104 protein-coding genes, 5 tRNA genes and 2 pseudogenes (1 of these 111 running past the window's edge) are annotated in these 115343 nt (G+C 69.1%); 85 read left to right on the top strand and 26 right to left on the bottom strand.

Annotation, left to right across the window (positions count from 1 at the left end):
- Positions 1–1047, top strand: partial view of a 1-deoxy-D-xylulose-5-phosphate synthase gene (gene dxs, locus ABTU82_RS00555; RefSeq protein ID WP_407170967.1) — the 3' portion only. 909 nt of this gene lie to the left of the window's left edge; only the last 1047 of its 1956 coding nucleotides appear in the window; its start codon lies beyond the left edge, outside the window; its stop codon occupies positions 1045–1047.
- A 4-nt stretch (positions 1048–1051) separates the two neighbouring features.
- Here dxs and ABTU82_RS00550 read toward each other — a convergent pair whose 3' ends face one another.
- Positions 1052–3169 carry a bifunctional lysylphosphatidylglycerol flippase/synthetase MprF gene (locus ABTU82_RS00550; RefSeq protein WP_407170965.1) on the bottom strand — a complete coding sequence of 706 codons (2118 nt, stop codon included), beginning with the start codon at positions 3167–3169 and terminating at the stop codon, positions 1052–1054.
- A gap of 148 nt (positions 3170–3317) precedes the next feature.
- Here ABTU82_RS00550 and ABTU82_RS00545 point away from each other — a divergent pair, with 148 nt between their 5' ends.
- Complete coding sequence (locus ABTU82_RS00545) at positions 3318–4619, top strand: alpha/beta hydrolase (RefSeq protein WP_116646556.1); 1302 nt, start codon at positions 3318–3320, stop codon at positions 4617–4619.
- A gap of 4 nt (positions 4620–4623) precedes the next feature.
- Here the strand turns inward: ABTU82_RS00545 and ABTU82_RS00540 are convergent, their stop codons facing one another.
- Genes ABTU82_RS00540 through ABTU82_RS00530 form a run of 3 tightly spaced genes read right to left on the bottom strand, consistent with a single transcriptional unit; the run spans position 4624 to position 8219 of the window.
- Entirely contained in the window at positions 4624–6243 is a 1620-nt protein-coding gene (locus ABTU82_RS00540; RefSeq protein ID WP_407170963.1) for an L-lactate permease, read from the bottom strand.
- 3 nt (positions 6244–6246) lie between these two features.
- Complete coding sequence (locus tag ABTU82_RS00535) at positions 6247–7632, bottom strand: amino acid permease (protein WP_407170962.1); 1386 nt, start codon at positions 7630–7632, stop codon at positions 6247–6249.
- A gap of 11 nt (positions 7633–7643) precedes the next feature.
- Entirely contained in the window at positions 7644–8219 is a 576-nt protein-coding gene (locus ABTU82_RS00530; RefSeq protein WP_407170960.1) for a hypothetical protein, read from the bottom strand.
- Between the two features lie 310 nt (positions 8220–8529).
- Between ABTU82_RS00530 and ABTU82_RS00525 the strand changes: the two genes are divergently transcribed.
- The gene (locus ABTU82_RS00525; protein WP_407170959.1) at positions 8530–9933 is read left to right on the top strand and encodes an alanine--tRNA ligase-related protein; all 1404 of its coding nucleotides are present in this window, start codon (positions 8530–8532) and stop codon (positions 9931–9933) included.
- A gap of 62 nt (positions 9934–9995) precedes the next feature.
- On the opposite strand, the gene ABTU82_RS00520 is transcribed toward ABTU82_RS00525, so the two are convergent.
- The 4 genes from ABTU82_RS00520 to ABTU82_RS00505 all read right to left on the bottom strand — a co-directional run bounded on the left by ABTU82_RS00520 (position 9996) and on the right by ABTU82_RS00505 (position 15206).
- Positions 9996–12134 (bottom strand): 3-hydroxyacyl-CoA dehydrogenase NAD-binding domain-containing protein, encoded by a 2139-nt coding sequence (locus ABTU82_RS00520; protein WP_407170957.1) that lies wholly within the window; start codon positions 12132–12134, stop codon positions 9996–9998.
- Positions 12131–13348: a thiolase family protein gene (locus tag ABTU82_RS00515; protein WP_407170955.1), complete on the bottom strand. Its 1218-nt coding sequence runs from the start codon at positions 13346–13348 to the stop codon at positions 12131–12133. The genes ABTU82_RS00520 and ABTU82_RS00515 overlap by 4 nt, the downstream gene beginning before the upstream one ends.
- Before the next feature lie 72 nt (positions 13349–13420).
- Positions 13421–14617 (bottom strand): HRDC domain-containing protein, encoded by a 1197-nt coding sequence (locus tag ABTU82_RS00510; RefSeq protein WP_116646559.1) that lies wholly within the window; start codon positions 14615–14617, stop codon positions 13421–13423.
- Positions 14610–15206, bottom strand: a complete 597-nt coding sequence (locus ABTU82_RS00505) for a DUF3000 domain-containing protein (protein WP_407170954.1) — start codon at positions 15204–15206, stop codon at positions 14610–14612. Before ABTU82_RS00505 ends, ABTU82_RS00510 begins: the two co-directional genes overlap by 8 nt.
- Positions 15207–15225: 19 nt before the next feature.
- On the opposite strand from ABTU82_RS00505, the gene ABTU82_RS00500 reads away from it, so the two are divergent.
- On the top strand, positions 15226–16449 hold the full coding sequence (locus tag ABTU82_RS00500; protein ID WP_407170952.1) for an alpha/beta hydrolase family protein: 1224 nt from the start codon (positions 15226–15228) through the stop codon (positions 16447–16449).
- Here ABTU82_RS00500 and ABTU82_RS00495 read toward each other — a convergent pair.
- The 3 genes from ABTU82_RS00495 to ABTU82_RS00485 form a co-directional block, all read right to left on the bottom strand.
- Positions 16418–17128 (bottom strand): dihydrofolate reductase family protein, encoded by a 711-nt coding sequence (locus ABTU82_RS00495; RefSeq protein ID WP_407170951.1) that lies wholly within the window; start codon positions 17126–17128, stop codon positions 16418–16420. The two genes, ABTU82_RS00500 and ABTU82_RS00495, sit on opposite strands and share 32 nt — an antisense overlap.
- A 2-nt stretch (positions 17129–17130) precedes the next feature.
- On the bottom strand, positions 17131–17577 hold the full coding sequence (locus ABTU82_RS00490; protein WP_116646563.1) for a SufE family protein: 447 nt from the start codon (positions 17575–17577) through the stop codon (positions 17131–17133).
- A gap of 83 nt (positions 17578–17660) precedes the next feature.
- Positions 17661–18554 (bottom strand): sulfurtransferase, encoded by an 894-nt coding sequence (locus tag ABTU82_RS00485; protein ID WP_116646564.1) that lies wholly within the window; start codon positions 18552–18554, stop codon positions 17661–17663.
- A 122-nt stretch (positions 18555–18676) separates the two neighbouring features.
- Between ABTU82_RS00485 and zapE the strand changes: the two genes are divergently transcribed.
- From zapE to ABTU82_RS00470, 3 genes are all read left to right on the top strand, one after another.
- Positions 18677–19711 (top strand): cell division protein ZapE, encoded by a 1035-nt coding sequence (gene zapE, locus ABTU82_RS00480; protein ID WP_407170949.1) that lies wholly within the window; start codon positions 18677–18679, stop codon positions 19709–19711.
- 239 nt (positions 19712–19950) lie between these two features.
- Entirely contained in the window at positions 19951–21180 is a 1230-nt protein-coding gene (locus tag ABTU82_RS00475; RefSeq protein WP_407170946.1) for an ammonium transporter, read from the top strand.
- A 79-nt stretch (positions 21181–21259) separates the two neighbouring features.
- Complete coding sequence (locus tag ABTU82_RS00470; protein ID WP_407170944.1) at positions 21260–21793, top strand: type II toxin-antitoxin system PemK/MazF family toxin; 534 nt, start codon at positions 21260–21262, stop codon at positions 21791–21793.
- 180 nt (positions 21794–21973) lie between these two features.
- Here the strand turns inward: ABTU82_RS00470 and ABTU82_RS00465 are convergent, their stop codons facing one another.
- Positions 21974–22561 carry a TetR/AcrR family transcriptional regulator gene (locus ABTU82_RS00465; protein WP_407170942.1) on the bottom strand — a complete coding sequence of 196 codons (588 nt, stop codon included), beginning with the start codon at positions 22559–22561 and terminating at the stop codon, positions 21974–21976.
- Positions 22562–22679: 118 nt separating this feature from the next.
- On the opposite strand from ABTU82_RS00465, the gene ABTU82_RS00460 reads away from it, so the two are divergent.
- Complete coding sequence (locus ABTU82_RS00460; protein ID WP_165817911.1) at positions 22680–23150, top strand: SRPBCC family protein; 471 nt, start codon at positions 22680–22682, stop codon at positions 23148–23150.
- Positions 23151–23495: 345 nt separating this feature from the next.
- Here ABTU82_RS00460 and ABTU82_RS00455 read toward each other — a convergent pair.
- Positions 23496–23571 (bottom strand) — tRNA-Val (locus ABTU82_RS00455).
- 147 nt (positions 23572–23718) lie between these two features.
- Between ABTU82_RS00455 and ABTU82_RS00450 the strand changes: the two genes are divergently transcribed.
- From ABTU82_RS00450 to ABTU82_RS00405, 10 genes are all read left to right on the top strand, one after another.
- Positions 23719–23790: transfer RNA gene (locus ABTU82_RS00450), tRNA-Gly, on the top strand.
- A gap of 66 nt (positions 23791–23856) precedes the next feature.
- Positions 23857–23927 (top strand) — tRNA-Cys (locus ABTU82_RS00445).
- A 27-nt stretch (positions 23928–23954) separates the two neighbouring features.
- Positions 23955–24026, top strand: a tRNA-Val gene (locus ABTU82_RS00440).
- Positions 24027–24256: 230 nt separating this feature from the next.
- Positions 24257–24820 (top strand): hypothetical protein, encoded by a 564-nt coding sequence (locus tag ABTU82_RS00435; RefSeq protein ID WP_116646569.1) that lies wholly within the window; start codon positions 24257–24259, stop codon positions 24818–24820.
- Positions 24817–25575, top strand: a complete 759-nt coding sequence (locus ABTU82_RS00430; protein ID WP_407170940.1) for a glycosyltransferase family 2 protein — start codon at positions 24817–24819, stop codon at positions 25573–25575. Before ABTU82_RS00435 ends, ABTU82_RS00430 begins: the two co-directional genes overlap by 4 nt.
- A gap of 113 nt (positions 25576–25688) precedes the next feature.
- Positions 25689–26132, top strand: a complete 444-nt coding sequence (locus tag ABTU82_RS00425; protein ID WP_346427020.1) for a hypothetical protein — start codon at positions 25689–25691, stop codon at positions 26130–26132.
- Between the two features lie 9 nt (positions 26133–26141).
- Positions 26142–26609, top strand: coding sequence for a hypothetical protein (locus ABTU82_RS00420; RefSeq protein ID WP_116646571.1), 468 nt, complete (start codon positions 26142–26144; stop codon positions 26607–26609).
- Positions 26609–27559 (top strand): DUF6545 domain-containing protein, encoded by a 951-nt coding sequence (locus ABTU82_RS00415; protein WP_407170935.1) that lies wholly within the window; start codon positions 26609–26611, stop codon positions 27557–27559. The genes ABTU82_RS00420 and ABTU82_RS00415 overlap by 1 nt, the downstream gene beginning before the upstream one ends.
- Positions 27560–27627: 68 nt before the next feature.
- A complete protein-coding gene (locus tag ABTU82_RS00410) occupies positions 27628–28629 on the top strand; it encodes an alpha/beta hydrolase family protein (RefSeq protein WP_407170932.1) in 1002 nt (333 codons plus the stop codon).
- 552 nt (positions 28630–29181) lie between these two features.
- Entirely contained in the window at positions 29182–29760 is a 579-nt protein-coding gene (locus ABTU82_RS00405; RefSeq protein ID WP_407170931.1) for a hypothetical protein, read from the top strand.
- Between the two features lie 45 nt (positions 29761–29805).
- Here the strand turns inward: ABTU82_RS00405 and ABTU82_RS00400 are convergent, their stop codons facing one another.
- Positions 29806–30969: an SLC13 family permease gene (locus ABTU82_RS00400; RefSeq protein ID WP_407170928.1), complete on the bottom strand. Its 1164-nt coding sequence runs from the start codon at positions 30967–30969 to the stop codon at positions 29806–29808.
- Positions 30970–31039: 70 nt separating this feature from the next.
- Here ABTU82_RS00400 and thrS point away from each other — a divergent pair, with 70 nt between their 5' ends.
- Together thrS and ABTU82_RS00390 are read left to right on the top strand one after the other, a co-directional pair.
- Entirely contained in the window at positions 31040–33082 is a 2043-nt protein-coding gene (gene thrS / locus ABTU82_RS00395; protein ID WP_407170926.1) for a threonine--tRNA ligase, read from the top strand.
- Between the two features lie 13 nt (positions 33083–33095).
- Positions 33096–33707 carry an HIT family protein gene (locus ABTU82_RS00390; RefSeq protein ID WP_407170923.1) on the top strand — a complete coding sequence of 204 codons (612 nt, stop codon included), beginning with the start codon at positions 33096–33098 and terminating at the stop codon, positions 33705–33707.
- Here the strand turns inward: ABTU82_RS00390 and pdxY are convergent.
- A complete protein-coding gene (gene pdxY, locus ABTU82_RS00385; RefSeq protein WP_116646577.1) occupies positions 33695–34546 on the bottom strand; it encodes a pyridoxal kinase PdxY in 852 nt (283 codons plus the stop codon). The genes ABTU82_RS00390 and pdxY overlap by 13 nt on opposite strands.
- Before the next feature lie 73 nt (positions 34547–34619).
- Here pdxY and pdxS point away from each other — a divergent pair, with 73 nt between their 5' ends.
- The 10 genes from pdxS to ABTU82_RS00335 all read left to right on the top strand — a co-directional run bounded on the left by pdxS (position 34620) and on the right by ABTU82_RS00335 (position 44969).
- Entirely contained in the window at positions 34620–35546 is a 927-nt protein-coding gene (gene pdxS, locus ABTU82_RS00380; protein ID WP_116646578.1) for a pyridoxal 5'-phosphate synthase lyase subunit PdxS, read from the top strand.
- Between the two features lie 2 nt (positions 35547–35548).
- Entirely contained in the window at positions 35549–36145 is a 597-nt protein-coding gene (gene pdxT / locus ABTU82_RS00375) for a pyridoxal 5'-phosphate synthase glutaminase subunit PdxT (RefSeq protein WP_116646579.1), read from the top strand.
- 169 nt (positions 36146–36314) lie between these two features.
- Positions 36315–37073 (top strand): YebC/PmpR family DNA-binding transcriptional regulator, encoded by a 759-nt coding sequence (locus ABTU82_RS00370; protein WP_116646580.1) that lies wholly within the window; start codon positions 36315–36317, stop codon positions 37071–37073.
- Between the two features lie 48 nt (positions 37074–37121).
- The gene (ruvC, locus tag ABTU82_RS00365; protein WP_407170920.1) at positions 37122–37727 is read left to right on the top strand and encodes a crossover junction endodeoxyribonuclease RuvC; all 606 of its coding nucleotides are present in this window, start codon (positions 37122–37124) and stop codon (positions 37725–37727) included.
- Positions 37728–37736: 9 nt separating this feature from the next.
- Positions 37737–38357: a Holliday junction branch migration protein RuvA gene (gene ruvA, locus ABTU82_RS00360; RefSeq protein ID WP_116646582.1), complete on the top strand. Its 621-nt coding sequence runs from the start codon at positions 37737–37739 to the stop codon at positions 38355–38357.
- A complete protein-coding gene (ruvB, locus tag ABTU82_RS00355) occupies positions 38350–39372 on the top strand; it encodes a Holliday junction branch migration DNA helicase RuvB (RefSeq protein ID WP_407170918.1) in 1023 nt (340 codons plus the stop codon). The genes ruvA and ruvB overlap by 8 nt, the downstream gene beginning before the upstream one ends.
- 86 nt (positions 39373–39458) lie before the next feature.
- Complete coding sequence (locus ABTU82_RS00350; RefSeq protein WP_116646584.1) at positions 39459–39914, top strand: preprotein translocase subunit YajC; 456 nt, start codon at positions 39459–39461, stop codon at positions 39912–39914.
- A 33-nt stretch (positions 39915–39947) separates the two neighbouring features.
- On the top strand, positions 39948–41660 hold the full coding sequence (gene secD, locus ABTU82_RS00345; protein ID WP_407170913.1) for a protein translocase subunit SecD: 1713 nt from the start codon (positions 39948–39950) through the stop codon (positions 41658–41660).
- Positions 41660–42652 (top strand): protein translocase subunit SecF, encoded by a 993-nt coding sequence (gene secF / locus ABTU82_RS00340; protein WP_116646586.1) that lies wholly within the window; start codon positions 41660–41662, stop codon positions 42650–42652. The genes secD and secF overlap by 1 nt, the downstream gene beginning before the upstream one ends.
- A gap of 64 nt (positions 42653–42716) precedes the next feature.
- A complete protein-coding gene (locus ABTU82_RS00335) occupies positions 42717–44969 on the top strand; it encodes a RelA/SpoT family protein (protein ID WP_116646587.1) in 2253 nt (750 codons plus the stop codon).
- On the opposite strand, the gene ABTU82_RS00330 is transcribed toward ABTU82_RS00335, so the two are convergent.
- The 3 genes from ABTU82_RS00330 to ABTU82_RS00320 all read right to left on the bottom strand — a co-directional run bounded on the left by ABTU82_RS00330 (position 44956) and on the right by ABTU82_RS00320 (position 47239).
- Positions 44956–45495: a type IV toxin-antitoxin system AbiEi family antitoxin gene (locus ABTU82_RS00330; protein ID WP_407170908.1), complete on the bottom strand. Its 540-nt coding sequence runs from the start codon at positions 45493–45495 to the stop codon at positions 44956–44958. The two genes, ABTU82_RS00335 and ABTU82_RS00330, sit on opposite strands and share 14 nt — an antisense overlap.
- Positions 45496–45583: 88 nt before the next feature.
- Positions 45584–46840: a DUF349 domain-containing protein gene (locus ABTU82_RS00325; RefSeq protein WP_240606793.1), complete on the bottom strand. Its 1257-nt coding sequence runs from the start codon at positions 46838–46840 to the stop codon at positions 45584–45586.
- 84 nt (positions 46841–46924) lie between these two features.
- Complete coding sequence (locus ABTU82_RS00320) at positions 46925–47239, bottom strand: flagellar basal body-associated FliL family protein (RefSeq protein WP_407170905.1); 315 nt, start codon at positions 47237–47239, stop codon at positions 46925–46927.
- A 111-nt stretch (positions 47240–47350) separates the two neighbouring features.
- On the opposite strand from ABTU82_RS00320, the gene ABTU82_RS00315 reads away from it, so the two are divergent.
- The 11 genes from ABTU82_RS00315 to ABTU82_RS00265 all read left to right on the top strand — a co-directional run bounded on the left by ABTU82_RS00315 (position 47351) and on the right by ABTU82_RS00265 (position 60555).
- Entirely contained in the window at positions 47351–48679 is a 1329-nt protein-coding gene (locus ABTU82_RS00315) for a replication-associated recombination protein A (RefSeq protein WP_240606794.1), read from the top strand.
- 181 nt (positions 48680–48860) lie between these two features.
- Positions 48861–49490, top strand: a complete 630-nt coding sequence (rpsD, locus tag ABTU82_RS00310) for a 30S ribosomal protein S4 (protein ID WP_116646592.1) — start codon at positions 48861–48863, stop codon at positions 49488–49490.
- Positions 49491–49631: 141 nt separating this feature from the next.
- Positions 49632–49883, top strand: a complete 252-nt coding sequence (locus ABTU82_RS00305) for an ATPase (protein WP_116646593.1) — start codon at positions 49632–49634, stop codon at positions 49881–49883.
- Between the two features lie 61 nt (positions 49884–49944).
- Positions 49945–52611, top strand: a complete 2667-nt coding sequence (alaS, locus tag ABTU82_RS00300; RefSeq protein WP_116646594.1) for an alanine--tRNA ligase — start codon at positions 49945–49947, stop codon at positions 52609–52611.
- A gap of 2 nt (positions 52612–52613) precedes the next feature.
- Positions 52614–53078, top strand: a complete 465-nt coding sequence (gene ruvX / locus ABTU82_RS00295; RefSeq protein WP_407173264.1) for a Holliday junction resolvase RuvX — start codon at positions 52614–52616, stop codon at positions 53076–53078.
- A 1-nt stretch (position 53079) separates the two neighbouring features.
- Complete coding sequence (gene mltG, locus ABTU82_RS00290; RefSeq protein WP_116646595.1) at positions 53080–54552, top strand: endolytic transglycosylase MltG; 1473 nt, start codon at positions 53080–53082, stop codon at positions 54550–54552.
- Positions 54522–55379, top strand: coding sequence for a shikimate dehydrogenase (locus ABTU82_RS00285; protein WP_346427021.1), 858 nt, complete (start codon positions 54522–54524; stop codon positions 55377–55379). Before mltG ends, ABTU82_RS00285 begins: the two co-directional genes overlap by 31 nt.
- 4 nt (positions 55380–55383) lie before the next feature.
- Complete coding sequence (aroC, locus tag ABTU82_RS00280) at positions 55384–56613, top strand: chorismate synthase (protein ID WP_407170897.1); 1230 nt, start codon at positions 55384–55386, stop codon at positions 56611–56613.
- Positions 56597–57127 (top strand): shikimate kinase, encoded by a 531-nt coding sequence (locus ABTU82_RS00275; RefSeq protein ID WP_116646598.1) that lies wholly within the window; start codon positions 56597–56599, stop codon positions 57125–57127. The genes aroC and ABTU82_RS00275 overlap by 17 nt, the downstream gene beginning before the upstream one ends.
- The gene (gene aroB, locus ABTU82_RS00270; RefSeq protein ID WP_407170893.1) at positions 57124–58200 is read left to right on the top strand and encodes a 3-dehydroquinate synthase; all 1077 of its coding nucleotides are present in this window, start codon (positions 57124–57126) and stop codon (positions 58198–58200) included. Before ABTU82_RS00275 ends, aroB begins: the two co-directional genes overlap by 4 nt.
- Before the next feature lie 33 nt (positions 58201–58233).
- Positions 58234–60555 (top strand): FdhF/YdeP family oxidoreductase, encoded by a 2322-nt coding sequence (locus tag ABTU82_RS00265; protein WP_407170890.1) that lies wholly within the window; start codon positions 58234–58236, stop codon positions 60553–60555.
- 3 nt (positions 60556–60558) lie between these two features.
- Here the strand turns inward: ABTU82_RS00265 and ABTU82_RS00260 are convergent, their stop codons facing one another.
- Entirely contained in the window at positions 60559–61419 is an 861-nt protein-coding gene (locus ABTU82_RS00260) for an NTP transferase domain-containing protein (RefSeq protein ID WP_407170889.1), read from the bottom strand.
- Positions 61416–62651, bottom strand: a complete 1236-nt coding sequence (locus ABTU82_RS00255; RefSeq protein WP_407173263.1) for a molybdopterin molybdotransferase MoeA — start codon at positions 62649–62651, stop codon at positions 61416–61418. The genes ABTU82_RS00260 and ABTU82_RS00255 overlap by 4 nt, the downstream gene beginning before the upstream one ends.
- Positions 62652–62738: 87 nt before the next feature.
- Here ABTU82_RS00255 and fdhD point away from each other — a divergent pair, with 87 nt between their 5' ends.
- Together fdhD and ABTU82_RS00245 are read left to right on the top strand one after the other, a co-directional pair.
- Entirely contained in the window at positions 62739–63623 is an 885-nt protein-coding gene (gene fdhD, locus ABTU82_RS00250) for a formate dehydrogenase accessory sulfurtransferase FdhD (protein ID WP_407170887.1), read from the top strand.
- On the top strand, positions 63620–64078 hold the full coding sequence (locus ABTU82_RS00245) for a type II 3-dehydroquinate dehydratase (protein WP_407170886.1): 459 nt from the start codon (positions 63620–63622) through the stop codon (positions 64076–64078). Before fdhD ends, ABTU82_RS00245 begins: the two co-directional genes overlap by 4 nt.
- Here ABTU82_RS00245 and ABTU82_RS00240 read toward each other — a convergent pair.
- On the bottom strand, positions 64056–64589 hold the full coding sequence (locus tag ABTU82_RS00240; RefSeq protein WP_407170884.1) for an HAD family hydrolase: 534 nt from the start codon (positions 64587–64589) through the stop codon (positions 64056–64058). The two genes, ABTU82_RS00245 and ABTU82_RS00240, sit on opposite strands and share 23 nt — an antisense overlap.
- On the bottom strand, positions 64576–64743 hold the full coding sequence (locus ABTU82_RS00235; RefSeq protein WP_407170881.1) for an HAD family hydrolase: 168 nt from the start codon (positions 64741–64743) through the stop codon (positions 64576–64578). The genes ABTU82_RS00240 and ABTU82_RS00235 overlap by 14 nt, the downstream gene beginning before the upstream one ends.
- A 181-nt stretch (positions 64744–64924) precedes the next feature.
- Here ABTU82_RS00235 and efp point away from each other — a divergent pair, with 181 nt between their 5' ends.
- The 4 genes from efp to ABTU82_RS00215 all read left to right on the top strand — a co-directional run bounded on the left by efp (position 64925) and on the right by ABTU82_RS00215 (position 70560).
- Positions 64925–65485 (top strand): elongation factor P, encoded by a 561-nt coding sequence (efp, locus tag ABTU82_RS00230; RefSeq protein ID WP_116646605.1) that lies wholly within the window; start codon positions 64925–64927, stop codon positions 65483–65485.
- Positions 65486–65497: 12 nt separating this feature from the next.
- Positions 65498–65908 (top strand): transcription antitermination factor NusB, encoded by a 411-nt coding sequence (gene nusB, locus ABTU82_RS00225; RefSeq protein ID WP_116646606.1) that lies wholly within the window; start codon positions 65498–65500, stop codon positions 65906–65908.
- A 50-nt stretch (positions 65909–65958) separates the two neighbouring features.
- On the top strand, positions 65959–68931 hold the full coding sequence (locus tag ABTU82_RS00220) for a DEAD/DEAH box helicase (protein ID WP_407170878.1): 2973 nt from the start codon (positions 65959–65961) through the stop codon (positions 68929–68931).
- Between the two features lie 72 nt (positions 68932–69003).
- Positions 69004–70560 carry a Rieske 2Fe-2S domain-containing protein gene (locus tag ABTU82_RS00215; RefSeq protein ID WP_407170877.1) on the top strand — a complete coding sequence of 519 codons (1557 nt, stop codon included), beginning with the start codon at positions 69004–69006 and terminating at the stop codon, positions 70558–70560.
- Between the two features lie 171 nt (positions 70561–70731).
- Here ABTU82_RS00215 and ABTU82_RS00210 read toward each other — a convergent pair.
- Positions 70732–70938: pseudogene (locus ABTU82_RS00210) on the bottom strand (GIY-YIG nuclease family protein); the annotation flags it as partial.
- A gap of 474 nt (positions 70939–71412) precedes the next feature.
- Here ABTU82_RS00210 and pyrR point away from each other — a divergent pair.
- The 30 genes and pseudogenes from pyrR to ABTU82_RS00060 form a co-directional block, all read left to right on the top strand.
- Positions 71413–71949: pseudogene (pyrR, locus tag ABTU82_RS00205) on the top strand (bifunctional pyr operon transcriptional regulator/uracil phosphoribosyltransferase PyrR); the annotation flags it as partial.
- 7 nt (positions 71950–71956) lie between these two features.
- Complete coding sequence (locus ABTU82_RS00200; protein ID WP_407170875.1) at positions 71957–72961, top strand: aspartate carbamoyltransferase catalytic subunit; 1005 nt, start codon at positions 71957–71959, stop codon at positions 72959–72961.
- Complete coding sequence (locus ABTU82_RS00195) at positions 72958–74268, top strand: dihydroorotase (protein ID WP_116646610.1); 1311 nt, start codon at positions 72958–72960, stop codon at positions 74266–74268. The genes ABTU82_RS00200 and ABTU82_RS00195 overlap by 4 nt, the downstream gene beginning before the upstream one ends.
- The gene (locus ABTU82_RS00190; RefSeq protein WP_116646611.1) at positions 74265–74762 is read left to right on the top strand and encodes a PH-like domain-containing protein; all 498 of its coding nucleotides are present in this window, start codon (positions 74265–74267) and stop codon (positions 74760–74762) included. The genes ABTU82_RS00195 and ABTU82_RS00190 overlap by 4 nt, the downstream gene beginning before the upstream one ends.
- The gene (gene carA / locus ABTU82_RS00185) at positions 74759–75913 is read left to right on the top strand and encodes a glutamine-hydrolyzing carbamoyl-phosphate synthase small subunit (RefSeq protein ID WP_407170871.1); all 1155 of its coding nucleotides are present in this window, start codon (positions 74759–74761) and stop codon (positions 75911–75913) included. Before ABTU82_RS00190 ends, carA begins: the two co-directional genes overlap by 4 nt.
- Entirely contained in the window at positions 75913–79200 is a 3288-nt protein-coding gene (gene carB / locus ABTU82_RS00180) for a carbamoyl-phosphate synthase large subunit (protein ID WP_407170869.1), read from the top strand. The genes carA and carB overlap by 1 nt, the downstream gene beginning before the upstream one ends.
- Complete coding sequence (gene pyrF, locus ABTU82_RS00175) at positions 79197–80051, top strand: orotidine-5'-phosphate decarboxylase (RefSeq protein WP_116646614.1); 855 nt, start codon at positions 79197–79199, stop codon at positions 80049–80051. The genes carB and pyrF overlap by 4 nt, the downstream gene beginning before the upstream one ends.
- Complete coding sequence (gmk, locus tag ABTU82_RS00170) at positions 80044–80943, top strand: guanylate kinase (protein WP_407170865.1); 900 nt, start codon at positions 80044–80046, stop codon at positions 80941–80943. Before pyrF ends, gmk begins: the two co-directional genes overlap by 8 nt.
- A 157-nt stretch (positions 80944–81100) precedes the next feature.
- The gene (rpoZ, locus tag ABTU82_RS00165; protein WP_116646616.1) at positions 81101–81364 is read left to right on the top strand and encodes a DNA-directed RNA polymerase subunit omega; all 264 of its coding nucleotides are present in this window, start codon (positions 81101–81103) and stop codon (positions 81362–81364) included.
- A 135-nt stretch (positions 81365–81499) separates the two neighbouring features.
- Positions 81500–82693, top strand: coding sequence for a methionine adenosyltransferase (gene metK, locus ABTU82_RS00160; protein ID WP_116646617.1), 1194 nt, complete (start codon positions 81500–81502; stop codon positions 82691–82693).
- A 1-nt stretch (position 82694) separates the two neighbouring features.
- Complete coding sequence (locus tag ABTU82_RS00155) at positions 82695–84701, top strand: primosomal protein N' family DNA-binding protein (protein ID WP_407170863.1); 2007 nt, start codon at positions 82695–82697, stop codon at positions 84699–84701.
- A gap of 8 nt (positions 84702–84709) precedes the next feature.
- Positions 84710–85636 carry a methionyl-tRNA formyltransferase gene (gene fmt, locus ABTU82_RS00150; protein ID WP_407170860.1) on the top strand — a complete coding sequence of 309 codons (927 nt, stop codon included), beginning with the start codon at positions 84710–84712 and terminating at the stop codon, positions 85634–85636.
- Positions 85633–87000 carry an RsmB/NOP family class I SAM-dependent RNA methyltransferase gene (locus ABTU82_RS00145; protein ID WP_116646619.1) on the top strand — a complete coding sequence of 456 codons (1368 nt, stop codon included), beginning with the start codon at positions 85633–85635 and terminating at the stop codon, positions 86998–87000. Before fmt ends, ABTU82_RS00145 begins: the two co-directional genes overlap by 4 nt.
- A 33-nt stretch (positions 87001–87033) precedes the next feature.
- Complete coding sequence (gene rpe / locus ABTU82_RS00140; RefSeq protein ID WP_116646620.1) at positions 87034–87711, top strand: ribulose-phosphate 3-epimerase; 678 nt, start codon at positions 87034–87036, stop codon at positions 87709–87711.
- Between the two features lie 21 nt (positions 87712–87732).
- Complete coding sequence (locus ABTU82_RS00135) at positions 87733–88278, top strand: hypothetical protein (protein ID WP_407170855.1); 546 nt, start codon at positions 87733–87735, stop codon at positions 88276–88278.
- Between the two features lie 60 nt (positions 88279–88338).
- Positions 88339–88602 carry a phosphoribosyl-ATP diphosphatase gene (locus ABTU82_RS00130; RefSeq protein WP_116646622.1) on the top strand — a complete coding sequence of 88 codons (264 nt, stop codon included), beginning with the start codon at positions 88339–88341 and terminating at the stop codon, positions 88600–88602.
- Positions 88603–88646: 44 nt separating this feature from the next.
- The gene (gene hisG, locus ABTU82_RS00125; RefSeq protein ID WP_116646623.1) at positions 88647–89489 is read left to right on the top strand and encodes an ATP phosphoribosyltransferase; all 843 of its coding nucleotides are present in this window, start codon (positions 88647–88649) and stop codon (positions 89487–89489) included.
- Position 89490: 1 nt separating this feature from the next.
- The gene (gene hisF / locus ABTU82_RS00120; protein ID WP_116646624.1) at positions 89491–90255 is read left to right on the top strand and encodes an imidazole glycerol phosphate synthase subunit HisF; all 765 of its coding nucleotides are present in this window, start codon (positions 89491–89493) and stop codon (positions 90253–90255) included.
- Positions 90252–90611: a phosphoribosyl-AMP cyclohydrolase gene (hisI, locus tag ABTU82_RS00115; protein ID WP_116646625.1), complete on the top strand. Its 360-nt coding sequence runs from the start codon at positions 90252–90254 to the stop codon at positions 90609–90611. Before hisF ends, hisI begins: the two co-directional genes overlap by 4 nt.
- Positions 90608–91201, top strand: a complete 594-nt coding sequence (locus ABTU82_RS00110) for a Trp biosynthesis-associated membrane protein (RefSeq protein ID WP_116646626.1) — start codon at positions 90608–90610, stop codon at positions 91199–91201. Before hisI ends, ABTU82_RS00110 begins: the two co-directional genes overlap by 4 nt.
- A 62-nt stretch (positions 91202–91263) precedes the next feature.
- Entirely contained in the window at positions 91264–91494 is a 231-nt protein-coding gene (locus tag ABTU82_RS00105; RefSeq protein ID WP_116646627.1) for a DUF6704 family protein, read from the top strand.
- A gap of 2 nt (positions 91495–91496) precedes the next feature.
- Positions 91497–92291, top strand: a complete 795-nt coding sequence (gene trpC / locus ABTU82_RS00100) for an indole-3-glycerol phosphate synthase TrpC (RefSeq protein ID WP_407170851.1) — start codon at positions 91497–91499, stop codon at positions 92289–92291.
- Positions 92288–93547 (top strand): tryptophan synthase subunit beta, encoded by a 1260-nt coding sequence (trpB, locus tag ABTU82_RS00095; RefSeq protein ID WP_116646629.1) that lies wholly within the window; start codon positions 92288–92290, stop codon positions 93545–93547. Before trpC ends, trpB begins: the two co-directional genes overlap by 4 nt.
- Entirely contained in the window at positions 93544–94335 is a 792-nt protein-coding gene (gene trpA / locus ABTU82_RS00090) for a tryptophan synthase subunit alpha (RefSeq protein WP_116646630.1), read from the top strand. The genes trpB and trpA overlap by 4 nt, the downstream gene beginning before the upstream one ends.
- A 10-nt stretch (positions 94336–94345) precedes the next feature.
- Entirely contained in the window at positions 94346–95347 is a 1002-nt protein-coding gene (gene lgt / locus ABTU82_RS00085) for a prolipoprotein diacylglyceryl transferase (protein ID WP_407170849.1), read from the top strand.
- Positions 95348–95402: 55 nt separating this feature from the next.
- Positions 95403–99983: a glutamate synthase large subunit gene (gene gltB, locus ABTU82_RS00080; RefSeq protein ID WP_116646632.1), complete on the top strand. Its 4581-nt coding sequence runs from the start codon at positions 95403–95405 to the stop codon at positions 99981–99983.
- Positions 99976–101442, top strand: a complete 1467-nt coding sequence (locus tag ABTU82_RS00075) for a glutamate synthase subunit beta (protein WP_407170844.1) — start codon at positions 99976–99978, stop codon at positions 101440–101442. The genes gltB and ABTU82_RS00075 overlap by 8 nt, the downstream gene beginning before the upstream one ends.
- A 49-nt stretch (positions 101443–101491) precedes the next feature.
- Entirely contained in the window at positions 101492–102940 is a 1449-nt protein-coding gene (gene pyk, locus ABTU82_RS00070; RefSeq protein ID WP_407170840.1) for a pyruvate kinase, read from the top strand.
- A gap of 65 nt (positions 102941–103005) precedes the next feature.
- A tRNA-Leu gene (locus ABTU82_RS00065) sits at positions 103006–103088 on the top strand.
- 100 nt (positions 103089–103188) lie between these two features.
- Positions 103189–103806, top strand: a complete 618-nt coding sequence (locus ABTU82_RS00060; protein WP_116646635.1) for an ANTAR domain-containing response regulator — start codon at positions 103189–103191, stop codon at positions 103804–103806.
- A gap of 54 nt (positions 103807–103860) precedes the next feature.
- On the opposite strand, the gene ABTU82_RS00055 is transcribed toward ABTU82_RS00060, so the two are convergent.
- The gene (locus tag ABTU82_RS00055; RefSeq protein ID WP_407170836.1) at positions 103861–104292 is read right to left on the bottom strand and encodes a hotdog fold thioesterase; all 432 of its coding nucleotides are present in this window, start codon (positions 104290–104292) and stop codon (positions 103861–103863) included.
- A gap of 55 nt (positions 104293–104347) precedes the next feature.
- On the opposite strand from ABTU82_RS00055, the gene polA reads away from it, so the two are divergent.
- From polA to ABTU82_RS00030, 5 genes are all read left to right on the top strand, one after another.
- Positions 104348–106987: a DNA polymerase I gene (gene polA / locus ABTU82_RS00050; RefSeq protein ID WP_407170835.1), complete on the top strand. Its 2640-nt coding sequence runs from the start codon at positions 104348–104350 to the stop codon at positions 106985–106987.
- Between the two features lie 9 nt (positions 106988–106996).
- A complete protein-coding gene (locus tag ABTU82_RS00045) occupies positions 106997–108670 on the top strand; it encodes a DUF885 domain-containing protein (protein ID WP_407170833.1) in 1674 nt (557 codons plus the stop codon).
- A 64-nt stretch (positions 108671–108734) separates the two neighbouring features.
- A complete protein-coding gene (locus ABTU82_RS00040) occupies positions 108735–109769 on the top strand; it encodes an LLM class flavin-dependent oxidoreductase (protein ID WP_407170831.1) in 1035 nt (344 codons plus the stop codon).
- Between the two features lie 25 nt (positions 109770–109794).
- Complete coding sequence (locus ABTU82_RS00035) at positions 109795–111144, top strand: MFS transporter (protein WP_407170829.1); 1350 nt, start codon at positions 109795–109797, stop codon at positions 111142–111144.
- 18 nt (positions 111145–111162) lie between these two features.
- A complete protein-coding gene (locus ABTU82_RS00030; RefSeq protein ID WP_407170826.1) occupies positions 111163–111924 on the top strand; it encodes an SGNH/GDSL hydrolase family protein in 762 nt (253 codons plus the stop codon).
- Here the strand turns inward: ABTU82_RS00030 and ABTU82_RS00025 are convergent.
- Entirely contained in the window at positions 111908–112471 is a 564-nt protein-coding gene (locus ABTU82_RS00025; RefSeq protein ID WP_407170824.1) for a dihydrofolate reductase family protein, read from the bottom strand. The two genes, ABTU82_RS00030 and ABTU82_RS00025, sit on opposite strands and share 17 nt — an antisense overlap.
- 241 nt (positions 112472–112712) lie before the next feature.
- Here ABTU82_RS00025 and ABTU82_RS00020 point away from each other — a divergent pair, with 241 nt between their 5' ends.
- Both ABTU82_RS00020 and ABTU82_RS00015 read left to right on the top strand, forming a co-directional pair.
- Positions 112713–112967 (top strand): DUF6458 family protein, encoded by a 255-nt coding sequence (locus ABTU82_RS00020; RefSeq protein ID WP_407170821.1) that lies wholly within the window; start codon positions 112713–112715, stop codon positions 112965–112967.
- Positions 112968–113044: 77 nt separating this feature from the next.
- The gene (locus ABTU82_RS00015; protein WP_407170819.1) at positions 113045–113527 is read left to right on the top strand and encodes a hypothetical protein; all 483 of its coding nucleotides are present in this window, start codon (positions 113045–113047) and stop codon (positions 113525–113527) included.
- 37 nt (positions 113528–113564) lie between these two features.
- Here the strand turns inward: ABTU82_RS00015 and ABTU82_RS00010 are convergent, their stop codons facing one another.
- Positions 113565–114479 (bottom strand): alpha/beta hydrolase fold domain-containing protein, encoded by a 915-nt coding sequence (locus ABTU82_RS00010; RefSeq protein WP_407170816.1) that lies wholly within the window; start codon positions 114477–114479, stop codon positions 113565–113567.
- A gap of 121 nt (positions 114480–114600) precedes the next feature.
- Here ABTU82_RS00010 and ABTU82_RS00005 point away from each other — a divergent pair, with 121 nt between their 5' ends.
- Entirely contained in the window at positions 114601–115251 is a 651-nt protein-coding gene (locus tag ABTU82_RS00005; protein ID WP_407170815.1) for an alpha/beta fold hydrolase, read from the top strand.
- Positions 115252–115343: the final 92 nt, after the last annotated feature.

Below are 115343 nucleotides of genomic sequence, written 5' to 3'. Positions count from 1 at the left end.
ATCGATCCGATCACCGGAGAGCCGCTCGCGAGCGCCACCGGCGACGGATGGACCGACGTGTTCGCGCGCGAGCTGGTCGAGATCGGCGCGGAGCGAGAAGACATCATCGCGGTGACCGCGGCGATGCTGCGTCCGACCGGGCTGCAGCTGTTCGCCGAGAGGTTCCCCGAACGCACCTACGACGTCGGTATCGCAGAGCAGCACGCCGTCGCATCGGCCGCCGGTCTCGCCTTCGGCGGACTGCACCCCGTCGTCGCGATGTACGCCACGTTCATGAACCGCGCCTTCGACCAGGTGCTGATGGACGTGGCGCTGCACCGGGCAGGCGTCACCTTCGTACTCGATCGCGCGGGGGTCACTGGACCGGACGGTCCGAGCCACCACGGCATCTGGGATCTCGCCATGCTCCAGCTCGTGCCGAACATCCGTATCGCGGCACCGCGCGACGCCGCCCGCCTCAGCGAGGAGCTCCGTGAGGCCGTGGCCGTTTCCGACGCGCCGACCGTCGTGCGCTACCCGAAGGGATCGGCATCCGCCGACCTTCCGGCCATCGAGAGACTCGCCGACGGCGTCGATGTGATCTCGCGCGCCGCGACCCACGACGTGCTCATCGTCGGCATCGGACCCATGGTGCACCTCGCCACCGAAGTGGCGGAGCGCCTCGAGGCGCAGGGCATCGGCGCCACCGTGGTCGACCCGCGCTGGGTCATCCCGGTCCAGCCGTCGATCATCGAGCTCGCACGCAGCCACCGGCTCGTTATCACGATCGAAGACGGCATCCGCGTGGGCGGGGTGGGGACGCGCGTACGTCAGGTGCTCCGCGAGGCCGGGGTCGATACGGCCGTCGACGAGCTGGGCCTGCCCGACGAGTTCATACCGCACGCCACTCGCGAACAGATCCTCGACGATGCCGGTCTCTCGTCGGCGAAGATCGCACAGGATGTGGTGTCGCAGGTGCTGGGTACCCGCATCCCCATCGCCCGCCCGAGTGATCAGCAGACACTCTGGGTCCCCGAGGACGCTCAGCGTCACGACTCCCGCGACTGAGGGCTCAGCTCCCGCGCAGCATGTCGATGCCGGCGCCCGCGTACTGCCGCAGCGTGGCGTCAGGGAGGAAAGCCCTCACGAGGGCGGGGCCGATGCGCGCGAGGTCTCCCTCGTCGCGGTAGAGCAGGTAGATCGGCTCGTAACGCGGGTTGAACTTCTGCTTGAAGCGATGCAGCGACCGGAACCCGTATACCGGTTCGAGGATGCCGCTCAGCTGCCCGAGGAAGTGCGCGATTCGACCTTCGTCTTCGCCGACCTCATGCGCGAGCGGCGCGCCCGACAGCGAAAGGATCTGAGCGCCCTCCTCGGCGAACACGCGGGCCGACGACCCGATCAGAAACTCCATCACTCCGGCGAACCCGCCGTCGCGACGCCGCATGAGGTCGAGCGTCCACCCTCGATGCTCGCCCTCAGGACCGTAGACGGGCAACCAGCTGAGGAAGCCGTCGACGTCGCCCTGCGAGGAGATCGCCAGAGCGAGCCGCACCTCGGGGGCCTCCGCCTCCTGCAGAGTGCCGAGCGTGAAACGCATCTCGGGGAGTCCCTTCTCTCCCACCCACGATTCGGAGATCGCACGGAGTTGCTGACGGATACCCCACGTCTCATCGGCGAGGGTCGTCATGCGGAAGGTGATGCCCTCGCGGTCGGCCTTGTTCAGCGCGGCGCGGACATGCGCCCAGGGCTTCCCCGTGAAGGCCAGCCCCGGAAGATCGACGATCGTGTCATCGGCGATGACGAGCGACCGCCACCCCGCGGGGAGCACGTCGCGCACGACCTCGCTCGAACTGAAGAAGCAGGGGATGAGGGCCGAGCGCTCCGCCGCGTGAATGAACTCCGCCACGCTCGTCTGCGCAGCCTCCCGCGGCCCCAGAGGATCCGCCAGCGCGACGACGACGCCGGCATGCTTCTGGTACGGCACGAGTCCGTCGGACGTGCGGAAGTACTCCATCCCCTCCCAGGTCGACATCCACGAGAGGGTTCCGCCGCCATCGGTCTCGATGAGTGCGCGAGCATCGGCGGCGGTGGCGGGCTCGGGTGAGCGCGAGCCCCGTTCGACCCCGAGTTGCCGGCGCCTCCGCGTGCCGAATGCGCTCCGCGTGGCGACGAGGTAGGCCAAGAAGAGAAGCCACAGCATCGATGTCGCGATGGATACATCCGTGTCGCCCCACTCCAAGGGCGCATCGGCGGGGTAATAGATCGCGAGCACGACGTAGAGACCGGCGACGAGCACGTTCAGGCCCGCCCAGATGACCGAGAGCAGCCACGCCCATCGTCGTCCCAGACGCAGTCCGTTCGACACGAGCAGGATGACGACCACGTCGATCCCGACTTCGATCCATGATCCGTCCAGGGCGGCCGTCGGCCCGAACGGTCCGTTCGTGGGAACGACCAGGGTGATCAGCTGCACGACGCCGAGCGCGAGACTGATCGCGAACGCGAGGAGCCGTCGTTCCCGCGTGCTCGCCAGTCGGATGCGGAAGGAGCGGTCGATCGCCAACACGAGCATCGCGGCGAATGCGTGCTCGAGATTGGCGAGCGTGCCGAAGAACAGCACGCCGATCACGACGTAGCCGAACACCACGATCCACGCCCGCTGTCGCCACGGAGAGGCGAACAGACCGACGCACGCCGCGAAGCAGGCCATCGTGCCACCGGACGGTCCGGCGTCGAGCGTGCCCGCGAGGGTGATCGCCCACGGCCACGGCAGCATGCCTGCCAGAGCGAGGAAGGCCGTGGTCGCGAGAACGGCGAAGAGCTGACCACCGACGAAGTACGCCAGTGCCACCCTCGTGCCCCGCTGCCACTCGAGCAGGCCCACCCAGAAGAACGCGATCACGGTCGGCACGTACGCCCACGGGTCGACGACGAAGAAGGTGCCGGTGACCGGCGTCCACCATCGACCGTCCTGGAACGATGGGAGGCCGTAGGCGACGGTCGACCACCACGCCTGGGATGTCACCGACGTCCACAGGCCCTGCGAGGCGGCTCCGGCGCCCAGGACCAGCACCACCAACGACACCGTGGCGGGTGTCCGAGAGACGACCCGGACCACGCGGGGGAGGAGGGAGCGGTTCGGCTCATCCACGACCTCGGGTCGATCGGTCTTCTGCGAATCGCTCATGATTCTCAGGATATGAGCAGCCCCGGTCTTTTCTCCGCGTGCTGAACCGTTCCCACTTTCGCTCGTGTGAGGATTTCACCATCCGCGGCAGTTCCTGCCCGTCGGGCTGCACCCCGCGGGTGCCTGACCACCACAGAGGAGAGACCGGGTGGACGCACTCCTGAGACTGCCGATCATCGATTCACCGGCCATGTGGGTGGTGTACGGCGGCGCGGTCGTTCTTGCACTCGCCCTCCTCGCCCGTCCGGCGCGTGACGGGTGGTGGGTGAGAGCCTCGCTCGGTCTCGTCGGAGGAGCGATTACGGCAGTCGTCCTCTTCCTGGTGGCGAATGCCGTCGAGGCCTTCGGCACTGATCTACCCCTCGCCGTGGCGTTCTGGGCGGTCGCATGCTTCGCGGCCGTCGGTCTGGCGATCGTGTCTTTCCCCCGGGCCCGCGCTTGGCGACGTGTGATTGCCGGCGTCGCGGTCATCTGGTTCCTCGTGAGCGGTGTCGTCGGTGTGAACGCCTACTACGGACTCAACCCGACGCTCGGTTCTCTGCTGGGAGTCGTGGTCGACACGCCCATCGACGTTCCCGGCTCGGGTGGCGCCGCCGCCGCGCCCGACCAGCCCATCTACACGACCTGGACGGCGCCGAACGATCTGGCGACGGTCGGGAAGCAGGGGACGGAGAACATACCCGGCACGGAGTCGGGGTTCGTCGCCCGTCCCGCCGGGATCTACCTGCCGCCCGCCGCGCTGGCATCCGATGCCCCGGCTCTTCCTCTGGTGATCATGATGATGGGCTATCCCGGAAATCCGGACGTCTCGTTCATCGCCGGCGTGCTCGACCAGTACGCCGCCGACCACGCCGGTCTCGCCCCCATCGTCATCGTCGCCGATCAGATCGGCGGTACCGGAAGCGACCAGGATCCCGCATGCGCGGACTCCGCGGCGTACGGCGCGGCCGAGACGTACATCACGAAGGACGTCGCCGCCTGGGCGCGCGCGAACCTGCGGATCATCGACGACCCCCGCTACTGGGTCATCGCCGGATACTCCAACGGAGGCGGCTGCGCTATCAAATACGGAGCCGCCTACCCCGGGGAGTTCTCCAACATCATCGATGTGTCGGGGGAGGAGTTCCCCGGTTCCGAGGATGTCTCGGGCGTGCTGGAGACGATCTACGGCGGCGACCAGGCCGCCTTCGACGCATCCAAGCCGATCAACATCATGGCGTCGGCTCCGCCGGGCGCGTATGCGAACACGACCGCGGTCTTCACCGCCGGAAGCGAGGACCCGGGTTTCATCGCCGCCTCCCAGACCGTCGCCGCGGCGGCCGAGAAGGCCGGGATGTCCGTGACCTCCTACGTTGTCCCTGGCGCCGACCACCTCGTCTCCGCCATCACCGGCGGGCTCGACGAGGGCTTCGCGGTCCTCTACCCCGTTCTCGGCCTCTCGGCTCCCTGACGGCTCAGCTCCCGTGGGGCATCACGAGCGAGAGCAGGAAGACCCAGACGCAGACGAAGACGAGCATCCCGAGGCTGTATTTGATGGAGGCACGAAGGATCTCGCCCTCGCGTCCGGTCAGTCCGACCGCCCCCGCTGCGATCGCGATCGACTGCGGTGAGACGACTTTCGCGACAGTACCGCCCGCCGTGTTCGCAGCCACCAGCAGCGTGGGGTCGACGCCGATCTGCTGAGCGGTCACCGACTGCAGGTGCGCGAAGAGGGTGTTGTTGTTCACGACTGACCCGGTGATGAACACCCCGAACCACCCAATAATCGGCGCGAAGAGCGGGAAGAGGAGGCCGACGGCCGCGAGGGCGTTACCGATGCTCGCCGAGCCGCCCGAGAAGTTCGCGATGTTGGCGACGACCAGGATGAGCGCGATGAGGATCACCGGCCGCCAGAGGTCGCGCACCGTAGCCGCAAGCTGAGCCCACAGATCACGGGAACGCAGCTGCGGGGTCGTCCAGAACGTGATCAGCACGGCCACCAGGATTGCCGTTCCGGTCGCGTTGACCGGGGTGAACGCCCAGGCCGTGGCGACGGCCGTGTCCGAACCCGCGGGCACCACGACTCCGGTCACCCCGGGGATCGGCAGGCTGAACACCAGCCACGAGAGCGGCCCGCCGGCGGCGAAGAGCGACTTGAACCACGGGATGCTCCACACGAAGATCACCGCGGTGAGGATGTAGAACGGGCTCCAGGCCACGACGACCTCGCCGAAGTCGTGCTTCTCGGCGGCAGGTACGGTGCCGCCATCCTCGCGATAGATGCGCTTCGGCTGCCACACGCGGCCGATCATGAAGATCACGACCATTCCGAACAGACCCGGCACGATGTCGGCGAGCTCGGGTCCGAGGAAGATCAGGATGCCGGCTTGCACGACGCTGTAGGCGGCACTCACCCCGAGCGTCACCGGCCACGTCTCACGCACCCCGCGCCACCCATCGAGGATCATCACGAGGATGAAGGGCACGGAGAAGGTCAGCAGCTGGAGCACGAGCACCATATCGAGCGTCAACCCCGACAACCCGACCTCGCCGACCTGCGCGCCGATGATGACCGGGATCCCGATCGCACCGTACGCACCGGCGGCAACGTTGGCGACGAGCGACAGCATCGCGGCCTTCACCGGTCCGAAACCCAACTGCACGAGAAGAGCCGCGCAGATGGCGATCGGCACGCCGAAGCCCGCCGCACCCTCGAGGAACGCTCCGAACGAGAAGCTGATCAGCAGCACCTGGATGCGCTGGTCGGGGGAGATCCCCGAGATGCTGGCTCGGATCACGTCGAAGCGTCCGGAGGCGACGGCGAGCTTGTACAGCCACACGGCCATGACGATGATGTAGGCGATCGGCCAGATCGCGGTGAGAACGCCGAGGAGTCCCGCACCGGCGATGGAGCCGGCGGGCATGCCGAAGGGCCACGCGGCGATCACCACCTGCAGGACGACGGCGATGATGCCCGCCGTGATCCCCTTGAGCTTGAGGACCACGAGGCACAGCAGGAAGACGAGGATCGGCACGACCGCCACCAGCGCCGAGAGCCAGAGCTGCCCCGTGGGGTCGATCGTCTGGGTCCACATGGGTTACTGCTCCCGGTTCTGTCGAGCGACGCGGCGCCGGACGACGAGGTACACGCCGCCCAGGATGACGAACCACAGTGGCGTCCACATCAGCGGCACTCGCGTGCTCTCGAAGAGGGCGAGGATCACGATCATCGCCGCGAAGAACGCCAGCACCACCCAGCACAGCGGAACGCCCCATCGGAGCCGGTAGGCGGAGGAGGCGTGGAGGTCGGGTCGGCGGCGGCGATAGACGAGGTAGGCGGCCAGGATGACCGACCACACGAAGAGGAAGAGGATGGACGACACCGTGGTGATGAGCTGGAATGCGTCGTCGAAGATCATCCCGAGCGAACCGCTCACCAGTACGACGATGCACGAGAGCACCAGCGCGAATCCGGGCACCGCGGTGCGAGTGAGTCGGGAGAAGACCGCGGGGGCCTGGTGGGTCGTCGCCAGCCCGTAGACCATCCGACTCGAGGAGAACACGCCGCTGTTGGCTGCGGACGTCGCCGAGCTGATCACGACGGCGTTGATGATGCCGGCGGCGCCGGCGAACCCCACGAGGGTGAAGAGGGCGACGAACGGACTCTCGGAGGGGTTCACCTCGGTCCAGGGCGTCACGCAGACGATCACGCCCAGCGCGAGAACATAGAAGAACAGGATGCGCAGTGGCACCTGGTTGATCGCCCTGGGCAGATTCTTCTCCGGGTCTTTCGCTTCGGCCGCGGTGGTACCGACCAGTTCGATCCCCGCGAACGCGAAGATCGCGATCTGGAAGCCGCCGAGGAAGCCCACGAACCCGTTCGGGAAGAACCCGCCCTCGTCCCACAGGTGGGTCACGCTCGCCTGGTCCCCGTTCGGCGAGGTGAAGCCGATCGCGACCAGCACGACGCCGACGACGATCAACACAAGGATGGTGATGACCTTGATCAGCGCGAACCAGAACTCCGCCTCGCCGAATGCACGCACCGCGACCAGGTTGAGCGCGAGAACAAAGATCACAGCGATCGTCATCGGGACCCAGCCCGGCAGGTCGGGCCACCAGAACCTCGCATATGTCTGGATTCCCACGACGTCGGCGGCCGCGATGGACAGCAAGCACAACCAGTAGGTCCACCCGACGAAGAACCGCGCCCAGTCGCCGAGATAGTCCGCGGCGAAGTCCTGGAAGGTGCGGTACCCGAGGTTGGAGAGCAGCAGCTCGCCCATTGCCCGCATCATGACGAACAGCATCAGTCCGACGACGACGTAGACCAGGAGGATGGACGGTCCGGAAGCGTGGATCCCGATGCCGGAACCGAGGAAGAGACCGGTGCCGATCGCGCCGCCGATCGCGATCAGCTGGATGTGGCGATTGCTGAGGCCGCGCTCGAGCTCCGTCGTCTCGACTGTGGTCTGCGTGGTCATCCGTCGTGTCCTCAGACCGGGAGCGCGCCGTAGGCGAGGGTCACAGTCCAGCCTCCGTGAGAGAGATCGGCGAGCTGGTAGTGCACCCGACGATCGGGGACCCACCCCCTCACGAGCGCCGGGTCGATCGTGACCTCCTCCGGCCGTATCCGGGCGCGCCCGTCAGCGTGCCGCACGGCCTGGACGCGAGTCCAGTGGGTCAGGAGGGCATCGCCGCCAACGCCGGGGAACAGGTGGGAGTGCTGACGCATCTGCTCCAGCTCGTCGTCGGCGGGCCGCGCGGAGCGAAGATCGACTCCCAACGGAACGACACTGTCCGCGGCCACCACGACGGTCGACGACGCGACGGCCGCACTGGTGATCGCCAGGGGAACAACCGCTCCCGCCACTCTCGCCACCAGACGGGTGTGGTACCCGAACTGCGCGGGCGACTCCCGTTCCACCCGCACGTCGTCCTCCTTGACGTGGAGCCGCGCAGCGACGATCTCCCTGGCCAGCTGGCGTTTGCGATCGTGGTCTTCGGCGTGCGGATCGGTTCCGAGCCGCGCGGAGATCCCGTCCGGCGCATTCAACAGAACCGTCTCCATGCCCGTTCTCCCGCCTCCATCGCGCGAGCCACGACGGTGAACTCATCATCGCCGCACCCGGAGCTTCTTCGCCAGGTGCAAAACCACATCTGCCGCGCAGCGCGCAGCCCTGGCAGACTGTGCCCGAGAGTTGAACCGATCGTGGTGGAGGACTCAGGATTCGCACCTGACAGGGCGCCTCATGTGCGCGTCCCCCGAGACCGCTGATCATATCCACAGCGAGGGCCGACGCGCGAGAGGCGACACGACACCGAGGCGCGGACGACGCTGTCCGGCCGGTGGGCCCGGACGACCATGAAGGGTGCGACGCATGACACTGACCGCTGATGAGATCCGCCGCGCGTTCCTCGAATACATGGAAGAGCGAGGGCACGCGATCATCCCGCGCGCCCGGCTGATCCCGCGAGACGACCCGACCACCCTCTTCACCGGCAGCGGCATGCAACCGCTTCTTCCGTACCTGCTGGGCGCGCAGCATCCCGCCGGCGCGCGGCTCGCCGACAGCCAGACCTGTCTGCGCGTCCAGGACATCGAGGAGGTCGGAGACAACAGGCACACCACCTTCTTCGAGATGCTCGGCAACTGGAGCCTGGGGGACTACTTCAAGCAGCAGCAGATTCCGCAGATCTGGGGATTCCTGACGGAGCGCGTGGGCCTGTCGGCCGACCGGATCTTCGTCTCCTGCTTCAGCGGTGACCCCGCCCACGGCATCCCGAGGGACGACGAGTCTGCGGCGATCTGGTCGCGCCTTTTCGAAGAGCGGGGCATCCGCGCCGACCACGTCGTCCTCGGCACCGAGGAGCACGCGGCCGCGGTCGGCACGGGGGGAGCGCGGATCGCCTTCTACAGCAAGAAGAACTGGTGGTGCCGGGGCGGCAGCGCCGCCGACATGCCCGTCGGCGAGCCCGGCGGGCCCGACACCGAGATCTTCTACCTCTTCCCGCAGATCGAGCACGACCCGGCGTTCGGCGAGCACTGCCACCAGAACTGCGACTGCGGGCGCTTCATCGAACTCGGCAACTCGGTGTTCATGGAGTACCAGCGCACGGAGGACGGTTTCGCCCCGCTCCCGCGCCGCAACGTCGACTACGGGGGCGGGCTCGCGCGGATCGCCGCTGCCGCGATGGACAGCCCCGACGTCTTCCGCATCGGACTTCTCTGGCCGATCATCGAGCGACTGCAGGAGCTCTCGGGACAGACGTACGACGATCACACCCACGCCATGCGGGTCATCGCCGATCACCTGCGGGGGGCCACCTTTCTCGCCGTCGACGGAGTGACTCCGAGCAACAAGGCGCAGGGCTACGTCATGCGTAGGCTCATCCGGCGTGCGATCCGCTTCGCTTTCGACCTCGGTCTGGAGGAGAACTTCTTCCCGCAGATCATCCCCACGATCGCCGGCATCTACGAGGAGCACTTCCCCGAGGTCGGCGAGCACACCTTCCACGTGCAACGCATCCTGACGAAAGAGGAGCAGGCGTTCCGCCGAACGCTGCGCAAGGGTCTCCGGCAACTCAACCAGTACTCCCGCACGGGTGTGACGGGTCGCGAGCTGTTCGTGCTCTACGACACGTTCGGCTTCCCCGTGGAGCTGTCGACGGAGGAAGCAGCCCGCAACGCGATCACCGTCAGCGACAATTGGCGCGCGGAGTTCGACGAGCAGATGGCCATCCAGCGCGCTCAATCGCAGCGCGGCACCACCCTGCACGTCTGACGCCCGCCGCACGCACGACGGCCCGCCACCGAGGAGGTGACGGGCCGTCGACGGGGTGAGCCTCAGCTCCCCACGCCTCGCAGCGGCGGGTGATGGAACGTGTCGCCGAACGCGCGCTCGGACGCCCCCTCCCGATCGAGGTAGGCCGAGGCACCGCCGTCGATGAACGGCCACGCGGCGCCGAGGATGAGACCGAGATCGATGTCTTCGACCTCCGGTACGACGCCCTCGTCGAGCATGATCTTGATCTCCTGCGCGAGGCCGTCCTGCACGCGCGCGAGGATCGTGGCTTCGGACGCCGGGGTCGAACCGGTCTCGAGCACCTTCTGAGCGCTCTTGCTCCAGCCCGTGACCTTGCCGTTCTTGTCCTTCTCGATGACCTCCGGCAGCTCCGCCAGCCGGTGGAAGTTCTCCGACGCGAAGAAACGATCGGGGAACGCGCCCGCCATCGTGTCCTGCACGTGGGCGGCGACCTTCCATCCGACCAGATCGATGAGCTGGAACGGCGTCATCGGGAGGCCGAGAGGCGCGAACGCCCGCTCCACGGTGAGCAGGGGAGTGCCCTCGTACACCGCGCGGGCCGCCTCTCCCATGACCTTGGCCAGCAGGCGGTTCACGACGAAGCCGGGTGCGTCGGCGGTGAGGATCGCGTTCTTGCCGAGGTTCTTGGCCACGACGAACGCGGTCGACAGCGCAGCATCCGTCACCGTCGAGGTCTTCACGACCTCGATCAGCGGCATGACGGCGACCGGGTTGAAGAAGTGGAAGCCCACGAGGCGCTCGGGATGGGCGAGCTTCGCGCCGATCTCCTCCACCGACAGCGACGAGGTGTTCGTCGCCAGGATGGCGTCTTCGGCGATGAGCGGCTCGATCTCCGCGAAGACCTGCTGCTTGACCCCGACCTCCTCGAAGACCGCCTCGATGACGAAATCGCAGTCGGAGAACTCGGTCTTGTCGGTGGTGCCGTGCACGAGCGCGCGCAGACGGTTCGCCGCGTCGCCGTCGAGCCGTCCCTTCGCCTCGAGCTTGCCGATCTCGTCGCGGATGTAGGCGAGGCCCTTGTCGACTCGCGCCTGGTCGAGGTCGGTGATGAGCACCGGGACCTGCAGCTTGCGCACGAAGAGCAGCGCGAACTGGCTGGCCATGAGACCCGCCCCGATGATCCCGACCTTGGCGACCTTCTTGGCCAACGCCTTGTCGGGGGCCCCGACCGGTCGCTTGGCCCGCTTCTGGATGAGATCGAAGGAGTACATCGATGCGACGAACTGATCGCCGCTGATGAGGTCGGCCAGTGCTTCGTCCTCGCGGGCGAAGCCCTCGGCCTTCGTGCCGCTCTTGGCCTTGTCGAGGAGTTCGAGCGCGACATACGGAGATCGCGGGACGGTGCCGATGCGGCTCTCCAGCATTCCGCGCGCCATCTTGATCGCGATCGGCCACTTGGTGAGTCGCTCGATCTTGCCCGGCTCGTTCTTGCGATCGACCTTCACCCGCCCGGTCAGCACGCCGTCGGCCCAGCGGAGCGAATCCTCGAGGTAGTTCGACGCGGGGAAGATGGCATCGACCATCCCCAATTCGAAGGCCTGGCGAGGCTTCAGCGTGCGGTTCTGCTTCAGCGGATTCGAGATGACGACCTCGAGTGCGTTCTCGATGCCGATGAGGTTCGGCAGCAGGTAGGCGCCGCCCCAGCCGGGGATGAGCCCGAGGAAGACCTCCGGCAGCGCGATGGCTGCAGCCGATGCATCCACCGTGCGATACGTGGAGTTCAGGGCGATCTCCACGCCGCCGCCCAGCGCGAGGCCGTTCACGAACGCGAACGAGGGGACACCGAGGTCTGAGAGCGAACCCAGCACCTGGTGGCCCCGCTGGGCGATGAGGCGGGCGATGTCTTTCGACGGCAGCTGCGCGACCTGCGAAAGGTCGGCACCGGCCGCGAGGATGTACTGCTTTCCGGTGATGCCGACGGCGTCGATCTCACCGGCGGCCGCGCGCGTCTTCAGCCCGGCGAGCGTCTCGCCGAGCTCCTTCAGCGTGCCGGGGCCGAGCGTGTTCGGACGCGTGTGGTCGCGACCGTTGTCGAGCGTGATGAGCGCCAGCACCTTGCCCGAGGCCAGGCGCACATCGCGCACACGCGAATGCGTGACCACCTCGTCGACGGCGAGGGCGTCGAGCGGGGCGAAGTCGATCTCGTCGTAGTTCGTCATGACCGGCCTCCCTTGCGCTTCTTACCGGTGAAATGAGGGTTCTCCCAGATCACCGTGCCGCCCTGACCGAGACCGACGCACATGGCCGTGAGGCCGTAGCGCACGTCGGGCCGCTCGGCGAAGTGCGCGGCCAGCTGGATCATGAGGCGCACACCGGATGCTGCGAGCGGGTGCCCCAGCGCGATCGCACCGCCCCAGGGGTTGACCCGAGGGTCGTCGTCGGCGATGCCGAAGTGGTCGAGCAGCGAAATCACCTGGATCGCGAACGCCTCGTTGAGCTCGAAGAGCCCGATGTCATCGATCGACAGCCCCGCTTTGCGGAGCGCCTTCTCGGTCGCGGGGATGGGGCCGATGCCCATGATCTCGGGCTCGACGCCGGCGAACGCGAACGACACCATGCGCATCTTCGGGGTGAGCCCGAGCTCCTTCACCGCGTCGCCGCCGGCGAGGAGACTCACGGTCGCCCCATCGGTGAGGGGCGAGGACGTGCCGGCGGTCACGCGACCGTGCGGTCGGAACGGGGTCTTGAGCGAGGCGAGACCCTCCATCGTCGTCTCGGGACGGCGCCCTTCGTCTTCGGTGGCGAGGCCCCAGGCGCCCTCGGCGTCCTTCACCGCCACCGAGACGAGGTCGGGCTGGAACTTGCCCGCCTCGTACGCGGCCTGTGCCTTGTGCTGGCTCAGCATGCCGAACCGGTCGGCGCGTTCCTTCGTGAGGTGGGGGAAACGATCGTGGATGCGCTCCGCGGTGACACCCATGTTGAGGGCACCCGGATCGACGAGCCGCTCGGCGACGAAGCGGGGGTTCGGGTCGGCGTTGGCTCCGATGGGGTGACGCCCCATGTGCTCGACGCCGCCGGCCAGCGCGAGATCGTACTGACCGAAGCCGATCGAGGCGCCCATCGTCGTCACGCTCGTCATAGCGCCCGCGCACATGCGGTCGATCGCCAGGCCGGGAACCGACATCGGGAGCCCGGCGAGGATCGCGGCGGTGCGTCCGAGGGTCAGCCCCTGATCGCCGGTCTGCGAGGTGGCCGCGATCGCCACGTCGTCGATCCGGCCCTTCGGCACCGCGTCATTGCGCTCGAGGAGACCGATGATCGCCTTCACGACCAAGTCGTCCGCGCGGGTGTTCCAATACATTCCTTTTTCGCCCGCGCGCCCGAAAGGGGTGCGCATTCCATCGACGAAGAAGACGTCCGAGAGCTCGGCCACTCTGCCTCCAAAACTAGGGATGACGCCAGCCTAGGGAGGGCGCCGAATCACCTGGAATCGGTTGGGTCGAACCTACGAAGGGTCGGCGGCGACCTCGGCCGGGACGTTGACGGAATCCACAAAGGCATCGGCGATCAACTGTGCAGTCTGCTCAATCTGCCACGGTCGGGCACCGTGCTCCGCGAGGATCGCGCCGATCGATTCCGCGTCGAGCGACGCCGGGGGAGACCATGCGACACGCCGCAGGGTCTCGGGCGTCAGGAGGTTCTCGGTCGGCATGCCGAGCTGCTCCGCGCGTTCCTCGACGACGGGGCGGGCCGCACGCAGGCGTGCGTCGGCCGACGGGTTGCGATCGACCCACGCTCGCGGCGGCGGCAGCGCATCGGAGGGGACGCGGTCGCTCGGAAGCTCCTCGGTCGACCGTCCTTCCTGGATCGCGTTCCACCAGCGGTCGAGCTGCGTGCGACTGGCCCGCCCGTTGAATTCCTTCAGCGCCGCCAGGGCCTGTTTCGAGGGGGGATCGGCGATCACCGCCGCGACGAGTGAGCGATCGGGCACGAGCCGGCCGGGCGAGACGTCCTGTTCGCGGGCGTAGTCCTCCCTGGCCTGCCACAGCGCGCGAGCCACGGCCAGCGACCGACGCCCTCGCACGGTGTGCAAGCCGCTCAGGCGACGCCAAGGGTCCTCCCGCGGCGGCTTCGGCAGACGCCCGAGGACCGCGGCGAACTCTTGTGCCGCGATCTCGGTCTTCTCCTGCTCGACGAGCTGGTCGGCCAGTGCGTCGCGTACGTCGACCAGATGCTCGACATCGAGGGCGGCGTACTCCAGCCACGACTGGGGAAGGGGGCGCGTCGACCAGTCGGCCGCGGAGTGCGCCTTGGCGAGCGTGATGCCGAGCGTCGACTCCACGACCGCGCCGAGACCGACGCGCTCATGACCGAGGATTCGGGCCGCGAGTTCTGTGTCGAAGATCCGCGACGGCTCGAGCGAACGCTCGCGTAGTGACGGCAGATCTTGGCTGGCCGCGTGGAAGACCCATTCCGCATCGCCGATCGCGGCCTGCAGCAGTGTGAAATCCGCGATCGTGGCGGGGTCGAACAGGAAGACTCCGGCTCCTCGGCGGAACACCTGGATCAGATAGGCGCGCTGGGAGTAGCGGAAGCCGGACGCCCGTTCCACGTCGACCGCCACGGGTCCGTCGGCCGAGGCAAGAGCCTCAGCCGCGTCAGCGAGGGCGTCGTCGTCTTCGATCACGACGTATTCAGTCACGGGCTGCCCTCCGGGCTCCGAGCGTAGCAATTCCCTCGGTACCCGGAGGGAGACCTGCCAGCATGCAAACGAGTTCGGCCCACGCCTCCACGTGCGGTCCGAAAGGTCCTTCGGGCGACCATGATGCCCGTAGCTCTATCTGTGCCCCGTCGCCCTGCGCCGCCAGTGATCCGAATCCTTTGGACAGAGTCTTCGTGGCCGTACCCGAGGCGGAGTGGTGGACGGCGCCACGCGACGACAGCGCGTCGACCAGCCACGACCACGCAACGTCGGCAAGGAGCGCGTCTGATCCGATCTCGGGCTCGAGCGGCGCCTGAGCGAAGCAGACGATCCTCCAGGGCGCACCCCATGGATCGGGCTCCTCAGGGTCGTGCAGAAGGATGAACCGACCGATTCCATAGGGCGAGTCCACACCCTCCACATCGGGTCGCACATCAGCCGCGAGCGCCAGCGACTCCGGGGCGAGTCCTGTCGGCGCGGGGATCTCGCGCACGAGCAGATCGTCACGGAACGAGGTCGAACGAAGTTCGTCGACCGCCCGCGCGAACGGCGTCAACGCCTCGGGAAGACGAACATCGGTCACCCGCACAGACTAGAGTGAGGCCGAGATGAACGCGTCCAGGCACGCCGCGCCCGACGGCGGCTTCCGACAGTACGCCGGTGCTCTGCGCACATCGATCGTTCTCTTCGCGATCGCCCTCGGAGCTGTCGCGACGGCCGTCACGGCGATCGCGATCCGCGTCGCACGTCGCGTGGTCACACCCGCTCCGCGCCTGGCAGACACCCGTATCGTCGCCGTGGATGCGCCGGCGCAGACCGTGACGCTGGCGCGCACGCCCGACACCGAGCTCCCCGGCCGGTACGGGCTCTTCACCACGGGCTCGAAGTCCTACGTCAAGCTCGGCCAGGTGCTCTCGTCCGACGCAACGTCGGTCACCCGCAAACTGCTCACCCACGTCGGCGCGGGGGAGCAGCTCGCCCCCGACGCCGCCTTCAGCGGCTGGTACTTCGACAGCCCCGACGACCTCCACGTGCCCTACCGGAGCGAACTCATCGGCAGCTCCGTCGGCCCGTGCCCGGCGTGGGTGTTCCCCGCCGAAGTCGAGACCGACGTCTGGGTGGTGCAGGTGCACGGCCGGGGGACGACCCGCGCAGAGGCGCTGCGCGCCGTTCCTGTCTTCCGCGCGCTCGGCATCACCTCTCTTCTGGTGTCGTACCGCAACGACGGCGAGGCGCCCCGTAGCCGGGCCGGAACCTATGCGCTCGGTGCCACGGAGTGGCGCGACGTCGACGCCGCGATCGGCTACGCACGCCGCGCGGGTGCCCGCCGGGTGATCGTCATGGGCTGGTCGATGGGAGGAGCCGTCGCCCTGCAGGTCGAGCTGTCATCGCCGCACCAGGAACTCCTCGCGGGCCTCATCCTCGAGTCGCCCGTCGTGGACTGGCGGGTGGTGCTCGACTATCAGGGACGGATGCTGCGCCTCCCGACGCCCGTGACGAACCTCGCCATCGGCGCACTCGGTTCCGACTGGGCGACACCGGTGACGCGGGCGGGGCATGCGATCCCGTTCGATCGGCTCGACGGCGTTGCGCGAGCGGGCGAACTGACCCATCCGATCCTCATCCTGCACAGCGACGACGACGGCTTCGTGCCGTCGGACGCCTCCCACGGTCTGGCGGCAGCCCGCCCCGACCTCGTGCACCTCGAGACCTTCTCCGTGGCGCGTCACACGAAACTCTGGAACTACGACCAGGACCGCTGGACGCGCACGATCACCGAGTGGCTGCGCAGTCAGGGCCTCACGAACGAGTCCGCAGCCGAAAGTAGCTGAACGCCGCGTCGTCGACGAGCAACCCCGCGGGCTCCGTGCGGGGCGCGCCGCCCGCCGTCAGCGGGAGGAAAGGGTGCTCGGCTGGTTCGAGCACGGGTGCGATCGTCACGCAGTACTCGTCGATCACTCCCGCCGACGCGAAGCGCCCGGCGAGGGTGGGCCCACCCTCGCAGACGATGCGGGGATACCCCCGGTGCGCGAGGGCGGAAACGATCGCCGACGGATGCAGATCATCGTCGCCGTCGACGGCCACGACCTCCGCGGCAGCGAGACCCGCGCGTTCACGCACAGCATCCGCTCTTCCCGCCGGGCAGACGAGGAGGATCGATGCGCCGTCGTCGTCGAAACGGTGACCGCTGAGGTCTCCCGAGACGGTGACGACCGCGAGTCGCGTCGCCCGCGGAAGCAGGTAGCCCTCGGCGCGCACGGTGGCCGCCCCGACCACGACGGCGTCGGCATGCGCGCGGATGATGCCGAGGATCGCGCGATCGATGCGGCTCGTGAGCGTCTCGCTCGTGCCGTCGTCTCCGGCAGCGGCCCCGGTGATGCTCGTGATCATGTTCAGCCGCACGTACGCGGCGTCGTCGCGGGCGTACACCGACTCGAGCCACGCCCGGCCCTCCGAGCTGGCGGGATCGTGGGAGACCCCGGTTGCCGGGAGCACCTCCGACACGCGCATGATCAGCCGCGCTTCGCGCGCACCTGGCGCTTCGCTCGCATCAGCATCCCGGTCATCCCCGCGATGCGCAGCGGGCTGACCGCGCGCATGAGCCCGATGCTCTGCGGGAAGTCGTCGGGGATGGCGAGAACCTGGTCGGCCGTGAGGCCGCTGATGCCCTGGACGAGGATGCTCGCGAACCCGCGGGTGGTCGGCGCCTCCGCGGGAGCGGTTGCGTGCATCGCCACGATGCCGTCGTCGTCGACGTCGACGACGATGTAGACCGGCGACTGGCATTCCACGACGCGCTCGCACATCTCGGGGTGTCCGTCGTACTCCGGCGGCACCGCCGGCAGCTCCTGCGAATACTCGAGAAGCAGCTGAAGTCGTTCGGGCTCGGCGAGTTCCAGGAACTCGTCGCGGATTTCGGCGAGGGTGTCGGGCAAAGCAGTCTCGGTCACCCTCGTCATCCTTCCACGCCGTCGGGAGACCGGCTCGGTCCCCGAGGCGACTCGGGGACCGGTGGGCACCCGCCCGCCGGTCCCGCCGTCGGTCAGCGGGAGCCGGGCTCGGCGCCCGTCACGATCGGCACGCGCACCGCGCTGCCCCACTCGGTCCAGGACCCGTCGTAGTTGCGCACATCGTCGAACCCGAGCAGGTGCTTCAGCACGAACCAGGTGTGACTCGACCGTTCGCCGATACGGCAGTAGGCCACGATCGGCTCGCCGTCGGTGAGCCCCGCGCCGTCGCGGTAGATCGCATCGAGTTCTGCGCGCGACTTGAATCCGCCGTCTTCGGCAACGGCCTTCGCCCACGGCACGTTCTGCGCCGTCGGGATGTGTCCTGCGCGCAGCGCTCCCTCGTCGGGGTAGGCGGGCGCGGTCGTGCGCTCTCCCGAGTACTCCTCGGGGGAACGGACGTCGATCAGCGGGTGGCCGAGGTGCGACAGCACGTCTTCCTTGTAGGCGCGGATCTTGCTGTCATCGCGCTCGACGACCGGGTAGTCGGTGGTCGTCACGGCGGTTGCGTCGGTCGTGATCGGACGACCCTCGCCGATCCACTTGTCACGCCCGCCGTCGAGCAGTCGGACGTCTTCGTGGCCGAAGAGCGAGAACACCCACAGCGCGTAGGCGGCCCACCAGTTGTTCTTGTCGCCGTAGATGACGACGGTGTCGTCGCGCGAGATGCCCTTGCGGCTCAGGAGCTCGGAGAAACCCGCGCCGTCGACGTAGTCGCGGACGACGGGGTCGTTCAGCTCGGTGTGCCAGTCGATCTTGACGGAACCGGGGATGTGCCCGGTCTCGTAGAGCAGAACGTCTTCGTCGGACTCCACGACGACCAGGCCGGGCTGTCCGAGGCGGGCTTCGAGCCATTCCCCGGTCACGAGTCGGCCGGGCTCGGAGTACTCGGCGAACTTGGACGATGTGGTGTCGAATTCGATGGTCACGGAGGGCTCCTCGGAGTCGGGGCTGCAGTGCGACGGCGTAGGGTGGACACCGCCCTTCCGACCCTATGCGGGCCGTGATACCAGCGCACTCACTGCGTAAGACTGCGACACAGGACGGCCGAATGACCGCTGCATCCGCCACCACCGGCATCGTCCACCTCGCGGACCGCGACCCGGCGGTCTCGGGGACCGACATGGTCGCCTCGCTCGTGCCGCCGCCGCAGTTCGACGGCGCGACCTTCGAGTCCTACCGCGCCGACGCCGCGTATCCCTCACAGGAGGACGCGAAAGAGCGACTCAGCGCGTTCGCGCTGCCCTCAGCATCCGCCCCTCGCGGGGGGTTCTTCCGCCGCGCGAAGAAGGAGCCCGAGACCAAGCCCGGCGTCTACCTCGACGGCGGGTTCGGCGTCGGCAAGACGCACCTGTTGGCGGCGATCTTCCATGCGATGCCGGCCCGCCGGAAGTACTTCGGCTCGTTCATCGAGTACACCGCTCTCGTCGGCGCGCTCGGGTATCAGAAGACCGTCGAACTCTTCCGCGGGTCCGACCTGCTCTGCATCGACGAGTTCGAGCTCGACGATCCGGGCGACACCATGGTGATGACGCGACTGCTCGGCGAGCTCGTCACGTCGGGCACGCGTCTCGCGGCCACCTCGAACACACCGCCCAACGCGCTCGGCGAGGGGCGTTTCGCCGCGCAGGACTTCCTGCGTGAGATCCAGGCCATGTCGGCGAGCTTCGAAACGCTCCGCATCGACGGAACCGACTACCGCCAGCGAGCGATCGACGGCGAGGCGAAGGTGTGGACGGATGCCGCGTACACCGAGGCTCTCAACGAGGCCTCGCTGCGGGGCATCGCCTCGGACGACGCGTTCGACGGCCTGGTTTCCCACCTGGCCCGCGTGCACCCCTCCCGCTATCTGCGGCTGCTCGACGGCGTGGACGCGATCGGACTGCGCGGCGTTCACACGCTCTACGACCAGGCCGCCGCCCTTCGGCTCGTCGCCTTCGTCGACCGCGCCTACGACGCGCAGATCCCCATCCGCGCCACGGGGGAGTCGCTGAGCTCTGTCTTCGGCGACGACATGCTCGCCGGCGGGTACCGCAAGAAGTACCTGCGCGCGGTCTCTCGTCTCGTCGCCCTCACGCACTCCTGACGCCAGGGCGAAGGCCGCTTTCGTCGCTGACGCCAGGGCGAGCATCGCTTTCGTTGAGATCTCGCGGCCGCGCGAAACGCGATGTTTACACGAGCCGGGGTCTTGTAACGCCCGCGAAACACGACCCCGCCGACGTTGGAAACCGCGCGTCGCGAAACTGTTGACGCCCCGCGAGATCGCTACCCGACACAGCGCATGCCGCGGGTCCTCAGTAACACGACACACAGATGAGGAACCTCATGGACAGCGGAAATCTCGCCTGGGCCGTCGCCGCAACGGCGCTCGTGCTCTTTATGACGCCCGGTGTGGCGTTCTTCTACGGCGGTCTGGTCAAGGCCAAGAGCGTCGTCAGCATGATGATGATGAGCTTCGGCGCGCTCGGACTGATCAGCGTGCTCTGGATCCTGTACGGCTTCAACATGAGCGCCGTCGACAGCACCTGGGCTTTCGCAGGAAACCCCTTCGCCGACCTCGGTATGGCCTCGCTCGATGACAACGCCCTCGTCGGAGCCGCCTACGGCGCGACGTTCGCGATCATCACCGTCGCGCTCATCTCGGGTGCGATCGCCGACCGCGCCAAGTTCGGCGCCTGGATGATCTTCGCCGGCATCTGGGCCACCGTGGTCTACTTCCCCGTCGCAGCCTGGGTCTGGGGCGGTGGCTGGATCATGGGCCTCGGTGAGACCTTCGGCTTCGACGTCAGCGTGATCGACTACGCCGGTGGAACCGCGGTGCACATCAACGCCGGTGCCGCCGCTCTCGCGCTCTCGCTCGTCCTCGGACGCCGGGTGCTCTTCCAGAAGGGCGTCCACAAGCCCCACAACGTGCCGCTGGTCATGCTCGGCGCCGCCATCCTGTGGTTCGGCTGGTTCGGCTTCAACGCCGGTGCTGAGGGCACGTTCGGCCTGCTGGGCACCGAGGACTCCTCGGTCGGCCTCATCATCGTCAACACGATCGGTGCGACCGCGGCCGCCATCATCGGTTGGCTCATCGTCGAGAAGCTCAAGGACGGCAAGGCCACGTCGGTCGGCGCCGCATCCGGCGCCGTCGCCGGTCTGGTCGCGATCACCCCCGCGTGCGCGAACCTGACCCCCGGCTGGGCTCTGCTGCTCGGTATCCTCACCGGTGCCGTCTGCGCCCTCGCCATCGAGCTCAAGTGGAAGTGGGGCTTCGACGACTCGCTCGACGTGGTCGGCATCCACCTCGTCGGCGGTCTCATCGGAACCATCTACCTCGGCTTCTTCGCCACCGAGACCGGCCTGTTCGTCGGCGGCAACACCGACCAGCTGGTCGTTCAGGTCATCGCCGCACTCGGCGTGCTGATCTACTCCTTCGTCGTCGCCTTCATCATCGGCTTCGCGATCGAGAAGACCATCGGCTTCCGCGTCAAGAACGAAGACGAGATCGCCGGGATCGACACCACCGTGCACGGTGAGGAGGGCTACGCCCTCATCGAGACCACCCCCTGATCACGACACACCACGGACGGCGTCGCGGGCTTCGGCCTGCGGCGCCGTCCGTGTTTTCGCGCCGGTCTAGGGTGGCGGGGTGAGTTTCCTCCGCCGCCTCGGTTCCGTTCTCGCCCGCGCCCTGCGCCCGAGCGGGGGTGCGCCCGTCTCGAGCTCCGCCCGCGTGACCGGCGTCGACAGCCCCGGGCGGTCGGGACTGACCGCCACGAGGGCGGTGCAGCCGCCGTCGGCCCGAGGGCTGACGATCGCGTACGCGCCGATGCGCGACGGCGACGCGGACGCCGGCGAGATCGTGTGGACCTGGGTGCCGTACGAGGAGAACGACGGACGCGGCAAGGACCGCCCCGTCCTGGTGATCGCGCAGCAGGACGCCGAGCACGTGTACGCCGTGCGCCTCACGAGCACCCCGCACCAGGGCTCACGCGACTTCGTGCCGCTCGGAGCGGGGGAGTGGGACCCGCAGCGGCGCCCCTCGTGGGTGGACATCGAGCAGCTCTACAGCGTTCACGTGCGCGGCCTGCGCCGCGAAGCATCCGCTCTTCCGCGCGATCGCTTCGCCGTCGTCGCCGCGGCCCTGCGCCAGCGCTACGGCTGGCGCGTCTCCGCGCGCTGACCGCGGCCCCTGACCTCGAAACACACCCTGCGGCCGAAACACCACGCCTGGCGGTGTTTCTCGGCCGCAACGGGTGTCTCACCGTCGGATGGATGCTGCGGAGGCAGCGGCCCCGTCAGCGCCCGCGGACCGAGCAAACCCCCGGCGAACGGGGGTGTCGTCGGCCAACGACGAACTCTGCTAACACGAGCTGGCGAAACTCGCCCCGGTCAGCAAAAGGTCGGCGAGCTCTTTTGCGCGCCCGTCGTCGAGAGGGGGGCCGCCGAAGATCACGCCAAGATGGACCGATCCGACCAGGGCTTGCATGAGCAGCTCAGGATTTGTCGACGGTCGAATCTCGTCTCGGGACGCTGCTCGCTCGAGCATCACGCTGTTGTCACCGAGACGGTGGAGCCAGAATTTCGCGCGCGCCGTTGCACCATCCGCAGTGGCGGCAGTCAGTGCGATGCGTAGCAGGGCGCCGCCGATCGGTGACCGCAAAAAGGCGTCTAGCGACTGGGCCAGGGCCGCGAGGTCGCCGTGGAGCGAACCGGTGTCAGGTTCGGGGACGCCGTCCGCGGTCTGCTCCTGGGCCGTCTCGAGTAGCAGCGCTTCCTTCGTCACCCACCTGCGATAAATCGACGTCTCGTGCACGCCCGCCCGTGCGGCAACCGCGGCGATAGTCACATGGTCCGCACCGGCGGTGGTCAGTTCAGCTGCAGTCGCGTCGAGGACCGCTCTGCGGACTGCTTCGCCACGGCGGCGCGGCGGGCTTTGCTCGGTCGGCATGTTCTCGATACTACGCAGGTCAAGTTGCGATAAGCACAACGGCGAACTATCGTCACACTTATCGCAAGACTCCTTGCGTTATTGGAGCGGCTCGCGCCTCAACGAACGGAACGACCGGATGTCCGAACTTCTCAACTGGCCGCCTGAATTCCATCCCGACCGCGCCCCGGTTTTTGCGCACAACGAAATCGTCACGGCGCGCCCGGCACCCGACCTCTGGCCGGCACTGATTCGGGCTGCTGAATGGCCGGAGTGGTACGCCCACGCCAGCGATGTGAGGGGGATCGGGCCTGGAGAAGACCTCTTCCTCGGTGCAACATTCAGCTGGAAGACCCTCGGCGTGCGGGTCACCACCACGGTGACCGAACTTGTTCCCCATCGAGCGCTCGCGTGGAGAGGCACCGCCCGCGGTTCGCGGGGATACCACCGCTGGGTGCTCCACCCGACCGCGGACGGCGGCTGCCGAATCGTGACCGAAGAAGTGCAGGTAGGCCCAATTCCAACGATGCTGGCCGCCCGGCTGCGAAAAAACCTCGCGGTCTATCACCAGGAGTGGCTCGAAGGACTCGTAGCTCACGGCGAGGCCTAACGAGAATCGACGATAAGCGGGACGAGGTTGTCAGCTCCGAATCGGGCGTCGCGGCCGGTGTCCGTATGGGATCGGGTAGCGGGCACAATGACCTTCGGTCCGCGACTACGGGGAGGGCGCTTCTCGTCTCTGGGGACGGGTGATGGTGTCCGGCCGCTGCCGCGTTCCCGGCATCACTCTCGATGACGCGGCGATCGGAGCGCTCCTGACGACCATGTGCACGCCGACCGGGGTCGCGGCGACGACCCCCAGGACACCGTCCCACGCATTGCGCACACAACCGGACTGAGCGGGCAAAGAGAGAGGCCCAGACCACGCGACTTCCGCGTGATTCCGGGCCTCTATTGGTGGGCGATGCGGGACTTGAACCCACGACCTCTTCCGTGTGAAGGAAGCGCGCTACCAGCTGCGCCAATCGCCCTGACGCCCCGAAGGGCTTCATCGATCGTACCCGATCCGCGGGCGTCCCACGGACGCCGGCGGGCTCGACACGCGGATGGCGTCTCGGTTTGTCGCTGCGCTCGGAATGGGCTAAAGTCGTACGAGTGCCCGGGGCAACCAGGGACACGCGGATGTAGCGCAGTGGTAGCGCATCACCTTGCCAAGGTGAGGGTCGCGAGTTCGAATCTCGTCATCCGCTCGAGTGCGAGGTCGTCATACGGAGTGATCCGGAAGGCGACCACGACACGTGGGCCGAACCCCACGCGGTGGCGTGGCCGAGCGGCTAGGCACCGGCCTGCAAAGCCGTTTACACGGGTTCGAATCCCGTCGCCACCTCGACGACAACTGAATAGCCCAATTCGGGCGCGATTGGCGCAGCGGTAGCGCGCTTCCCTGACACGGAAGAGGTCACTGGTTCGATCCCAGTATCGCGCACAGACAAACCCCCGGGAAACCGGGGGTTTTTTCGTGTCTCCAGACGGCCGCGCAATATCTGGGCAATACGCTCCGGCAATAGTGCGCTCAAAAATTCTCATGTGTAGAACGTGATCCTGATCGACGAGAAGCAACGACTCCCTCGCGAACCCGCGCATGCGTATCCGCTGACGGATCCTGCGCTAACCTCTCACTGACTTGACGACCCGGGGGGGGCCATGGACGAAGGAATGGCAGTCGCACTGGCGGCGATTGTGGCGGTTCTCGCTCAGTCCGTCTTCCTACTGATCGAGCTGCGTCGCGGACGCGCTGAGCGCGAGGCAGTCACGACAGCTTCCGCAAGATTGGTGCGCGACCAGATATCGGGTGACATGGAAGCACTGCACCAGGCCATTACCCGCCGGGAATGGTGGACGGCGGAGCTCGACTGCGAACAGACACTTGAAGAAGATGACCGCCGCCGTCTCGCTGCCAACGTCAACGCGGAAACTCTCCGCCGCTCATTCGGATCCCTCAGACGCTTCCGCCAACTGAGAATGGCACGCCAGCGGGCCATCAATGAGGGCGGTGTAACCCTTACTCATGACCAGTTGGTCGAAGTGGTCGCGGTCTTCCTGGATTTAGCTACAGCGCGCAGAATGCTAGCGCCGTACACAGGGTACGGATCGGCCCCTTTCGGGCGCCCACTGGATCTGCCGCCGGACATCCTTCACGACGCTCTCGACGCCGTGGGTCTTCCCAGCGCGAACGGCCTCTACACCCCCAGGACGACGATCAGTGAGCCATCAGAGTGACGACGGTCACAGTACTCACCCCTTGTCTGCCGTCGAAGGCCGATCATCTCGAAGCGTGCGCGAACAGCGTTCAGCGAGCAAAAGATGCGCTTCCTGCCCTGGACATCGAATGGGTGCTCGTTTTCGACGGCCCCGGAGAGGCTTTGGCGCCCCCCGTTGCTGACACCGTTTTGCGGGTCCCTCACCAGCGTGGAGTAGCCGCCGCTCGAAACTATGGGCTTGGCGCGTCTGCAGGCTCTGTGGTCATTCCGTTGGATTCTGACGATGAGATCGACCCCTCGGGGCTCGAACGTGCGGTTGCGCTGCTGGAGTCGGAGGCAGACCTGGGTTGGATCGCATGCAATCGACTTCTCACGACTGGCGAGCGCACCTTCCACTGGCACGGCGACCGAGCCTGGGAACCGGGGCAAGTTGCAGCCGAGTGGTCAGCGCCCATGCAATTTCACGCGAACACTCTCGTCCTACGAACCAGTCTGATCACTCAGATTGGCGGCTGGCCCGCTCTCGGCGCCTGCGAGGATCTTTTTCTCGCACTACGCCTCGGTGAAATCAGCCGCGGCGCTAGCATCTCTGATGTTTTGGTGCACTATCGCGCCTGGCCCGGGCAAGCGACCCGTGCCGCGTCGTTCCGAACAGAGCAGTCGCTCGCTTACGACTTCATCGAGCGCAGCATCAACGACGCCCGTCGATTGTCTATGAGGCACCCGATTCAGAGCCCGAGGCCGCTAGGAGGCCTCGGATCAGTGCCGGTGTGACCCGCGTACGGTGTGTGCCGGCGGGTGTTTCCGCGGTCCGTGTTCGCGGCGACGCACCCGCATAGCCGGTCGATGTCAGGAAAGCAGCGGTGAGCGGCGGGTACGCTGGGCCCGTGTCGGTGAAGGAACCTGAGGAGCAGCATCAGTCTGCGACCGAGCTGCTCGCCAACCGACTGCGCACGCTCATGGATGTCGTCGAGGCGCGCACCGGGGAAGAGGTCACCTTCACCGCCATCTCCGACTACCTCTCCGGGCGCGGCGTCACTCTGAGCCGGTCGCGGTGGTCGTACATCCTCAACGGGCACCGCCGCATCGACGACGTGGCATTGTTGGATGCGCTGTCCGACTTCTTCGACACGCCCCACGGATATCTCCGCGGAGAGGCCGGGACCCCCGAGCCGATCACCGCACAGCTCGATCTCGTGCGTGCGATGCGCGCGGCCAAGGTGCGCTCTTTCGCCGCACGGACGCTCGGAGACCTGTCACCGGAGACCCTGAGCGCCATCACCACCTACCTGGATAAGGAAGCAGCGCGCGTCCCCGGACCGCAGAGCTGAGGACATCCCATGCGAGCTTGGATCGAAGAAGGCCGACCGCACCTGCCCGTCGACATCGAGCCGGGCATCACACTCGCCGAGCTGACGCACCGCGTCCAGGTCGCCAGAGCCAGACCGTTGCGGATCGACGAACTCCCCGCGCTCTCCGACAGCGACGGCGCGCTCTGCGGTCTCTGGCTCGCCACCGACGACCTCGACATCATCCTCCACGCCCCCAGCGAGTCGAGGCTGCACCGCGAGCAGTTCATCCTTCACGAACTCGCGCACATGCTGCTCCTTCACGACCGGGTCGACGACAAGGCCGAGTACGTCACGAGAAGCGTCCTCCCCGACATGGAGCCCGCCACCGTCATCAAGGCGCTCGCCCGAGACAGCATCAACGACGAATACGAGCGACGCGCCGAACGCCTCGCCGACGTCATCGCCACGTACATTCGCAGCCAGCCCGTGTCGCGGTTCTCGGAGATCTTCGGCTGATGGTCGAACTCACCGTCAGCGCCCTCATGTGGGCGCTCGTCGTCGTCCTCGTCGTCTTTCGTCGCGCCCGGAAAGAACGGTCGGTGCTGTACGCGGCCGTCACCATCGCCGTCACCATGATGCTCAACGACGACGACCTCTACGTGCTCGTAGACGGATGGTTCGGCGCCCGCGACATCGTGCACCTCTTCAGCGCCATCATCCTCATGGTCGGCGTGCATTTCCTCGCCCAGGGGATCTCCCGCGCTGGCGCGCCGCGATATCTTCGCGGCATCCCCGCGCTGATCGTGCTGTGGGCCGCCATCGTCGTCACCACGGTCGCGTTCTTCCTCGTGCCGCATCGAGGCGGAACCAGCGAGAGCTTCATGCGCGAATACGGCGACTACCCGGCGGCCGCGGTCTACTCCTGCGCGCAGTACGTCTACTTCCTGGTCGTCTTCAGCGCGCTGCTCCTGACCGCTGTGGCGGCCATCCGCCACAGCACCCTGACGAGAGAGCGGGTCGCGGGCGCGCTCCTGCTCGTCGGGTCGCTCTGCACGATGGCGCTGTCCGTGACCGTCATCGGCATGAGCACCGCTCAACTCATCGGCGGGCTCCCCGCGGCCGAGCCGTGGCGCCCCGCCTACTACACCCTTCAGGTCGGCACCTTCCTCTTCCTCACCGCCGGGCTGGCGTCGGCGCCGATCGCCCGATGGACGGGGCAATCGCGACGAGAGCGCGATGTGCGGCGGTACCTCGACCGCATCACCCCGCTCTGGCAGGAGGCGATCGAGGCTCGAGCGTCACTCCACCTCGAGACCGCCGAGGTGGACTCGACACATCGGCTCCACCGCCGCATCGTGGAGATCCGCGACGCCGCCATGGACGGCCGTAATCACTTCGCCCTCACCGTCGACGACCGCCGACTGCTCGCCGAGGCGGAGGACCGGCTCGGCGCCGGCGCGATGTGAGCCTCGGATTCGCGATCGCGCGGCGTCTCACCGCGCCGGCGCGTCCTCGGCGTCACCCCCTGACCGTCATGCCATCGGCGCCCGGCCACATCACGGTGCCGGCCACGGAATCGACCACGCGGGCGGGGGAGTGGGGCGTCTTCCTCGACAACGGTGAGCACCTGCGCGTCTCGGGCGTCCCGAGACGCAACGGACAGACCGTGACATGGCGTATCGACGGGCACGGCAGCCCTCTGTCGGGAGGCATGCGCGCGGCGTGGAGCGGCATCGTCGCGGTCGACCCCGCATCCGAAGGGCGCACCCACGTCGACCACGCGGTCCCCACGCGGGGAGGCAGCGTGCCCACGTGGTACTTCGACAGCGCACCGGGAGACGAGCGTCGACGATGGGCCGTCCACATCTTCGGGCTCGGGTCGACCCGAGCGGGCGCCCTGCGCAGCGTCGACATCGCCTCGGATGAGGGGATTCCGTCTGTCGTTCCCGCCTACCGCAACACCCTGGAGGGTCCGACGGTGGGCGGTGGGCGGCACCACCTCGGCGCGACGGAGGTGGACGACGTCGCAGATGTGCTCGAGGCGCTGTCGGTGACAGGGGAGGAGAGGTTCGTACTCTTCGGGTGGTCGATGGGCGCGCAGATCGCCTTGCAGCTTGCCGACAGCGCCACCTGGGGTTCTCGGGTCGACCGCCTGGTACTCGATTCTCCCGTGCTCGACTGGAGGAGTGTGCTCGAGGCGAATGTCGCGCGCGCGAACCTTCCGCCCAGACTGGGCCGTCTCGCCATCCCTTGGCTCGAGGGTCGTCGACGCGCTCAGGCCGTGGGGCTGTCGTCACCGGTGGATCTCGACCGGCTGAACTGGGTGCGCCATGCCGGGCGCATCACCCAGCCCGTGCTCATCCATCACGGATCGAGCGACGACTCTGTGCCCCTCACGGACTCCAGGACCTTCGCGGAGCGCGCACCCCGCGCCCGTCTGGTTTCGTCTGACGGCGGCCACACGACCGGGTGGAATACCGGGCCTGCCGCCTACATCGCATCCACCGCCCGCTTTCTCAGAGCCTCCTACGCCTGAGCTGCGCCGCCCGCGGCACGATCGCGTCGCGTGTTGGACATGTCCAACGCACGCCGTTAGGGTCGAAGTCGGGGGAAGCCCGAGGTATGCGACGGGGCTATCTCGGACGAACAGTGGAGGGGGCCGCCAGCGTGGGGCTTGCGATAAGGCCATTGTTCATTTGTCGGTCCGCTCCGCCCGGGGGGAGCGTGGGCGGACCGACATACCCCGCTCGCCCGCGTCGCGAGTACGCACTCGACATCCGGTTCGGCGCCCTCTCCGAATCACTGAAGGACCCGTCGGGCCGCGGCCCCTTCGCACCCGGCGGGTCCACCTCATGAAGACGACCTCCTCGAATCCGTCGGGGGATGGCGGATTCGAGGAGGCCTTTCGTGTTCCGCGCCGAAGCAACGGGGAACTCGAGCGTCCCACCGCCCCGGACTCGGGGGTAGGGGGGAAGACCCGAAACATCGTTGGACGCCGTGCAGCCGACCCCGGGGGTGTCGCAGACACCGCTCTGCTGCCGCACCGGCGAAGCAGGGCCTTCACCCGCCGAGTCCGTACTGTTGCCGCATGAGGTCTTTGCGAGTCGCGCCGATCGCCCTGGGAGCACTGCTGCTCGTCGGATGCACGGGCATCGACGCCGCGTCGCCCGAGGTGCCCGAGACCACCGCGAGCGCCGCGGTGCCGTCGGCCAGCACCGCGCCGTCCCCGTCGCCGAGCGCGTCGTCGACGCCCGGCGACACGGCGCCGCCGACGGCCGGCGCGGCCGTGACCTGCGACACCATGATCGACGCGGCCGTCGCCGCCCAATATCGCGTGGAGGGTCTCGCCCCGCTGCCCAAGCCGTTCCTCACCGCCCACGGTGTCGATGTCGAGGGTGGCATCTCCTGCCCGTGGGGTCCGGACGGCGCCCCAGGGCAGCAGGCGACCTACGTGTATTCCTGGGGCCCGCTGGAGCCGGGCCGGGCCGCGGAGGTGATCGACGAGCTGCAGGCGCGAGAGCCCTTCGAGGTCTCGACCGGTGAGGGCGGCACGTACCTGAGCACCACCTACTCCGACGGACCAGGGGCCGTGTTCTTCGTCACCGACCGGTCGATCCGCTTCGCCGAGACACGAGAGGCGCTGCGCAACATCGTCTGGGTGGGGTGAGCCGCCGGCTCGGCTGCTGCGCGCGCTGCTCGGGGGCTCCCCGCCCTACCCGCGCAGCGCGAGCGGCACGACGGCTGCGGCGACCGTCAGCGGGCCGATGAGGCACCCGAGGAGAATGAAACGCCGCCACGAGATCTCGACGCCCTGAGAGCGCAAGCGGTCGTGCCACAGCAGCGTGGCAAGGGAGGCCCAGGGCGTGATCAGCGGACCGGCGTTGACGCCGATGAGGAGGGCGGCGAGTCGGGCGGGAGAGCCTGCCGTCGACTCGAGGGCGAGGTAGGCGGGGAGGTTGTTGCCGATGTTGGCCGCGAGCGCGCCGACGCCGGCCACCTGCCAGAGCGAGAAGAGATCTTCGCCGCTGCCCACGACGTTCGCCAGCAGGGCCTGCGAGCCGAGCCCCTCGAGCACCCCGACCGCGAGGAAGAGGCCCGAGGCGAAGACGACGAGCTGCCACGGCACCATCTGCAACCGCAGCGTCCGTCGAGCTCGCACCGAGAACACGATCACGAGCACGACGGCCGCCACCGTCGCCGGGATCCACGGGGGGAGCCCGATCACGAGCGCGGGCAGCAGCAGCGCCGTCACGACCGCCGAGACGGCGAGCAGCGGACGATCGACGGTGCGAAGCGGAGGTGCCTCCGAGAAGCGCGCCGGCACACGGCGGAGGAACACCGCGGCGAGCACCGCGATAGAGACGAGGGCGGCGACCAGCGCCGACGCGCCGACGAGGGCGAGGAACGGCAGGGGATCGTGAGTGCCGAGGACGTCGGCCGCGAGCAGGTTCGTGAGGTTCGACACGGGCAGGGCGAGTGACGCGGTGTTCGCGAGCACCACGGTGACGAAGACGAACGGAACGGGGTCGAGACGGTGCCGGCGAGCGAGGGCGATGACCACGGGTGTCAGGAGCACGGCGGTCGTGTCGAGCGACAAGAAGGCCGTCACGAACACGGCGAGCACGACGGTCAGGGCCCAGAGCACCCGCGCGCGGCCGCGGGCGACCCGCGCGAGCACCGCGGCAACCGCGTCGAAGACACCGGCCGACGACGCGAGTTCGGCGACGATCGTCACCGCCACGACGAAGAGGAGGATGGGCCAGACACGATCGGCGATGGTCAGTGCATCGTCCGTCGTGAGGACGCCCGTGAGCAACCCGACGCCCCCGGCAACGAGCAGAACGATGCCGATCACCGCGAGCTTCACGGCATCCATCATCCTCTGCCGCGCAGCAGGATCGCTCCACGGCGATAGCCTGGATGCCGAGCCACTTTGGAGACCTTTCGTGACCGACGCCGCCCTGCCCGTTGACGTGTCCTATCCCGCCGACGGATTCACCCTGTTCCCCGACCGCTCCGTCGTCGCGCTCCGCGTCAACGGCGAGCTGCGAGACCTCGCGACGAAGGTCGAGCAGACGGATGCTGTCGAGCCGGTCGGCATCGACAGCCCCGACGGACTGAACATCCTCCGCCACTCCGCCGCCCACGTCCTCGCGCAGGCGGTGCAACGGATCAACCCTCAGGCGAACCTCGGGATCGGGCCCCCGGTCACGGACGGCTTCTATTACGACTTCGGCGTCGACGAGCCCTTCACCCCCGAAGACCTGAAGGCCATCAAGAAGGAGATGGAGCGCATCGTCCGCGAGAGCCAGCGCTTCGTCCGTCGCGTCGTGACCGACGAGGAGGCGCGCGCCGAGCTCGCCGACGAGCCGTTCAAGCTGGAGCTGATCGGCCTGAAAGGCCCTTCGACAGGCTCAGGGACCGAGGCGGCGACGAGCGCCGCCAGCAAGGTGGAAGGCGCGAGCGTCGAGGTGGGGGCGGGCGAACTCACCATCTACGACAACGTCAACCGTGACGGCGAGACGGTCTGGAAAGACCTCTGCCGGGGCCCGCACGTGCCCAGCACCCGCATGATCGGCAACGGCTGGGCACTCACGCGCATCGCCGGCGCCTACTGGCGCGGCAGCGAGAAGAACCCTCAGCTCCAGCGCATCTACGGAACGGCCTGGCCGACGAAAGACGAGCTGCGCGCCTACGAGGAGCGCCTCGCCGAGGCCGCCAAGCGCGACCACCGCAAGCTGGGCAAAGAGCTCGACCTGTTCTCTTTCCCCGAGGAGATCGGTTCGGGTCTGTCGGTCTGGCACCCCCGCGGCGGCGTCGTGCGCCAAGAGATGGAGCAGCACGCGCTGCGGCGTCACCGTGCCGCCGGCTACACCTACGTCTATACGCCCCACATCTCGAAGGAAGACCTCTTCCTCACCTCGAACCACCTTGTGACCTACAAGGACGGGATGTTCCCGCCCATCGTCATGGACGAGGAGCGCGACGCCGACGGGCACGTCACCAAGGAGGGCCAGGACTACTACCTGAAGCCCATGAACTGCCCGATGCACATCCTGATCTACAAGGAGCGCGCGCGGAGCTACCGCGACCTGCCGATGCGTCTCGCCGAGAACGGCACCGTCTACCGCAACGAGCTGTCGGGCGCGCTGCACGGCCTCACTCGCGTGCGCGGCTTCACACAGGACGACTCCCACCTGTTCGTCACCCCCGAGCAGCTCGAGGAGGAGACGACCCGCGTGCTCGAGTTCGTCATCTCGATGCTGCGCGACTTCGGGCTCGAAGACTTCGAGCTCGAGCTCTCCATGCGCGACGACGAGAAGTCGAAGTGGATCGGAAGCGACGACTTCTGGGAGTACTCCACGAACGCCCTCCGCAACGTCGCGCACGCCAGCGGCCTCAAGGTGACCGAGGTTCCGGGAGAGGCCGCGTTCTACGGCCCGAAGATCGACCTGAAGACGAAGGACGCGATCGGTCGCACCTGGCAGCTGTCAACGGTGCAGGTCGACGTGAACCTGCCCGAGCGGTTCGAGCTCGAGTTCACCGACCGCGACGGGCAGAAGAAGCGCCCGATCATGATCCATCGCGCCCTGTTCGGCTCCATCGAGCGGTTCTTCGCGATCCTCCTCGAGCACTACGCCGGTGCGTTCCCGGTGTGGCTCGCGCCGCTCCAGGTGATCGGCATCCCGGTGGCCGAGGAATACGCCGACTACCTCGGCGAGATCGTCACGCGCCTGCGCGAAGACGGGGTGCGCGCCGAGCTCGACACGAGCGACGAGCGGATGCAGAAGAAGATCCGCACGCACACCACGCAGAAGGTGCCGCTGCAGCTCATCGCCGGCGAGCAGGACCGCGCGGGCGGCACGGTCTCGTTCCGCTTCCGTGACGGCACGCAGCTGAACGGCATCCCCGTCGACGAGGCCATCCGCCGCATCCATTCGTCCATCGACGCGAAGACTCTCGTCGATTCCGCGGACGACCTGGCGTGAGCGGGCGCCGGAGATGACGGATACTGCGACCCCGGGCGCTCAGGCACCGCGCCCGATCGACGGGCTCGAGTCGGCGGCCGGGTTCGCCGGTGTGCCCGACGAGTTCCAACGGCTGTGGACGCCCCACCGGATGGCCTATATCCAGGCGGGGCCGCAGCCGCTGCGCGACGAATGCCCGTTCTGCGCGGCGCCCCACAAGTCCGACGAGGACGGCCTGATCGTCGCGCGCGGGCGAACCGCTTACGTGCTGCTCAATCTGTTCCCGTACAACTCGGGACACCTGCTCGTCTGCCCGTATCGGCACATCCCCACGTACGACCTGGCGACCCCCGAGGAGGTCGCCGAGATCGGTTCGCTCACGCAGACCGCCATGCGGGTGCTCCGCGACGTGTCGCGATGCGACGGGTTCAACCTGGGGATGAACCAGGGTGCGGTCGCCGGCGCGGGCGTCGACGGCCACCTGCACCAGCACGTGGTGCCGCGCTGGGCGACCGACGCGAACTTCTTCCCGATCATCGCGCGCACGAAGGCGCTGCCCCAGCTGCTCGGCGAGGTGCGGGACGCCGTCGCGAACGCGTGGCCCGAGGAGGGTTCGACCCGCTCCGCCGCGCCTCAGCGCACCTGACGTACGGCGAACTGCAGGCGCGGGTGGGCGTAGGCCTCCTGCGACTCGACGAGCTGCAGTTCGCGCTCGCCCGACAGGTGGGTGCGCTCGAGGAGGTCGAACACGCTCGACGTCGTGCGGGCGAGGGCGTCGGCGGCGTCCCCGCTGCGCCGGTAGTGCGCCGTGAAGAGCGCCGCCGTCACGTCGCCCGAGCCGTTCGCCTTCATCGGGAGCAGAGGGGTCTGCACGATCCATGCGCCCGCGTCGTCGACGACGAGCATCTCGATCGTGCCCTCCTCGCGGTCGGGACGCTCCACGCTCGTGACGAGCACGGTGCGCGGACCCGTCGCGCGCACGGCGTCGGCCGACGCGAGCGTCTCGTCGAGGGTGTGCGGGTCGGTCCCGGTGAGGAAGCCGAGCTCGAACTGGTTCGGGGTGATGATGTCGGCGACGGGAACCACGCGCTCGCGCAGGAGCTCCGGGATCGCGGGGGCGACGAAGCATCCCGACTTGGCGTTGCCCATCACGGGGTCGCAGGCGTAGATCGCGGACGGGTTCGCCGCCTTCACGCGCGCTACCGCGTCGATGATCACGTCGCCGATGCCCTCACCGCCCTGGTAGCCCGACAGCACCACGTCGATCGAACCGAACACGCCGCGCTCCTCGATGCCGGCGATGACGTCGCGCACGTCGTCGGGGCTGATCAGCGGCCCACGCCAGGCGCCGTACCCGGTGTGGTTCGAGAAGTTCACCGTGTAGACGGGCAGCACCTCGACGCCGATGCGCTGGAGGGGGAACACGGCCGCGGAGTTGCCGACGTGGCCGTACGCGACCGCCGACTGGATGGAGAGGATCTTCACGCTCTCGATCCTCCCACCGTGCGGGACGTCATGCGGCCGAGACCAGTCGTCCAACGCAATACACTTGGCCGTCATGACCCTCAGCGACGCCCCCGAAGGCACCGACCAGACTTCCGCAGCATCCACCGGCTCCACCCGCGTGAAAAGGGGGCTGGCCGAGATGCTCAAGGGCGGCGTGATCATGGACGTCGTCACCGCCGACCAGGCAAAGATCGCCGAAGACGCCGGAGCGGTCGCGGTCATGGCGCTCGAGCGCGTTCCCGCCGACATCCGCGCGCAGGGCGGCGTCGCCCGCATGAGCGATCCCGATCTCATCGACCAGATCATCGCGTCGGTCTCGATCCCGGTCATGGCCAAGGCCCGCATCGGCCACTTCGTCGAGGCGCAGGTGCTCCAAGAGCTGGGTGTCGACTACATCGACGAGTCCGAGGTTCTCTCGCCCGCCGACTACGTCAACCACATCGACAAGTGGGGCTTCACCGTCCCGTTCGTCTGCGGTGCGACCAACCTCGGCGAGGCGCTGCGTCGCATCACCGAGGGCGCGGCGATGATCCGTTCGAAGGGCGAGGCCGGTACCGGCGACGTGTCGGAGGCGACGAAGCACATCCGAACGATCCAGGGCGAGATCAACGCCCTGCGCTCGCGCACGAAGGACGAGCTCTACGTCGCGGCGAAAGAGCTGCAGGCGCCCTACGAGCTGGTCGCCGAGATCGCGCAGACCGGCAAGCTCCCGGTCGTGCTGTTCACCGCCGGCGGCGTCGCGACGCCCGCCGACGCGGCCCTCATGATGCAGCTGGGCGCCGACGGCGTCTTCGTCGGCTCGGGCATCTTCAAGTCGGGCAACCCGGCCGAGCGTGCCGCGGCGATCGTGAAGGCGACGACCTTCTTCGACGACGCGGGAGTGATCGCCGAGGCATCGCGCGGACTCGGCGAGGCGATGGTGGGCATCAACGTCGCCGACCTTCCCGCTCCCCACCGCCTCTCCGAGCGCGGCTGGTAACCGTGGCGGGTCGTCCCCGCGTCGGCGTGCTCGCCCTGCAGGGCGACGTCCGCGAGCATCTCGCGATGCTGGCGCGGCTGGGGGCGGATGCTGCGCCCGTCCGACGCCCTGACGAGCTCGCGGGCGTGGACGGGCTGGTGCTCCCCGGCGGGGAGTCGAGCGTGATCGACAAGCTCTCGCGAGCGTTCGGCATGCAGCATCCGATCCGCTCCGCGATCGCCGGCGGCATGCCTGTCTACGGCACGTGCGCCGGGCTGATCCTGCTCGCCGACCGCATCACCGGCGCCATCGACGGTCAGGAGACGTTCGGGGGTCTCGACGCGGTGGTCGCGCGCAACGCCTTCGGCGGGCAGACCGAGTCATTCGAGACCGACCTCGAGATCGACGGGTTCGTCGGCGGCCCCGTGCACGCCGCGTTCATCCGCGCTCCGATCGTCAGCTCGGTGGGGGAGAAGGCGACGGCGATCGGCGCTCTCGCCGACGGGCGCATCGTCGCCGTCGAGCAGGGCAATCTGCTCGGAACCGCCTTCCACCCCGAGGTCTCGGGCGAGACCCGCTTCCACGAGCGGTTCCTCGCGAAGGTGCGCGCGCGCAGCTGACGCCGCGCGTGCCTCCCCGGCACCAATGCGCCACTTTCCGGCGACTGCCCGCACGAATCGGTGGGGTCAGTCGCCGGAATGCGCCACATTCCGGTCAGAGACGACGACGAATCGAAACCTCCGCACGTTGCGCAGGGTGGCGGCCCGAGCGTTTCGTACACTGGTCGTTATGTCCGGCCACTCCAAGTGGGCGACCACCAAGCACAAGAAGGCCGTCATCGACAGCCGTCGTGCGAAGTCGTTCGCCAAACTCATCAAGAACATCGAGGTCGCCGCCAAGATGGGCGGCGCCGACCTCGCAGGCAACCCGACCCTCTTCGACGCGATCCAGAAGGCGAAGAAGACCTCGGTCCCCAACGACAACATCGACCGCGCCGTCAAGCGCGGTGCGGGCGTCGGCGGCGAAGCGGTCGATTACCAGACGATCCTCTACGAAGGCTACGGTCCCAACGGGGTCGCGCTCATGATCGAGTGCCTCACCGACAACAAGAACCGCGCCGCCGCCGAGGTTCGCACCGCTCTCAGCCGCAACGGCGGCAGCCTCGCCGATCCGGGCAGCGTCGCCTACAACTTCGCGCGCAAGGGCGTCATCGTCGTGGCGAGTGAGAGCGCGAGCGAAGACGACGTCATGCTCGCCGTGCTCGAGGCCGGGGCAGAGGAAGTCGAGCCGCACGGCGACGGCTACGCGGTCGTCACCGAGGCGACCGACCTCGTCACCGTTCGCACCGCGCTGCAGGAGGCCGGCATCGACTACGAGTCGGCCGACGTCGAGTTCGTGCCCTCGCTCAAGGTCGAGATCGACGCAGACACGGCGCGGAAGGTCTTCCGCCTCATCGACGCGCTGGAGGACAGCGACGACGTGCAGAGCGTGTTCAGCAACTTCGACCTCACCGCCGAGGTGCAGGCCGAGCTCGAGAACGACGAGTAGGCCCGCGCGCCTGGGTCGGGTGCCGAGGCGAGCGCATAGCGTGGGGGAGTGACCTCCCGAACGCTCCGCGTGCTCGGCATCGACCCGGGCCTGACCCGCTGCGGAGTCGGCGTCGTCGACGTCGCCCGCGATCGGTCGGCCACGCTCGTGCACGTCGGTGTCATCCGCTCCGCGGTGGACGACCCGATCGAGCGCCGGCTGGCGACCATCGCCGCGGGCATCCGCGCCGTCGTCGCCGAGCACGGTCCGGCGGTCGTCGCCGTCGAGCGCGTCTTCGCCCAGCACAACCGCAGCACCGTGATGGGCACCGCGCAGGCTAGCGGCATCGCGCTGCTCGTCGCCGCAGAAGCGGGACTCCCCGCGGCGACCCACACACCGAGCGAGGTCAAAGCCGCGGTGACCGGATACGGCGCAGCCGACAAGCGCCAGGTACAGACGATGGTCGCCCGAGTGCTGCGCTTGGACGCCCTCCCGCAGCCGGCGGATGCTGCGGACGCTCTCGCGCTCGCGCTGTGCCACGCGTGGCGCACGCCGGCCTCGATCCCCGCGGCTTCCGGCGGTCTCACCCCGGCACAGCGGGCATGGGCGGAAGCCGAGACGCGGGCGAAGACGCCGACGCGTGTCGCTCGAACAAAGATCCGAACCGGCGCGTAGGGTCAGAGGATGATCTCTTCGCTCCAGGGCACCGCTGCGTCCGTCGGCGACGACTCGCTCGTCATCGTGGTCGGCGGCGTCGGCTTCTCCGTCGCCGTCACGCCCCAGGTGGCGCGCGCGACGCACGTCGGGGCGGAGGTGCACCTGCACACCAACCTCATCGTGCGCGAAGATGCGCTTTCCCTCTACGGTTTCGAGAACCGAGAGGAGCTGGTCGTCTTCACCCAGCTCATCGGCGTCACCGGGGTCGGGCCGAAGTCGGCGCTCGGGGTGCTCTCCTCGCTCACCGTCCCGCAGATCGCCGAGGCCGTCGCGTCCGACGACGACGCACCGTTCCGGCGCGTGTCGGGCATCGGGCCGAAGACGGCGAAGCTGATCGTCGTGCAGCTGGCCGGCCGTCTCGCACCGCCCACCGCCGCCGGCGCCCCCGCAGCATCCGTCACCCCCGGCGTTCCCCTGCAGGTCACCCAGGCCCTGATGGGACTCGGGTGGTCGGAGCGCACCGCCGGCGAGGCGGTCGCCGCGACCCTGGAAGACGCGAGCGACGCCGACAAGGCCACGGTGCAGGCGCTCCTACGGCGAACGCTGAGCACCCTCGGTCCCGCACGTAAGGAGACCGCCGGTGGATGAGGTGCGCGACGTCGGCACCCCCGTCGACGACAGCGAGCTCGCCATCGAGGGCGCGCTGCGGCCGGAATCCCTCGCGGAGTTCGTCGGGCAGCACAAGGTACGAGGGCAGCTGCAGCTGCTGCTCGATGCCGCGCGCATCCAGCAGCGCCCGCCCGACCACATCCTGCTCTCGGGCCCCCCGGGCCTCGGCAAGACGACGCTCGCGATGATCGTCGCCCATGAGACCGGACGCCCGCTGCGCATGTCGAGCGGACCGGCGATCCAGCACGCCGGCGACCTGGCAGCCCTCCTGTCGAGCCTGACGCCCGGCGAAGTGCTCTTCATCGACGAAGTGCATCGCATGGCCCGCTCGGCCGAGGAGATGCTCTACCTCGCCATGGAGGACTTCCGCATCGACATCATGGTCGGCAAGGGCGCCGGGGCCACCAGCATCCCGCTCGAGCTGGCTCCCTTCACCCTCGTGGGCGCGACGACGCGCTCGGGCCTGCTGCCGAATCCGCTGCGCGATCGCTTCGGCTTCACCGCGCACCTCGAGTACTACGAGCCCGAGGAGCTCGAGCTGGTGGTCGACCGCGCCGCCGCGATGCTCACCGTCACCCTGCCTCACGACGGTCGCGCCGAGATCGCACGGCGTTCGCGGGGGACACCCCGCATCGCCAACCGGCTGTTGCGGCGCGTCCGCGACTTCCAAGTCGTGCACGGCGACCGCAAGGGCGTCGACGCCGTGAGGGCCGCGCTCGAACTGTACGACGTCGACGAGATCGGGCTCGATCGCCTCGACCGCGCCGTCCTCGAGGCTCTGGTGCGCAGGTTCCGCGGCGGGCCCGTCGGACTCGGAACGCTGTCGGTCGCCGTGGGGGAGGAGGCCGAGACGATCGAATCGGTCGTCGAGCCCTATCTCGTGCGAATCGGCTTCATGGGCCGCACCCCGCGCGGGCGGATCGCGACGCCCCCCGCCTACGCGCACCTCGGGCTCCCGCACGCGGACGGCGCCCTCAGATTCGACGACGTATGAATGACCTATAATCGGCGGAGGCTTTCGCCGACATCTCCTTTGGGCCGCGCTCTCTTGCGTGCCCGATCCGAAAGGTTCACCTTTTTATGGCCGAGTTCTTCGCCAATTACGGCATCATCATCCTGCTGGTGCTTCTCCTGGTCTTCATGTTCTTCAGCTCGCGTCGTCGCGTGCAGAAGCAGAAGGCCGAGCAGGAGCAGAAGGCGCGTCAGACCGTTCCCGGTTCCGAGGTGCTCCTGCAGGGTGGGCTGTACGGCACGATCGTCGAGTACGACGCAGAAGACCTCGACAAACCCGCCGTCGTCTCGATCGCCCCGGGCGTCGAGATCCGCGTACACAGCCAGGCAATCCTCCGCATCGTGAACCCGGCCGAGGGCTTCGTCACCGAAGACGAGCTCATCGAGGCCGAGGAGAGCGAAGCGGAGTACATCGCCGGTGTCGCGGACGGCGACATCACCTCGATCAGCGACGACCAGAAGCGCCTGCGTGCCGATGCCGTCGACGACGTCGACCCGGAGAACCGCAACAAGCCCCAGGCCTGATCCGCCTCCTGCTCCAGAGAAAGTCGACCCGTCGTGGCCACTTCCACCCCCGTCCGGCACGCCTGGCGTGCACTGATCGGACTTCTTGCGATCACGGGCGTCCTGTTCGGGATCAATGCCCTGGGCGTCTACGGCTTCCAGCAGAGCTCGTGGGTTCCTGAACTCGCGCTCGACCTGCAGGGCGGCACGCAGATCATCCTCGAGGCGCAGACCGCCGACGGGGCGAACCCGACCAACGAACAGCTGACCCAGGCTGTGTCGATCATCCGTCAGCGTGTCGACGCCTCCGGTGTCGCCGAAGCAGACGTGACGACCGAGGGCGGCAAGAACGTCGTCGTACAGCTCCCCGGCGAAGCCGACCAGGCGACGCGCGACCGGATCGAAGCATCCGCCCAGCTCCAGCTGCGCGCCGTGCTCTACGCCGGAGCGCCCGCCAACACCTTCGTGGGCGAGGACCAGGTCGAGACGCCCTACCCGACGCCCGACCCCTCGCTGGAGTCGACCCCGACGACGGCGCCCACGAACGGCAGCGACACCGCGTACATCACGCCGGCTCTGCAGGCCGAGTTCCTCGCCTACAACTGCGCCGACCCCGCGAACGATCCCGCCGCCGCACCCACCGATCAGCCTCTGATCACCTGCGACGCCACCGGCACCGCCAAGTACATCCTCGGACCGGTCGAACTCGACGGGTCGTCGATCGACGATGCGACCAACGGCCTCGAGTCCCAGACCAACCGCTGGGTGGTGAACCTCAACTTCAACGACGAGGGCACCCAGACCTTCGGCCAGATCAGCCAGCGGCTGTACGGGGCGACGTCGCCGCTGAACCAGTTCGCCTTCGTGCTCGACGGCTCTGTGCTCTCGGCACCGTCGATGAACGGTGTGATCCTCGACGGCAACCCGAGCATCTCGGGGAGCTTCACCCAGGAGTCGTCGAAGATCCTCGCTGACCAGCTGAAGTACGGCGCCCTGCCGCTGAGCTTCGAGGTCGTGAGCTCCGACACGATCTCGGCGACGCTCGGTTCTCAGCAGCTGCAGATCGGCCTGATCGCCGGCCTCATCGGCCTCGCGCTCGTCGCGATCTACTCGCTGATCGTCTACCGCGCACTCGGCTTCGTCATCATCGCCTCCCTGGCTGTGATGGGCGTCCTGACCTACATCGCGCTGTGCATCCTCGCCTGGCGCATGGGCTTCCGTCTCTCGCTCGCCGGTGTCGCAGGGCTCATCGTCACCATCGGCTTCACGGCCGACTCGTTCATCGTCTACTTCGAACGCATCCGAGACGAGCTGCGCGACGGCAAGTCGATCACCGGTGCCGTCGAGGACGGCTGGGCGCGCGCGAAGCGGACGATCTACATCTCGAAATCGATCAACATCCTCGCGGCTGTCGTGCTGTACATCCTCGCCGACGCCACGGTGAAGGGCTTCGCGTTCACGCTCGGCCTCACCACCGCGATCGACATCCTGATCTTCATCCTCTTCACCCACCCGGTGATGCAGCTTCTCTCGCGCACCCGGTTCTTCGGATCGGGCCACCCGCTGTCGGGCATGGACCCGAACGCACTCGGCGCCGTGTACCGGGGCCGGGCCGAGTTCCGCGCGCCGGTGTCGCGCGAGGGACGCGCGGCCCGCTCGCGGGGCGAGGCACACCGTCGCCAGACCATCGCGGAACGCAAACAGGCGGAGCTGTCCGCCACGAACGACCGCGGCACACGCACCGCCGTCAAGGAGGGCGACGACTGATGCGTTCCATGAATCAGCTCGGCAACGATCTCTACACCGGGAAGACGTCGTTCCCCTTCGTCGGACGCCGTCGACTGTGGTTCATCATCGCCGCGGTCTTCGTGATCGCTGCGTGCCTCGTGCCGCTCGTGCGTCCGGTGCAGTTCTCGATCGAGTTCACCGGCGGGTCGCAGTTCACCGTCTCGGGCGTCAGCTCGCCCGATCAGACGGCGGCGACCAATGCGGTGCTCGAGGTCGCGCCGGGCGCCACCACGAAGGTCACCGTCATCGGCGAGAACGCCGTCCGCGTGCAGACCGAGGAGATCGCAGACGCCGACGACGTGCAGGCGGTCACAACCGCCCTCGCCGAGGCATACGGCGTTCCGACGTCGGAGGTCACGTCGTCGCTCATCGGGCCCAGCTGGGGCGCCGACGTCACCCGTCAGTCACTGTGGGGCCTCGCGATCTTCCTCGCGCTGACGTTCGTCATCCTCGCGCTGTACTTCCGCACGTGGAAGATGTCGGTGGCCGCCATCATCGGCCTCGTCGATGTGCTCGTCATCACGATCGGCATCTACGCCCTCGCCGGTTTCGAGATCTCGCCGGCGGCGGTCATCGGCTTCCTGACGATCCTGTCGTACTCGCTCTACGACACCACCGTCGTCTTCGACAAGGTGCGGGAGAACACCCGGGAGGACGGCGAGATATCCGGCCGCACATTCGGTGAGTCGGTGAACCTCGCGGTGAACCAGACCCTCATCCGGTCGATCAACACCACCGTCGTGGCGATCCTGCCGGTCGGGGCCATCCTGTTCATCGGTGCCATCTGGCTCGGTGCACGTACCCTGAGCGACATCTCGCTGTCGATCTTCGTCGGAACGATCGTCGCCGCCTACTCGACGCTGTTCGTCGCCGCGCCGCTCTTCTCGCTCATGCGCGAGAACGAACCCGCCATCAAGGCGCGCGACGAGCGCATCCTGGCTGCGCGCGAGCTCGCTCGCGTGCCGGCCTGAGCGACGATCACCGGCCGAGTGCGGCGTAGGATTGTGAGATTCGTCGACAGGTGGAGGTGACCGGGTGACCGAGATCGTTCCTCCTGCCGCGCAGACCTCCAGCCTGCGCCGCCTCGTGCCGCGCATCTTCTCGCGCGCCGCGCGCCGCGATGACGTCGACAAGCTCGTCCAGACGGTTCGCACGCACCATCCCAAGGGCGATCTCGGGATCATCACCCGGGCGTACACGGTCGCCGAGAAGGCGCATCGCGAACAGAAGCGTCAGAGCGGCGAGCCCTACATCACGCACCCGCTGGCCGTCGCGCAGATCCTCGCGGATCTCGGACTCGGACCCCGCGCCATCGCGGCGGCGCTGCTGCACGACACCGTGGAAGACACGGGCTATCCGCTCGACGAACTAGCCGCCGACTTCGGCGACGAAGTCGCGATGCTCGTCGACGGCGTCACGAAGCTCGACAAGGTCAAGTACGGCGAGAGCGCTCAGGCCGAGACCGTCCGCAAGATGATCGTCGCGATGTCGCGCGATATCCGGGTGCTCCTCATCAAGCTCGCCGACCGCCTGCACAACGCCCGCACATGGGGCTTCGTGCCGCCCGAGAAAGCGGCGAAGAAGGCCACCGAGACGCTCGAGATCTACGCGCCACTGGCCAACCGCCTCGGTATCCAGGCGATCAAGTCCGAGCTCGAAGACCTCTCCTTCGCGGTGCTCCATCCCAAGCTGTACGCCGAGATCGACAGCCTCGTGAAGCAGCGCACACCGCAGCGCGAGCAGTACGTGCAGAACGTCATCGCCGCCGTCGACGCCGACCTGCGCGAGCTCCGCATCCGCGGTCGGGTGATGGGGCGACCCAAGCAGCTCTACTCCGTCTACCAGAAGATGGTCGTCCGGGGCCGCGAGTTCGACGACATCTACGACCTCATCGGCATCCGCATCCTCGTGGGCACCGTGCGCGACTGCTACGCGGTGCTCGGCGCGATCCACGCGCGGTGGACCCCGCTTCCCGGCCGCTTCAAGGATTACATCGCCACGCCGAAGTTCAACCTGTACCAGTCGCTCCACACCACGGTCATCGGACCGTCAGGGCGCACCGTCGAGCTGCAGATCCGCACGAACGAGATGCACCACCAGGCAGAGTACGGTGTCGCGGCGCACTGGAAGTACAAGGAGCGGATGGCCGGCGGCAAGACCGACTCGAAGTCGCTCGACGCCGATATGGCGTGGCTGGCGCACATCTCCGACTGGCAGGCCGAGACCGCCGACCCGAGCGAATTCCTCGATTCGCTGCGATTCGAGATCGGCGCGAAAGAGGTCTACGTCTTCACGCCGAAGGGACGCGTGGTGGGCCTACCCGCCGGCGCCACCCCGGTCGACTTCGCCTACGCCGTCCACACCGAGATCGGTCACCGCACCATGGGTGCGAAGGTCAACGGGCGCCTCGTTCCGCTGGAGTCCGAGCTCAAGAGCGGCGACGTCGTCGAGGTCTTCACCTCCAAGAACCCCGACGCCGGCCCCAGCCAGGACTGGCTCGGCTTCGTGCGCAGCACACGCGCCCGGAACAAGATCCGCGGGTGGTTCACGAAGGAGCGGCGCGAGGAGGCCATCGAGCAGGGCAAGGACGCCATCGCGCGCGCCATGCGTCGGCAGAACCTGCCGCTTCAGCGCCTCATGAACCAGGACTCGTTCTCCGAGGTCGCCCACCAGCTCAAGTACGAAGACGTCTCGGCGCTCTACGCCGCGGTCGGCGAGGGCAACGTCTCGACGCAGTCGGTCATCGAAAAGGTCACCGCGCTCGTCAGCGCCGGCGACACGTCTACGGGCCCCATCGACATCCCGCACGTGGGCCGTAGCCACGCTCCGCGCGGCGGCGATTCGGGCGTGCTCGTGCGCGGAGCCCCCGATATCCTCGTGAAGCTCGCGAAGTGCTGCACTCCCGTACCCGGCGACGAGGTCATCGGTTTCGTCACGCGGGGGAGCGGTGTGTCGGTGCACCGTACCGACTGCACGAACGTCACGGCTCTTCGCAACGACCCCGAGCGCATCATCGAGGTCGAGTGGGCGCCGACGTCGAAGAGCGTCTTCCTCGTGCAGATCCAGGTCGAGGCACTCGACCGCTCGGCCCTGCTGAGTGACGTCACCCGGGTGCTCAGCGAGCACCACGTGAACATCCTCTCGGCCACCGTGTCGACCACGAACGACCGTCTCGCACTGAGCCGGTTCGTCTTCGAGATGGGCGACACCGTGCACCTCGACCGCGTCCTCAACGCGGTACGGCGCATCGACGCGGTCTACGACGTCTACCGCGTCACGACGTCCTGACCGAGGCCAGCAGGATCCGCGCGCCTCTCTTGTGGGGGATGCTGCGGTGCCGGTCGAGCCACGCCACGGCCTCGTCGGCATCATCGGGTCGGTCCTTCGCCCAGCGGCGCGCGAACTCCCGACTCGACGCCTCGGGGCTGCGTGCAAGATCGGCGAGCGTGCGGGCCGGGGTGCTCACACGAATGTCGGCGATGCTCAGCAGGTCGGCACCCTCGATCAGCGGGTCGCGGTAGAGGAGCCTGCGCGAGACGACATGGTGCAGGCGTCTGTCAACGGCACGCTGGACGCTGTGGCGTGCGGGCGGTTCGTCGAGCCGCCCCAGGATCCACGCCGCGCTCTCGTGGGTCGCCGCGAGCGCGGCGCCGAGCAGGTGCCCGACCGATGCCGCTCGCAGCACCACGGTCTCGACCACGTCAGCCGGGATGTAGCCGTCGCCGAGCGCGACGAGGTGTCCGTCGAGGCATGCCGCCGAGAGCTCCGCCTCTGTCAGTCGAACACCCGGCAGGTACACGAACGGCGAGGGCATCCTCGAAGTCTGCCGCCCTCCCGGGCGCCGCGCTGCGGATCGAGGACGATTGTGGAGAACAGCCCGGCCGACCTGCCCGGGGGAGGACTCAGCCTCCGACGGCCCGCAACCACGCGCGACGCGCCTCGAGGGCCTCGGATGCCTTCGCCGCCGCACGCTTGTCACCGCGCGCGTTGGCCTCCGACACCTCCGCCTCCAGCTTGTCGATCGCATCGGTGAGCTGGCGCGTCATATCGTTCGTGCGCGCCTTCGTCTCGGGGTTGTTGCTCTTCCACTCGGCATCCTCGCGCGTGCGCACGCTCTGCTCGATCTTGCGGAGCTCGTCGTCGAGGACGCGCTCCTGGTCTCGCGGGAAGATGCGACCGATCTCGTCCCAGGTGCGCTGGATCGCGGTGAGCGAGGCACGAGCTCGTGCAAGATCGCGCTCGTCGACGATCGGTGCGGCCTCGACGAGGAGAGCCTTCTTCTGCTCGATCTTCTCGCGGGAGTCCTCGACTTCGGCGGCCTCGCGCTCGGTGCGGGCGGAGTAGAGGGCATCGCCCGCTGCCTTGAAACGGGCCCACAGGGCGTCGTCGGCCTTCTTGCCGGCGCGGCCGGCGGCCTTCCACTGGTCGAGGAGGTCGCGGTACGAACCGATGCCGTCCTCGCCCCGGGGAGCGAGCGCCTCGGCACGCTCGACGAGACGCGTCTTGGCGTCGCGGGCGGTCTTCTGCGTCTCGTCGAGCTCGGCGTAGAACTCGCGGCGGTGACGGTCGACGGTGCCCCGGGCGTCGCGGAAACGTCGCCACAGCTGCTGCGCGAGCGACTTCGGGAGCCGCGGGCCGTTCTGCTGGTGGCTCTGCCACTGATCGAAGAGCGCCGTCATGTCGGCAGAAGCCTGCTTCCACTGCACCGTCTTGGGGTCGCGGGCGGCCAGCGCCTCGGCACTTTCGACCAGAGCCGTGCGCTCGCGCACTGCCTCGTCGACGGCTTCCTTCGCGGCGGCGGCCTCGGTCTCGGTCGCCTCGGCGAGAGCGCCGGTGAGCGTCTCGAGGCGCGTGAGCAGCGCGGCGAGATCGCCGACCGCCGAGGCGCCCTCGATCCGGCCGCGCAGCGTCGATGCCGTGCTGCGCAGATCGGAGGCCGATGCGCCGGCACGGCGATGACGCGCCTCGAGGAGCGTCACTTCGCCGGCGAGGTCGGCGAACTTGCGCTCGTAGTAGGCGAGCGCCTCTTCGGCAGTGCCGTCGGGATACTGGCCGACCACACGCCAGCCGTCGGATTCTCGAACCGATACGGTTCCGTCTTCTTCGACGCGACCCCACGGGGTCGGAGTTGTTTCGGGGAGGTCTGCGCCAGCAGTCACGTGTTGTTTACCCTCATCGCGGCTCGCGCCGTAGGCGTGCATGGACGGACCCGAGCCTAGTACGAGCGGCAGACGCTCGCAGGATCAGGGCGTAGGTGTGGCGGCGGGCTCCGTCGCATCCGGCGCCGGCGCCGGCGTCGACTCGGTGCCGGGTGCCGCGCTCGTCGACGGTGTCGGCTCGCTCGAGGCGACGGGCTCGGGCATTCCCGGACCGGCGGTGAAGTAGGCGACCTGCGCGCCGATGGCCGCGAGCACGATGACCGCGCCGGCGATTCCTGCGATCAGGTTGTCGCGCGTGCGCCGCCGCTTCTGCGCCGCGTGCAGCTCCTGGCGGGCCTGGTAGATCCTCGCGCGCTCGCGAGCCGCTTTCGCGCTTCGGTCCTTGCCACCTGTCGCCACGCGGGCCTCCTCCGTCCGGTGCGTCCGGGCGCGAGAAATCCTACGCAGGGCGGATGCAGCGCACCAAACGCCAGCGGAACCGATGTCGTCTGTCGCGATTAGCCTTTACCCGTGACTCCCTCCGCAGCCCTGTTCCCCGGGCAGACGCCGTTGGCGGTGCGGATGCGACCGACGAGCCTCGACGAAGTCGCCGGCCAGGGCCACCTTCTTCGGCCCGGCTCACCCCTCGTCACACTGGCCTCCTCAGACGCGTCGAGCCCGGGCACCGCGGCCTCGGTGATCCTGTGGGGTCCTCCGGGCACCGGCAAGACCACGCTCGCCCAGGCGATCGCCCGGTCGTCGGGTCGACGCTTCGTCGAGCTGTCAGCGGTGACGGCGGGTGTGAAAGACGTGCGCGAGGTCATGCAGGAGGCCTTGACCCAGCGCGACCTCTACGACTCGTCGACGATCCTCTTCCTCGACGAGATCCACCGCTTCACGAAGGCGCAGCAGGATGCCCTGCTCCCCGGCGTCGAGAACGGCTGGGTCGTCCTGATCGCGGCGACGACCGAGAATCCGTCGTTCTCGGTCATCTCGCCGTTGCTCTCCCGATCGCTCCTGCTCACCCTCCGACCGCTCGAAGACGACGACCTCGCGGGGCTCGTCGACCGCGCGGTCAGCGACCCCCGGGGGCTCGCAGGCTCCGTGGTGCTCGACGACGACGCGCGCAGCGCCCTCGTGCGCTTGGCCTCGGGCGACGCACGGCGCGCCCTCACAGCGCTCGAGGCCGCAGCATCCGTCGCCCTCGACACCGACGACGCCGAACCCGCCATCACCGCCGATCACATCGCGCAAGCCGTCGACCGTGCCCTCCTGCGGTACGACCGGCAGGGCGATGAGCACTACGACGTGATCAGCGCCTTCATCAAATCGATCCGCGGATCCGATGTCGATGCCGCGATGCACTACCTCGCGCGGATGGTCGAGGCGGGGGAGGACCCCCGGTTCATCGCGCGCCGTCTGGTCATCTCCGCTGCGGAAGACATCGGCCTCGCCGACCCGCAGGCACTTCAGATCGCGATCGCCGCCGCCGACGCCGTCGCATTCATCGGCATGCCGGAAGGGCGCATTCCCCTGGCCGAAGCGACCGCCTACCTCGCCACGACGGCGAAATCGAACGCGGCCTACAACGCGATCAACAGCGCGATCGCCGATGTGCGCGCCGGCGGTTTCGGTCGTGTGCCCCCGCATCTGCGCGACGCGCACTACCCGGGTGCGAAGCGTCTCGGCCACGGCAAGGGCTACCTGTATCCCCACGACAGCGACATCGGCATCGTGACGCAGCAGTACCTGCCCGACGAGCTGCGCGGGCGTCGCTACTACGACCCGACCACGCACGGGCAGGAGCGCGACATCTCTGCGCGCCTGGCCAAGATCCGCCGCATCGTCGACGGGGAATGAGGCGAGAAGGTCGTCACAGCCCCGTCTGTTAGGCTTGATCGGCTCGAAACACAGTTTTCGGGCATCCCCTTCTTCCTTGATCACCTGCAGGTACGCCCCGACGTGCGCACCGGCAGGGCGGGAGCGGGTGATACGTCCGTGAGCTGCGAGATGCGCGGCCACGTCCCAGAAGGAGTTCTTCGTGCCTACGAAGTCCCAGGACCGCCGCAAGGTCCGTATGTCCCGAGCGCTCGGTATCGCGCTCACCCCGAAGGCCGCCCGCTACCTCGAGAAGCGTCCCTACGCTCCCGGCGAGCACGGCCGCACCAAGCGCAAGACCGACAGCGACTACGCCGTCCGGCTGCGCGAGAAGCAGCGTCTTCGCGAGCAGTACGGCATCCGCGAGAAGCAGATGCGCAACGCCTTCAACGAGGCGCGCCGCACCCAGGGCCTGACGGGTGAGAACCTCGTCGAGCTCCTCGAGATGCGTCTGGACGCCCTCGTCCTGCGTTCGGGCTTCGCCCGCACCACGGCGCAGGCACGCCAGCTCGTCGTGCACCGCCACATCCTGGTCGACGGCCAGACGGTCGACCGCCCGTCGTTCCGCGTGAAGCCGGGTCAGCTCATCCACGTCAAGACCAAGAGCGAAGGCCTCGAGCCCTTCCAGGTCGCAGCCGCCGGCGGCCACGCCGAGGTGCTGCCCCTGGTTCCGGGATACATCGAGGTCGACCTCACCACGCTGCAGTCGCGCCTCGTGCGCCGCCCGAAGCGTGCCGAGGTGCCCGTGACGTGTGACGTGCAGCTCGTCGTCGAGTACTACGCGGCGCGCTAAGCGCCACGTGGTACGGCGCGCTCAGCGCCACGTAGCGTTCTCGCTCAGAAGGGCGTCGGGGGTCACCCCGGCGCCCTTCCGCGTCTGCGCACTACGATGAAAAGAGAGCCGTGCTCGCGGCCCTCGCAAGGAAGTGGTGACATGAAGACCTTCGTCTGGTTCGTGCTGGGCATCGCCGGCGGCTTCGTCGTCGCTCATCTGGTGAACAAGGATCCGCGCGGTCACGAGCTGCTCTCGCAGGTGGACGCCCGGATCGGCGAATTCACCGACCGCATCGGCGACGCGTACCGCGACCAGGAAGCGCAACTGGTCGACCTCGTCGCCGAGGCCAAAGACGCGGCATCCGATGCGGCCGAGGCCGCCAAGAACGCCACCGCCAAGCTCACCGACTGAACCGTCGCCGCCGACGCCCATCTCGGGCGCGCACGATCCTGCCCTCCGGAGACCCCATCCCATGAAGACCGCCGACATCGCTCAGCGCTATCTCGATTACTTCGAGAAGAACGACCACACCATCGTCCCGTCGGCTTCCCTCGTCAGCGACGACCCGTCGATCCTCTTCACGATCGCCGGCATGGTGCCGTTCATCCCCTACCTCACCGGGGTCGTGCCGGCGCCGTACCCGCGTGCCGCCGACGTGCAGAAGTGCATCCGCACCAACGACATCGAAGAGGTCGGCAAGACCGCTCGGCACGGCACCTTCTTCCAGATGATGGGCAACTGGTCGTTCGGCGACTACTTCAAAGAGGGGGCGATCTCCTACGCGTGGGAGCTGCTGACCTCCGCCGAGTCCGACGGCGGCCTCGGGTTCGCCGAACGCGACCTGTGGGTCACCGTCTACGAAGACGACGACGAGGCCGCCGCACTCTGGCAGAAGGTGGCCGGGCTCCCCGCGTCGCGCATCCAGCGTCTCGGCCGCGAAGACAACTACTGGACCACCGGCCAGCCCGGACCCGCCGGCCCCTGCTCCGAGATCTACTTCGACCGTGGCCCCAAGTACGGCCGCGACGGCGGCCCGGTCGCCGATGACAACAGGTTCACCGAGATCTGGAACCTCGTCTTCATGCAGTACGCGATCAACAACGTGCGCTCGAAGGTCGACTTCGATGTCGTCGGCGAGCTGCCGAAGAAGAACATCGACACCGGTATGGGTCTCGAGCGCGTCGCGTTCATCAAGCAGGGCGTCGAGAACATGTACGAGATCGACCAGGTGCGCCCGGTGCTCGACCGCGCGGTCGAGCTGTCGGGCCGGAAGTACGGCGCCGTGCACGAGGACGACGTCCGCTTCCGCGTCATCGCCGACCACGTGCGCTCGTCGCTCATGCTGCTCTCCGACGGCGTCACACCCTCGAACGAGGGGCGCGGCTACATCCTCCGCCGCCTCATGCGCCGCTCCGTGCGTTCCATGCGCCTGCTCGGCGTCGAGGGTGCGACCTTCCCCGAGCTGTTCGCCGCGTCGCGCGACGCGATGAAGGACGCCTACCCGATCGTCTCCGACGACTGGTCGCGGATCGCCCCCTACGCCTATGCCGAGGAGGAGACCTTCCTGCGCACGCTCGCCTCGGGGTCGACCATCCTCGATCTCGCGGTCTCCCAGACGAAGGATGCGGGCGGTTCGGCCATCACCGGATCCGAGGCGTTCCTGCTGCACGACACCTACGGGTTCCCCGTCGACCTCACCCTCGAGGTGGCCGAGGAGGCCGGCCTGACGGTCGACCGCGCCGCGTTCGACGCGCTCATGCAGGAGCAGCGTCAGCGCGCGAAGGACGATGCCAAGTCGCGCCGCCGCGCGATCGCCGACCACACGGTCTACCGCGACTTCCGCGCTCTCGGTGAGACCGTCTTCACGGGCTACACCGACCTGCAGACGCCCTCGACGATCCTCGGCGTGCTCGTCGACGGGGTGTCGGTCGACCGAGCCCGGGAGGGACAGATCGCCGAGGTCATCCTCGCCGAGACCGCGCTGTACGCGGAGTCCGGCGGTCAGGTCGCCGACAAGGGCGTCATCGTCGGACCCGGGTACGAGCTCGACGTGATCGATGTGCAGAAGCCGGTGCCGGGTCTCGTGAGCCACACCGTCGAGGTGACGGTCGGCGAGGTCGCCACGGGGCAGCCCGCGACCAGTGTCGTCGACGCCGTGAACCGCCGGGCCGCGCGTCAGGCCCACTCGGCCACGCATCTCGTCCACGCGGCTCTGCGCGACACGCTCGGCAAGAGCGCGACCCAGTCGGGCTCGCTGAACCGCGCCGGATACCTGCGCTTCGACTTCAACTGGGGTCAGGCTCTGTCGCCCGAGACCCGTTCGGAGATCGAGGAGATCGCGAACAACGCCGTGCACGACAACCTCGAGGTCACCACTCGCGTGATGTCGCTCGACGAGGCCAAGGAAGCCGGCGCCATGGCGCTGTTCGGCGAGAAGTACGGGCAGACCGTGCGGATGGTCGACATCGGCGGCCCCTGGTCGCGCGAGCTCTGCGCCGGCACGCACGTCGGGTCCAGCGCCGAGGTCGGCCTCATCAACCTTGTCGGCGAGTCGTCGGTGGGCGCATCCAACCGCCGTGTCGAGGCCCTCGTCGGGCAGGACGCGTTCCGTGAACTCGCGGCCGAGCGTGCGATCGTCTCGCAGCTGACGGGTTCGCTCAAGACTCCGCGCGACCAGCTGCCCGCGAAGATCGCAGAGCTGGCGGCGAGCCTCAAGGCCGCGGAGAAGAAGATCGCCGCCTTCGAGTCGCGCGCCCTCGCCGACCGCCTGCCGCAGCTGGTCGACACGGCCGTCGCCGCGGGTTCCGTGCGTGTCGTCGCGCAGTCGCTCGGCACGGCCGCGACCGCCGACGACGTCCGGTCGCTGGCCCTGCAGGTGCGTGACCGCCTCGGCTCGGAGCCCGCTGTGGCCGCTCTCGGCGCGCTCGTCGGCGATCGTGTCGCCGTCGTCGTCGCGACGAACGATGCCGCTCGTGCCCGCGGGGTCAAGGCCGGCGCCCTGGCGAAGGCCGCGGCAGCTGCGCTCGGCGGTGGTGGCGGCGGGCGTGACGACGTCGCTCAGGGCGGTGGGACGGATGCTGCGGCACTGCCGGGCGCCCTGGAAGCCATCGTGTCGGCGGTGAGGACGACCGCCGCGTGACCTTGCGTCGCGGCGTGCGCCTCGGGGTCGATGTCGGACGCGCGAGGGTCGGCGTCGCACGCAGCGATCCCGACGCGCTCCTCGCGGTGCCCGTCGAGACCGTGGCGCGCGTGGGCACCCCCATCGCTCGGATCGTGGAGATCGCGAGCGAGTACGACGCGATCGAGATCCTCGTCGGCCTGCCGGTCAGTCTGAACGGTGGCGAGACGGCATCGACGGCGGATGCGCGAGCGTTCGCCGACGAGCTCGCGGCGGCGTGCGCCATTCCGATACGTCTCGTCGACGAGCGGCTCAGCACCGTCACCGCGCACGACGCACTCCGACGGTCTGGGCGTTCTCAGCGAAAGTCTCGTAGCATTGTCGACCAGGTCGCCGCCGTTGTCCTTCTGCAACAGGCGCTCGATGTCGAGAGACAGTCCGGCAACCCGGCCGGAACCGCCGTAGCTTCGGGACAGGAGCCCGCCTGACATGCCCGATAACTCTTCCCCGTTCGACGACCCGCTCGCCGATCTGTACGGAAAACTGCCCGATCCGCGCCGCGATCGGGGCGATGCGTCCGCCCCCGACGGCACCCCGACATCGCGCCGTGCCGCGCGCGCTGCGCGAGGGGACACGGGGCCGACCGACGCTCACCCGCCGATCACCCGCCCGCCGGCGCAGCCGGTGGCGGCTCCTCGCGCGGCCGCCCAGGGCGGATCGACGGGAACGCAGACCCAAACGCGTCCGGCTCCGCCGATCCCGCGCCCCGAACCGGGCGCTGCGAGCTCGGCGCCCGCAGCGGGGACCCTCGACGACCTGTTCACCGGTCGCCGCAGCACCGACGAGCTGGGATCGACGCCGCCGCCGAAGGAGCGTCGCAAGCGCCGGGTCGGAGGCTGGATCGCCCTCGCGATCGTCGTGATCATCATCGGCGGCATCACCCTCGGCGGGTTCTGGGCCGTGAACACCTTCGGCGCTCAGATCCAGGGGATGTTCGCGCCCGACGAGCGCGAGGACTTCGAACCCGGCCTCGCGCAGGGCGAGGCGACGATCACGATCGTCAGCGGCGATGCGGGACCACAGGTCTCGCAGAAGCTGTACGACGCCGGCGTGACCAAGGCGCCGACGTCGTTCTACGACTACCTGATCGATACATCGACCGCCTTCACCTTCCAACCGGGCGTCTTCCGCTTCCAGCAGCAGATGTCGTCCGACGCCGTGCTCGCGGCCTTCCGCAATCCGGAGAACCACCTCACCAACACCGTGACGGTGCCCGAGGGGCTCACGGTGCAGCAGACGATCGCACGGACCGCCGACCTCACCGAGATTCCGCTGGCCGACCTGGAAGCGGCAACGGCCGACCCGGCCGTCTACGGCATCTCTGCGACCAACCTCGACGGATGGTTGTTCCCGGCGACCTACACGTTCGACCCGGGCACGACGGCGTCGGCGGCCATCACGCAGATGGTCGACCGTGCCAAGCAGGCCCTCGACGATGCCGGCGTGGCGGAGGCGGACCGCAATCGGGTGCTGACCATCGCCTCAATCATCCAGCGCGAGGCCCGCTTCCAGGCCGACTTCTTCAAGGTCTCGCGTGTCATCGAGAACCGTCTCGACCCCGCCAACCAGGAGACGTTCGGCAAGCTGCAGATGGACTCGACCGCCCAGTACGGTTACGGCGAACTGCACGCGGGCACGGCCAGCTCCTCGGAGGAGGCCCTCAACGACCCGAACCCGTGGAACACGTACGTGAACGCGGGGCTTCCCGTCGGGCCGATCTCCAACCCCGGCGACCTCGCGATCCAAGCGGCGCTCAACCCCGAGCCCGGACCGTGGTTGTACTTCGTGACGGTCAACCTCGACACGGGCGAGACGCTGTTCACGACGACCTATGCCGAGCACCAGGCGGGCGTCAACCAGTGGATCCAGTGGTGCCGCGACAACCCCGACTCGGGATGCTGACCGGCACGAAACTCGCGGTGTGGGGCGACCCGGTCGCCCACAGCATGTCGCCGCGCCTGCACGCGGCGGCATACCGCGTGCTCGGTCTCGACTGGGAGTACGACCGACGGCGGGTCGACGAGGCGTCGTTCGACGACGTCCTCGCCGGTCTCGACGACGGATGGCGCGGACTCTCGCTCACGATGCCGCTCAAGCGTGCTGCCGCAGCATCCGCTCGCTCGCTGGACGAGCGCGCGCGACTGACGGGAGCGGTGAACACCCTGCTGCTCACCGAGGACGGCCCGCACGGCTTCAACACCGACGTCGGGGGACTGGTCGCGACCATCCACGAGCAGGGCGTCGACGAGGTGCCGTTCGGACGCATCCTCGGCGCCGGCGCCACGGCGGGATCGGCTCTGGTCGCTCTGGCGGAACTCGGCGCGCGTCGGGTCGACGTGATCGCCCGTCGGCCGGAGGCTGCGGCCCCCCTCGTCGCCCTGGGCGAAGCGCTCGGCGTCGACGTCGAGCCCGCGGATTTCACGCGGGCTCCCTCGCCGGACGCCACCGTGACCATCGCGACACTCCCGGGCGGAACCGATCTCGGCGAGAGCGCCCAGCCGTTCGCCGCGCTCGGCGGCCTGCTCGTCGACGTCGTGTACGGGTCATGGCCGTCGCCGCTCGCCACGACATGGGAGCGCGACGGCGGCCGGGCGATCTCAGGACTCGGGATGCTGCTGCACCAGGCCGTCCTGCAGGTTCGCGTGTTCGTCTCCGGCTCGACCGGGATCGCGCTGACCGACGAGCCCCGGGTGCTGGCGGCGATGCGCGAAGCGGTCATGGGAGACTAGGGGAATGCTCCGCGTGCTCACTGCCGGCGAATCGCACGGCCCCGAACTCGTCGCCATCATGGAGGGTCTGCCCTCCGGCGTCCCCATCTCGCTCGCCGCGATCCGCGCCGACCTCGCCCGTCGCAAGCTCGGCTACGGCCGCGGCTCGCGCATGAAGTTCGAGGAGGACGAGCTGAACGTCTCGTCCGGCGTCGTGCACGGTCTGAGTCTCGGCAGCCCGATCGCCATCCGCATCGGCAACACCGAGTGGCCCAAATGGGTCGAGGTGATGAACCCCGAGCCGATCGAACTGACCGAGAAGTCCCGCGGCCGCGGCGCCGCGCTCACCCGTCCGCGCCCCGGTCACGCCGACCTGGTGGGCATGCAGAAGTACGACTTCGACGAGGCGCGCCCGATCCTCGAGCGCGCGAGCGCCCGAGAGACCGCCGCCCGCGTCGCGCTGGGCGCCCTCGCTCGGGCGTTCCTGTCGGAGTTGGGCATCCGGCTCGTCAGCCACACGGTGTCCATCGGCACCGTGGCGGTTCCGGAAGGCGCGGCGTTCCCGGCCCCCGACGACGTCGATGCCCTCGATGCCGACCCGTTGCGCTGCTTCGACGCGGCGACGAGCGAGCGCATGGTCGCCGAGGTCGACGCCGCGAAGAAGGACGGCGACACACTCGGCGGCATCGTCGAGGTGCTCGCCTACGGCCTGCCGCCCGGAGTCGGATCGCACGTGCACTGGGACCGCCGCCTCGACGGCAAGCTCGCCCAGGCGCTCATGAGCATCCAGGCCATCAAGGGCGTCGAGGTCGGCGACGGCTTCCTCACCACGACCCGCCGCGGATCCGAGGCGCACGACGAGCTCTTCACCACCGACGACGGGATCACCCGGTCGACCGATCGCGCCGGCGGAACCGAGGGCGGCATGTCCACCGGCACCGTGCTGCGCGTGCGGGCCGGCATGAAGCCGATCGCCACGGTGCCCCGTGCCCTCCGCACCGTCGACGTCGCCACGGGCGAGACCGCGGCCGCGCACCACCAGCGCTCCGACGTCTGCGCCGTCCCGGCCGCCGGCGTGGTCGCCGAGGCGATGACCGCGATCGTGCTCGTCGACGTCGTTCTCGAGAAGTTCGGGGGCGACAGCGTCGGCGAAACCCGTCGCAACATCGAGACCTACCTCGCCCACGTACCGACGACCCTCCGCACCACCGCCGACAGCGACGCGTCGCTGGCCGCGCATGACCTCGTCGGCTGAGGCGCTCGTTCTGATCGGCCCCATGGGGGCCGGAAAGACGAGCGTCGGCCGACGGGTCGCGAAGGCCCTCGGCACCACGTTCACCGACACCGACATCGCGCTCGTGCGCGAGCACGGCCCGATCCCGCAGATCTTCTCCGAACACGGCGAAGAGCACTTCCGACGGATCGAGCGCGATGCCGTCCGCGCGTCACTCGTGTCCGGCGGAGTGGTCTCCCTCGGCGGGGGAGCGATCCTCGACCCCGAGACGCGCGACGACCTCCGCGCGCACCGCGTGGCGCTTCTGACCGTCCAGCCGCGGGTGGTGGCCGCGCGCCTGCGCGACGACTCCCGCCCGCTGCTGGCGGGCGACGACGCGATGCGTCGCTGGACGGCGATCTACACCGAGCGCCGCCCCCTGTACGAGGAGGTGGCCGACGCCACCTTCGACACGAGTTCGGGCCCGCTGCAGGCGGTCGTCGACGCGATCGCGGCCTGGGCACGTACCCCCACCCCCACCGAGGAGCACGCATGACCGACCTCACCACGATCTCCGTCGCCGGCGCCGCCCCCTACGACGTCACCATCGGCCGCGGCATCCTCTCGGGCCTCGGCGACGTGCTCCCGCCCGACGCCCGCAAGGTGCTCATCATCCATGCGCCGACGCTCGCCGAGAAGGCGGAGGAGTTGCGTCAGCAGCTCGTCGGAGACCGCGAAGTGCTGCTGGCAGAGATCCCCGATGCCGAGCAGGGCAAGCGCATCGAGGTGGCGGCGTTCTGCTGGCAGATCCTCGGAAAGTCGGACTTCACCCGCACCGACGTCGTCGTGGGCTTCGGAGGAGGCTCGGTCACCGACCTCGCCGGCTTCGTGGCCGCCACATGGCTTCGCGGCGTCGCCGTCGTCCAGGTGCCGACCACGGTCCTGGCCATGGTCGACGCGGCCGTCGGCGGCAAGACCGGTGTCAACACCGCCGAGGGCAAGAACCTCGTGGGGTCGTTCTGGCCGCCGCGTGCCGTCGTCTGCGACCTCGATCTGCTCGACTCGCTCTCGCGTAACGAAGCGACCGCCGGCTTCGCCGAGGTCGTGAAGGCCGGATTCATCTGGCACCCCGAGATCCTCGACCTCATCGAGGCCGACCCCGAGGGCGTGGTCGATCCCCGCGGCGATGCGTTCCGCCGGTGCATCGAGCTGGCCATCGACATGAAGGCACGGGTCGTCGGCGAGGACCTGCGCGAAGCGGGACTGCGAGAAGTGCTCAATTACGGCCACACCGTGGGGCACGCGATCGAGCACGCCGAGCGCTACCGCTGGCGTCACGGCGCGGCGATCTCCGTCGGCATGGTGTTCGCCGCAGAACTCTCGCGCCTGGCCGGGCGTCTCCCGGATGCCGTCGCCCAGCGCCACCGCGACGTGCTCGGCGCGCTGGGTCTCCCCGTCAGCTACCGACCGGGCGCGTGGCCGCAGCTGCTCTCGACGATCCAGCGAGACAAGAAGAGCCGCGGCGGAATGCTGCGATTCATCGTGCTGGACGACCTCGCTCGCCCGACCGTGCTGCAGGCGCCCGACGAGTCTCTGCTGTTCGCGGCGTACCAGGAAGTCGCCGGCTGACCTTTTCCCTCTGGACGTAGGTAAGCTCAGGGCATGGCGACGAAGCCCCCCGCACACGACATCGACGAATCCGACGTCACCGTCGGCTCCCGCAAGAAGGTAGCCGTCGGAGTCCCGGCCGTCCTCCATGCCCTGAAGATCTCGGTCGACCAGATGGGCGTCACGCGCTCGGCGCAGACGCTTCTCCGCGTCAATCAGAAGGACGGGTTCGACTGCCCCGGCTGCGCCTGGCCGGAGGAGGATAAGCGCCACATCGCCGAGTTCTGCGAGAACGGCGCGAAGGCGGTCGCCGAGGAGGCGACGGTCAGACGCGTCGACGCCGCGTTCTTCGCGAAGCACTCCGTGGCCGAGCTCAACGAGCACGACGACTGGTGGCTCGGGCAGCAGGGACGACTCACCGAGCCGATGTACCTCGACGAGGGCGCGTCGCACTACCGTCCCATCTCATGGGACGACGCGCTGCAGACTGTCGCTGACGCCCTGCGCGAGCTCGACGATCCGAACGAGGCGATCTTCTACACCTCGGGGCGCACGTCCAACGAGGCGGCATTCCTCTACCAGCTCCTGGTGCGCGGGACCGGCACCAACAACCTGCCCGACTGCTCGAACATGTGCCATGAGTCCAGCGGTTCTGCGCTCGTGGAGACGATCGGTATCGGCAAGGGGACCGTCTCCCTCGACGACATCCACCGCGCCGACCTGCTCATCGTGGCCGGCCAGAACCCCGGCACGAACCACCCACGGATGCTCAGCGCGCTCGAGAAGGCGAAGCAGAACGGCGCCACGATCATCGCGGTGAACCCGCTGCCCGAGGCGGGGCTCATGCGCTTCGAGAACCCGCAGACCCCACGCGGGGTGCTGCTGGGCGGCACGAAGCTCGCCGACGAGTTCGTGCAGATCCGCCTCGGCGGAGACCAGGCTCTGTTCCAGGCGATCGCCAAGCACCTCTTCGAGGTGGAGGGGGAGCGCGGCGGGGTGCTCGACCGTCCGTTCATCGAGCGCCACACGAGCGGATTCGACGACTTCGAACGCGCGATGGCGAGTGCATCGTGGGGCGAGTTCGAGACCGCGACCGGGATCGACGAGAAGGAGCTCCGCCGCATCGCCGAGATCGTGCGCGGCTCGACGTCGACCATCGTCTGCTGGGCGATGGGGCTCACCCAGCACAAACACTCCGTTCCCACCCTCCGCGACGTGGTCAACCTCCTTCTGATGCAGGGCAACCTCGGGCGTGCCGGCGCCGGGCTGTGTCCCGTGCGAGGACATTCCAACGTGCAGGGCGACCGCACGATGGGCATCTACGAGAAGCCGCACGAGGGCTTCCTCGCCTCGCTCGACGAGGAGTTCGACTTCTACGCCCCGCGTGAGCACGGCTACGACACCGTCGAGGCGATCCGGGCGATGCGCGACGGCAAAGCCCGTGTGTTCATGGCGATGGGCGGCAACTTCGTCAGCGCGACACCCGACACCCTCGTGACGGAAGCGGCCATGCGCTCGGTCGATCTGACGGTGCAGGTCTCGACCAAGCTCAACCGCTCCCACGCGGTGACCGGCAAGCGGGCTCTCATCATCCCCACCCTCGGGCGCACCGACCGCGACGTCCGGGGCACCGGAGAACAGCGCGTCACCGTCGAGGACTCCATGAGCGCCGTGCACGGCTCGCGCGGACGCCTACGCCCCCCGGCGGACGACCTGCTGTCGGAGCCCGCTATCCTCGCGCGGATCTGCGATCTCGTCTTCGGCGACCGCGCCGATTCGCCCAATGTGCCCCGCGCCGACTGGCGGCGTCTCGAGAACGACTACACCCTCATCCGGGATCACATCTCCCGCGTCGTGCCGGGCTTCGCCGACTACGAGTCGCGCATCGCCAAGGGGCGCACGTTCGTCCTTCCCAACGGGCCCCGCGACGACCGCACGTTCGCGACACCCGACGGCCTCGCCCACTTCACGGCGAACGCGCTGGAGTATCCGGTGATCCCCGAGGGGCGCGTGCTGCTGCAGACCCTGCGGTCTCACGACCAGTACAACACCACGATCTACGGCAAGGACGACCGCTATCGAGGCGTCCATGGCGGACGCCGCGTCGTCTTCGTGAACCGCGACGACATCGCCGAGCAGGGACTCTCCGACGGTGAGATCGTCGATCTCGTGTCGGAGTGGACCGCACGCGACGGCGCCGTCGAGGAGCGTCGGGCCGAGGCGTTCCGCGTGATCGCCTACGACACGCCCCGGGGGAACGCCGCCGCGTACTACCCCGAGACGAACGTGCTCGTGCCCCTCGACTCGGTCGCCGACACGAGCGGCACACCGACGTCCAAGTCGGTCATCGTTCGCATCGAGCGCCGCACGGTCTGAGGGTCACTCGTCGCCGTGCTCGGCGGCGAGCCGGGTGATCTCGGCCACCGCCGCACGGACCTGCTCCGGCGAGCCACCCGCGCGACCGGCGACCAGCCCTGCCACGTACGCACTGAATGGGGCGGCCGGGCGTGCGACACCGTTCGCGACGTCTCGGGCGAGATCGAGGATCAGCGAGATCGGCAGGTCGTCCTCGGAGAGGTCGAAGCGGTCGCGGAGCACCGCGCCCCAGGCATCGAGCGCCTCGGGCGGGAGGGTGCGGGAGGACGAGTCGGCCATGGTGGTCTCCGTTCCGGCTGCGACGCGTCGCCGAGCCTCGCGCAGATGATCCCACGTATCCACGTCGGCCGCTGCCGCCGCTCCGGCCTCGATGCGACCCACGCGCAGCCCGTGCACCATCCGGCGCGCCGGAAGCCCCTCGACGCCGTCGACGAACGTCGCGAGCCGCTCGCCCAGCGCTGCGGTGCGGTAAATGCCCGTGAGCCACTGCTCGCGCCCCTGGTCGTCCACGAGGCAGACGCCGTCGCCGTCGCGACCCGCACCCGTCAGAGCGCGCGCCGCGTCCCGCGGCGAGACGAGGTCGGCCGGCAGCACCAGCACCCAGTCGGCAGTGACGAGCTCCAGCGCGGCCGCGAGCGCCGAGACCGGTCCGCCGAACGGCGGATCCTCGCGCGCCCACCGCACACCGGACACGCCCTCGACGGGCGGACCGACGACCACGATCGCGTCGCAGCCCGCCGCGCGCGCCGCATCCACGGCTCGCCCCAGGAGGGTCGAGCCGCCCAGCTGCAGGAGGGGCTTGGCGATGCCGCCCATGCGACTTCCGCGGCCACCGGCGAGAACGATCGCGGCCATCCCCGTCATGACAGCAGCATCACGTCGACGAGGTCGCCGGGCGCGACATCGGGCGACCCGGGCTCGACGACCGCGTAGGCGTCGGCGCGCCCGAGGGCGCCCGCGCGGTGCGCGCCGGAGCCCTCCGCGACGACCGTGGAGACGGTCCACTGCGCTGGATCGTCTCGGATCACCCGCACGGGCACGTACTGGCGCCGTGCCGGGGGAGTGCGCCATCCGGATGCTGCGGGGAGCCGCAGCATCGGGCGATCGAGGCCGGCGCGCCCCTGCAACCGGAGGAGCGCGGGCCGGACGAACAGCTCGAACGAGACGGCGACGCCGACCGGGTTGCCCGGGAGCCCGAAGAAGAGCGCGCCCCCGGGGAGCGTGCCGAACGCCTGAGGGCGGCCGGGTTGCATCGCGACCGACACGAACCGGATCGAATCCGCGCCGTCGAGCGCGATCTTGACGACCTCGAACGCTCCAGCACTGACGCCTCCGGAGGTCACGACGACATCCGCGCCCGCCGCACGGGCGCGATCGAGCACGGCCAGGAAGGCTCCGGCTTCGTCGCCGACGCTTTCGCGGAGCACGACGTCGGCGTCGGCCTCCGCCACGAGGTTTGCGAGGAGGGTGGCGTTGGACTCGGGGATCTGTCCTCTGCGCAGAGCCGATCCCAGCGGTCTCAGTTCGTCACCGGTCGACACGACCGCGACCCTCGGAGCGCGCGTGACGCGCACGGCCGAGACGCCGGCGGCCGCCGCCGCACCCATCTGCCAGGCACCGAGACGTTCACCGGCCGGAAGGACGACATCACCCGCGGCGATGTCGTCGGCGCGTCTGCGAACGTGCGCGCCGCGAGCGCGGGGCGCCGTGACGACGGTCGTGCCGCTCAGGGAGTCCGCGAGGCCCGAGCGCGTGGCTTCGAAGGGCACGACCGTGTCAGCGGCGGTCGGCACCGGTGCCCCCGTCATGATCCGAGCGGCCTCGCCCGCGCGCAGCGGCGGGTCGGCGTCCGAACCCGCCGGCACGTCGGCGACGACGCGCAGAGAGACCGGCAGGTCGGGCGAGGCGGCGTGCACGTCGGCGAAGCGGACGGCGAAGCCGTCCATCGCCGCGTTGTCCCACAGCGGCAGGTCGAGCGCGGTAACGACGTCGGCGACGAGCGTGCGGCCGGCAGCGACGGCAAGCGGCACCTCGGTCGCCGGCACCCGCCGCACCGCACCGAGCACCTGCGCCCGGTGCTCCGCAACAGTGCGCATGACCATCCCGCCAGCGTATCGACCGCACGACCGGCCGCGGACCCTCGGTGCGTTCTAGGCTGGGGGAAAGAGCCGATGGAGGCGCAAATGGGACGCATCACCGTGCGCAAGCCGATCCTCACGCTGCGCGTGGACGGGCAGGAGCGCCGCCGCCCCGACACGCTCGCCGTGGAGGAGCCCCTCGAGATCCGCATCGGCGGCACGCCGCTCGCCGTCACGATGCGCACGCCCGGCCACGACGTCGAGCTCGCGGCGGGGTTCCTCGTCTCCGAGGCCGTGATCTCTCGTGGCGACGAGTTCTCCGGCGCCATCCACTGCGGCGGTCCCGGTACCGGAGGGGTGGAGAACACCTACAACGTGCTCGACGTCACCCTCGCCCCGGGTGTGCACCCGCCCTCACCCGACCTCGCCCGCTCGTTCTACACGACGAGTTCCTGCGGGGTCTGCGGGAAGGCCTCGATCGACGCCGTCGAGACGGTGTCGAGCTACGACGTCTCCAGCGACCCGGCGACGGTGGAGCTTCCTCTGCTCGCATCGCTGCCCGACCTCCTGCGCGCCCAGCAGGCGGTCTTCGACAAGACCGGCGGACTGCACGCCGCGGGTCTGTTCGACGCCGTGACAGGCGATCTGCTCGTCCTGCGCGAGGACGTGGGTCGTCACAACGCCGTCGACAAGGTCGTCGGGTGGGCCGCCCTCCACGATCGCCTGCCGCTGCGGGGCACCGTGCTGCAGGTCTCCGGCCGCGCGAGCTTCGAACTCGTGCAGAAGGCTGCGATGGCGGGGATCCCGGTTCTCGCGGCGGTCTCCGCGCCCTCGTCGCTCGCCGTCGACCTCGCGGAGGCACGCGGGATCACGCTCGTCGGGTTCTCGCGCGGGCAGTCCCTCAACGTCTACAGCAGAGCCGACCGCATCCTGACCTCGGCACCTGCGCCCGCACCCGTCGACACGCTCGCTGATATGTTGCCCCGGTGACCACCCCTCGACGACTCCTCTTGGTGAACGGCCCGAACCTCAATCTGCTGGGCACCCGCGAGCCCGCCATCTACGGCACCGAGACGCTCGCCGACGTCGAGCGTCTCACCGCCGACACCGCCCGCACGCGGGGCTTCGAGGTGCGTGCCGTGCAGAGCAACCACGAGGGCGTGCTGATCGACGCGATCCACGCGGCCCGCGAGGACTGCGCGGGCATCGTCATCAACCCGGGCGGGCTCACGCACACCTCCGTCGTGCTGCGCGATGCCCTGTCGGGCGTGGACCTCCCCGTGGCCGAGGTGCACATCTCCGACGTCCGCGCCCGCGAGCCGTTCCGCCACCACTCCTACGTCGCCGACGTCGCCGTCGTGCACGTGATCGGCGAGGGCGTCGCGGGGTACGCCCGCGCCGTCACCCTGCTCTGCGACGTCGTCACCGGGCGAGCCGAGGGCTGATCGGGCTCCCGTCGAGCTGGGACAGCAGGTCTGCCGCATCGTCGTAGACGACGAGCGCACCGGCCTCGAGAAGCTCTTCGCGCCCGTACCCGCCGCTGAGGAGCCCGATGCACGCCACGCCGGCGCGCTGCGCTGCGACGACGTCCCACACCGCGTCCCCCACCATGACGGCTCGATCCGCCGGCACGCCCGCGCGCTGCAGAGCGACCTCGATGATGTCGGGGGCGGGTTTGGCGGTCTCGACGTCCTCCGCCGACGTGACGGCGTCGACCGAAGGGGCGACATCCAGCAGATCGAGGAGCACGTCGAGTTCGCGCTGCGGCGCCGACGTGGCGAGCACCACCCGGGCGCCACGCGACGACAGTTCGGCGAGCAACTCCCGTGCCCCCTGAATGGCGCGCAGTCGCCCGGTCATGCTCAGGTACACCCGATTGTGGTGCTCTTTCGCCTGCTCGCCGAGGCGGTCGGCGTCGTCACCGAGCGCGTGGGCGAGCAGGTCAGCGGAGTCCATTCCGATAGCGCGGTGGATCCGCCACACGTCGATGGGGGTGTCCGACCGCGACGAACGCCCGGTCCCACGCCTCGACATGGAGATAGTTGGAGTCCACGAGGGTTCCGTCGATGTCGAACAGGACGGCGGTGGATTCGAGTGCGTCGGAGGTCATCCGTCCACCCCATCGCAGACAGGCTCACCGCACGAGGGGGTGGCGGCGGCCGGCCGGGCATGCAGTCCTGAACACGGGCGTCCGTAGCGCTGCGTCCTCGATCCCGTAGAATCGACCCTCGGGCCGCGCTCCGACGAGCGCACCGCCCGCAGACCCTCTTACGAACGGACTCCCCTCAGCCATGGCTTCCACCGCAGATATCAAGAACGGCGTCGTCCTCAACATCGACGGGCAGCTCTGGAGCGTGGTGGAGTTCCAGCACGTCAAGCCGGGCAAGGGCGGCGCATTCGTCCGCACGAAGATGAAGAGCATCATGACCGGCAAGGTCGTCGACCGCACCTATAACGCCGGCGCGAAGATCGACATCGAGAACGTCGACCGCCAGGACTTCACCTACCTGTACAACGACGGTGAAGGCTTCGTCTTCATGAACACCGACGACTACGACCAGATCACGGTGCCCGCCACGATCGTCGGCGACGCGGCCAACTACCTGCTCGAGAACCAGCAGGTCACCCTCGCGACCAACAACGGCAACCCGCTCTACGTCGAGCTCCCCGCGTCCGTGGTGCTCGAGATCACCTACACCGAACCCGGCCTGCAGGGCGACCGCTCGTCGGCGGGCACGAAGCCGGCCACCCTCGAGACCGGTCACGAGATCCAGGTGCCGCTGTTTGTCGAGAACAACACGAAGGTCAAGGTCGACACCCGTACGGGCGACTACCTCGGCCGCGTCAGCTGACGCGCCCTCACGATGAGTGCACGCACGAAGGCCCGCAAGCGCGCCCTCGACATCCTGTTCCAGTCCGACGTCCGCGGTGAAGAACTGCCCGTCATCCTGGCCGCCGAAGCGAAGCGCGCCGCGAACGAGCCCGCCCGCGAGTCGTCCTGGCTGTACGCGCGAGACATCGTCGACGGGATCATCGACCACGGCGACGAGATCGACGAACAGATCGTGACGTTCGCGAAGGACTGGTCGCTCGCGCGCATGCCCGCCGTCGACCGCGCCCTCCTGCGGATCGGCACGTGGGAGGTGCTCTTCAACGACGAGGTCCCCGCCGCGGTGGCCATCGACGAGGCGGTCGAGCTCGCGAAGGAATTCTCGACCGAGGAGTCGGGCTCGTTCGTCCACGGCGTTCTCGGCCGCATCTCCCGCGCGGGCTGAGACTCGCGCTCCACGGCCGGCCTGTCGGAGGGCCCTGAGAGGATCTCCGCGTGAACGCGCCCTCCGATCGACCGCGTCACGATGACGCATCGCCGCTGTCGTGGCGTGACCTCGTCGCGACCGCCGCGACCTCGGTGCCCGCCCCGCTGGCCCTCGGGGTCGAGCTGCGCCAGCGCGAGCCGCACGACCCGCGTCGCTGGGATCCGCGCAGCATCGACGCGGTGACCCCTCGCGCGCTCGCCCGGCGGCAGGACGAGCTCCAGCTCGCGATACGGCCCCTCACGCGCGGGGCGCGGGGCGGCTGGGTGAAGAAGGACGCCGCCTGGGACGACGTGCGGCGCTCGACGTCGCGCTTCGCTCCCGAGGCCGTGCGATGGTTCACCGAGCTCTTCGCCATCGCGCGCCCCTCCTCCGCGGTGGGCGCATTCTCGTCGGTGTCGGAATGGGTGCCCCTCGGACCGGCGTCATCGTCGCTCCTCTGGATGCACCTGCGCGCCGCCCAACGCGCCGGGGTCGCGCTGGTGACGACGCACCCCCAGCAGTCGATCGCCCTGGCCGACGCGGCGTCGGTCGATGTGCTGGTCGGACCCGAGAGCGGCGGCACGCTGCGCGTCGCCGCACGCGTCGTCGTCGACGGCATCGTCACCGAGGTCTCTCGCGTGCGACCGCTCGGCACGAGCGCGGTCTTCTGTTTCACACTCGACACCGAGGTCATCGGGATCACGATCGCCCCCGCTGTTCTCGACGACACCATGACCGCCCTCCTGGGCGCCCCCGAAGGCGTCGAGGTGCCCGCCCACGAGGCGGTGGAGTTCGTGCGCGATGCCTACCCCCGTCTCGCCCGCCGCACGAGGGTGACGCCGACCGGCGGGCTCGATCCGCCGCCTGCGCCGCGGCCGAGCCTGCGCCTCACTGCGGCGTTCGACGAAGATGCCGTGACGTACGCGCTCGAGTGGGTCTACCCGGGGCTCGCGCCCTTCCCGTATCCCGCGGACGAGCACCCCGAGCGCGACGCGGCGGCCGAGGCGGAGCAGGCCGCGGCGGTGACGCTCGCCTGGACCGGCGCATCCGATCTTCCCTTCGCGGCGGCGAGCACGCTGCGCGGCGCCGACGCGGGCGAATTCTCCACGCAGGTCGTGCCCGCCCTGCAGCAGCTCGACGATATGCGCGTGGAGGTCACGGGCGTGCGACCGTCGGTGCGTGAACTCACGGGCGCCCCGGAGGTCTCGGTCACCACGGTGCCCACCGACGACCCCGACTGGTTCGACCTCGGCGTGATCGTCACCATCGAGGGCCGGTGGGTGCCGCTGGCACCCCTGCTCACCGCTCTCGCGAGGGGGCGGCGACGCATGAGGTTGTCGGACGGCGCATACTTCTCGCTCGCCCATCCGTCGCTGACACGGCTCAAGGAGCTGCTCGACGAGGCCGCCGCGCTCGACGAGTGGGAGACCGGCGAACGCATCCATCGTCACCAGACCGCGCTGTGGTCGGACTTCGAAGACCTCGCCGACCAGGCGGAGCCCGCCCAGGCGTGGCGACAGCTCGTGCGCGGGCTCGCGTCCACCGACGGCGTCGAGGAGACGAAGCTTCCCGACGGCATCCGGGCAGAACTGCGTGCCTACCAGAAGCGAGGCTTCGACTGGCTGGCCTTCCTCTGGCGCCACCGGCTCGGCGGCATCCTCGCCGACGACATGGGACTCGGCAAGACGCTCCAGGTGCTCGCCCTGCTGCAGCACACGCGAGAGCGGGGGGAGCAGCGCGCGTTCCTCGTCGTCGCCCCGACATCGGTACTCGCGACATGGCGCGAGGAGGCCGCGCGCTTCGCACCTCACCTCCGTGTGCGCACGATCGTGGCCACCGCGGCCAAGACGGGCAAGACCGTGACGGATGCCGCGTCAGGCGCCGACGTCGTCGTCACGTCTTACGCGATCCTCCGGCTCGATGAGGCGTCCTTCACGCAGCAGCCATGGGCCGGAGTCATCCTCGACGAGGCCCAGTTCGTGAAGAACCCCCAGACCTCGGTCCATCGTGCCGTCCAGAACCTCACGGCTGATATGACGATCGCGCTCACAGGAACCCCGATCGAGAACGGACTGGGCGATCTGTGGGCGCTGTTCTCGCTCACCGCACCGGGACTCTTCCCGTCGGCTCGGCGCTTCCGCGACGAGTACGTCCTCCCGATCGAGAACGCCCGCCGCGACGACCCCTCGGCGAGCGCGCACGGCGCTGAACGTCTCGCGCGCCTGCGTCGCCGCATCCGTCCGCTGATGCTGCGGCGCACCAAGCAGCTTGTCGCCCCCGATCTGCCGCCGAAGCAGGAACAGGATCTGCACATCGATCTGTCGCCCGAGCACAGGGCGCTCTACGACACGGTGCTGCACCGAGAGCGGCAGAAGGTGCTCGGGCTGCTCGACGATCTCGACCGGCATCGCTTCATCGTCTTCCGTTCGCTGACGCTGCTGCGGATGCTGAGTCTGCATCCCGCGCTGATCGACGAGCGCCACGCGCCCATCGGGTCGAGCAAGCTCGACGCGCTGCTCACGCGTCTGACCGAGGTGATCGCCGAAGGGCACCGTGCGCTGGTCTTCAGCCAGTTCACGTCGTTCCTGGCGCTGGCGGCCGAGCGCCTCGACGCCGCGGGCATCGCGTATGCGCATCTCGACGGGTCGACGCTGCGGCGCGGGGAGGTGGTGGAGGGATTCCGCTCGGGTGAGGCTCCGGTCTTCCTCATCAGCCTCAAGGCCGGCGGTTTCGGTCTGACCCTGACCGAGGCCGACTACGTGTTCCTGCTCGACCCGTGGTGGAACCCCGCCGCCGAGGCGCAGGCGATCGACCGCGCTCACCGCATCGGGCAGGACCGCCACGTGTTCGTCTACCGCATGCTGGCGTCCGACACGATCGAAGAGAAGGTGCGCCTGCTGCAGCAGCGCAAGTCCGAGCTCTTCGATGCGGTGGTCGACGACGGGGATCTCTTCGCCGAATCGCTCACCGCCGACGACATCCGCGGGCTCCTCGACCTCTGACACGACTCGGCGGACCCAGGGCCGGCCCAGCGAGGCGACGTAGACTCGATCGGTCAGACACGAGAGGTATCCATGCGCATCACAGGGCTCGGGCACGCGGGAATGTTCATCGAGACGGCGGGCGGCAGCATCCTCTGCGACCCTGTCATCGGTCCGAGCTTCTTCGGTTCGTGGTTCCCGTTCCCCGACAACCGGGGGCTCGACTGGGAGCGCTTCGGCAACGCCGATTTCCTCTACATCTCGCACCGCCACCGCGACCACTTCGACCCGGCGCTGTTGCGCAGATTCGTGCCCACCAGCATCCGCGTGCTTCTGCCCGACTATCCGACCGACGACCTCGAGTCCGACCTGCGTGCGCTCGGCTACGACAACATCGTCTACACCCGCGCGGGGGAGCCGCTGGAATTCGGCGACCTGAAGCTCATGGTCACCCCGTTGCGGGCTCCCAGCGACGGTCCGATCGGCGACTCGTCGCTGAGCGTCGACGACGGCACCGCCAGCGTGCTGAACCAGAACGACTCGCACCCGCTGGACCTCGACAAGCTGTTCGCGTTCGGCAAGCCCGATGCGTACTTCACCCAGGTCTCGGGCGCCATCTGGTGGCCGATGGTCTACGACCTGCCGCAGGACGCCAAGCAGAACTTCGCGCAGCTCAAGCGCGACGCGCAGAACAAGCGGGCGATGTACTACATCGACAAGGTGGACGCCGAGCACGTGTTCCCGATGGCAGGTCCGCCGATGTTCCTGCGCGAGGAGCTCTTCCGCTACAACGGAATGGGGCTCGAGAACGACTCGATCTTCACCGACCAGAGCCAGTTCCTCGCGCACATGAGCGAGCAGCGCCCGGCGCAGAAGGGCCACCTGTTCGTTCCGGGCACGCAGGTCGACGTGCACCACAGCGAGGTCGAGATCTCTCAGACGCTCTTCACCGACCAGGAGATCGAGCGGATCTTCACCGACAAGTGGGCCTACCTCGCCGAGCAGCGCGACAGCCGCCAGGCCGAGGTGCAGGCGGAGGAGGCCTCGCGGGCCGAGGTGCTGCCGCCCGCAGAGATGCTCGCCGCGATCAAGGAGTGGTGGGAGCCCCTCATCCGTCGGGCGCGCACCATCCGCAACGGCGTGGGCGGCAACGTGCGCTTCCGCATCGGCGAGCTCGACATGGTCGTGGACTTCCCGAAGGCCAAGGTGCGCGAGTACGCGGGGGAGGAGTGCGTGTACTGGTACACGATCCCCGCCGACCTCGTCTCGACCAACATCCGCGACCACGAGATCGACTGGTCGAACTCGATCTTCCTGTCGATGCAGTTCTCGGTCGGCCGCAGCGGCAAGTTCAACGAGTTCCTCACGACGTTCCTCAAGTGCCTCTCACGCGATCGCATCGAGTACGTCGAGAACTGGTATGCCGAGCAGTCCGACCAGACCGAGGACGCCGAGATCGACGGCTGGACCGTGCAGCGCCGTTGCCCGCACCTGCGCGCCGACCTGACGAAGACCGGCAAGATCGAGGACGGCGTGCTCACCTGCAGCCTGCACGACTGGAAGTGGGATCTGACCAGCGGCAAGTGCCTCACGACCCAGGGCCACCCGATCCGCGCGAGCCTCGTCGACGCATCCGTCCCGAGCGCCTGAACAGTCCGCCCCGCCTCGGTCGCTGCCCCGGCCGCCCTCGGTCGCTGAGCTTGCCGAAGCCTCCGCGTCCCCCTTGGTCGCTGAGCTCGTCGAAGCGTCCGCGGACCGCGATCGCGCCAGGGCAGGCAGATCGACGCCTCTTCGCTCGATGAGCGCGGACTTCTTCGCCCGGCTCCATCCCTGAACCTGCTTCTCCCGCGCGAAGGCATCATCGATGCGGTCGAATTCCTCGGCGTACACCACCTCGACGGGCCGCCGTTTGCGTGTGTAGTCGGCAACCCACCCGTCATCGTGGTTGTGCTGCCATACGCGCTCGTCGAGGTCGAGACCGGTGCTGCCGGTGTAGAACGAGTTGTCCGCGCATCGGACGATGTACATCCAGGGCATAGGTCGAGGATCCACCGTTCGTCGCGAGCGCGGGGAGACCGAGGAGGAACCGTGGAGAATTCCGTGGGCGAGAAGACTCTGTGGGTAAATGCCCCGGACCCTTCGACAGGCTCAGGGACCGACCAAGCCACCCTTCGAGAGGCTCGGGACCGACCCGCGACCCTTCGACAGGCTCAGGGACCGACCAAGCCACCCTTCAAGAGGCTCGGGACCGACCCGCTCCCGTCCCGGACCCTTCGACAGGCTCAGGGACCGACCACGCCACCCTTCAAAAGGCTCGCGACCGACCCGCTCCCATCCCGGACCCTTCGACAGGCTCAGGGACCGACCCCGGACCCTCCGACCAACGCAACGCCGGTCCTTCCACAGCGTCCGCGCACCCAAACACTGCTCTCGGACCGGGTAGGCTGGAGAGAGCACCACAGCAACCTTTAACACCGTCCAGAGAGGCGGAGAAGGGAGCGGCGGATGAGCACGCGCACCGTGCTTCATGAGGCCGACATCGCCCGCGCACTGACTCGGATCTCGCACGAGATCCTCGAGTCCAACAAGGGCCCCGACGATCTGGTCGTCCTCGGCATCCCCACCCGCGGCGTCACGCTCGCCCATCGCATCGCCGCGCTCGTCGGCGAGTTCGGCGGCGCGGAGATCCCCGTCGGAGCACTCGACGTGACCATGTATCGCGACGACCTGCACCGCAACCCCACCCGCACCCCGCAGCCGACCCAGATCCCGCCGGGTGGGATCGACGGCAAGGTCGTGGTGCTGGTGGACGACGTGCTCTTCTCGGGCCGCAGCATCCGTTCGGCCCTCGACGCCCTGCAGGACATCGGTCGCCCCGCGGCCGTGCGCCTGGCGATCCTCGTCGACCGCGGTCACCGCGAGCTGCCCATCCGTCCCGACTTCATCGGCAAGAACCTGCCGAGCGGGCGCGACGAACGGGTCAACGTGCGCCTGACCGAGCACGACGGCGTCGAAGCGGTCACGATCGAGGGGCGGTGACGGGCGCATGAGAAACCTGCTCGATACCCGCACGCTCTCCCGAGAGGACGCCCTGCGCATCCTCGATGTCGCCGAAGACATGGCCGACACGCAACGGCGCGAAGTGAAGAAACTCCCGACGCTGCGCGGCAAGACCGTCGTCAACCTGTTCTTCGAGGACTCCACCCGCACCCGCATCTCGTTCGAGGCAGCCGCCAAGCGACTCTCGGCCGACGTCATCAACTTCTCGGCCAAAGGCTCGAGCGTGTCGAAGGGCGAGTCGCTCCAGGACACGGCGCAGACCCTCCAGGCGATGGGGGCGGATGCTGTCGTGATCCGCCACGGCGCATCGGGAGCCCCGCAGACCCTCGCCACGAGCGGATGGATCACCGCGGGCGTGGTCAACGCGGGCGACGGAACCCACGAGCATCCGACGCAGGCGCTGCTCGACGCCTTCACGATCCGCAAGCGCACATTCGGCGACGACAGTCGGGGTCGCGACCTCGACGGCCTCGCGGTAACGATCGTGGGCGACGTGCTCCACTCGAGGGTCGCGCGCTCGAACGTCTGGCTGCTGCACACCCTCGGCGCCTCGGTGACCCTCGTCGCGCCGCCGACGCTCGTTCCGCAGGATGTATCGACCTGGCCGGTGCAGATCGTCTACGACCTCGACGAGGCGATCGGCCGAGGCCCCGACGCACTGATGATGCTGCGCATTCAGCTGGAGCGCATGAACGCCGCGTATTTCCCCACTGAACGGGAGTATTCCCGGCGGTGGGGGCTGGACGCGCGGCGTGCAGCGGCCCTTCCGGACGGTAGCATTGTGCTGCACCCCGGGCCGATGAACCGGGGTATGGAGATCTCCGCCGAAGCCGCCGATTCGCCTCGCTCGACGGTGCTCGAGCAGGTCGCGAACGGTGTGTCGGTGCGGATGGCCGTGCTCTACCTGCTGCTCGCAGGGGAGCGCGCCGAGAACACCAGCAGCGCAGGGCATGCCCGCAGCGCAAGGACTAACAGGGAGGACGCACGATGACCGGAGTCCTGGTTCTTCGCGGAGCGAGCATCGAGGGCGCAGCGACGGCCGACATCGTGCTCGACGACGGAGTGATCGCCGAGATCGGCACGGGCCTGTCCCGCGCCGGCGCGACGGTCGTCGACGCCGAGGGCCTCGTAGCCCTACCCGGCCTGGTCGACCTCCACACCCACCTGCGCGAGCCCGGATACGAAGCATCCGAGACCATCCTCACCGGCTCGCGCGCCGCGGCGGCCGGGGGATACACGGCGGTGTTCGCCATGCCGAACACCTCGCCCGTCGCCGACACGGCCGGCGTCGTCGAGCAGGAGCTCGCTCTGGGGGAGGCCGCCGGGTACGTCCACGTGCAGCCCATCGGCGCCGTCACGGTCGGGCAGAAGGGCGAGCGTCTCGCCGAGCTCGGCGCGATGGCCGACTCCCGCGCCCGCGTCCGGGTGTTTAGCGACGACGGCTTCTGCGTGTGGGACCCGCTGATCATGCGGCGCGCGCTCGAATACGTCAAAGCATTCGACGGCGTGGTCGCGCAGCACGCCCAGGACCCACGGCTCACCGAGGGCGCACAGATGAACGAGGGCTCGGTGTCGGCCGAACTCGGACTCACCGGGTGGCCGGCGGTCGCCGAAGAGTCGATCATCGCCCGCGACGTGCTTCTCGCCGAGCACGTCGGCTCACGCCTGCACGTCTGCCACCTCTCGACCGCGGGATCGGTCGACATCATCCGTTGGGCGAAGAAGCGCGGCGTCGCCGTCACCGCCGAGGTCACGCCGCACCACCTGCTTCTCACCGACGAGCTGGTGCGCGGGTACGACGCCCGGTTCAAGGTGAACCCGCCCCTGCGCCGCGAGGAAGACGTGATGGCGGTCCGCGAAGGACTCGCCGACGGCACGATCGACATCGTCGCGACCGACCACGCCCCCCACCCCTCCGAGGCGAAGGCCTGCGAGTGGCAAGCGGCGGCGAACGGAATGGTCGGGCTCGAGAGCGCCCTCCGTGTGGTGCAGCAGGCCGTCGTCGACACCGGGATGCTGACGTGGGCCGACGTGGCGCGGGTCATGTCGCGGATGCCCGCCCGCATCGGCCGCCTCGACGACCACGGCACGCCCCTGACGGTCGGCAGCCCGGCGAACATCACCCTCTACGACCCGCGCGCCGCGCGCACCTTCGGCACGGCCGATCTGCGCGGGCGCAGCACGAACTCGCCGTACCTCGGACGTGAGCTCCCCGGCGACGTTCGCTGGACGATCCACCGCGGTCGCGTCACCGTCGCCGACGGCGAGCTGCGCGACGACCCGGCGGCCTCGCTATGACCCGCGAAGCGCTCCTGACGATCATGATCGGGCTCGCCGTGGTCTGTCTGGGCCTCCTCGCCTGGTCGTGGTGGCGTCGCGCGCGACGCGACGCCGCATACCCGGCACCGTTCGGCGAGCTCCCCGACGACGCCCGGACCCTGTCGACGTTCACCACCCTCTACGTCGCAACCACCCGCCACGCACAGCCGCTCGAGCGCCTGGCGATCCGCGGCCTCGGATTCCGCTCGCGGGCCGACGTCACGGTGACCGACAAGGGCATCGCCCTCGACCTCGCCGGCACGCCGCGTATGACGATCACCCCCGACCGTCTCGTGGATGCCGCACAAGCCACCGTCGCCATCGATCGCGTGGTCGAGCGCGACGGCCTCACCCGTATCACGTGGCGCGTGTCGCCCGACACCCTCGTGGACTCGTACATCCGCCCGCAGGAGGCATCGGCGCGCCAACTCGCCGATGCCATCCGCCCGCTCCTCCCGACAGGAATCGCATGACCGCCACGCCCCACACGGAGTCCGCCGTCCTCGTCCTCGAAGACGGCACACGCTACGTCGGCCGCGCCTACGGCGCCGTCGGCACGACCCTCGGGGAGGTCGTCTTCGCCACCGGCATGACCGGCTACCAGGAGACACTGACCGACCCCTCGTACGCCGGACAGATCGTTCTGCAGACCGCACCCCACATCGGCAACACCGGCATGAACGCCGAAGACCGCGAGTCGCGCCGCATCTGGGTGTCGGGCTACGTCGTACGCGACCCCTCCCGCGTCGTGTCGAACTGGCGCTCCGAGGAGACCCTCGACGTCGCGCTCGACACCGACGGCGTCGTGGGCATCAGCGGCATCGACACCCGCGCGGTGACCCGACGCATCCGTTCCGTCGGATCGATGCGCGGCGGGATCTTCTCCGGCGACGCCGCGAGCATCGATGCCGAGGAGCAGGTGCGCATCGTCCGCGAGGCACCCGAGATGACCGGCCTCAACCTCTCCGCCGAGGTGTCGGTGAGCGCGGCCGAGGTCACCGAGGCGACGGGGGAGAGGATCGGTGCCCTGGCCGTGCTCGACCTCGGCGTCAAGCAGGCGACGATCGTCAACCTCGCCGCCCGCGGGTTCGACGTGCACGTGCTCCCGCAGAGCGCGACGATCGACGACATCCGCGCGATCGATCCGGTCGCGGTGTTCTACTCGAACGGACCGGGCGACCCCGCAGCATCCGACGACCACGTGGAACTGCTGCGCGCCGTGCTGGACGACCGTCTGCCGTTCTTCGGCATCTGCTTCGGCAACCAGCTGCTCGGCCGTGCCCTCGGTCTCGGCACCTACAAGCTGCCGTTCGGTCACCGCGGCATCAACCAGCCCGTGCTCGACAAGACCACCGGTCGCGTCGAGATCACCGCGCACAACCACGGATTCGCCGTGGACGCGCCCCTCGACGGCGACTTCGAGAGCCCGCACGGCTACGGCCGGGTGGAGGTGAGCCACGTCGGACTCAACGACCAGGTCGTCGAAGGCCTCCGCGCGCTCGACATCCCGGCGTTCAGCGTGCAGTACCACCCGGAGGCCGCCGCCGGCCCCCACGACGCCAACTACCTCTTTGATCGGTTCCGTGACATGGTCATCGCCGCGAACACGAAGGACAACAACTGATGCCCAAGCGCGACGACATCCGCTCCGTCCTCGTCATCGGGTCCGGCCCGATCGTCATCGGCCAGGCGGCCGAGTTCGACTACTCGGGCACGCAGGCCTGCCGCGTGCTCCGCGAAGAGGGGGTGCGCGTCATCCTCGTGAACCCGAACCCGGCCACGATCATGACCGACCCCGATTTCGCCGATGCCACCTACATCGAGCCGATCACGCCCGAGATCATCGAGACCATCCTGATCAAGGAGAAGCCCGACGCGATCCTGCCGACGCTCGGCGGGCAGACGGCCCTGAACGCCGCGATGGCCCTGCACGACCGCGGCATCCTCGAGAAGTACGGCGTCGAGCTCATCGGCGCGAAGGTCGACGCGATCCGCAAGGGCGAGGACCGCCAGGTCTTCAAGGAGCTCGTGCTCGCCTCCGGCGCCGACGTCGCCGCATCCGTCATCTGCCACACGATGGACGAACTCCTCGCCGGCGCCGAGAAGCTCGGCTACCCGCTCGTCGTGCGGCCCTCGTTCACCATGGGCGGACTCGGTTCGGGCTTCGCCTACGACGAGGCCGATCTGCGCCGCATCGGCGGCGCGGGCCTGCACGACTCACCCACGACCGAGGTGCTCCTGGAGGAGTCGATCCTCGGCTGGAAGGAGTACGAGCTCGAGATGATGCGCGACACGGCCGACAACACGGTCGTCGTCTGCTCCATCGAGAACGTCGACCCCGTCGGCGTGCACACGGGCGACTCGATCACCGTGGCACCCGCGCTCACCCTCACCGACCGGGAGTACCAGAAGCTCCGCAACATCAGCATCGACATCATCCGCGCCGTGGGCGTGGACACCGGCGGATGCAACATCCAGTTCGCCGTCGATCCCGCCACCGGGCGCATCATCGTCATCGAGATGAACCCGCGCGTCTCGCGCTCATCGGCCCTGGCGTCGAAGGCCACCGGCTTCCCGATCGCGAAGATCGCCGCGAAGCTCGCACTCGGATACCGCCTCGACGAGATCCCCAACGACATCACGAAGGTCACCCCGGCCAGCTTCGAGCCGACGCTCGACTACGTCGTGGTGAAGGTGCCGCGCTTCAACTTCGAGAAGTTCCCGGCCGCCGACGTGACGCTCACGACCACCATGAAGTCGGTCGGCGAGGCGATGGCGTTCGGACGCAACTACGCGACCGCCCTGCAGAAGGCGCTCCGCTCACTCGAGAAGCGCGGATCCAGTTTCCACTGGGGCGACGAGCCGCGATCGGTCGACGAGCTGCTGGAGGTCGCCAGAACGCCCACCGACGGCCGGATCGTCGTGCTGCAGCAGGCGATGCGCAAGGGCGCGACGGTCGAGCAGGCTTTCGATGCCACGGCGATCGACCCGTGGTTCCTCGACCAGATCGTGCTCATCAACGAGGTCGCCGAGACGATCCGCACCGCCGCCGAACTGGATGCTGACACCCTGCGCCTCGCGAAGGACCACGGTTTCAGCGACGTGCAGATCGGGCAGCTGCGCGGCGACGACGAGGCCGAGGTGCGCGGAGTGCGGCACGGTCTCGGCATCCGTCCGGTCTACAAGACCGTCGACACCTGCGCGGGAGAGTTCCCGGCGCTGACCCCGTACCACTACTCGAGCTACGACTCCGAGACCGAGGTCGCCCCGTCCGACCGCACCAAGGTCGTCATCATCGGCTCCGGCCCGAACCGCATCGGCCAGGGCGTCGAGTTCGACTACTCGTGCGTGCACGCCTCGTTCGCGCTGTCGGACGCCGGGTACGAGACCATCATGGTCAACTGCAACCCCGAGACGGTCTCGACCGACTACGACACCTCGGACCGGCTGTACTTCGAGCCGCTCACGCTCGAGGACGTGCTGGAGGTGCTCCACGCCGAAGCGGCGTCGGGCACGATCCTCGGCGTCATCTGCCAACTCGGCGGCCAGACGCCGCTCGGCCTGGCGAAGGGCATCGAGGAGGCCGGGTACACGATCCTCGGCACCTCGCCCGAGGCCATCGACCTGGCCGAGGAGCGCGAGCTCTTCTCGCGCCTGCTCGATGAAGCGGGCCTCATCGCTCCGCGCAGCGGTACCGCGATCGACGTCGACGGTGCCGTGGTGATCGCCGAGGAGATCGGCTACCCGGTGCTCGTGCGCCCGAGCTTCGTACTCGGCGGGCGCGGTATGGAGATCGTCTACGACACTGCGAGCCTGCGCGACTACTTCGTGCGCGTCGCCGACCAGGCCATCATCGGCCCCGGCCTGCCGTTGCTGGTCGACCGCTTCCTCGACGACGCGATCGAGCTCGACGTCGACGCGCTCTACGACGGCACCGAGCTCTACATCGGCGGCGTGATGGAGCACCTCGAGGAGGCCGGCATCCACTCCGGCGACTCCAGCTGCACCCTGCCGCCGGTCTCGCTCGGGCGCTCCGACATCGACCGGGTGCGGGTGGCGACCCTCGCGATCGCGGAGGGCGTAGGCGTGCGGGGCCTCCTCAACGTGCAGTTCGCGATCTCGGCGGGTGTGCTCTACGTCATCGAGGCGAACCCCCGCGCGAGCCGCACCGTGCCCTTCGTGTCGAAGGCCCTCGGCATCCCCCTGGCCAAGGCTGCGGCGCGCGTGATGTCGGGCACGTCGATCGCCGACCTGAAGGCGGAGGGCCTGCTGCCCGTCGCCGACGGCTCGCGCGTGCCGCTCGACGCCCCCGTGGCGGTCAAGGAGGCCGTGCTCCCCTTCAAGCGGTTCCGCACCAAGGAAGGGCACATCGTCGACTCGGTGCTCGGCCCCGAGATGCGCTCGACCGGCGAGGTCATGGGCATCGACCGAGACTTCCCGACCGCGTTCGCCAAGAGCCAGGAGGCGGCCTACGGCGGCATGCCGCTGTCGGGAACCGTCTTCATCTCCGTCGCCGACGCCGACAAGCGCGCGGTGATCCTCCCGGCCCATCGCCTGCAGGAGCTCGGGTTCGAACTCATCGCGACGGAGGGCACCGCCGAGATCCTCGCGCGCAACGGCATCCGCGTGCGCGTGGTGAACAAGTACTCGGCGACCCAGGAGTCGGGAGAGACGAACATCGTCGACCTCATCAACGCGGGCGAGATCGACATGATCGTCAACACCCCGAGCGGCGGGCTCGCCCGCGCCGACGGATACGAGATCCGTGCGGCCGCGGTCGCCGCCGACAAGGCGCTGTTCACGACGATGGCGGTGCTCGGCGCGGCCGTGAGCGCTCTCGGAGTGCTCGGCGAGGGCTTCGAGGTGCGCAGCCTCCAGGAGTACGCCGCCGACCGGGCCGCACGACTGTGACCACGTTCGGCCAGCGACTCACCGGGGCGCTCGATGCGCACGGCGCGCTCTGCGTGGGGATCGACCCCCACGAGGCGCTGCTGAAGACCTGGGGACTGGCTGCGTCGGCCGACGGGATCCGCGAGTTCGGACTCCGCGTGGTCGAGGCATCCGCCGGTCGCGTGGGGATCGTGAAGCCCCAGGTCGCGTTCTTCGAGCGGTACGGCTCGAAGGGCTTCGCGGCGCTGGAGGACGTGATGGCCGCCGGCCGCGACGCCGGCCTCCTCGTGATCGCCGACGCCAAGCGCGGCGACATCGGCTCGACCATGGAGGGCTACGCCTCGGCGTGGCTGCAGCCGGGCTCGCCGTTGGAGGCGGACGCGGTGACTCTCAGCCCCTACCTGGGGCCCGACTCGCTCGACACGACGCTGAAGACGGCGCTCCGGCACCGGAAAGGCGCGTTCGTCCTCGCCGCGACCAGCAACCCCGAGGCCGCGGTCGTGCAGCAGGCGCTGGTCGACGACGATGCTCCCCTCGAGGGCCAGCGCGTCGCCGAGCGGGTCGCCCGCGACGTGGGGTCGATGAACATGGGCCTCCCCGGGGCGCTCGGCTCCATCGGCGTCGTGGTCGGCGCCACGGTCGACCGCAAGGCGTTCGGCCTGACCGACATGGCGCTCGCGGGCACGCCCATCCTCGCGCCGGGCTTCGGTGCGCAGGGCGCCGACCCCGCCGACATCCCGCGCCTGTTCGGCTATGTCGCCATGAACGTGATCGCCAACGAGAGCCGCAGCATCCTCGCCGTCGGACCCGACCGACTCGCCGACCGTATCGCCGAGCGCGCCGCCCTGTACCGAGGAGCCGACCGTGGCTGATGCCCCCCGACCGCCCGAGGTCGACCGGGTCGCCGCATCCCGTCGCGCCGTCGCCGCTCGGCGCGCCCGCGCCGCGCTGAAGCGCGACGTCGCCACCCGGGTGATCAGCCCGCAGGAACTGCTGCGTCGCGCGCTGGCCGACCCGGAGTCGGCGGCCGGCGCCATGCGCGTGACCGACTTCCTGACGGCCATTCCGGCGATCGGCGAGGGCAAGCGCGATCGCATCCTCGCCGATCTCTCCATCTCGCCGGTCAAGCGCCTCGGCGGCCTCGGCGCCCGCCAGCGCCGCGCCCTCGCCTCCTTCCTCGATTCCCGCTGGCCCGAGCCCGGCCCGCGCGCCGGTCGCAGCCGGCTCGTCGTGCTCGCCGGCCCGACCGCGGTCGGGAAGGGCACGGTCGCCGCGCACATCAAGGAGAACTACCCCGAGATCCACCTGTCGGTCTCGGCCACCACGCGACCGCCCCGCCCGGGTGAGATCGACGGCGAGCACTACTACTTCGTCGACGACGCCGAGTTCGATCGCATGATCGCCACCGGGGCGCTGCTCGAGTACGCGACCGTGCACAACAAGCACCGCTACGGCACGCCCCGCGAGCCGATCGAGCGCGTTCTCGACGGCGGGGGAACAGCGCTGCTCGAGATCGACCTGCAGGGGGCCCGGCAGGTTCGGGCCGCCGACCCGTCGGCGACGCTCGTCTTCCTCCTGCCGCCGAGCTGGGACGAACTCGTGCAGCGGCTCGTCGGCCGTGGCACCGAGGACGCCGAGGAACGCGCCCGGCGCCTGCGCACCGCCCGCGTCGAGCTCGCCTCGCAGAACGAGTTCGACTACCGCGTGGTCAACGACGAGGTGCCCGCCGCGGCCGACGCCGTCGTGGCGGTCGCGGCGCGCTGACCCGTCGAGAGTGCCCGTTTGCGCCGCAGGTGCCCGCGATCCGGGGCACGAACGGCAGGAACGGGCACTCTCGGCTGCCGGGTGGCGGAGGCGGTAGACTGAGAGGATGCTTCGGCGCCTGGCGCGCCGCATCCGCCACCGAACCAGGAGGTTCCGCATGCCGACTCGTAACCAGGGCATCATCGACCCGCCCATCGACAGCCTTCTCACCAAGGTCGACTCGAAGTACCAGCTCGTGATCTACGCGTCGAAGCGCGCCCGCCAGATCAACGACTACTACTCCGATCTGCACGAGGGCAACCTCTTCGACAACGTCGGCCCCCTCGTCGACTCGACCGTCGAAGACAAGCCGCTGACCATCGCGCTCCACGAGATCCACGAAGACAAGCTGCGCCTGCGCGCTGTCGAAGAGGCCGTCTGAGCGATCGCTCCTCGCAGCGATCTTCCCTCCGCGTCGCCCCGGCGGCGTGGATGACGAAGTAACAAGGGCCCCGGGCCGGCTGTCGGCCACCCGGGGCATACTTGTGCCATCCCCGACCCGCCGATCAGGAGCACCATGACCGAGCTGCGGCTTTTCACGTCCGAGTCCGTCACCGAGGGGCACCCCGACAAGATCTGCGACCAGATCTCCGACAGCATCCTCGACGCCATCCTCCGCGAAGACCCCACGGGCCGCGTCGCCGTCGAGACGCTCGTCACGACCGGGCTCGTCCACGTCGCCGGCGAGGTCTCCACGAGCGCCTACGTCGAGATCCCCGCGATCGTGCGCGACGTCGTGAACCGCATCGGCTACACCTCGAGCGAGACAGGCTTCGACGGAGACTCCTGCGGGGTCAGCATCTCGATCGGTGCGCAGTCCTCCGACATCGCCTCGGGCGTCAACAAAGCCTTCGAGCAGCGCGAGCGCGGCTCGGTCGACCCCCGCGACGAGCAGGGGGCCGGTGACCAGGGCATCATGTTCGGCTACGCCACCACCGAGACCCCCCAGCTCATGCCGATGGCGAGCTGGACCGCGCACCGCATGGCCGAGCGCCTCGCCGCGGTGCGCAAGTCCGAGCAGCTGCCGTTCCTGCGCCCCGACGGCAAGACCCAGGTGACGCTCGGTTACGACGGCCAGGTGCCGAAGACGGTGGAGTCGGTCGTCCTGTCGACCCAGCACCACCCCGGGGTGTCGCAGGAAGACCTGCGCGAGCGGGTGCGCGCCGAGATCATCGACCCGGTGCTCGAGCAGACGGGTCTCGACCTGCCCGACGTGAAGTACTACATCAACCCCGCCGGCCCCTTCGTCGTCGGCGGTCCCAAGGGCGACGCCGGTCTCACGGGGCGCAAGATCATCATCGACACCTACGGCGGTGCGGCGCGTCACGGCGGCGGAGCGTTCAGCGGCAAGGACCCCTCGAAGGTCGACCGTTCGGCCGCCTACGCCATGCGCTGGGTCGCGAAGAACGCGGTCGCGGCGGGCCTCGCCGACCGGCTCGAGCTGCAGATCGCGTACGCGATCGGCAAAGCCCAGCCCGTCGGTCTCTACGTCGAGAGCTTCGGTACCGGCCACATCGACGACGACGCGATCACCCGGGCCGTGCTCGAGGTGTTCGACCTCCGTCCGAAGGCGATCATCGATCGCCTCGACCTCCTCCGCCCCATCTACGCGCAGACCGCCGCCTACGGGCACTTCGGTCGCGAGCTTCCCGACTTCACGTGGGAACGCACCGACCGGGTGGAGGAGCTGCGCGCGGCCGCAGGTCTGTGAGGTGTCGGCACCGGGTGCTGACCTCGGCGTGACGCCGCGGCGCGTCGCGCGGGTGCTGTTCGAGTCGCCGCTGCCGCAGCTCGACCGTCTGTTCGACTACGCCATCCCCGACCGGCTCGCCGACGAGGCCGTGCCCGGCGTGCGAGTGCGGGTGCCCCTGCGCACCGCAGGACGCCTCGTCGACGCCTACGTCGTCGAGACCGACGACGACCCGGGGGAGCGCCCGCTGTCGGAGATCGACGCGGTGGTCTCACCCGTACCGGTTCTCACCCCGGGGCTCTACGCCCTCGCGCGTCGCGTCGCCGACCGGTCGGCCGGGTCGGCGGCCGACATCCTGCGCCTGGCGATCCCGAAGCGCATGGTGCGCGCGGAGAAGACCTGGGCGGCGGCGCCCGAACCCGACGCGCCGCGCGTCTCCGACGACGCCCTCGCACGCGCTGACGCGGTGATCGCCGGGTTCCCTGCCCTCGGCGGTCACCTCGACTCCGGTGCGCGCATCGCCCTCGACGCGCCCCCTCGCCCCTCGACAGCGATCGCGGTCGGCGAATGGGCCGTCGTGCTGGCCGCGGCGGCCACGCGCACGCTCGCCCGGGGGCGCAGCGCCATCGTCGTGGTGCCCGACTACCGCGACCAGGCGCAGCTGACGGCCGCGCTGGCGCTCTTCGTCGACGACGACGCGGTGATCCGGCACGACGCCGATCAGTCCAACCCCGCCCGCTACGGGCAGTTCCTCCGTTCATTGTCCGACGCGCCCTGCATCGTGGTGGGGCGACGCTCGGCCGTCTACGCTCCCGCGCACGACGTGGGGCTCGTGACCATCTGGGATGACGGCGACTCCCTTCTCTCCGAGCAGCTGTCGCCGGGGGTGCACGCGCGTGATGCGGCTCTCGTGCGTCAAGAGCTCGAGGGGTCGGCGCTGCTGTTCGCCGGCCACACCCGCACCACCGAGGTGCAGCGCCTCGTCGAGATCGGCTTCGTGCACGAGGCACCCGCCGCCCGCCGACCGTCGCCGCGCATCGTGCTCAGCGCGACGCGCGAGGGAGAGAACCGTGGCTCCCGCGTGCCGTCCGCGGCATTCGCCGCCGCCCGTGAAGCACTGAAGCAGGGCCCGGTTCTCGTGCAGGTCGCCCGGCCCGGTTACGCGCCCTCGCTGGTCTGCGGCGAGTGCCGGCGGCCCGCCCGCTGCCGTCACTGCACGGGCCCCCTCCGCGCCGCGCGGCCGGGAGCCGTGCCGGTCTGCGCGTGGTGCGGACGCGCGGCGCACTCCTGGGTCTGCCCGCACTGCGAGGCGACGACCCTGCGCATGTCTTCGTCGGGCAGCGAGCGCACGGCAGACGAGCTCGGGCGCGCCTTCGCCGGCACGCGCGTGATCGTCTCCGACGGCCAGCATCCGCTCAGCGAGGTCGAGCCCCGCCCCTCGCTCGTGATCGCGACGCGGGGCGCCGAGCCGGTCGTCGCCGGGGGCTACCGAGCGGTGATCCTCCTCGACGGAGAGCGGATGCTGCAGGCCGAGGCGCTGCGGATCGGCGAGCATTGCCTCCGATGGTGGTCGAACGCCGCCGCGCTGGCGGCACCGGGGGCGCCGGTGCACCTCGTGGGCGTGGCCGGGCCCGTCGCCCGTGCTCTCGCCACCTGGACGCAGCCCGCGTACGCGCGCGCGGAGCTCGCCGACCGGGCTCCGCTGCACATGCCGCCGGCCGTGCGGCTCGCGACGGTCGAGGGCGCCGCGAAGTCGGTCGATACGGCGCTGGCGACCCTCCGTACCGACGTTCCGTCACTCGGGGCCGCGGCGATCCTCGGCCCGGTCGTCACGGGGGAGCCGGGCGTCGCCCCGACGGCCCGTGCGCTGGTGCGGTTCGAGTACCCGCTGGGCCGCGCGGTGGCCGAGAGCCTCCGGGCATCCGTCGTCGCCGACGCTCTGCGCGCTCGTCGTTCTCCCCGCGAGCGCGGCCCGCGCCCGCGCAATACACTGAAAGTTCGGCTCGACGTCGCCGAACCCGACCTCTGAGGAGACTCATGCGCCTCGTCTTCGCCGGGACTCCCGAAGTCGCCGTCCCGTCCCTCCGCGCACTCGCGGCGAGCGGTCACGAGCTGGTCTCGGTGGTCACCCGCACCGATACACCGCAGGGCCGACGCCGCGTGCTCACTCCGTCGCCGGTCGCCGCGGCCGCCGACGAGCTCGGGCTCGTCGTGCACAAGACCTCACGCCTCGACGAGGCCGTGACGGCCCGCATCGCGGGGGAGGCCCCCGACCTCGGGGTGATCGTGGCGTACGGCGGCCTCGTCCGCGAGCCGCTCCTGACGACCCCCCGGTTCGGCTGGATCAACCTCCATTTCTCGCTCCTGCCGAGCTGGCGGGGCGCGGCCCCCGTGCAACGCGCGCTGATCGCCGGCGACCGCGTCTCGGGTGCGAGCGTGTTCCAGCTCGTCGCCGAGCTCGACGCCGGGCCCGTCTTCGCCGAGGAGCCCTACGCCGTGCCCGAGGGTGCGACGTCGGCCGATGTGCTCGCCGCCCTCGCCGAGCGCGGTGGTCCGCTTCTCACGCGCGTCGTCGACGGCATCGCCGACGGCTCGGCGCGATCGGTCGCGCAGACCGGAGAGCCGACGTTCGCGGCCAAACTCACCCTCGCCGACGGCGTCCTCGACTGGACGGCGGACGCCGCGACAGTGCTCGCCCGCCTTCGCGGTGTGACGCCCGAACCGGGCGCTCACACGACGGTCGACGGTGCTCGGCTGAAGGTTCTCGCCGCACGCCCCTTCCCGGCCGCCGACGGCGTTCCGCTCATCCCGGGCGCCATCGCCGCGGTCGGGCGCAGCGTGATCGTGGGGACGGCCACCGACCCCGTCGAGCTGCTCACCGTCCAGCCCGCGGGCAAGCCCGCCATGGCGGCGGGCGACTGGTGGCGGGGTCTGCGCACCGACAACCCGGTGGCGGGCTCGTGAGCGTCCAGGGGGCGCGCCGGGTCGCCTTCGATGTGCTCCACGCCGTCTCGACCGACGACGCCTACGCCAACCTGCTGCTCCCGCACGAGATCGGCCGGGCGAAGCTCGACACGCAGGACGCCGCTCTCGCGACGGAGCTGACGTACGGGACCCTCCGCCGGCGCGGCACCTATGACGCGCTCATCTCGCTCGTCGCGAAGCGTCCGATCGAACAGATCGACCCCGTCGTGCTCGACGCGCTGCGCCTGGGGACGCACCAGCTGCTCTCGACACGCGTGGCCTCGCACGCCGCCGTCAACGAATCGGTCGAACTCGCCCGGGCGGATGGCTCGCGCGGCGCTCCCGGCTTCGTCAACGCCGTCCTGCGGGGCATCTCGCGCGAGACGCCCGGCCACTGGTACGAGCAGCTCGAGCACTCCGCGCGGTCCGACGACGAGCGACGGGGGATCACCACGTCGCATCCGGTCTGGATCCTCCGCGCCTTCCGTCGTGCGCTCGGCGCCGAGGGGCGCGGGGCCGAGCTCGATGCCCTCCTCGACGCCGACAACGACGCTCCCCGCGTGGGCATGCTCGCCCTCCCCGGCCTGGCGGAGCGCCCGGAGGGCGCACGGGCCACGCCCTACTCGCCCGACGGCTTCATCCTGGGCGGGGGCGACCCCGAGCGACTCGTGCGCGAGTCGGGCGGCCGCGTGCGCGTGCAGGACGAGGGTTCGCAGCTGGCCGCGTACGCGCTCACCCGCGCCGAACCCGTGCGTCCCGGCGAACGCTGGCTCGATCTGTGCGCCGGTCCTGGCGGTAAGACCGCTCTGCTCGCGGCCGAGGCCCTCGCGAACGGTGCGACGCTCGACGCGAACGAGATCATCCCGGCGCGCGCGGGACTCGTCCGCCGTGCCGTCTCCGGCGTGCCCCTCGAGGTCGAGGTGACCGAGGAAGACGGGCGCACCCGGGCCGCGCGCACACCCGACGCCTACGACCGCGTGCTCGTCGACGCCCCGTGCACCGGGATCGGCGCGTTGCGCCGGCGTCCTGAAGCGCGATGGCGGAAGGCTCCGACCGACGTCCCGGCCCTCGCCGATCTGCAGCGCGAGCTCGTCTTGGCGGCGTTCACCGCCGTGAAGCCCGGCGGGATCGTCGCCTACGTGACCTGTTCGCCGCACCTCGCAGAGACGGCGGGCGTCGTCGCCGAGGTGCGTCGGGAGCTCGGCGACACCGTCGAGGAGCTCGACGCCCGCGAGGTGGTGGGCCGCGTCTCGCGGACCCCGATCGATCTCCCGGCGCAGGAGGACGGCTCGGGACGCGCACAGCTGTGGCCCCACCGCCACGGCACCGACGCGATGTCGATCGCCCTCCTTCGCAAGCGCTGACGTCGCTTCCGACGCGGGCGACATAATGGTGCGGTGTCAGACCCCACCGGATTCCGCGTCAACCCCAGCATCCTCGCCGCCGATTTCGTCAACATGCAGGCCGAGCTCGCCCGCATCGACGGCGCCGACTTCGTGCACGTCGACGTGATGGACAACCACTTCGTCCCCAATCTCACGTTCGGGCCGCAGATGGTCGGACGCATCCAGGAGACGAGCCCGGTACCGCTCGACGTCCATCTCATGATCGACGCGCCGGAGCGATGGGCTCCCGAATACGCCGAGCTGGGTGCCGCCTCCGTCACCTTCCACCTCGAGGCAGCAGCCGAACCCGTCGCCCTCGCCCGGCGACTGCGAGAGATCGGAGCCCGCGCGGGGGTCGCCGTGAAGCCCTCGACGCCCGTCGACGGCCTCTACGACGTCCTCGACGAGTTCGACCAGATCCTCGTCATGACGGTCGAGCCCGGTTTCGGCGGGCAGTCGTTCATGCCCGACACGATGCCGAAGCTCCGCGCCCTGTCGGACGAGGCCCGGCGCCGCGGCTCCGCCGTCTGGCTGCAGGTCGACGGTGGCATCTCGGCCTCGACGATCGCCCAGGCCGCAGAGGCGGGCGCCGACACGTTCGTCGCCGGATCGGCCGTCTTCGGCTCCGACGACCCGGATGCGGCGATCCGCAGCCTCCGCGCCATGGCCTCGCGCGCACACCGACACTGACCGACCATCACCGAGGAGACGATGAGCGAGACAGACGACGCACCCGCGGGGCCCGAGCAGCCGCGCGGCATCCGCCAGACCGGAGCGCATCACGCTCGACGCCTGCTCGGCGCGTACAGCGGGGAGCACGGGGTCTATGGAATCGTGCTGGTGACCGCGCTCATCGCCGGTGAGATCGATGCCGACACCGACGACGACGTCATCGTCTTCGTGCTGGGCACGGTGGCCGTCTTCTGGCTCGCCCACATCTACGCCGCGGTCGTCGCCAGTCGCGCCACGCAGCCCGCGCCGCCGCTGCGCAGAGCGATCCGCGACGGGGTGCGGCACTCTTCGGGCATGGCTCTGGCGATGCTCATCCCCGTCGTGCTGCTGATGACCGCGGGCCTCGGCGTCGACGAATGGATCGCCTACTTCGCCGCGCTGTTCAGCGGCATCCTGATGCTCGGCGCGATCGGATACCTCAACGCCCGACGCAACGGCAGCCGGTGGCCGTGGCGGATCGCGGGCGTGCTCACGACGATGCTTCTGGGCATCGTGATCATCCTTCTCAGCATCGCCGCCCACTGAACCGCCGCCCGTGGCGTCGGTGCGACGCCGACGGGCCGCGCGGTTCGATACCCTGGCAGAGTGAAGACGTTCGACGCCCTGTTCGCCGAGCTCAGTGCGAAGGCGATCGAACGCCCCGCCGGCTCCGGCACGATCGCCCAGCTCGACGCGGGGGTCCACGCGATCGGCAAGAAGATCGTCGAGGAGGCCGCCGAAGTCTGGATGGCCGCCGAGTACGAATCCTCCGAGGCCGCCGCCGAGGAGATCTCGCAGCTGCTGTACCACCTGCAGGTGATGATGGTCGCGAAGGGGCTGACCCTCGAAGACGTCTACCGACATCTTTGAGCGTTCCGCGTTCGCCCCACCCCCTCGACCCGAAAGTCTCCGCCATGCTGCGAATCGCCGTGCCGAACAAGGGCTCCCTCTCCGAGACCTCCGCCGCGATGCTCGCCGAGGCCGGTTATACCGGCCGCCGCGACCCGAAAGACCTGCACACCATCGACCCGACCAACGACGTCGAGTTCTTCTACCTGCGGCCCAAAGACATCGCGACCTACGTGGGCTCCGGTGCACTCGACGTCGGTATCACCGGGCGCGATCTGCTCCTGGACGCCCGCATGCCCGGCGCGCGTGAAATCGAAGCCCTCGGCTTCGGTGGGTCCACGTTCCGCTTCGCCGCGCGCCCTGGTCGGTTCTCCGACATCTCCGAGCTCGAGGGGCTGCGCGTGGCGACCGCCTACCCGGGCCTGGTCGACGGCTTCCTCGACGAGCGCGGGATCGCGGTCGACCTCGTTCCGCTCGACGGGGCCGTCGAGTCGGCCGTGCAGCTGGGGGTGGCCGACGCCGTCGCCGACGTCGTCTCCACCGGCACGACCCTCCGCCAAGCAGGTCTCGAGATCTTCGGCCCGGTGATCCTCGAATCCGACGCCGTGCTCGTCTCGGGCCCGGTCGAGGCCGAGGGCACGCAGACGCTCCTGCGCCGCCTCAAGGGCGTCATGGTCGCCCGCCGGTACGTGCTGATCGACTACGACCTGCCCGCGCGGCTGGTCGACGAGGCGGTCGCGATCGCCCCCGGCATCGAGTCGCCGACCATCTCGCCCCTGCGCGACCCCGAGTGGGTCGCCGTCCGCGTGATGAGCCCCCGCAAGGGCGTCAACCAGGTCATGGACGCGCTGTACGCGATGGGTGCCCGCGCGATCCTCGTGACCGAGATCCACGCCGCGAGGCTCTGACGTGTCGCTCGCGCGCCGTGTCATCCCGTGCCTCGACGTCGCCGGCGGCCGGGTGGTCAAGGGCGTCAACTTCCTCGATCTGCGCGACATGGGCGACCCGGTCGAGCTCGCCCGCCTCTACTTCGCGCAGGGCGCCGACGAGATCACCTTCCTCGATGTGACCGCGACGGTCGATGAGCGCTCGACGACGTACGACGTCGTGCGGCGCACCGCAGAAGAGGTCTTCATCCCGCTGACGGTGGGCGGTGGCGTGCGTTCGGACGAGGACGTCGCGAGGCTCCTCGGCGTGGGCGCGGACAAGATCGGGGTGAACTCCGCCGCGATCGCCCGTCCCGAGCTCCTCGACGAGATCGCCGACCGCTTCGGCTCGCAGGTGCTGGTGCTTTCGCTCGACGTGAAGCGCGCGGCATCCACCCCGTCGGGATTCGTGGTGACCACGCACGGCGGCCGCACCGAGACGACGCTCGACGCCCTCGAATGGGCGAGGGAGGCCATCGAGCGCGGCGCGGGGGAGCTGCTGGTCAACTCGATCGACGCCGACGGCACGAAAGCGGGCTTCGATCTCGAGCTGACCTCGCTCATGCGCGAGATCTCCAGCGTCCCGGTGATCGCATCGGGCGGAGCGGGATCGGTCGACGACTTCGCCCCCGCCATCCACGCCGGAGCCGACGCGGTGCTCGCCGCATCCGTCTTCCACTCCGGCGCGCTCACCGTCGGTGACGTCAAGGCCGCGCTGGTGGCAGACGGGATCGAGATCCGCACATGACCGACACGATCGACGAACGCCTCGGCAGGGTCGTCTTCAACGCCGACGGGCTCGCCCCGGCGATCATTCAGCAGTGGGACACCCGCGAGGTGCTCATGCTGGCCTGGATGAACGCGGAGGCACTGCGCCGCACCCTCACCGAAGGACGCGTCACCTTCTGGTCGCGCTCGCGCGGCGAGTACTGGCGCAAGGGTGACACGTCCGGACACGTCCAGCATGTGCGCGGCGCACGTCTGGACTGCGACGGCGACGCGATCCTCATCGAGGTCGACCAGGTCGGAGCCGCGTGCCACACGGGCACGCGGACGTGCTTCGACGCCGACGATCTCGCCCCCGCGGTCGAAGGGGCTTCATGATCCGCCGCGCGCGCCTGCTGACCGTCCTCAGCATGCTCGTGGCCGGCGCGATCGGGGTGATCGGCTCCACCCAGACGTGGATCTCCGTCGTCCTGGCCGACGGCGCCTCGGAACCGCTCCTCGTGGCGGGTGCCGACGCGCTGCCGATCCTGACCCCGCTCAGCCTCGCAGCCCTCGCACTGGGCGCCGCGATCTCGATCACCGGCATCGTGCTGCGCTACCTCTTCGGCCTGCTCAGCATCGCCATCGGCGCGATCCTCGGGGTGCTCACCGCGCAGATCGCCGTCGCGGCACCCGTGTCGTCGTTCGCCGGCGCGGTGACCGATGCGACGGGCATCGGAGGAACGGATGCTGTCGCCGCGCTCGTCTCGTCGATCACGGCGACCCCGTGGCCGGGCGTCACGCTCGTCGCTCAGGTCGTGCTCGTTCTGGCCGGCGTCTTCACCCTCGTCACCGCACGGCGGTGGCGCGGGAGCGCCGACCGCCGTTACCAGACCGCGTCCGCGGCGGCCGGTGGCGACGGCTCGCGGCCGCACGACGCGATCGACTCGTGGGACGACCTGTCTCGTGGCGACGATCCCACCGCCTGAGAGCGGCACCGGTAGACTTCACCTCAGCGCGCACGATCGCGCCGACACCACCAAGGAGCCCCATGAGCAACCCCCTCGGCGACCCCGGCCACGGACACTCGCCGGCAGCCTGGACCGCCATCACGATCATGCTGATCGGATTCTCCATCGGCACCGCCGCGTTCTACTTCGATCAGCCGTGGCTCGTGTGGGCGTCGGTCGGGCTCGTACTGGTGGGCCTCCTCGTCGGTGCCGTGCTCAAGCGGGCAGGCTACGGCGTCGGCGGTTCCAAGGTCACGGTCAAAGACCATTGAGCATGCTCGCCGACCTCACGGCCGGCGCGGTGGAGGACTCGCAGGCACGAGAAGCTGAGACGCCGCTCGCCGAGGTGGAGCGCGCCGCCGCCGACCGCGCCCCGGCCCTCGACGTGCTGGCGGCGCTCGCGCCGAGCGACCGCGTCAAGATCATTGCCGAGGTCAAGCGCGCGAGCCCGTCTCGCGGCGACCTCGCGGCGATCCCCGATCCCGCCCACCAGGCGAACCTGTACGAGACCGGCGGAGCGTCGGTCATCTCTGTGCTCACCGAGGGCCGTCGCTTCAAGGGATCGCTCGCCGATCTCGAAGCGGTCAAGGGTTCGGTCGGCATCCCCGTGCTCCGCAAGGACTTCCTGGCGACGCCCTACCAGGTGCTCGAGGCCCGAGCCTCCGGGGCAGACCTCGTGCTGCTCATCGTCGCCGCGCTCGACCAGCCGACGCTCGCCGAGCTGTTCGAGTTGACGAACCAGCTCGGGATGACGGCTCTGGTCGAGGCCCATTCCGCCGATGAGGTCGCCCGAGCCGCCGATATCGGGGCGCGCCTCATCGGTGTCAACGCCCGAGACCTCTCCACGTTCGAGCTCGACCGCGATCTGTTCGGCCGCCTCGTCGACGGCATCCCCGACAACGCCGTCAAGATCGCCGAGTCGGCGGTGCTCGCGCCCGCCGACGTCGCGCACTACCGCGCCGCCGGCGCCGATGCCGTTCTCGTCGGCGAGGCGCTCGTCACCGGCGACCCCGTCGCCACCCTTCGCCGATTCCTTGAGGTCGGCGACACCCGAGGAGTATCCGCATGAGTCTTCGCACCGAGAACGGTCCATATTTCGGCGACTTCGGCGGGCGATACATGCCCGAGTCGCTCATCGCCGCGATCGACGAGCTGACGGCGGTCTACGAGACCGCGATCGTCGACCCGGCCTTCCTCGACGAGCTGCGTGAGCTGCTGCGCTCGTACGCCGGTCGACCCTCCGTACTCACCGAGGTTCCGCGTTTCGCCGAGCACGCCGGCGGCGGGCGGGTCTTCCTCAAGCGCGAAGACCTCAACCACACCGGTTCCCACAAGATCAACAACGTGCTCGGGCAGGCCCTGCTCACCAAGCGCCTCGGCAAGACCCGCGTCATCGCCGAGACGGGCGCCGGCCAGCACGGCGTCGCGACGGCCACGGCGGCGGCCCTGTTCGGCTTCGACTGCACCATCTACATGGGCGAGGTCGACACCGAGCGGCAGGCCCTGAACGTCGCGCGCATGCGCCTACTCGGCGCCGAGGTCGTCCCCGTGACGACCGGATCGCGCACGCTGAAGGACGCCATCAACGAGGCCTACCGCGACTGGGTGTCGAGCGTCGAGACGACGAACTACATCTTCGGGACGGCGGCGGGTCCGCACCCGTTCCCGGCCATGGTGCGCGACTTCCAGAAGGTCATCGGCGAGGAGGCGCGCGCGCAGTTCCTCGACGAGCTCGGACGCCTCCCCGATGCGGTCTTCGCCTGCGTCGGAGGCGGCTCGAACGCGATCGGCATGTTCGACGCCTTCCTCGACGACGATGCCGTGCGCCTGTACGGCGTGGAGGCGGCGGGCGACGGTGTCGACACGCCCCGCCACGCCGCATCCATCGAACGCGGCCGCCCGGGCGTGCTGCACGGCGCGAAGACGTTCGTGCTCCAGGACGAGGACGGCCAGACCGTCGAATCGCACTCGATCTCCGCCGGCCTCGACTACCCGGGGGTCGGCCCCGAGCACGCGTGGTTGTCGTCGATCGGGCGCGCCGAGTACATCCCCGCGACCGACGACGAGGCGATGCAGGCTCTGCGCCTGCTGTCAAAGACGGAGGGCATCATCCCCGCCATCGAGTCGGCGCACGCCCTCGCGGGGGCCCTCCGCATCGGCCAGGAGCTCGGCTCCGACGCCGTGATCGCGATCTGCCTGTCGGGCCGTGGCGACAAGGACATGGACACCGCCGCCCGCTACTTCGAGCTGTACGACGCCGAGAACGCTCCGGTCGTCGTGCCCGAGGCGGAGGACGACGCCAAGGGAGAGGGGATCGAGCTGTGACCTCTCGCGTCGCCGCGGCGATCGACGCCGCGCACGCAGCCGGGCGCGGCGCATTCGTCGCCTACCTGCCGGCCGGTTTCCCCGACATCCAGACCAGCATCGACGCCGCGGTGGCTCTCGCCGAGAACGGCGCGGACATCCTCGAGATCGGGCCGCCTTACAGCGACCCGGTGATGGACGGCCCGATCATTCAGGAGGCCACCCAGGTGGCCCTGGCCGCCGGCTTCCGTCTGAGCGATCTGTTCACCGTCATTCGCGAGGTCACGCGTCGCGTCGAGGTGCCGGTGCTCGTAATGACGTACTGGAATCCCGTCCTGCAGTACGGAGTCGATCGCTTCGCCGACGACCTCCTGGCTGCCGGGGGCGCGGGTCTCATCACCCCCGACATCACCCCCGACGTGGCCGAGGAGTGGATCGCCGCGAGCGAGCGCACCGGACTCGACCGCGTATTCCTGGCTGCTCCCACCTCGACCGAGGAGCGCCTCGCGCTCATCGCGCGGTCGTCGACCGGCTTCGTCTACACGGTCTCGACCATGGGCATCACGGGCGAGCGCACCGAGCTGGACGCCGCCGCGCGCACTCTCGTGGCGCGCCTGCGTGAGCACGGCGCCGAGCGCGCCTGCGTCGGCATCGGCATCTCGACCGCCGACCAGATCGAGGGCGTTCTCGAGTACGCCGACGGCGCGATCGTCGGCACCGCGCTGGTCAGAGCGTTGCGCGACGGCGGCGTCGACGGGCTCGCCGAGACCGCGAGGGCCCTGTCTGCGGGCACCGCCGATCGACTCTAGACTTCTGCTCATGACGTTCGTTCCTACGAGCGCGCCTATCAGCGTGCTCGCCAGCATCCCGAGTCCGGAGATCAACCGGTTCTTCATCGGACCCGTGCCGATCCACTTCTACGCCCTGTGCATCATCGCGGGGATCGTGGCCGCGGTGTTGCTGACGAACTACCGCCTCACCAAGCGCGGTGCCGAGCCCTGGGTCGTGATCGACATCTGCCTGCTGGCGGTGCCGCTCGGAATCATCGGCGCTCGGATCTACCACGTGCTCACGCACCCCGGCGATTACTTCGGCGAGGGCATCAACACGTGGAATCCGTTCATGCCGGGCTCCGTCTGGGCGATCTGGGAGGGCGGCATCGCCATCTTCGGTGCGCTCATCGGCGGCGCGGTCGGGGCGTATCTGGGCTGCCGGTGGACGGGGATCCGCTTCTGGACCTTCGCCGACGCCCTCGCGCCGGGCCTCATCATCGCGCAGGCGCTCGGCCGTTTCGGCAACTGGTTCAACCAGGAGCTCTTCGGTCTGCCGACCGATCTGCCGTGGGGCCTCGAGATCGACAGCGACAACCCGGCGTTCCCGCCGGGTTTGCAGCCCGACACCCTCTTCCACCCCACATTCCTCTACGAGGTGCTGTGGAATCTCTTCGGCGCGCTCGTCATCATCCTCGCCGCACGAGCCTTCCACCTGCAGTGGGGGCGCGTGTTCGGGCTCTACCTGATCTGGTACGGCACAGGACGCGCGATCTGGGAGACGATCCGCATCGACCCCAGCGAGATCATCCTCGGCCTCCGCACGAACGTGGCGGCAGCCCTCCTGGGCGTCGTCGTCGGTCTGGTCATCATGATCGTGCAGAAGCGTCGCCACCCCGGCTACGAACCGTCGCCGTACGTGCCGGGTCGCGAGGCCAAGGGTGCAAGGGCTGTACAATCGCCTGAACCCCACGACTTCGTCGACGTGAGCGAGCCGCCCGCGACAACATCATCCGTCGGCAGCGCCACAAGCACCTCCGTCACGAAATAAATCCTTCCAGGGCCGACGTCGTCCCATCCTGAGAATCAACGTGAGGACGGCAGGTATGCCTTCGAGCTCCCGTTCCGCCGCCGCCGTCGGCGGCGCGTTCCCCGCAAAGCAGGGGATGTACAACCCAGCCTTCGAGAAAGACGCGTGCGGTCTGGCCATGGTCGCGACGCTCCGCGGCGAAGCCGGCCACGACATCGTCGAGCTGGCGCTGACGGCGCTGCGCAATCTCGAGCACCGCGGTGCGATCGGCTCCGACGCCGGCACCGGCGACGGGGCGGGCATCCTGACGCAGATGCCGGACGCCTTCCTGCGTGCCGTCGTCGACTTCGAGCTGCCTCCGATGGGGGAGTACGCGGCCGGCATGATCTTCCTGCCGATCGAGTCCGAGGCCCGCGCCGAGATGAAGGCGGGTATCGAACGAATCGCAGCGGCAGAGAACCTCGTCGTGCTCGGGTGGCGCGACGTGCCCACCGATGACGAGCACCTCGGCAAGCTCGCCTACGAGGCACGCCCGGCCTTCGAGCAGCTGTTCGTCTCCCGCCCCGCCGTCGGCGACGCCGCGGCCCTGTCGGGCATCGAGCTCGACCGTCGGGTCTACCGGCTGCGCAAGCGCGCGACCATCGAGCTCAGCGCCTACTTCGTGTCGCTGTCCAGCCGCACCCTCGGTTACAAGGGCATGGTCACGACGCTGCAGCTCGAGCCGTTCTACCCCGACCTCCAGGACGAGCGGTTCGTATCGGAGCTCGCCGTCGTCCACTCGCGGTACTCGACCAACACCTTCCCGTCGTGGCCGCTCGCTCAGCCGCTGCGCATGCTCGCCCACAACGGCGAGATCAACACCGTCAAGGGCAACCGCAACTGGATGCGCGCGCGTCAGTCGCAGCTCGAGTCGGAGCTGCTCGGCGACATCCGGCCTCTCCTGCCCATCTGCACCGACGGCGCCAGCGACTCCGCCTCGTTCGACGAGGTGCTCGAGCTGCTCACCCTCACCGGTCGCAGCCTTCCGCACGCGGTCATGATGATGGTCCCCGAGGCGTACGAGAAGCAGGCGACCATCGCGCCCGACCTGCGCGCCTTCTACGACTACCACTCGATGCAGATGGAGCCCTGGGACGGCCCGGCCGCGCTGATCTTCACCGACGGCACGCTCGTCGGAGCCACGCTCGACCGCAACGGCCTGCGCCCCGGTCGCTGGACCGAGACGACCGACGGTCTCGTCGTGATCGGCAGCGAGACGGGCGTGCTCGACTTCGCACCCGAGCGCATCAAGAGCCGCGGCCGCCTGCGCCCCGGACGCATGTTCCTGGTCGACACCGCGCAGGGTCGCATCGTCGACGACTCGGAGATCAAGGCGCAGCTCGCCGCACAGGAGCCGTGGCAGGAGTGGCTCGACGCCGGGCGCGTGCGCCTGTCGGAGCTGCCCGAGCGCGAGCACATCGTGCACCCGATCGCCTCGATCACCCGTCGTCAGCGCACCTTCGGGTACACCGAGGAGGAAGTGCGCATCCTCCTGACCCCGATGGGTCAGAAGGGCGCCGAGCCGCTCGGCGCGATGGGCAGTGACACCCCCGTCGCAGTACTCAGCGAGCGACCCCGTCTTCTCTTCGACTACTTCACGCAGCAGTTCGCGCAGGTCACGAACCCGCCGCTGGACTCGATCCGCGAAGAGGTCGTCACCTCGCTCGCACTCGGGTTGGGCCCCGAGCGCAACCTCCTGCAGTGGGGCGCCGACCACACCCGCACCGTGACGCTCGACTTCCCGGTGATCGACAACGACGAGCTCGCGAAGATCCAGCACATCGACACCGCCCTTCCCGGGCGCTCCTCGGTGACGATCCGCGGCCTCTACCGCGTCGAGGCCGGCCACAAGGGCATGCAGAAGCGCCTCGCGCAGATGTGCCGCGAGGTCGACCACGCGATCGAGGACGGCGCCGAGTTCATCGTGCTCAGCGACCGCGACTCGAACAAAGACCTCGCGCCGATCCCGTCGCTGCTCATGCTCGCGGCCGTGCATCACCACCTCATCCGCAACGAGACCCGCATGAAGGTGGGCCTCGTCGTCGAGGCGGGCGACGTCCGCGAGGTGCATCACGTCGCGACGCTCATCGGCTACGGCGCCTCCGCGGTCAACCCGTACCTCGCGATGGAGACCGTCGAGTACCTCGTGCGCGCCGGCCGCATCACCGACGTCACCCCGCAGAAGGCCGTCAAGAACCTGATCTACGGCCTCGGCAAGGGCGTGCTGAAGATCATGTCGAAGATGGGCATCTCGACGGTGTCCTCCTACGCGGGAGCGCAGGTCTTCGAGGCGATCGGTCTGTCGCAGGAGCTCGTCGACGCCTACTTCACGGGCACCGAGACGAAGCTCGGCGGAATCGGCATCGACGTCATCGCGGCCGAGAACGCCGCGCGTCACGCCTACGCCTACCCCGAGGACGCCGCCGTGCGCGCGCACGAGCGTCTGTGGACCGGCGGCGAGTACCAGTGGCGGCGTGACGGCGAGCCGCACCTGTTCAACCCCGACACGGTCTTCCGTCTGCAGCACGCCACGCGCGAGCGGCGCTACGACATCTTCCGCGAGTACACCAAGCTCATCGACGACCAGGCCCAGGAGCTGAAGACGCTGCGCGGCATGTTCGGGCTCCGTCAGGGGGTGCGCCCTCCCGTGCCGCTCGACCAGGTCGAACCGGTGTCGGCGATCGTGAAGCGCTTCTCCACCGGAGCGATGAGCTACGGCTCGATCTCCCAGGAGGCGCACGAGACCCTCGCCGTGGCGATGAACAGCATCGGCGCGAAGTCCAACACCGGAGAGGGCGGCGAAGACGTCGACCGCCTGCTCGACCCGGTTCGCCGCAGCGCCATCAAGCAGGTCGCCTCGGGCCGATTCGGTGTGACCAGCCTGTATCTCACCCAGGCCGAGGACATCCAGATCAAGCTCGCCCAGGGCGCGAAGCCCGGCGAGGGCGGTCAGCTGCCCCCGACGAAGGTCTACCCCTGGGTGGCGCGCACGCGTCACGCGACCGCGGGCGTCGGGCTCATCTCGCCCCCTCCGCACCACGACATCTACTCGATCGAAGACCTCAAGCAGCTCATCTTCGACCTGAAACGGGCCAACCCCGAGGCGCGTATCCACACGAAGCTCGTCAGCCAGTCGGGCATCGGTGCGGTCGCCGCGGGCGTCGCCAAGGCGCTCAGCGACGTGATCCTCGTCTCGGGCCAGGACGGCGGCACGGGCGCGAGCCCGCTGAACTCGCTCAAGCACGCCGGCACGCCCTGGGAGCTGGGTCTGGCCGAGACGCAGCAGACGCTCATGCTCAACGGCATGCGTGACCGCGTGGTCGTCCAGGTCGACGGTCAGCTCAAGACCGGTCGTGACGTGATCGTCGGCGCCCTCCTCGGCGCCGAGGAGTTCGGGTTCGCGACCGCCCCGCTCGTCGTCTCTGGCTGCATCATGATGCGCGTCTGCCACCTCGACACCTGCCCGGTCGGCGTCGCCACGCAGAATCCCGTTCTGCGGTCGCGCTTCACCGGTAAGCCGGAGTTCGTCGTGAACTTCATGGAGTTCATCGCCGAGGAGGTGCGCGAGTACCTCGCCGAGCTCGGATTCCGCTCGCTCGACGAGGCCATCGGCCACGCCGAGCTCCTCGACGTCAACGGCGCCCTCGACCACTGGAAGGCGAGCGGTCTCGACCTCGCGCCGATCCTCGAGGGCCCCCGCTTCGCGGACGACGTTCCCCGCCGCCACGGCCGGGAGCAGAACCACGAGCTGGAGGAACACTTCGACGTGCAGCTCATCGAGCGCGCGCAGGACGTGATCGCCCACGGCGGTCACGTCGAGATCGACCTGCCGATCCGCAATACCGAGCGAGCCGTCGGAACCATGCTGGGCCACCGGGTCACGCGCGCCCACGGCGAGAACGGGCTGCCCTCCGGATCCATCGAGGTGCGCCTCACCGGCTCCGCGGGCCAGTCGTTCGGAGCGTTCATGCCCTCCGGCATCACGCTCCGCCTCGAGGGCGACTCGAACGACTACGTCGGCAAGGGGCTCTCGGGCGGGCAGATCGTGATCCGGCCGCCGCGCGATTCGGCGTTCGCCGCATCCGAGAATGTCATCGCCGGCAACGTCATCGGGTACGGCGCGACGCAGGGGTGGATGTTCCTCAACGGCGTGGTGGGGGAGCGGTTCTTCGTCCGCAACTCCGGCGCCACGGCCGTCGTCGAGGGCGTGGGCGACCACGCGCTCGAGTACATGACGGGCGGTTTGGCCGTGATCCTCGGCGCGACCGGCCGAAACCTCGGCGCAGGCATGTCGGGCGGAACGGCCTACATCTACAAGCTCGACGAGGCCCTCGTGAACCGCGAGGCTCTCGCCTCCGGCGAGCTCGAACTCGGACCCCTCGGTTCGGGCGACGCCGAGATGCTGCGCGACCTGCTCGAGCAGCACCGAGCTGAAACGGGTTCGACCCTCGCGGGCGAGCTGCTCGACGACTTCGAGGCAGAGCTCGCCAATTTCGTCCGTGTGGTGCCGCGCGACTACGCCGCGGTGCTGCAGACGCGTCAGACCGCCGTCGACGAGGGGCTCGACCCCGACGGAGACGTGGTCTGGAGCCGCATTCTGGAGGTGACGGGTGGCTGACCCGAAAGGTTTTCTGAAGGTCACGGACCGTGAGGTGCCCGCTCGGCGCCCCATTCCCGTGCGCATCATGGACTACAAAGAGGTCTACGAGCCGGGCGATTCCGCCGTGCTCCGGCGTCAGGCGGGCCGCTGCATGGACTGCGGCATCCCGTTCTGCCACAAGGGCTGCCCGCTGGGCAACCTCATCCCGGAGTGGAACGACCTCACGTGGCGGGGGGAGGGCCGCTCGGCGATCGAACGCCTGCACGCGACCAACAACTTCCCCGAGTTCACCGGACGCCTGTGCCCCGCCCCGTGCGAGAGCTCGTGCGTGCTGGGCATCAACCAGCCGGCCGTGACGATCAAGCAGATCGAGGTCTCGATCATCGACGAGGCGTTCTCGAACGGCTGGGTCGAGCCCGAGCCCCCGGGACGCCTGACCGGCAAGACGGTGGCCGTCGTCGGCTCCGGTCCCGCCGGACTCGCCGCCGCACAGCAGCTCACCCGTGCGGGCCACACCGTGGCGGTCTACGAGCGCGACGACCGCATCGGCGGCCTGCTGCGCTACGGCATCCCCGACTTCAAGATGGAGAAGCGCCACCTCGAGGGGCGCCTGCGCCAGATGCAGGACGAGGGCACCCGCTTCCGCGCGGGCGTCGAGATCGGCAAGGACATCACCTGGGACGCCCTGCGCGCCCGCTACGACGCCGTCGTGGTGGCAACGGGTGCCACCCTGCCGCGCGACCTGCCGATCCCCGGACGCGACCTCGACGGCGTCCACTTCGCCATGGAGTACCTCGTCGAGTCGAACAAGGCCGTCGCGGGCGACCAGGTGCCGCACCAGATCTCGGCGGAGGGCAAGCACGTCGTCGTCATCGGCGGCGGCGACACCGGCGCCGACTGCATCGGCACCGCCCACCGCCAAGGCGCACTCAGCGTCACCAACCTCGCGATCGGCAAGCAGCCCCCCGAGGAGCGCCCCGAGACGCATCCCTGGCCCATGACGCCGACGCTGTTCGAGATGACCTCCGCGCACGAGGAGGGCGGTGAGCGGATGTTCCTCGCCTCGACCGTCGAGTTCCTCGGCAACGCCTCGGGCGAGGTGCGCGCGCTCCGCGTGGCCGAGACCGAGTACGTCGACGGCCGCCGCATCCCCAAGAGCGGCACCGAGCGAGAGATCCCCGCCGACCTCATCCTCATCGCGATGGGCTTCACCGGTCCCGAGCGCACGCAGCTCGAAGACCAGCTCGGTGCGCAGTTCACCGGACGCGGAGCCGTCGAGCGCGACTCGACCTACGCGACCACGGCACCGGGCGTCTTCGTCGCCGGCGATGCCGGTCGGGGACAGTCGCTCATCGTGTGGGCCATCGCCGAGGGGCGCGCCGCGGCCGCCGAGGTCGACCGGTTCCTGATGGGTTCCACCGAGCTTCCCGCCCCGGTGCGTCCGTCCGATGTCGCGATCGGCCTTCTGCCCGCGTAGGCTGGCCGAGGCCTTCCACCCGACCCCCATCTTTCGGAGAAAAATACCGATGAGACGCGCCAAGATCGTCGCAACGCTAGGACCCGCCACATCGACCTATGAGAGCGTTCGCGCGATCATCGACGCGGGTGTCGACGTCGCCCGTCTGAACCTCAGCCACGGCGACTACTCCGTGCACGAGGGCAACTACGCGAATGTGCGTCGGGCTGCCGACGACGCCGGCAAGCCGGTCGCGATCCTCGTCGACCTGCAGGGGCCGAAGATCCGCCTCGGTCGCTTCTCCGACGGCCCGCACGAGCTCGCCGCCGGTGACATCTTCAAGATCACCGTCGAAGACATCGCCGGCACCAAGGAGATCGTGTCGACGACCTTCAAGGGCTTGCCGCAGGACGTGAAGCCCGGCGACTACCTCCTGATCGATGACGGCAAGGTGCGCGTCCAGGTCATCGAGACCGACGGCGTGACCGTGACGACCGAGGTCATCGTCGGCGGACCGGTCTCGAACAACAAGGGCATCAACCTTCCGGGCGTGGCCGTCAACGTGCCCGCGCTGTCGGAGAAGGACGAGGACGACCTCCGCTGGGGTCTGCGTACCGGCGCCGACCTCATCGCGCTCTCGTTCGTCCGGGATGCGTCCGACATCGAGCGCGTTCACGTGATCATGGCCGAAGAGAACCGCACGGTTCCCGTCATCGCCAAGATCGAGAAGCCGCAGGCGGTCGACAACCTCGAGGCCATCATCGACGCGTTCGACGGCATCATGGTCGCCCGCGGCGACCTCGGCGTCGAGCTGCCGCTCGAAGCGGTGCCGATCGTTCAGAAGCGCGCGGTGGAGCTTGCCCGCCGCATGGCGAAGCCCGTCATCGTCGCGACGCAGATGCTCGAGTCGATGATCACGAACCCCGTGCCCACCCGCGCCGAGACCAGCGACGTCGCCAACGCCGTCCTCGACGGTGCCGACGCCGTCATGCTCTCGGGCGAGACCAGCGTCGGACAGTATCCGGTCGGCGTCGTCGAGACGATGGCTCGGATCGTCGCCTCCACCGAAGAGCATGGTCTGGACCGCATCGCGCGTCTGACGACCAAGCCGCGCACCCAGGGCGGGGCCATCACGCTCGCCGCGATCGAGGTCGCCGAGTTCGTCGAAGCGAAGTACCTCTGCATCTTCACCGAGTCGGGCGACTCCGCGCGCCGTATGTCGCGCCTGCGCTCTCCCATCCCGATGATCGCGTTCACGCCCGAGCCGGGCATCCGTCGTCGTCTCGCCCTCACCTGGGGCGTGCGATCGACCCTGGTCGAGCACGTCGAGCACACCGACATGATGTTCCTGCAGGTCGACGACTACTTCCTGTCCAACGACCTCGCGAAGGTCGGCGACAAGGTCATCGTCATCTCCGGTTCCCCTCCCGGAATCGCGGGGTCGACCAACGACCTGCGCGTACACAAGATCGGCGACGCCGTCCACGGCGCAGCGCCCATCTACCAGCGCGAAGCCTGATCCTTCGCACGGGCGTCCGGGGTTCTCGGACGCCCGTGCGATATGGTTCGGATGCTGAAGTGCTCGCCGGTGTGGCGGAACGGCAGACGCGGGGCACTCAAAATGCTCTGTCCGAAAGGGCGTGTGGGTTCGAATCCCACCACCGGCACTCCAGTGAGAAGTCCATCATCCGTGAATTCGGTTCCTGGCTCCTTTCCCCCACCCCGGGTATCGGCGGGTATGCCGACCCCCTGTCTTAGGATGAATACGTGACTGACCTAGATCCGGGCACCGCGCCCGTGGCATCCGCCCCCCGCCGTGTCGTGGTCGCGGAGGATGAGTCGCTCATCCGCCTCGACATCGTCGAGATCCTGCGTGACAACGGCTTCGACGTCGTCGGCGAGGCGGGCGACGGCGAGACCGCGGTGCAGCTCGCCACCGAACTTCGCCCCGACCTCGTCATCATGGACGTCAAGATGCCGCAGCTCGACGGCATCAGTGCCGCGGAGCGGCTGAGCAAGAACCACATCGCCCCGGTGGTGCTGTTGACGGCGTTCAGCCAGAAGGAGCTCGTCGAGCGTGCCAGCGAGGCGGGTGCCCTCGCCTACGTCGTGAAGCCCTTCACGCCCAACGATCTGCTCCCGGCGATCGAGATCGCCCTGGCCCGCTACGACCAGATCATCACGCTCGAGGCCGAGGTCGCCGACATGGTCGAGCGCTTCGAGACGCGCAAGCTCGTCGACCGCGCCAAGGGTCTGCTGAACGAGAAGATGGGCCTCACCGAGCCCGAGGCGTTCCGCTGGATCCAGAAGGCGTCCATGGACCGACGCCTCACGATGCAGGACGTGGCCAAGGCCATCATCGAGCAGCTCGCGCCGAAGAAGTAGCGCGGCCTCGCCAGAGCCTCACAAGAACGGATGCTGAGACCCAGCATCCGTTCTTCATTTCTGCGGTGCGTCCTTGATGTGGTTCGTGATGCGGACCGTCGAGCAGCGTCGTCCCTGCTCGTCGGTCAAGACGATCTCGTGGACCGTGATCGAACGACCGAGGTGGATCGGCGTGCACACTCCCGTCACGATGCCCGAGGTGGCTGATCGCGTGTGGGTGGCGTTGATGTCCACGCCGACAGCGAGCCTGCCCGGACCGGCGTAGAGGTTCGCGGCCATCGACCCCAGCGACTCGCCGAGCACGACGTACGCGCCCCCGTGGAGCAGGCCGACCGGCTGGGTATTGCCCTCGACGGGCATGGTGGCGACCGCTCGTTCCACCGTGAACTCGACCCACTCGAAGCCCATCTTCTCGGCGAGGGAGCCCATTCCGCGCCCCCGCACCCATTCGAGACCGGCGGAGGAGTCGGAAACGGTCTCGGTCATGGTCGCCTTCGCTCGGTGACGGATGAGTGTCGTCGGGCCTCGTTAGCATTGACGAGTGACGGACTCCGGAAAGCCTACCCTTCTCGTCGTCGACGGCCATTCGTTGGCATATCGGGCGTTCTACGCCCTCCCCGTCGACAATTTCTCGACGAAGGACGGCCAGCACACGAACGGCATCTACGGATTCCTGTCGATGCTCGTGAACCTGATCAAGGCCGAGCAGCCCACGCATCTCGCTGTGGCCTTCGACACCTCCCGGCAGTCGTTCCGCACCCGCGAGTACACCGAGTACAAGGCCAACCGCTCCGAGACGCCGTCCGAGTTCAAGGGGCAGATCCCGATCCTCCAAGACTGTCTGGCGGCGATGAGCATCCCCGTCATCCAGAAAGAAGACTTCGAGGCCGACGACATCCTCGCCACGCTCGCGACGCAGGGCGCCGCCGAGGGCTTCCACGTGCTGGTCTGCTCGGGCGATCGCGACACCATCCAGCTCGTCACCGACGACGTCACCCTGCTCTATCCGAACGTTCAGGGCGTCTCGCAGTTGAAGCGCTACGACCCGACTGCCGTCGTCGAGAAGTATGGACTGCCACCGGCCCAGTACCCCGAGATCGCCGCTCTCGTCGGCGAGACGAGCGACAACCTGCCGGGCGTGCCCAAGGTCGGCGAGAAGACCGCCGTGAAGTGGCTGACCCAGTACGGCTCGCTCGACGCGCTGCTCGAGAACGCCGACAAGGTGACGGGCGTCGTCGGCAACAACCTGCGCGAGCACCTCGACGACGTGCGGCGCAACCGGCGCCTGAACCGTCTCCTCACCGACGTCGAGCTTCCCCTGGCTCCCGCCGATCTCGCCGTACGGCCCATCGATGCCCAGGCCGTCCGCGACATCTTCGCGCGACTCGAGTTCCGCACCCTGTTGCCACGCGTGTTCGAGGCGGCGGGGGTAGACCAGTCGTCGGGAAGCAGCGCCGACGCGCCCACCGCCGAGGCACCCGCCTCGCCCGAGCTCGACGCCGCGGCACTGGCCGCCTGGGCCGGGTCTGCCGAGGGACAGGTCGCGGTCACCGTGGTCGTCGCCGGCGGGCAGCCGACGCGCCTCGGACTCGCGACGACGGATGCTGCGGCCGAGGGGGAGTGGACCCCCGAGCTGTCGACGGCCATCGCACCCTGGCTCGCCTCCTCCTCGCCGAAGGTCTTCGCCGACGCCAAGCCCCAGGTGAAGGCCCTCGCGCGAGCCGGTCTCGACGTCGGCGGGCTCGTCTTCGACGTCGTCCTCGCCGGTTGGCTGCGGCGCCCGAGCTTCCCCGATAAAACGCTCGCCGACCTCGTCGACCGCTACCTCGGCGAGAAGCTTCCCGAGGCAGACCCGACCCAGCTCGTACCCGAGACCGAGGGCGCAACGCCCGGGCAGGTCTCGTGGTTCACGCTCCGGGTCGCCGAAGCGCTGGCCGCCGAACTGCCCGACAGCGTGCGGCAGGTGTTCGACACCATCGAGCTGCCCACCCTTCGCACGCTCGCGGCCATGGAGCTGGCCGGCGTCGCGGTGTCGCACGACAAGCTCTCGTCGTTCTCCGCCGAGTTGGGGTCGCGCGCCGACCGCCTCGCCGAGCAGGCCTATGCGGCGATCGGGCACGAGGTGAACCTCGGCTCGCCGAAGCAACTGCAGGAGGTTCTGTTCGAAGAGCTGCAACTCCCGAAGACCCGCAAGACGAAGACGGGTTACTCGACGGATGCCGCGGTGCTGGCCGACCTGCAGGACTCCCATCCGCATGCGTTCCTCGATCTGCTCCTCCAGCACCGCGAAGCCACGAAGCTGCGGCAGATCATCGACTCCCTCGACGTCGCGATCGACGACGGCGGTCGCATCCACACCACCTACGTGCAGACCGGCAGCCAGACCGGGCGCCTGTCGAGCACCGACCCGAACCTTCAGAACATCCCGATCCGCAATGAGGAGAGCCGCCGCATCCGTGCCGCGTTCGAGGTCGGCGAGGGGTACGAGACCCTTCTCACCGCCGACTACTCGCAGATCGAGATGCGGATCATGGCGCACCTGTCGGGCGACCCCGGCCTCATCGAGGCGTTCAACTCGGGCGAGGACCTCCACCGTTTCGTCGGCGCACGGGTCTTCGGCGTGACGCCCGAAGAGGTGACCGCACCGATGCGAACGAAGGTCAAGGCGATGTCGTACGGGCTCGTCTACGGGCTGTCGGCGTTCGGACTCTCGAAGCAGCTGCGCATCGAGCAGAGCGAGGCGAAACAGCTCATGATGGAGTACTTCGCGAGGTTCGGTGCCGTGCGCGACTACCTCCGCTCCTCGGTGGAGCAGGCCCGCATCGACGGGTACACCGAGACGATCTTCGGCCGGCGCCGCCCGTTCCCCGACCTGACGAGTCCCAACCGGGTGCTCCGCGAGAACGCCGAACGCGCGGCCCTCAACGCCCCCATCCAGGGGAGCGCCGCCGACATCATGAAGATCGCGCTCTTCCACATCCACGACGATCTGGTCGCCGCCGGTATGCGTTCCCGCGTGCTGCTCCAGATCCACGACGAGCTCGTGGTCGAAGTGGCCGCGGGGGAGTGGCAGCAGACAGAAGAGATCGTCCGCGCCCGCATGGGCGACGCCGCGACGCTCTCCGTGCCGCTCGACGTACAGATCGGGCGCGGGGGTGATTGGGACGAGGCAGGTCACTAGGCTCGAATGATGACCGACGCTCCTCGTACCTCCACACCGATCGACGCGATCGCAGACGCCTGGGTCGACACTCTGGCCGAGATCTCGCCCACGACCGCGACGTACATCGGCCGATCCGAGTTCAACGACCGTTACGGCGACTACTCGCCCGACGGCCACGCACAGTACATCGGTGCCGTCCGCGACACGATCTCGAAGCTCGAGAGCGCTCAGCCCGTCGACGCGATCGACGCGGTCACCCAGGAAGACCTGCTGCGCGAGCTGAAGCTCGACGTCGAACTCGACGACGCGCAGTGGCACCTGCGCGACCTGAACGTCATCGCCTCTCCCGCGCAAGACATCCGTCAGGTGTTCGACCTCATGCCGACGGCGACCGTCGACGACTGGTCGGTGGTGGCCACGCGCATGCGAGCGCTGCCGTCGGCGATCGAAGGCTACGTCGAGACGCTCAAGGAGGGCATCGCGCAGGGCGTGGTGCCCGCCCGGCGCCAGGTCGTCGAGGTGGCGACGCAGATCGCCCGCTACACCTCCGACACCGGCTTCTTCACCGAGTTCGCCGGTGACGCCGCCCCCGAGTCCGGGCAGCTCCCGGCCTCGCTCGCCCGGGAGCTCGCCGACAGCGCGAATGCGGCGCGTGTCGCCTACGACGCGCTGGGCCGCTTCCTCACCGCCGAACTCGCCCCCGTCGCGACCGAGAAGGACGCCGTCGGGCGCGAGGTGTACCCGCTGCACTCCCGTCGCTTCCTCGGCGCCACGATCGACCTCGACGAGACCTACGAGTGGGGCGTTGAAGAACTCGCCCGCATGGTCGCCGAGCAGGAGTCCATCGCGAACGAGATCCTCCCCGGCGCCACCGTCGAGGAGGCCGTGGCGTTCCTCGAGAACGACCCGGCGCGCAAGCTCCACGGCACCGAAGAGCTGCAGAAGTGGATGCAGGAGACGAGCGACCGCGCCGTCGCCGAACTGGGCGCGACCCACTTCGACATCCCCGAGCCCATCCGTCGACTGGAATGCATGATCGCCCCGACGCGCGAGGGCGGCATCTACTACACCGGCCCGACCGACGACTTCTCGCGTCCGGGGCGCATGTGGTGGTCGGTCCCCGAGGGGGTCAACGACTTCGACACGTGGCGCGAGCTCACGACCGTGTACCACGAGGGCGTTCCCGGACACCACCTGCAGATCGCGCAGGCGGTCTACAACCGTGCGCAGCTGAACTCCTGGCGCCGACTCCTGGCCGGCACGTCGGGTCACGCCGAAGGGTGGGCGCTGTACGCCGAGAGGCTCATGGAGCAGCTCGGGTTCCTCGACGACCCCGCCGACCGACTCGGCATGCTCGACGGACAGCGCATGCGGGCAGCGCGTGTCGTTCTCGACATCGGCGTACACCTCGAGAAGCCGCGCCTGTCGGGCGACGGCGTGTGGGACCACGACTACGCGCTCGATTTCATGCGGCGCAACGTCAACATGTCCGACGAGTTCGTGCAGTTCGAGGTCAATCGCTATCTCGGATGGCCGGGCCAGGCGCCGTCGTACAAGGTCGGGCAGCGCATCTGGGAGCAGGCACGTGACGAAGACCGCGACCGGCGCGGGGACGCCTTCGACATCAAGGACTTCCACAAGCGCGCGCTCGACATCGGAGGCGTCGGACTCGACACCCTCCGTAGCGCGCTCAAGAACTGACGCGGAGCGGGAATAGCCCGCGGGCACGATAGGTTCATTCAGGCGAATAGAAAAGAGGCTTGGCATGGACGCAGTGCAACTCGGGCTCGATACGTTCGGCGACATCTCGCGGGGTGACGACGGGGCTCTTCAGAGCGACGCGCAGACGATTCGGAACGTCGTCGAGCAGGCGGTGCTCGCCGACCAGGTGGGACTGTCGTTCTTCGGCGTGGGGGAGCACCACCGCAAGGACTTCGCGGTGACGAGCCCCGAGATCGTTCTGGCGGCGGCCGCTGCCCGGACGACGTCGATCCACCTCGGCACCGCGGTGACCGTGCTGTCGTCGGACGACCCGGTGCGCGTGTACGAGCGGTTCGCCACGCTCGATGCCGTCTCGAACGGTCGCGCCGAGGTCATCCTCGGCCGGGGCTCGTTCATCGAGTCGTTCCCGCTCTTCGGGTACGACCTGCGCGACTACGAAGTGCTCTTCGAGGAGAAGCTCGACCTGTTCTCGCAGCTCCTGCATGAGAAGCCGCTGACGTGGTCGGGAACGACGCGTGCGCCGCTCGACGCAGCCGACGTGTACCCGAAGACCGAGAACGGGCTCACCGCCTGGGTCGGGGTCGGCGGTTCGCCCGAGTCGGTCGTCCGAGCAGCGCGTTACGGCTTCGGGTTGGTGCTGGCGATCATCGGCGGCCCGTCCCACCGGTTCGCGCCCTTCGCCGACCTCTACCGACGCTCTCTGGAGTCGTTCGAGCGGCCCACCCTTCCGATCTCTATCCACTCACCGGGCCACACCGCCGAGACCGACCAGCAGGCCTGGGATGAAGCGTACGAGGGCGTCGCCGAGCTGAACAACGTCATCGGCGCCGAGCGCGGGTGGCCGACGTACAACCGGCTCCGCTTCCAGCACGATGTCGGCCCGGAGGGGGCCCTGTACGTCGGATCGCCCGAGACCGTCGCGCGCAAGATCGCAGACACGGTCCGAACGATCGGCGCATCGCGGTTCCAGATGAAGTTCGCGAGCGGATCGCTCGCCCACTCCAAGCTCATGTCGAGCATCGAGCTCTACGGCACCCGGGTGCTCCCGCTCGTTCGCGACATGCTGGCGTCCGACTGAGCCCGACGACTCTTACGCTGTTTCCATGAGCGACGCCCCGCCGTCCACCGCTGCGACCATCTCGGAGCAGCTCGACGACCTTCCTTTCACCCGTCGGCACCTGAAGATCCTCACCGGATCGGGTCTCGGTTGGGCCCTCGACGCGATGGACGTCGGGCTCATCTCGTTCATCATCGCCACCCTCGCGGTGCAGTGGAGCCTGCAGCCGGGGGAGACGGCGTGGATCGCGTCGATCGGTTTCGTCGGCATGGCCATCGGCGCGAGCGTGGGAGGTCTCTTAGCCGACCGCTTCGGTCGGCGTCAGGTGTTCGCTCTCACACTCGTCGTCTACGGCGTCGCAACCGGGGCCAGCGCGTTGGTCGGCGGGCTCGTCGCTCTGCTGGTGCTGCGATTCTTCGTCGGCCTGGGCCTCGGCGCCGAGCTGCCGGTCGCCTCCACCTACGTCAGCGAGTTCGCTCCCGCCCGCATCCGCGGACGTGTCATCGTCATCCTCGAGGCGTTCTGGGCCGTGGGATGGACCGCCGCCGCGCTGATCGGCTTCTTCGTCATCCCCACGTCACCCGACGGGTGGCGCTGGGCCTTCGCGCTGGGCGCGATCCCGGCCGTCTACGCCCTGATCGTGCGCTGGGGCCTTCCCGAGTCACCGCGGTGGCTGGCCCGCCGCGGGCGGGCGACGGAAGCGGCGGCCATCGTGGCCGATCTGCAGCGGTCTGCCGGTCGCCTGCCGTCCGCACCGCCGCTGTCCGACACGACGCCCGCCGCGGCGAAAGACGCCGGGGGACGTCTGGCGGCGCTGTGGACCCCGGAGTTCCGGCTGCGCACCGCGAGTCTGTGGGTGCTCTGGTTCTGCGTGAACTTCTCGTACTACGGCGCGTTCATCTGGATTCCCACCATCCTGGTGTCGCAGGGCTACGACCTGGTGAGGTCGTTCGGGTTCACGCTCATCATCACGCTCGCCCAGCTGCCCGGTTATGCCGTGGCCGCCTGGCTGATCGAGGTGTGGGGGCGCCGCGCGACGCTCGCTGTCTTCCTCGCCGGCTCCGCCGTGTCGGCCGTGCTGTTCGGGACCGCGACCGGCGAGGTCTCGGTGATCGCCGCGGGCATGGCCCTGTCGTTCTTCAACCTGGGTGCCTGGGGAGCGCTCTATGCCGTCTCTCCCGAGACGTATCCCACCTCACTGCGCGCCACCGGATCGGGCTGGGCCGCCGGCATCGGGAGGATCGCGTCGATCCTCGCGCCCCTGTCGGTGCCCCCGCTTCTCGCCTGGGGTGGCGCGCCGCTCCTCTTCGTGGTCTTCGCCGCATTCTTCGCGGTGGCGGTGGTGGCATCGTTCGGCGTCGCAGACCACCGTGGCCGCGCACTCGACGACCGCTGACGCGCCTAGGCTGAACACGTGGCATCCGTTCGCTTCGTCGCCATCGGCGACTCCTTCACCGAGGGCGTGGGCGACGAGCTCCCCGACGGCACCGTCCGCGGGTGGGCCGATCTCGCGGCTCAGGGGTGGGCGGATGCGGCGGGGGAGCCGATCTCGTACGCCAACCTCGCGATCCGCGGCAAACTTGCCAGGCCGATCGTCGAAGAGCAGCTGGAGCCCGCACTCGCCCTCGGACCGACCCACCTGTCGTTCAACGGCGGCGGCAACGACATGCTCCGGCCGCGGGCCGACATGGAGCGCATCGCCGACCTGTTCTCGCGCGTCAGAGACCGGTGCGACGAGGCCGGCGTGCAGCTCATCTTTCTCTCCGGGGCGAACCCGTCGTTCCATCTGCCTCTCGGCCGGGTCGTCCAGCGCCGTGGCGACCTGCTGTCGGACGCGGTGCTCGCGCGCGTGTCGGACCGATCGGACATCGTCCGGGCTCTCAACTGGCCAGATAGGGAGTTGTCGCAGGAGTCGTATTGGTCGCCCGATCGGCTGCACATGAACGAGCGAGGCCACCACCGTGTCGCCGCCCGCGTCATCGATGCGCTCGGCTACACCCCTCCGGCCGAGTGGTGGTCGCTTCCCACCCGCGACGGGGTGGTGGTGCCGCGCGGCGCCGCGTACTACCGCGAGCACGTGGCCCCGTGGGTGCGACGACGACTGACCGGGCGGTCGTCGGGCGATGGCCGTCAGGCCAAGTTCGCCGACTGGGTCGAACTCACCCCCGCGGGTTGACCCGGTACACGAGCTCGGCGAACTGCCCCCGCTGACGCACCTGCTCGAGACGGAGCCGGTCGGCCTCGAGGCGTCGGGGGAGCAGCGGCCTCCCCGACGGCAATACGACCGGGGCGACCGAGACGCGCACCTCGTCAAGACGGTCGACATCGGCGAACTGACCGACGAGGTCGCCGCCGCCGACGATCCAGACGTCTTTCCCCGCGGCCGCGGCGACGACTGCCTCGACCCACTCGGCCACGGGTCCGTGCACGAAGGTGACGTCGGCGCCCTCCGGGGTGCGGAACTGACGATGGGTCACCACGAAGCACGGAAGCGATCCGTACGTCGCCGCCCACGAGCCCGGGTTCTCCGCCTCGTCGTTCGCCCACACCCATTCGTATGTCGTCGCTCCCATGACGAAGGCCCCGACCCCGGCGAGGAATCCCGCGAAGTCGTCGGCGGCCTCGGGGGCTCCCGGCACGGCGAACAGCCAGCCGAGCGAGTCGGCGTCATCGGCGAGGAACCCGTTCAGAGTGGTGGCGGTGTTGTAGACGATCCAGGTCATGGTCGCCAGGGTAGAGCGAACCTCCGACACGGAGCCGCCGCGAGGCGCTCGAAGAACGTAAGACATCCCTATCGGCTGAGACAACCCGCCAGGCGCGATGTATCGGCCGATTGCGATGTCTGCCCCGTGGGCCCACGGGTGGATCCGCAGCATCCGGCCCGTGTCAAGCCCTCAGCGCTACGGCCTCCACCCTGTCATCGTGTCGGAGTGCGGCACGTGCCGCCTCGAGAGGAGAGCTGTCATGAGCATCGGAGCCGGAATCGCGCTGTTTGTCATCGGCGCCATCCTCGCGTTCGCCGTCAACGTCGACGTGCCGGGAGTCAACCTCGACATGATCGGCTACATCCTCATGGGTGCCGGCGCGCTCGTCTTCCTCATCGGTATCATCCTCATGGTGCGTCGCCGTCAGACGGATACCGTCACCCGCACCGCCGTCGATCCCACAGCGGGGGAGCGCGTCACCCGCCAGACCACGCGTTCCGACGAGACTCTCTAAGGGGTCCGGCCGAAGGTCGCTCCGGTCGCGGTTGCCGTCGCTTCCCGACGCGCCACGTCGGAGTCGGCGGCTTTCTCGTGACCACGTTCGCGGTGTACATCGCCCACGACATGACGGCACTGGTCTCGGGCGGCGTGCTCGCCTCACCCCGCTCGCCGCGGATCGTCTCCACGCTCTTCGTCGTGATGGGCGCGGCCTTCGCCGGCGTCGGCATCGTGGCCGTCGACGTGAACCGCCTGTGGCACGACATCTCGGCGCTCGCGCTGGCGGCGATGTTCCTCGGGACGCTGATCGCCGGGCCGTGGCTGCTCCGCGGGATGCCGCGCAGCTACTTCGCCTGGTCGTGGACGATCCTCGCCGCGGTCGTCGCATCCGGTCTGGCCTTCGCCACCGGTTCGTTCTCGCTCACCGGCGTCGAGACCGTGGTCTTCGTGCTGACATTCGGGTGGATCTCGCTCTTCGTGCGCTTTCTCGGTGTCGCGGGGCAGCACCCGGCGAAGCAGGACGCCGCGCCCCGGCCAGACCCGACTTCCGCGGGTCGGTCTCGGGGAGAGGCGTAGGCACCGATCCTGGACCGCGCGCGGCGGCTTGCCGACGCTATGTCGGCTGACTGCCGCGCTGCGCCACCGCTCGGCGGACGACATCGATGATCTTCGCGCGGACCTGGACACCGAGCCTCGTGGGCAGCAGGGGATAGACGTGCACGTGGCCCTGCGCCTCGTGCAGATCGATGTCGACGCCGGCCGCGGTCGCGGCATCCACCAGCAGATGCGCGTCGGGATTGAGCACGTCGCGCGTGCCGGTGAACAGCGTGATCGGGGCGAGCCCCCTCATCTCTCCGAAGAGCGGACTCACCACCGGGTCGGTCAGCGCCCGGTCGCCGCGCCAGAGGTCGGCGAGCACTCGTCCGCCCGGCGTCGCCAGCCACGGGTCGCTCGGCTGCACCTCGGGGATGCGGGGGTTGCTCCAGGTGAGGTCGAGCGCGGGGGAGATCAGGATGCTGCCGGCCACCGCGACGCCCGCGTCGCGCAGCGTCTGCGCCGCCGACAGCGCGATCTGCCCGCCAGCGGAATCGCCGGCGAGCATCGTCGTTCCGTACCGCGAGACGCTCCGTTGCACGAGGGCGACCACGCCGTCATGAGCGGTCGAGGCCGTCCCGAAGGGGACGAGCGGGTAGATGGGAACAGTGACGGCGACGCCCGACTCCGCCGCAAGCTGGGCGATGAGCTGCCAGTGCTGTGCGACGATCTCGTTGACCCACCCGCCGCCGTGCACGTAGACCACGCCGCCGGACGGCTCGCGGTCGCGCGGGGCGACCGTGTAGACCGGCCAGTCGACATGCTCGACCTCGACCCGCAGGTCGGCGCGCAAGCGCGGGGGAGGCCCGTACGCGGAGGGCCGCAGCTCGCGCTCCCGCACGCGTCGTCTCGCTCCGTCGGCGGTGACGAAGGTGCGGTTCGCACGCAGCATCCGAAGGACGATGGGCACGAGGGGAGCGGGGACGGTCGCCATCGGTCCATCCTGTCGCAACGGGTTCGGTCAGGCGTCAGCTTTCCCGGTCGACGGCGAACGCCCTCAGTTCTCGCGCGGACGCGAGTGAGGGCGTGTGCGCGACGCCGAGTAGCGTGTGGGGATGACCGGATACGACTTTCCCGTCGCCTGGTCGACCCGGAGCGTCGCGGTCAGGGGAGCAACGATCACGGCGCAGGCCGCGGGGGAGCCGACCGCGGATCCGGCCGTCGTGCTCCTGGGCGGCTCTCGCCGTGCGAGCCACTGGTGGCCGGACGCCTTCTGCGCGGAGCTGGTGGATGCCGGGGTGCGAGTGGTGCGGTTCGATCCGCGCGACACGGGGGAGCCGGCGACTGCGCTCAGCGGTGGACACGCGTCCCCGGACGCCGATCGCGCAGACGATGCACTCGCGGCCGCGGATGCCTTCGGCGCCGCCCACGTCGTCGTACTCGGGGTGTCGTCGGGCGGCGTCGTCGCGCAGCGCCTCGCCGCGCAGCATCCTGATCGCGTCGTCGGCCTCGTGCTCATGTCGACGACCGTGGCGGGCGACGTCGATGGGTCCGCTTTGACCTCGCTGCCGTCCGTCGTCGTGCACGGGTCGGCTGATTCGACCTGTCCGCTCGCGCACGGCGAAGCTCTAGCCGAGGCGATCGACGCGCCGCTGATCGTGCTGACCGACGTCGGCCACGCACCACCGCCGCCGCGCACGTGGCCGAGCCTCGTCCCGGCCATCCTCGGCGTGGTTCGAGACGCCCGCGACGGGGAGGGTCTCTGACGCGAACCGCGCGCTGGTGCAGCGGGCGCGTTTCATCGGAGTGCTGTCCCGGCGGATTCCTGACCGGCGAATGCGCGGGACTTGGCTCCCTC

The organism is Microbacterium deferens, assembly GCF_045517775.1.
Taxonomy (GTDB): Bacteria; Actinomycetota; Actinomycetes; order Actinomycetales; family Microbacteriaceae; genus Microbacterium.
This window is presented reverse-complemented; position numbering and strand designations above follow the sequence as displayed.

Bases quoted from the DNA above. Each gene is read 5' to 3' on its own strand.
- ABTU82_RS00550 (WP_407170965.1), bottom strand. From the start codon at position 3,169: ATGAGCGATTCGCAGAAGACCGATCGACCCGAGGTCGTGGATGAGCCG.
- ABTU82_RS00540 (WP_407170963.1), bottom strand. From the start codon at position 6,243: ATGTGGACCCAGACGATCGACCCCACGGGGCAGCTCTGGCTCTCGGCG.
- ABTU82_RS00535 (WP_407170962.1), bottom strand. From the start codon at position 7,632: ATGACCACGCAGACCACAGTCGAGACGACGGAGCTCGAGCGCGGCCTC.
- ABTU82_RS00530 (WP_407170960.1), bottom strand. From the start codon at position 8,219: ATGGAGACGGTTCTGTTGAATGCGCCGGACGGGATCTCCGCGCGGCTC.
- ABTU82_RS00525 (WP_407170959.1), top strand. From the start codon at position 8,530: ATGACACTGACCGCTGATGAGATCCGCCGCGCGTTCCTCGAATACATG.
- ABTU82_RS00520 (WP_407170957.1), bottom strand. From the start codon at position 12,134: ATGACGAACTACGACGAGATCGACTTCGCCCCGCTCGACGCCCTCGCC.
- ABTU82_RS00500 (WP_407170952.1), top strand. From the start codon at position 15,226: ATGAACGCGTCCAGGCACGCCGCGCCCGACGGCGGCTTCCGACAGTAC.
- ABTU82_RS00495 (WP_407170951.1), bottom strand. From the start codon at position 17,128: ATGCGCGTGTCGGAGGTGCTCCCGGCAACCGGGGTCTCCCACGATCCC.
- ABTU82_RS00490 (WP_116646563.1), bottom strand. From the start codon at position 17,577: ATGACGAGGGTGACCGAGACTGCTTTGCCCGACACCCTCGCCGAAATC.
- zapE (WP_407170949.1), top strand. From the start codon at position 18,677: ATGACCGCTGCATCCGCCACCACCGGCATCGTCCACCTCGCGGACCGC.
- ABTU82_RS00475 (WP_407170946.1), top strand. From the start codon at position 19,951: ATGGACAGCGGAAATCTCGCCTGGGCCGTCGCCGCAACGGCGCTCGTG.
- ABTU82_RS00465 (WP_407170942.1), bottom strand. From the start codon at position 22,561: ATGCCGACCGAGCAAAGCCCGCCGCGCCGCCGTGGCGAAGCAGTCCGC.
- ABTU82_RS00460 (WP_165817911.1), top strand. From the start codon at position 22,680: ATGTCCGAACTTCTCAACTGGCCGCCTGAATTCCATCCCGACCGCGCC.
- ABTU82_RS00435 (WP_116646569.1), top strand. From the start codon at position 24,257: ATGGCAGTCGCACTGGCGGCGATTGTGGCGGTTCTCGCTCAGTCCGTC.
- ABTU82_RS00420 (WP_116646571.1), top strand. From the start codon at position 26,142: ATGCGAGCTTGGATCGAAGAAGGCCGACCGCACCTGCCCGTCGACATC.
- ABTU82_RS00415 (WP_407170935.1), top strand. From the start codon at position 26,609: ATGGTCGAACTCACCGTCAGCGCCCTCATGTGGGCGCTCGTCGTCGTC.
- ABTU82_RS00410 (WP_407170932.1), top strand. From the start codon at position 27,628: ATGCCATCGGCGCCCGGCCACATCACGGTGCCGGCCACGGAATCGACC.
- ABTU82_RS00405 (WP_407170931.1), top strand. From the start codon at position 29,182: ATGAGGTCTTTGCGAGTCGCGCCGATCGCCCTGGGAGCACTGCTGCTC.
- ABTU82_RS00400 (WP_407170928.1), bottom strand. From the start codon at position 30,969: ATGGATGCCGTGAAGCTCGCGGTGATCGGCATCGTTCTGCTCGTTGCC.
- ABTU82_RS00390 (WP_407170923.1), top strand. From the start codon at position 33,096: ATGACGGATACTGCGACCCCGGGCGCTCAGGCACCGCGCCCGATCGAC.
- pdxS (WP_116646578.1), top strand. From the start codon at position 34,620: ATGACCCTCAGCGACGCCCCCGAAGGCACCGACCAGACTTCCGCAGCA.
- ABTU82_RS00370 (WP_116646580.1), top strand. From the start codon at position 36,315: ATGTCCGGCCACTCCAAGTGGGCGACCACCAAGCACAAGAAGGCCGTC.
- ruvA (WP_116646582.1), top strand. From the start codon at position 37,737: ATGATCTCTTCGCTCCAGGGCACCGCTGCGTCCGTCGGCGACGACTCG.
- ABTU82_RS00350 (WP_116646584.1), top strand. From the start codon at position 39,459: ATGGCCGAGTTCTTCGCCAATTACGGCATCATCATCCTGCTGGTGCTT.
- secF (WP_116646586.1), top strand. From the start codon at position 41,660: ATGCGTTCCATGAATCAGCTCGGCAACGATCTCTACACCGGGAAGACG.
- ABTU82_RS00330 (WP_407170908.1), bottom strand. From the start codon at position 45,495: ATGCCCTCGCCGTTCGTGTACCTGCCGGGTGTTCGACTGACAGAGGCG.
- ABTU82_RS00305 (WP_116646593.1), top strand. From the start codon at position 49,632: ATGAAGACCTTCGTCTGGTTCGTGCTGGGCATCGCCGGCGGCTTCGTC.
- alaS (WP_116646594.1), top strand. From the start codon at position 49,945: ATGAAGACCGCCGACATCGCTCAGCGCTATCTCGATTACTTCGAGAAG.
- mltG (WP_116646595.1), top strand. From the start codon at position 53,080: ATGCCCGATAACTCTTCCCCGTTCGACGACCCGCTCGCCGATCTGTAC.
- aroC (WP_407170897.1), top strand. From the start codon at position 55,384: ATGCTCCGCGTGCTCACTGCCGGCGAATCGCACGGCCCCGAACTCGTC.
- ABTU82_RS00275 (WP_116646598.1), top strand. From the start codon at position 56,597: ATGACCTCGTCGGCTGAGGCGCTCGTTCTGATCGGCCCCATGGGGGCC.
- aroB (WP_407170893.1), top strand. From the start codon at position 57,124: ATGACCGACCTCACCACGATCTCCGTCGCCGGCGCCGCCCCCTACGAC.
- ABTU82_RS00265 (WP_407170890.1), top strand. From the start codon at position 58,234: ATGGCGACGAAGCCCCCCGCACACGACATCGACGAATCCGACGTCACC.
- ABTU82_RS00260 (WP_407170889.1), bottom strand. From the start codon at position 61,419: ATGACGGGGATGGCCGCGATCGTTCTCGCCGGTGGCCGCGGAAGTCGC.
- ABTU82_RS00255 (WP_407173263.1), bottom strand. From the start codon at position 62,651: ATGCGCACTGTTGCGGAGCACCGGGCGCAGGTGCTCGGTGCGGTGCGG.
- fdhD (WP_407170887.1), top strand. From the start codon at position 62,739: ATGGGACGCATCACCGTGCGCAAGCCGATCCTCACGCTGCGCGTGGAC.
- ABTU82_RS00240 (WP_407170884.1), bottom strand. From the start codon at position 64,589: ATGGACTCCGCTGACCTGCTCGCCCACGCGCTCGGTGACGACGCCGAC.
- ABTU82_RS00235 (WP_407170881.1), bottom strand. From the start codon at position 64,743: ATGACCTCCGACGCACTCGAATCCACCGCCGTCCTGTTCGACATCGAC.
- efp (WP_116646605.1), top strand. From the start codon at position 64,925: ATGGCTTCCACCGCAGATATCAAGAACGGCGTCGTCCTCAACATCGAC.
- nusB (WP_116646606.1), top strand. From the start codon at position 65,498: ATGAGTGCACGCACGAAGGCCCGCAAGCGCGCCCTCGACATCCTGTTC.
- ABTU82_RS00215 (WP_407170877.1), top strand. From the start codon at position 69,004: ATGCGCATCACAGGGCTCGGGCACGCGGGAATGTTCATCGAGACGGCG.
- ABTU82_RS00200 (WP_407170875.1), top strand. From the start codon at position 71,957: ATGAGAAACCTGCTCGATACCCGCACGCTCTCCCGAGAGGACGCCCTG.
- ABTU82_RS00195 (WP_116646610.1), top strand. From the start codon at position 72,958: ATGACCGGAGTCCTGGTTCTTCGCGGAGCGAGCATCGAGGGCGCAGCG.
- ABTU82_RS00190 (WP_116646611.1), top strand. From the start codon at position 74,265: ATGACCCGCGAAGCGCTCCTGACGATCATGATCGGGCTCGCCGTGGTC.
- carA (WP_407170871.1), top strand. From the start codon at position 74,759: ATGACCGCCACGCCCCACACGGAGTCCGCCGTCCTCGTCCTCGAAGAC.
- carB (WP_407170869.1), top strand. From the start codon at position 75,913: ATGCCCAAGCGCGACGACATCCGCTCCGTCCTCGTCATCGGGTCCGGC.
- rpoZ (WP_116646616.1), top strand. From the start codon at position 81,101: ATGCCGACTCGTAACCAGGGCATCATCGACCCGCCCATCGACAGCCTT.
- metK (WP_116646617.1), top strand. From the start codon at position 81,500: ATGACCGAGCTGCGGCTTTTCACGTCCGAGTCCGTCACCGAGGGGCAC.
- fmt (WP_407170860.1), top strand. From the start codon at position 84,710: ATGCGCCTCGTCTTCGCCGGGACTCCCGAAGTCGCCGTCCCGTCCCTC.
- ABTU82_RS00135 (WP_407170855.1), top strand. From the start codon at position 87,733: ATGAGCGAGACAGACGACGCACCCGCGGGGCCCGAGCAGCCGCGCGGC.
- hisG (WP_116646623.1), top strand. From the start codon at position 88,647: ATGCTGCGAATCGCCGTGCCGAACAAGGGCTCCCTCTCCGAGACCTCC.
- hisI (WP_116646625.1), top strand. From the start codon at position 90,252: ATGACCGACACGATCGACGAACGCCTCGGCAGGGTCGTCTTCAACGCC.
- ABTU82_RS00110 (WP_116646626.1), top strand. From the start codon at position 90,608: ATGATCCGCCGCGCGCGCCTGCTGACCGTCCTCAGCATGCTCGTGGCC.
- ABTU82_RS00105 (WP_116646627.1), top strand. From the start codon at position 91,264: ATGAGCAACCCCCTCGGCGACCCCGGCCACGGACACTCGCCGGCAGCC.
- trpC (WP_407170851.1), top strand. From the start codon at position 91,497: ATGCTCGCCGACCTCACGGCCGGCGCGGTGGAGGACTCGCAGGCACGA.
- trpB (WP_116646629.1), top strand. From the start codon at position 92,288: ATGAGTCTTCGCACCGAGAACGGTCCATATTTCGGCGACTTCGGCGGG.
- lgt (WP_407170849.1), top strand. From the start codon at position 94,346: ATGACGTTCGTTCCTACGAGCGCGCCTATCAGCGTGCTCGCCAGCATC.
- gltB (WP_116646632.1), top strand. From the start codon at position 95,403: ATGCCTTCGAGCTCCCGTTCCGCCGCCGCCGTCGGCGGCGCGTTCCCC.
- pyk (WP_407170840.1), top strand. From the start codon at position 101,492: ATGAGACGCGCCAAGATCGTCGCAACGCTAGGACCCGCCACATCGACC.
- ABTU82_RS00055 (WP_407170836.1), bottom strand. From the start codon at position 104,292: ATGACCGAGACCGTTTCCGACTCCTCCGCCGGTCTCGAATGGGTGCGG.
- ABTU82_RS00045 (WP_407170833.1), top strand. From the start codon at position 106,997: ATGACCGACGCTCCTCGTACCTCCACACCGATCGACGCGATCGCAGAC.
- ABTU82_RS00040 (WP_407170831.1), top strand. From the start codon at position 108,735: ATGGACGCAGTGCAACTCGGGCTCGATACGTTCGGCGACATCTCGCGG.
- ABTU82_RS00035 (WP_407170829.1), top strand. From the start codon at position 109,795: ATGAGCGACGCCCCGCCGTCCACCGCTGCGACCATCTCGGAGCAGCTC.
- ABTU82_RS00025 (WP_407170824.1), bottom strand. From the start codon at position 112,471: ATGACCTGGATCGTCTACAACACCGCCACCACTCTGAACGGGTTCCTC.
- ABTU82_RS00020 (WP_407170821.1), top strand. From the start codon at position 112,713: ATGAGCATCGGAGCCGGAATCGCGCTGTTTGTCATCGGCGCCATCCTC.
- ABTU82_RS00010 (WP_407170816.1), bottom strand. From the start codon at position 114,479: ATGGCGACCGTCCCCGCTCCCCTCGTGCCCATCGTCCTTCGGATGCTG.
- ABTU82_RS00005 (WP_407170815.1), top strand. From the start codon at position 114,601: ATGACCGGATACGACTTTCCCGTCGCCTGGTCGACCCGGAGCGTCGCG.